Raw genomic sequence first — 111,199 nt, 5'->3', positions numbered from 1 at the left:
GCCGTATGCGCTCGGACCGGACAAGCGGCCCTGGACCGACCTGTTCCGCCCGTCGGACCAGAACCTGTGGGCCCTGTGGCTGGCCGCCGAGTACCTCAGCGCGACGGGCGACGAGGCCGCCTTCCGCGCGGACGTGCCGTACCACCCGGTCCACGGGACCCCCGGGGTGCCGCTGCTGGAGAACCTGCGCAGGCAGTTCAGGTTCTTCGCCGAGGTGGTCGGACGGGGTGAGCACGGGCACGTCCGCATCCTCAACGCCGACTGGAACGACATGGCCATCACCGAGAGCGGCGTGCCGCGCGAGGTGATGATCGCCCAGGGTGAGTCCGTCCTCAACTCCGCCATGGCCGCCTGGGTCCTGCCGCGCTACGCGACGCTGGCCGAGCGGCTCGGCGACCACGCGACCGCCGCCGAGGCCCGCAAGCTCGGCCAGGAGTTGCGCGACCTGGTCGCGGGGGAGTGGAACGGGCGCTGGTACCGCCGCGCGTACGGCCCGGGAGCGGTCGTCGGCGACGACGATCTGTGGCTTGAGGTGCAGCCCTGGGCCATTTTGTGCGGCGCCGCCCCACCTGAGCGGGCCGTGGAGCTGCTGCGCACGATCGAGCGCACCTCAGCCGCCGATTCCCCTTTGGGCGCCCGGCTGCGCTGGCCCGCCGCCGACGCGTACGGCCCCGGCGGGGTCGGCACGATCTGGTACGCGATCAACATGACGCTCGTCTGGGCCGCCGCCGAACACCTCCCCGACCTGGCCTGGGACTGGTGGCGGCGGATGACGCTGGCCGCGCACACGGCCGCCTACCCGGACGTCTGGGAGGGCACGCTGTCGGGCCCCGACGCCTACCTGGCCCCCGAGACCGGCCGCCCCGGGCGCACCTGGGACCTGGCCGAGGTCGGCGTCGCCATGCAGGCGTACCCGGTCGCCAACCTGCACAGCCACTCCCAGCCGCTGCTGGCCTACCTGCGGCTGCTCGGCGTCGAACCCTTCCGGCGGCCGCGCGGCGGGGCCCGCTTCGCCTCCCGGGCGCTGGAGGTCGGGCCGTGACCGCGCTCGGGGTCGACGTCGGCGGCACGTCCATCAAATGGGTGACGCTGGAAGGCGACGCGGTCTCCGGCTCAGGCACCGTCCCCACGCCGCCCGGCCCCGACGAGGCGGTGAAGCTCGCGGCCTCGCTGGCCCCGCACGCCGGGTCCATCGGGATCGGGCTCCCCGGCCACGTGGACCGCGACACCGGGACCGCCCTGTTCGTCCCGAATCCGCCGGGTGACTGGGACGGCTACCCCGTGGGGGCCCGGCTGCGCGAGCTGACCGGGGTCCCCGTCTCCGTCGTCAACGACGCCCGCGCGTTCGCCCGCGCCGAGCTGGCGCTGGGCGCCGCCCGCGGGCTGGCCGACGTGCTGTTCGCCGTGCTCGGCACCGGCGTGGGCGGGGCCGTGGCGCTGCGCGGGACCGTCCTCGTCGGGCCGCGCGACAACCTCGGCGAGATCGGCCACCTGACCGTCTCCCCCTGGGGGCCGGTCTGCTGCTGCGGCAACCGGGGCTGCGTGGAGACGTTCGCCGGAGGGCCGGGCATCGTGCGGGCCTTCCGCCCGGGGACGGCGTCGGCCACCGCGGCGGAGGTGGCCGAGGCCGCCAGGGCCGGGGACGAGCGCGCGGCCCAGGTGTTCGAGCAGGCCGGATGGGCGCTCGGCGTGGCCCTGGGCGACGCGGCCGCGTTCTTCGGCGTCGGCTCGGTGGTCGTCGGCGGCGGTATCTCCGGCGCGCTCGACCTCATGCGATCCACCCTGCACAACGAACTCGCGCGCAGACGACCGCTGATCGGGGACGTCACGGTGCTGCCCGCCGTACTCGGCCCGATGGCGGGGGCCATCGGCGCCGCACTCTATGGGAGGAGATCTGGATGAAGTGGATAAGCCGCGCCATGGAGCTGCTCGGCGAGATCGAACGGACACAGGAGGACGCCCTCGCCGAAGCCGCTCGCATCGCCTCTGAGGCGATCCTCGGCGGAGGAGTGGTGCACACGTTCGGAACCGGACATTCGCGGATGGGCGTGGAGGAGATGTTCCCCCGCTACGGCTCCTACCCCGGCTTCCACCCCATCGTCGACCTGTCCACGACCTTCTACACCCAGGTGGCCGGCTCGAACGGGATGCGCCAGGCCATGTTCATCGAGCGCGTCGAAGGGCTGGCCGAGGCCATCCTGGGCAACTTCGAGCTGCGGCCGAGCGACGCGGCCATCGTCTTCAGCGTCAGCGGGCTGAACGCCGTGCCCATCGAGATGGCCATGGGCCTGCGCAAGGCGGGCCTGTCCGTCGTGGCCGTGACCTCGATGAACGAGACCATGGCCGTCGAGCCCGGACACCCCAGCGGCACCCGGCTGGCCGACCACGCCGACGTGGTGGTCGACCTGCGCACCCCGGTCGGCGACGCGCTGTGCCACGTCGAAGGGCTGGCCGAGCCGGTCGGCCCCGGCAGCACGCTGGCGGCCGTCTCCGTGGTCAACGAGATCAAGGTGCGCACGGCCGAGCTGCTGGTGGCGGGCGGCTGGACGCCGCCGGTCATCTCCAGCGCCAAGCTCGTCGGCGGACCCCGCTCCGACGAGCTGTTCGAGGCCGCCTACCTCGAACACGCCCGCCGCGCCGCCGCCGTGCTCAGGAAGCCATGAGCGCCGTCCTGGTGGCGGGCTCGGACGGCGGCATCGGCCGCGCCTGCGTGGAGGCGGTCGAGGCGTCCGGCACGAGCGCGTACGGCGTGGACCTCGCCGACGGCATCGACATCACCGAGCCCGGCGGGGTCGAGAAGGCGCTGGCCCAGGCCACGGCCCGGCACGGGCGGCTGGCCGGAGTCGTGCACGCGGTCGGCATGTCCGGCCGCAGGCTCGGCGACGGCGGCGTGACCGAGTGCACCGACGAGGCCTGGCACGAGGTGCACCGGGTCAACCACGAGTCGGTGTTCCGGCTGCTGCGCGCGGCGATCCCCGCGCTGCCCGAGGGCGGGTCGATCGTGGTGATCGGCTCGGCGCTCGGCACGTCGATCGACGACGACTTCCGCACCGTGGCCTACGCCTCGGCCAAGGGCGCGCTGATCCCGCTGATCAGGACCGCCGCCCGCGAGGCCGCGCCGCGCGGGGTGCGGGTCAACCTGGTCTCGGCCGGCCTGGTGGCCACGCCGATGAGCGTCCGCGCCCGCACGTCCGCCGCCGTCCAGGCCAGGATGCCCGCGCTGATGCCCCTCGGCGCGAGCCCCTGCGGGCCGGAGGAGATCGCGCAGGCCGTGCTGTGGCTGCTCTCGCCCGCGTCGGGGCGGACCACGGGCGCGGTCATTCCCGTCGACGGAGGGTGGCATCTGCGGTGAACGTCCTGTGGGAAGGCGACGTGGTCGTCGCCGGCGGCGGCAGCGCCGGGTGCGCGGCGGCCGTGGCGGCGGTCCGCGCCGGCGCGTCGTGCCTGCTGGTGGAGCCGTCGGGCTTCCTCGGCGGCACCGGCGTCGCCGTGCTCGACACCTTTTACGGCTTCTACGCCCCCGGCCCGGTCTCGCGGCGGGTCGTCGGCGGGATCGGCTGGGAGGTGTGCGAACGGCTCTTCTCCGCCGGAGCCGCCTTCGAGCGGCCCAACACGTACGGGGCCGGCACCGGCGTCACGTACGAGCCGGAGGAGCTCAAGCTCGTCTGGGACGAGCTCACCTCCGGCGCCGGCGTGCTGCTGCACGCGCGGGTGTGCGCGTACGTGCCGGGGACCGGGGTCGAGGTGGAGACCGTGGCCGGCCGGTTCCTGGTCAAGGCCCGGGTGGTCGTGGACGCGACGGGCGACGGCGAGGTGGCCTGGCGGGCCGGGGCCACGCTGGAGCGGCCGAGCATGCGCTCGCAGCCGATGACGGCCACGTTCCGGATGGGCGGGGTGGACCTGTCGGCCACCGGCACGGCCGAGCTGCACGCGCTGATGGCCGACGCCGACCTGCCCAGGCGCGAGGGCTCCGTGCACAGGACCGTCAACGACGGGATCGTGCACACCAACCTGACCAGAGTGATCGGGTTCGACCCGACCGACCCGTTCGAGCTGTCGCGCGCCGAACGCGAGGGACGCGCGCAGGTGCGGGAGTACGTCCGCTTCCTGCGGGCCAAGGTGCCCGGGTACGAGTCGGCGGTGCTGCTGAGCACGTCCGTGCGGATCGGGGTGCGGGAGTCGCGGCGGCTCGTCGGACGATATGTCCTGACTTCTGATGATGTGTTGGCCGGGAGGGATTTTCCCGACACGATCGCCCGGTGCGGCGCCCCCATCGAGGACCACGCCGCCGGGGCGGCCACCCGGTGGGAGTACGTGCACGACTACGGCACCTACGGGATCCCGTACCGGTGCCTGCTCCCGGTCGAGGTCGACGGGCTGATCGTCGCGGGGCGGTGCCTGTCGGCCACGCACGACGCGCACGCCTCGGCCCGGTCGATGGGGCAGTGCATGGCGATGGGGCAGGCGGCCGGGACGGCGGCGGCGCTGGCCGTACAGGCCGGGGTGGAGCCCGCGGCGGTGGACGTGGACCTGCTGCGCGCCCGGCTTCGCGAGGAAGGAGCGCTCCTGTGACGGTTCGTACGGTGCTGGGGGACGTCGAGGAGATCGGCCTCACCTATGCGCATGAGCACTTTTTCATGACCGGTGACTGGCCCGTCCGCAACGAGCCCGACTACCGGCTCGACTCCCTGGACGCCGCCGTCGCCGAGGTGACGGCGGCCCGGCGGCTGGGGCTGTCCGCGGTGGTCGAGATGACGCCGCTCGGGTTCGGCCGCAGCCCGTCGCTGATGAAGGCGCTGGCCGAGCGAACCGGGCTGCACGTGATCGCGGTGACCGGCTTCCACAAGAGCACCTACTACAGCGACGCCCACTGGCTGCACCACTACTCGCCCGACGAGATCGCCGAGCTGCTGGTGGCCGAGATCGAGCTCGGCATGGACGAGTACGGGCTGGTCGGGCCGCTGGTGCGGCGGTCGCCGGCGCGGGCGGGGGCCATCAAGATCGCGACCTCGTACCACGCGTTCGGGCGCGGGGTGGAGCGGCTGATCGGCGCGGTGGCCGCGGCCGCCGTGCGCACCGGCGTGCCGGTCGTCAGCCACTGCGACAAGGGCACGATGGGGCACGAGCTGCTGGACGCGCTGTCCTCGCACGGCGTGGAGGCCGATCGGGTGGTGCTCGGGCACATCGACCACAATCCCGACGCCGGATATCTCACGTCATTGGCGGAGAGGGGGGCGTACCTGGCCTTCGACCGCCCCGGGCGGATCAAGTACGGGCCCGACAGCGAGATCGTCGCGCTCGTCGCCGAGCTGGCCGGGCGCGGGCTGGGGCATCGGCTGCTGTTCGGGATGGACCTGGCGCGGCGGTCGTACTGGCCGGGGCTGGGCGGCGGGCCGGGGCTGACGTACCTGCTGGAGCGGTTCGTGCCGCGGCTGGAGGCGGAAGGGCTCGGCGACGCGGCCAAGGCCGCGCTGATCGCCAACCCGCGCGCCGCCTTCGCGCTACGGCCGCGCTGATCGCCAACCCGGCGCCGCCTTCGCGCTACGGCCGCGCTGATCGCCAACCCGGCGCCGCCTTCGTGCTGCGGGCGGGCCGTCAGGCGACTCGCGGGCTCAGGCGGCGTCGCCCGGGGACTCGCTTGGTGGGAGCTCGGCGGCGACGAGGTCGGCGGCGCGCACCGGGTCTCCGCTCACCCGGTCGCGGAGCCGCTCGACCGACCAGATGGAGCCTGACGCCGCCAGGGTGAGCCCGGCCTCGCAGAGCTCGCCGTACACGCCGAAGTCGAGCTCGGGCAGGCGCGCGTGCAGGGCCTCGGCCAGACCGGCGGCGAAGGCGTCGCGCGCCGCGCGCCGCGCCGGATCGCACTCGACCAGCGCATCGGTGATGCCCCGGTCCTCCTCGAAGTCCTCCAGGTACGGCACCAGCGCCGGATCCCCGAGGCAGGCGATCGCCGTCAGCGTGTTGGGGCTGAACCCGCCGTTGTCCAGCAGGCGGGCGGCATGCGGCACGACGCGGCGATCACGACGGCGGGCCAGCCCGGCGATCGCCTCCTCACGCGCCTCGGTGTCCTGATCGCCGACCCGGGCCCACAGCGCCTCCCGGATCGCCCGGCTGTCCGCCTGGCACTGGGTCCCCAGGGCGAACGTCGCCCAGTCCCGCACCTCGTCCTCGGGGTCGGTGGTCAGCCGGATCAGCGCCTCGATCACCGCGTCGTCCGCGCGGCCCAGCGGCAGCGACCACGCGACGTAGAAGCGCACGTCCTCGTCGGGGTGCTCGGCCAGGCGCAGCAGCTCGGGCACGGCCCGTACGTCGCCCGTGCAGCCCAGCGTCCGCGCGATCGAGGCGTTCACGGTGTCTTCGGTCTCGGTCGCGACCAGCTCCAGGGCCGCGAGCAGCACCGGCTCCCGCAGGGACGCCTCGACCTGCGCCACGCTGCCCAGCAGGTCGCAGCCGACCCTGCGCTCGGCGGGATCGGGTGACCGCACCAGAGCGAAACCCCGCCCCGCCGCGGTCTCCCGATCCTGCGTGGCCTTGCCCACGAGTTCCCACGCCTGGTCGTAGTCGCCCGGACAGGTGGCGTTCCTGATCAACTCGACCGCTTCGGCGATGACGTCCATGGGAGGCATGGTCGCGCGCCGAGCGCCGTGCGGCCATCCGTTTTCCTCAAGGCAGGTTCTTCTCGACCTGGTTCTGCCAGTTGGCGTTGGTGTTGATCTCGGGCGAGGTGCCCGCGAAGGCGCCGCGCGCGTACGTGTCGCCCTGGAGCTGGTACATCAGCCACGCCGTCACGTAGCCGAGGAAGCCGCCGCCCGTGCCCTGGATCGTGTTGTGGCCGGCGCCCTTGAGCAGCGCCTTGGCCGCCGCGCCCGGGACCTGGCCGTAGTACGTCTGCAGCGCCGAGTTGGGGGAGATGATCGTGTCGCTGGACCCGCTGACGAACAGCACGGGGCAGGTCAGCTGGTCCACGTGGAACGCGTCGCCCGCGCTCACCCAGATCGGGGCGGGCAGCGCGATGGGGACGACGGTGTCGATGAGCCCGCCGGACTTGGTGGCGGTGTTCACCGAACCGCCCGCGCCCTGGGAGTGGCCGACCGCGCCGACCTTGGTCACGTCGAGCTTGCCGTAGAAGACGCTGGAGCTGTCGGTGTTCCGGTCGATCAAGTACCGGGCCGCGGCGATCATCTCGGACCCGGTGCCCGTCGTGGTGTCGGTGGAGGCGACCACGGCGAACCCCCAGGAGGCCAGCTGGTTGAGCAGCCCCGGATACTGCGTGGGCACCGCGTTGGTCCCGTTGCCCCAGGTGATTATGGGGTGCTTGAAGCCGGCCGCCCCGAGGTCGGCCGGATAGTAGAGCTTGTATCCGGTCGCGTCGGCGGTCGCGACCGTCCACGGGCCCGCGACCTTGTAGTGCGCCTCGATGGTGTCCGCGGCCTGGGCGGGCCTGGCCAGGAGCCCGAGTACGAGCGCGACGGCGGCCACGACGAACTTCATACAGCCTCCATAATTTGTACGGATGACCGAAACTCTCGCTTCACAAGTGGGTCGTGTCAATGGTTGGATCGTGGCCATGGAGCACGTGCCTTCCGCGGCGGAGATGCTGGGCTGGATCGAGACCGTCGTGGGGCAGGGCGTCCGCCGCCCCGGCTACCCGGCGGACGCGTGGACCGAGCGGTGGCTGGCCGAGCGCCTGGCGGAGTTCGGCCTGGAGGTCACGCTCGAGCCGGTCGAGGTGCCGCGCTGGCAGCCGGGCACCGGGCTGCTGCGCCTCGACGACGGCACCTCGTGGACCGGCATGCCGCTGCCCCACACCGCGCCGACCGGCGGCCTGCGGGGCCGGATCGCGCGGCTCGCCGACGCCCGGCCGGGCGACATCGTCGTGGACGAGGTGACCTTCAGCGAGCTGCCGCAGTCGTACGTCAAGACGCTCGCCACCTCGGCGTACGACCCCGAGGGCGTCTTCGACACCCTCGTCCAGACGATCCCGTTCGGCCCCCGGATGATGGAGGTCGTCGAGCCCGCCCTGGCCGCCGGGGCCGCGGGCTTCATCGGCGCGCTGACCGGCCTCCCCTGGGAGACCCGCGACTACTACGTGCCGTACGACGCGGTCGAGCGGCCCATCCCCGCGCTGTGGCTGTCCGGGACGGACGCCCGCCGGCTCCTGGCCCGCCTCCCGTGCGAGGGGGAGCTGATCGCCGAGTCCGCCACCGACACCGTGATCACCCACAACGTGGTCGCCACCCTCCCGGGCAGCTCGCCCCACACGGTCATCGTCGCCTCGCACCACGACGCCCCGTGGGCCTCGGCCGTGGAGGACGCCTCCGGCCTGGCCCTCGTCCTGGCCACCGCCCGCCACTGGGCCCGCGTCCCGGCCGAGGAGCGCCCGCACAACCTGACGTTCCTGCTCACCTCCGGGCACATGGCCCACGCGGCCGGCACCCGCGCCTTCATCGACCGCCACCGGCCGGAGCTGGCCGGCGTCGTGCTCGAACTGCACCTGGAGCACGCCGCGCTCCGCTGCGAGGCGGTGGACGGCACGCTCGTGCCGACCGCCGAGCCCGAGGTCAGATGGTGGTTCACGACACGAGCCCCCCGGCTGGAGAAACTGGTCGCCGCGACGCTGGAGGCGGAGGACCTGCGGCGGTCGTTCGTCCTGCCCCCGGACGTGTTCTCGCCGATGCCGCCGACGGACGGCGCGTTCTTCCACCCCGAGGGGGTGCCGCTGGTGCACTTCCTGTCGGCGCCGATGTACCTGTTCGACTCGGCCGACACGATCGACAAGATCGACGTGGCGGGGCTGGAGCCGCTGGCCCGCGCGGCCGTCCGGATCGTGGCGGGCACCGCCGGGTGGACCCCGGCAGACCTCCGCGGGTAGCGGCGCTCCGCCGGCCATGGTCATGCTGGGGGACAACGCCCCCCAATGCCGCCAGGACGTGATCACGATGTCACAGACTCCCGTTCGGTTCTCCGAAGAGCGTTCCGAGGACGTCGTCGCGGCGTCGTTCGCCGGCGCCCGTGACGCCCGGCTGCGGCAGGTCCTCACCAGCCTCGTCCGCCACCTGCACGCCTTCGCCAAGGACGTCGAGCTCACCCAGGCCGAGCTCGACGCGGCCGTCGGCTTCCTCACCAGGACCGGGCAGACCTGCGACGGCACCCGCCAGGAGTTCGTCCTGCTGTCCGACGTGCTCGGCCTGTCGATGCTCGTCGACACCATGGCCAACCGGGCGCCCGCCGGGGCCACGGACTCCACCGTCCTGGGGCCGTTCCACATGGTCGACTCCCCGCCCCGGCGGCTCGGGGATCCGATCTCCCTGGTGCCCGGCGGCGAGCCGACGCTCGTCACCGGGCAGGTGCTCGCGGCCGGCGGCGACCCCCTCCCCGGCGCGGTCGTGGACGTCTGGCAGGCCGACGAGAAGGGCTTCTACGACGTCCAGCGGGACGACGTCCCCACCGGGCACCTGCGCGGCCTGTTCACCTGCGACGACCAGGGACGGTTCGCGTTCCGCACGATCCTTCCGGCTCCGTACCCGATCCCCGACGACGGGCCGGTCGGGGAGCTCCTGTCGGCGGCGGGTCGCCACCCCTACCGGCCCGCGCACATCCACTTCATCGCCGGCGCCGACGGCCACGCGCCGCTCACCACGCACGTGTTCGTCTCCGAGTCGCCTTACCTCGACTCGGACGCGGTGTTCGGGGTCAAGGACAGCCTGGTGCTGGACTTCGTCCGCGCCGAGGACGCGGACCTGGCGGCGGCGTACGGCGTGCCCGTCCCGTTCCGCCACGCGCATGTGGAGCTGCGGCTGCGCGAGAGCCGGTGACCTATCGGCGGCCGCGGAACGTGCGCCGCAGGTCGTCGACCCACTCCCCGGGGATCTCCCACGGGATGAAGTGGCCGCCGCGGTCGTGCACGGTCAGGTTGACGTGGTTGTACCAGGCGCCGCGGTCGCTGCCGGCGAAGTGCCGCACGCGCTGGTCGGTGGTGACGCCGGGCGGGTTCTCGTAGCCGACGAAGGTGATGCCGGTGGGGGCCTCGACGGGCGGCTGCCGGTCGTGGGAGGGGGTCCAGGGGTAGCGGTTGTTGTTGGCGTACGTGCGGATCGAGGTGCCGATCGAATTGCTCACCCAGAAGATCATGGCGTGGGTGAGCAGGTCGTCCTTGGTGAAGACCGACTCCAGGTCGCCGCCGTTGTCGCTCCAACTGGTCCAGCGCTCCAGGATCCAGGCGAGCATTCCGGCGGGCGAGTCGGTCAGGCCGTAGGCGAGCGTGCTCGGGGCCAGGACGTGAGCGGCGAGGTGGACGGCGAAGCGCCTGTCCAGGGCCACGATCCGGGCGTGGACGTCGGCGGGCAGGCCGTCGGGGATGGGCTGCCCGCCGCTGAGGTCCCAGGCCCGGTCGCCGTTGAACAGCGTGAGCTTCTGCCCGGAGCCGATGTGGATGCCGTGCAGCTCGGCGGCGTACTTGTGCCCGAGCTGCCCCGTGACCATGGCTCCGACGTCGCAGCCGGCGGCGGCGTACCTCTCGTGGCCGAGGACCTGGGTCATGAGGATGTGCCAGAGGTCGGCGACCTTCCAGAAGTTCATGTCCGGGTGGTCCGGCAGCGGCGTGGAGAAGCCGAAGCCGGGGAACGAGGGGACGATGACGTCGAAGGCCTCGGCCGGGTCGCCGCCGTGCGCGCCGGGGTCGGCCAGCGGGTCGATGACCTTGGACCAGTGCCAGAACGTCCACGGCCAGCCGTGGGTGAGGATCAGCGGCGTCGGGCTCGGGCCCACGCCGGGCTTGCGCATGAAGTGCACGGGGACGCCGTCGACCTCGACGCGGTAGTGCTCGTAGGCGTTGATCGCGGCCTCGGCCTTGCGCCAGTCGTAGCCGGTGTGCCAGTAGCCGACGAGTTCCCGCAGGTAGGCGCGGTTGACGCCGTAGCTCCAGTCGTCGTTGCCCGCGTCGTCCGGCCAGCGGGTCAGCTCCAGGCGCCGCCGCAGGTCGGCGAGCACGTCGTCGGGCACGTGGATCGGCTCCGGCGCCAGCGGGCTCCGGGTCTCGTCGCTCATCGTCGCCTCCTGCTCAGGTGCCATCGACGGCAAAATATATCAGAGATTTATTTAATTTCGTGATGTATCAGACGGCGAGGCCGAGGTCGGCGATGAAGCGGGCCAGGCCCACGCGCTTGCGGAACAGCTCGCGCAGGTCGTCGGTGACCGGCTCGCCGAGGCGCTCGGCGGGGATCGCGGTGAAGGCGCTGCGCAGGACCAGCGTGGTGACGTACCCGGCCGCGGCGTCGCCGGCGGGCACGCCTTCGTCGGCCAGCCCTCGCTGGTACGCGGCCAGGATCGCGCGATGGATCACGGGCAGCTCGCCGGGCTCGGTCAGGCCGTCGTGCGCCAGGCCCACGAGCAGCTGGCCGAGGTCGAAGCCGATCGGCACCGGGTCCTGCCAGCCCCAGTCGACGGCCACGAACCGGCCGGGGTCGTCGGCGGGCACGAGGAGGTTCTGCGGCCCGGCGTCGCCGTGCGCCATGGTGTGCGGCAGGCGGTCCGCGGCCGCGAGCAGCGCGGGGATGCGGCGGGCCAGGGTGTCCAGGTCCATCTGCAGGAGCGGGTCGGCGTGCGCGGCGACGAGCGGGTGCCGCCAGAGGGCGGGGTCGCGCAGGATGGGCAGCGAGTGCTGGGTGAGCAACTGGCCGACGTAGGTCCGCAGCGCCGTACGGGGGCGGGAGTCGTCGGCGGGACGCTGCCCGGCGAGCCGGCCCAGCGCGCGGGCCGCGGCGGCGTACCTGGTCAGGTCCCACTCCCCCGGGGCGGTGCGGACGTCCTCCAGCCACAGGTCGAGGCGCTCGTCGCCGAGGTCGTCGACCAGGAACAGGCGGGGCAGCCGCAGCCCGGGCGGGAGGGGCAGGCCGGAGGTGTACACGTCGGCCTCGGTCCGCCACGGGAACCCGGCGACGAACTCCGTGCGGGCGGGCTCGGGGATCACGTCGATGTTCGCCCAGTGCCGGGCGGAATGCAGGGATTTGACGAAGAAGGACCAGGTGCGGCCGCACGCGGTCGTGCCGCTGACCCGGCGCAGGCCGCCGGTGGACGGGGTGCCGGATGTGTGGTCGATCGGCTCCACGCGGATGGACTCCACCTCGGCGCCCTCATCGTCCAGATATTTCCGTACAAGAGGGGTGAGGTGGGCGCGGGATGGCATCGCGGTCATGTGCAGAACCGTCTCCCGCCCCGCGAGGTCCCGCATAGAGCATGGCCTACTCAAACGTTCGCCCGTACCATCCCTCTGTGCGTCATCTGTGGCCCTTCGCCGGTCGGGAATCCCAGCTCGCGGCGATCCGATCGGCGGTGGAGGCCGGCGGCGCCGTCGTGGCCGGGCCGGCGGGCGCGGGCAAGAGCCGCCTGGCGGCCGAGGCGCTGCCCGGCACCGGCGACGTGACCTGGATCCTCGCCACCGCCGCCGCCTCGGACCTCCCGCTGGGCGCCATGGCCCACCTGCTGCCCGCCCAGCCGCCGCACGGCAACGTGATCCGCTGGGCCGCCGACGCCCTGGACCGCGAGCGGCTGGTGCTCATGGTCGACGACGCCCACCTGCTGGACCCCGTCTCGGCCGTACTGGTGCACCACCTGGTGACCGGCGGCCGGGCACGCGTGCTGGTGACGACGCGCAGCGGGGAACGCGCGCCCGACGCCGTGACGGCACTGTGGAAGGACGACCTGCTCCCGCGTCTGGACCTGGCCCCGCTGACGCTCCGGGAGGCGGGCCTGGTCCTGGCCGGAGCGCTGGGCGGGCAGGCCGAGGCGCCCACGGTCCGGCGGCTGTGGCGGGCCAGCGAGGGCAACGCGCTGTTCCTGCGCGAGCTGGTGCTGGCCGGCGAGTCGGGCGGCGCGCTCACCGAGCGGCGCGGGGTGTGGCACTGGTCGGGCGAGATCCCGGTGACGACGCGGCTGCGCGAGCTGATCGAGAGCCGGATCGGCGACGTCGACCCCGGCGAACGGGCCGCGCTGGAGCTCGTCGCCCACGGCGAGCCGCTGTCCGTGGACGCGCTGACCGCGCTCGCCCCGCTGGACACCCTTCGGCGTTTGGAGGATCGCCAGCTCGTCACGATCTCCCCGGAGCGCCTGCCCGCCCGACCCCTCGAACCCTTGCATTTTCCTGAGCCGCTGTCCGTACGGCTCGCGCATCCGCTCTACGGCGAGGTGATCCGGGCCGGGTGCGGCACGCTGCGTACCCGCGAGGTGCTCAGGAGCCTGGCCGACGAGGTGGGCGGCCGCACCGGCGCGGACCCGCTCCGCGTCGCGGTCTGGCGGCTCGACAGCGGGACGGCCGGTGACCCCGCCGCGCTCGTCGAGGCGTGCAACATCGCGCGGAGCGTCCGCGACCTGCGGCTCGCGGCCCGGCTCGGACGGGCCGCGCTGGCGGCCGGGGGTGGGTTCACGGCCGCCCTGGCGCTGGCGTCGGTGCTGTTCTACGACGACCGGTACGACGAGACCGAGACCGTCCTGCCGGCCCTGGCCGACGCTCCGGCGGACGACATGACGCGGGCCGACCTGGTGTCCGTGCACGCGCTCAACCTCTTCTGGGGGCTGGGCCGCGAGGCCGAGGCCCGGGCCATGCTGACGGACGCCTGCGCCACGATGACCGGTACGGAGCCGCGCCAGGGCCTCCTGGTGATGCGCGGCTCCATCGAGTACACGATGGGCATGTTCGACCAGCTCGGGCGGTCGGTCGCGGAGATCCGCCGGATCGCCCCGCTCACCTCCCGGTTCGAGCTCGGGCTGGCCCCGCTGGAGGGAGGCAGGCTCGTCCACGAAGGACGCGCCCGGCAGGCCGTCGCCCGCGTGGACGAGGCGTTCGGCAGCGTCGGAGACCTGGCCGGATGGCTGCCGTCGGTCACGGCCACGCTGGCGGAGACGGGGGTCGGCGCCGCCGTTCTCGCCGGTGACCTGGCCGCGGCTCGCCGGTTCGCCGACGTGGGGTACCGCATCGGCGAGGACTACGTGGGCTGGGACCGTGCGCTGATCATGTTCGGCGCGCTGCGCGGCCGGGTGGCCAGGCTCCAGGGGCGGCCCGCCGAGGCCGTCCGGCTGTGCAGGCAGGCCGCCGTGCGGCTGCGGGGCCGTACGCTGCACGGCGGGCTGTGCCTGGCCGAGCTGGCCCACGCGTACGCGCTCACCGGCGACGTGGCCGCGGTGCGGGCGACCACGGAGCTGGCCGGCGAGCTGGGCCTGCGGGTCGGTCACCAGGTCGAGTTCGCCTTCCGGCTGGCGCGGCCGTGGGCGCTCGCGGCCGACGGCGACCTGGCCGGGGCGGTCGAGGCGGCGCTCGAGACCGCCGACGCGGCCGGGGAGCTCCGGGCGTACGAGCTGTACGCCCTGCACGACGCCGTCCGGCTCGGCGCCTCCGGCCTGGTCGCCGACCGGCTCGCCCGGCTGGCCGCCTCCGTGGAAGGCGACCTGGCCCCGATCCTCGCCCGGCACGCGGCGGCCGAGGACGTTCCCCAGGAGCTCGACGCGGTGTCGCTGGCCTTCGAGTCGCTCGGCATGCTGCTGCACGCGGCGGAGGCCGCCGCCCAGTCCGCGGCCGCGTACCGGAGGCAGGGGCTGCCGCGGCGGCAGCGGGCCGCCGAGACCCGCGCGTGGCGGCTGGCCCGCCGCTGCGAAGGCGCCCGCACCCCGGCGCTGACCGGCCTGGCCGCGCCGCAGCTGACCGCCAGGCAGCGGCAGATCGCGCAGCTGGCCGCCTCGGGCCTGAGCAACCAGGACATCGCCGACCGGCTGGTGCTCTCCCGCCGGACGGTCGCGAACACGCTCGTGCAGGTCTACGAGCGGACCGGACTGAACAGCCGGGCCGAGCTAGCCGACCTGCTCTTCACCTGACCGGGGCGGGCTCACGTAGTGGTACACCAGCGCCGGCTCACCGGCCGCGTTGAGCCAGCGGGCGCGGCCGCTGCCGACCCTGCGCCAGCCGGAGCGTTCGTAGAACGCTATGGCGGCCGTCCCCTCGGAGGAGACCTCCAGCTTGAGGGGGGTTTCGACGGCGGCGCGTACGGTGTCGAGGAGCCGGGCGGCCAGGCCGCGCCCGCGGGCGGCGGGGGTGACGAACAGGCGGGTGACCTCCATGTCCCGGGTGAGCGCCACGTGGCCGAGCACCGCCTCCGCCTCGACGGCTATCCACGCCCCGATCAGGCCGTCCGGCGTCAGCCAGCCGGCCGGGTCGCGCGGCCAGTCCACGGGGTAGCGGTCGCTGGCCTGGACCTCGGCGAGGGCCTTCGTGCAGGCGTCCAGGTCGTCGGGGGTTCTGTCGCGGATCTCCACGCGGGCCAGCCTACGAGGCCCAGGGGCGGACGCCGCGCCGGAACCGCGGTCGTGCGATATCGTTAAACCGCTTTAACAGCGGGGATAAGGGGGATGGATGCCTCGCCGGGCCGTTCCTGAGGATGGTCGGCCTCGTCCCTCGACGATCCGGGACGTGGCCAAGCACGCCGGTGTGTCGGTGGCGACCGTGTCGCGGATCCTGTCGGGCTCGTACCCGAGCGCTCCCGCCACCCGGAGCAAGGTGATGCGGGCGGTCCGGGAGCTCGACTACGTGGCCAACGCGCACGCGCGGGGGCTGGCGGGAGCGCGCCCGAAGAGCGTGGCGATCGTGGTGAACTCGGTGGTGTCCCCGCATTACGCGCACGTGGCGCAGGGCGTGCAGGACCAGGCGGTGCGCGAGGGCCGGCTGTGCATCGTGGGCACCACGGGCGGGGACGCCGAGCGGGAGCTGGCCATGGTGCGGCTGCTGCGGGAGGAGCACGCCGAGGCGGTGATCCTGGTCGGCAACATGCCGATCGACGACGCCTACCGGGAGCGGATGGCGGACTACGCGCGGGCGCTGGCGGTGGCGGGGTCGCGGCTGGTGTTGTGCGGGCGTCCGGCGCTGGGGGAGGAGGTGCCGGCCATCGTGGTGGAGTACGACAACACCGGTGGCGCCCATGCGATCACCAGTCATCTGCTCTCGGCCGGTCACCGGCGGATCCTGTTCCTCGGGCGGCGGGCCGGTTACACGACGCCGGAGAGCCGGATCGCGGGCTATCGGGCGGCGCTGGCCGCGCATCGGGTGGCGCATGACCCCGGGCTCGAGGTGGACAGCGTGGTGATGGACCGGCGCGAGGGCTACCGCATGATGCGGGAGCGGCTGGAGGCGGGGCCGCGTGACTTCACCGCGGTGTTCGCCGGGAACGACCTGCTGGCGGCCGGGGCCCGGGCGGCGTTGCGGGAGCGCGGCCTGCGGGTGCCGGACGACGTGTCGCTGGTCGGTTTCGACGACCTTCCGCCGGCCGACGACATCGATCTGACCACCGTGCACGTGCCGCACGAGGAGCTGGGCCGGACCGCTGTGCGGCTGGCCCTGGACACCGATACGGCCGGGATGAGCCGGCACGTGATGCTCGGCACGCACATCATCGTCCGCGACTCCGTCCGCCCTCTTCTGCACGTCTGAGGCGGAGTTAAACCGTTTACAGGTATGGTGCCACTCTGTCGAAGGTCTGCCCAGGTGGATACCGTAGTATCCGGTTCATGTCCTCCCCCCTGCGCCTCCCGCCTGCCGACCCGCAGCTGTCCGATTTCACCGGATGGACCCGTGCCCACTGGGAGAGCGTGGCGGGCCACCTGCTCGACTCCGTGGCGCCGTACGCCACGGACGGCTTCGCCCAATACCGCCTGCCGGGGCGGGCGAGCCGGTCGGGCACCGTCAGCGACGGGCTCGAAGGGTTCGCCCGCACGTTCCTGCTCGCGGCCTTCCGCATCGCCGGGGCTGGTGGCGACGTGCCGCCCGCCCTGCTGGAGCGCTACGCCGCGGGGCTGGTGGCCGGCACCGATCCCGCGCACCCGTACGCCTGGCCGCCTTTGACGGACATGTCGCAGCCGCTCGTGGAGGCCGCCTCCATCGCGCTCGCGCTGCACGAGACCCGGCCCTGGCTGTTCGACCGGCTGTCGCCGGAGCAGCGGGAGCGGGTGGTGGCCTGGCTGGCCGGGTTCGTCGGGCGGCGCACGCCGGACAACAACTGGGTGCTGTTCCAGGTCGTCGTGGAGCAGTTCCTCGCCGAGGTGGGCGGGCCGCACGACCCCGGCGAGATCGCCGGCGGGCTGGAGCGGATCGAGGAGTGGTACGTCGGCGACGGCTGGTACTCCGACGGCAAGGGCAAGAACTTCGACTACTACTCCGGCTGGGCGATGCACCTGTATCCGTCGCTGTGGGCGCGGATGGCCGGCGACACCGCCCGCGGGCGGCTCTACGCGGACCGCCTGCGCCGGTTCCTGGAGCACTACCAGCACCTGTTCGCCGCCGACGGCGGGCCGGTGCACCAGGGGCGGTCCCTGATCTACCGGTTCGCGACGGTCGCGCCGCTCTGGCTGGGCGCGCTGACCGGCGCCTCGCCCCTGCCCCCTGGGCGGACCAGGAGGATCGCGAGCGGCGTGCTGCGCCACTTCGTCGAGCGCGGCGCCCCCGACGAGCGCGGCCTGCTCACCTGCGGCTGGTACGACGCCTTCCCGCTCGGCACCCAGGACTACTCCGGCCCCGCCTCGCCGTACTGGGCCAGCAAGGCCTTCCTCGGCCTGCTGCTGCCGCCCGGGCACCCGGCCTGGACGGACGCCGAGGCGGCCGCGCCGGTCGACCGCGCGGACCAGGTCGTGGCGATGTCCCCGCCGGGCTGGCTGCTGCACGCCACCCGCGAGGACGGCGTCGTGCGGCTGGTCAACCACGGCAGCGACCGCGACCGCGTCCAGGACCCCGCGGGACCGCCGGACCCGCACTACCTGAGGCTCGCCTACACCAGCCACACCGGCCCCGACATCGGCGAGCAGGCGGTCGACGGGCAGCTCGCCGTCGTCTCACCGCAGGGGACGCCCTCCCGGCGGCGCCGCATCGAACCCCTCGCCGTGGGCGAGCGCTTCGCCGCCTCGGCGTACCAGGACGGGCCCGTCCGCGTGGTGACCGCCTCCGTGGTCGACGGCGCGGCCGAGATCCGGATCCACCAGGTCACGGCGCCCGCCGGACACCAGGTACGCGACGGCGGCCACGCGGTGGCCGGTCCGCGGCCGCCCGAGGCCCGGTCCGGGGACACCTGGGCGCTGGCCCGGCGCGCGGACGGCCTGACCAGCGTGGTACGCGGGCTGCACGGCTACACGGGGGCGGGCGTGGCGAGCGGGCACGGCGTGAACGCCTTCGGAACGCACTCCGCCACGCCGTACCTGATCCGCGACGCCCACCCGGGCGGGACCGCCGTGTACGTCAGCCTGGTCCTGCTCACGGCGGCCGAACGGGAGCCGGCGATGCCGGAGGTGCTGGTGAACGGGGACGAGGTCACCCTGCGGCCGCCCGCCGGGGATCCGATCACGGTCCGCCTGTCCGGGCGGGCCACCCTCGTCGGCCAGGACGGCACGACCCAGTAGGTCGGCCCCGGGAGCACCCTGGTCATGCCCGCGGGCCGGCAGGGGGAGTGGCACCCGAAGGGGTAGTTCGTCCTACGAATTGTCAGGCGTTTGAATGTTACCCTGAACGCGTGGAAAAGCATGATGAGGAGCGGATCGGGGTGGTGGCCGCGCTGGTGCGGTCCACGTTCCTGACGAACGCCGTGTACGCCGAGTCCGCCAGGGAATATGGCCTCACCTCGCAACAGGGGCAGTTGTTGTGCGTGCTGATGGCGCAGCCGTACGGCATGAGCGAGCTGGGCGCGATGCTGGGGCTGGCCAAGTCCAGCCTCACCGGCCTGGTGGACCGCACCGAGCGCAACGGCCTGGTCCAGCGCAGACCGGACCCGCACGACTCGCGCGCGCTGCGGATCGCGCTGACCAGGAAGGGTTCCGAGCTCGCCGCGGAGTTCTACACGGAGACCTGCGCGCGGATCGAGAACCTGACCACGGGCCTCGCCGCCGCCGACCGTGACGCGCTCGCAGACCTGCTCGGCCGGGTCGTGCAGGACAACAAGGTCCCCGTGGTCTTCCTGGAGCCCGGCGAGGGGGCCCACTCGTAAAGCCGCCCCGGAGTTGCAGTTCGTGTAGCGAACTAATATGGTTCGTAGCACGAACTCAACCTATTCCGTTGATCGGGGCGTGCAATCATGAGTCGTAAAGTTGTGGTCGTCGGCGGTGGTTACGGCGGTTCGGCGCTGGCCAAGGCGCTGGACGCCGAGGCCGACGTCGAGGTCGTCCTCGTCGATCCCCGGGACGCGTTCTTCAACACGGCCGGGTCGCTGCGGTCGGTGACCCGGCCGGAGTGGGGGAGCAACATGTTCTTCCCCTACAGCGGGTTCCTGACGCGGGGCACGGTGGTCCGCGACCGTGCGGTCTCCGTGGATCCCGGCGGCGTCACCCTGGCCTCGGGGCGGCGGGTCGAGGCCGACTACCTGGTCCTGGCCACCGGCTCCAGCTACACCTACCCGGCCAAGCCCGTCGCCGACTCCACCGAGCAGGTCCTGGACGACCTTCGCGCGACCCACAAGGAGCTGGCCGGCGCCGAACACGTGCTGATCCTGGGCGCCGGCCCGGTCGGTCTGGAGCTGGCCGGGGAGATCAAGGAGGTCTGGGCGCACAAGCACGTGACCGTCGTCGACCCGGCCGGGCAACTCCTGCCGGCGTTCGAGCCGGAGCTGCGCCATGACCTGCACCGCCAGCTCGATGAGCTCGGCATCCACCTGCGGCTGGGCACCCACCTGACTGCGCCGCCGGCGACCGAGCCCGGCGAGGCCGGGACCTTCACCGTCACCACCGCCGATGGCGAGGAGATCACCGCCGACATCTGGTTCCGCGCCTACGGCGTGCGCGTCAACAGCGACTACCTCGCCGACGGGCGGCTCACCACCCGCACCCCGCAAGGGCAGGTGCGGGTCACCGAGACGCTCAACGTCCACGGGTACGACCACGTCTACGCGATCGGCGACCTCACCGACGTGCCCGAGGCCAAGATGGCCGGGTACGCGATGCAGCACGCCGAGGTGGTCGCGGGCAACATCCTCGCCCAGCTGCGCGGCGAGCGGCCCACCGCCGCCTACCGGCCCCTGCCCCACCCCATGATCCTGCTCCCGCTCGGACCGCGCGGCGGCGTCGGCCAGCTGCCCAGCCCCGACGGCCCGGCCGTCGTCCCGGCCGAGACGGTGTCGGCGTACAAGGGAGCCGACCTGTTCACCGGCCGTTTCACCGAGCAGTTCGGCGCCGCCTGAAGGGCCTCCCGGCCGCGGCAGGTGTGATCATGAAATTCGAAAGGAAAGGCAGAACCTTGTCCGGACACGACGTCGTCTTCGGCTTCGGCGCGCACAGCGGCGTCGACGAGGCGCCGGAGCTGCTGCGCATGGCCCAGCAGGCCGACCGCGACGGTCTCGACCTCCTGTCGCTGTCGGACCACCCCTACATCGGCAGGCGCCTGGACGCGTACGCCGCCCTCGGGTTCATCCTGGGGAGTACGCAGCACGTCGCCGGCCTCGTCAACGTCACCAACCTGCCGACCCGCCCGGCTCCCATGCTGGCCAGGACCGTCACGTCGTTGTCGGCGCTGTCGCAGGGCCGCGTCGTGCTGGGCATGGGCGCGGGCGGGCTGTGGGACCGGATCGCCGACATGGGCGTCCCCCGGCTGTCGCCGGGCGCCGCCGTGGACGCCTTCGAGGAGGCGATCGTCCTGGTCAAGAAGCTGTCGGGCGGCGGCCCGCCGGTCACCTTCGAGGGCCGCCACTACCAGGTGCACCAGATCGAGCCGGCTCCCGTGGCCGCTCCTCCGGTGTGGACGGGATCGAACGGCGCGAAATCCCTGGCCGCCACCGGCCGGGTGGCCGACGGCTGGCTCCCCGGCCACGCGGCGGACTGGCTCAGCGAGCGCTACCGGACCTCGCGGCCGATCATCGACGAGGCGGCGGCGGCCGCGGGCCGGGATCCACGCGAGATCCGTACGATCTACAACTTCCCGGGCCGCATCACCGACCGGCCGCTGCCCGCCACCCGTGACAGCGACGGCCGCTGGATCGGCGGCTCCGTCGGCCAGTGGGTCGAGGAACTGACCGGGGCCGTGCTGGAGCACGACGCCTCGGGTTTCATCCTCTTCTCGGCCGATCACGGCGTCGCCGATCTCGTCACGCTCGGCCGCTGGGCCGGGGAGATCGTCCCGGCCGTGCGCGAGGCGATCCGGGCCTCCTGAGGCGGCGCGTCAGCCGTACGCCCGGGAAGAACGTGAGGGCGTAACCCGCGAAGAGCAGGTCCACCACGAAGAACGCCCCCAGGGCCCAGAGGTCGTGGCTTCCCGGGGCGTGGACCTTGCCGCCGCCGTGGCCCGTGTACAGGGCCGGAGCCTGGTCACCGGCGGACAGCTCGTCCTCGTCGCGGCCGTGGAGCCAGGCGTCGGCAAGGCGCAGGCCGCCGTCGTCCGAGCGGAACGAGCCCTGCCACGAGCAGATGCCGTAGATGGAGCATTCGAGATGTTCGGCCGTGAACGTCCCCGTGGTGCCCTCGCCGCGCGCCGCCCGGATCTCCGGCGCCGCCGCGAGCACGGCGAAGTACGCGCTCACCACGGCCAGCGCCAGCATGCCGAGGCCATAGAGCTCGACGACGCCGAGCCGGAGCCCGCCCCCACGGGCCCCCGCCTTCGCCCTGCGTGTCTTTCCGGCTGATCCGCCGGGCCCCCGTCCTTGCCGCAACGCCCACCTCCCGGTCGGGTGTGTGCTTCCCCCCTTCAGCATGCACCCGCCGGGAGGACGGGGGTGGCTCAGCCGAGCAGCTCGGAGCCGGGACGTCAACTGCCGCACGGTCGACGGTGCGGCGGCATTCGCGCGGCGCTCCCCGCGGAATTCGCTGGACGATATACGGAGAGTGGTCACCTGAACGCGTATCTTTTCCGAGTCGCCCACGGTAATTCCAGGCCGAACTCGAGAAAGAAACGGGCGCGGCGGAGAAGTCAAATTCCGGACATCGGCCCCCGGCATGAGTCGTGACTCAGCGGGGGACAAAATGCTCATGCGAAGCACGCCGGGGCCTCATTTACGCGCATTCCCCACGACGTTATCAGTCGGCCGTAATGCGCGCGCCCACGCCCGTTAACGCCGTTTACCCGGAAGACCCCGACCACGAAATTCCGGGTCCCGAGGGCTGCTCGGTCGCGGAGCAGCTGTTACAGCGCCTGGTGGCGCTGCGCCGATGGTCGGGGCAGCCGTCGCTGCGCAGGCTCCGCATCCTCGGCGGCTCGGTGGAGCTCGCGGACGGCACCTGGGTCGACGTGCTCCCGGAGACGACGGTTTCGGCGGTGCTGCGCGGTCACGGCCCGCGCGGCCTGCCGCGGCTGGCCCTGGTGGAGGCGTTCGTACGGGCCTGCCTGATGTCCTGCGGCCAGCAGCGGCACGCGGCCGAGCAGGTGCGGCGGTGGCGCCGGGCCTGGCGGGCGCTGGCGGCGGGCGAGGAGGGGGCGCTCGGGCAGGCCGAGCGGGATCCGGCGCCGGCGGCGGGCGAGGAGGGGACGCCCGGGCCGGCCGAGCGGGACCCAGCGCCTGGGCCGGCCGAGCGGGATCCGGCGCTGCCGGTGCCGCGCCAGCTGCCGCGCCCGATCCGCGGGTTCGCCGGGCGGGAGCCGCAGCTTGCCCAGCTGGAGGAGTGGTCGCGGCGGCCGTACGGCGACCTGGCGGCTGGCCCGCTCGTCCTCGTGACCGGGCCGCCGGGGATCGGCAAGTCGGCGCTGGTCGTCCAGTGGGCGCACCGGTCGGCGGCGCGGTTCCCCGACGGCCACCTTTACGCGGATTTATCGGGAGATGCTGGGGCGCATCCGGTGATCGTCAGGTTTCTGCGGGCGCTGGGTGTGCGGGTGGCGCCCGACGACGAGGAGGAGGCCTCCTGCCTGTACCGGAGCGTGCTGGCCGGCAAGCTGATGCTGGTCGTGCTGGACAACGCCCGGTCGGTACGGCAGGTGCGCCCGCTGCTGCCCGGCTCGCCCACGTGCACGGTCGTCGTGAGCGCGCGGACGTACCTGAGCGACCTGGTGATCCGGGAGGGCGCGCTGCCGATGGAGCTGAGCGCGCTGAGCGACCACGACGCGTTCCGGGTGCTGTCGGCCGCGCTCAACGTCGAGTTCGCGCACCGGGACCGGGAGGCGTGCCGCCGGTACGTGGTCGAGGCCGGAGGCTCACCGCTCGCCCTGCGGATCCTGGCCGAGAGCCTGATCCGCGAGCGCAACGTACCGAGGCTGAACGCCTGAGAGCGCGAACACCCCGGCGGCCAGCAGCCCGCACAACGCCGCCCCCGTGATCACGGCCGTGGTCGGCGCGAACTCGGCGGCCAGCCCCGCCACGGCGAACCCGAGCCCCTGGAAGAACATCATCCACGAGGCCCGCACGCTCAGCGCCCGCCCCAGCAGCTCCTTCGGCGCGGCGTCCAGGAGCATGCGGTCCAGGCCGAGCTGGAACGACGCGCCCAATCCCGCGACGAACAGCATCCCCGCCGCCACCGGGATCGGCGGCCGGAACGCGAAGGCGAGCAGGGGTGCGAAGCACAGCGCGGCCAGCGCCGCCATCAGCCTGACCTGCCGCCCGGCGGACAGCGTCCAGTTCCCGGCGAACTCGGCGGCCACCGTGCCCAGCGGCAGCGCGGTCAGGAGCAGACCGGCGCCCACGGTGTCGTCCGCCGACAGCTCCGCCGCGTACGGCACCGCCAGCGCCTCCGGCGCGACCGCGAACGCGGGCACCGCCCAGGCGAACACCAGCAGGCGCCGCAGCGGCCGGACCGCCATGAGCCGGCCGATCCCCGACAGCGAGTCGCGCACCAGCGACTGCCCGGAGCCCGCGGCCGCCGGGCGCTCCCGCGTGCCGAACCGCAGCAGCGCGGCGGACAGGCCGAACGACACGGCGTCGGCCAGCAGCAGCGTGCCGGGCGAGACCACGGTCAGCGCGATGCCGCTCACCGCGAAGCCGCCGATCTGCGCGACCTGCGCCACCACCCGCATCAGGCTGCGCCCCGGCACGTACGCGTCGCCCGGCAGCACCTGCGGCATCGTGGCGGCCCGCGCGCCGCCGAACACCGGCCGGATCAGCCCCAGCGCGAACCCCAGCGCCAGCAGCACCGCCGTCGGAGCGCCGGGCACCGCCATCGCCGCCGCCAGCACCGCCGAGATCAGGTTGCAGCCGACCAGCAGCCGCCGGTTCGGCACCCGGTCCACCAGCGCCGACAGCAACGTCCCCGCGACCAGCTGCGGCAGCATCGGCAGCGCGAACGTCACCGCGGCCAGCAGCGGCGAGTCGGACCGCAGGTAGACCAGCACGGTCAGGGCCAGCTGGGCCAGGACGCTCCCGGTCATCGACACAGTGTGCGCGGCGAAGATCGCGCGGAACTCGCCGATGGCCAGGGCGTCCCGGAAGCGACCGGCCTTCGCCGTCATGCCCCCACCACGGTCCGTCCCGCGTGGGTGCGCCTCATCCTGACCCGCAGCGCCAGCGGCTCCAGCACCGGACCGGCGACGGCGTCGGAGTCCTGCAGGTCGAGCCCCTCGATGTCGTAGTGGGCCGCGATGTGCGCGGTCCCCACGATGGCCTGGTAGATGCCCAGGTGCATGCCGAGGCAGACCCGCGGCCCGGCGCCGAAGGGGAAGTAGGTGAACCGGGGCTGCTGCGTGGGTTCGAGCCAGCGCTCGGGTCGGAACTCCTCCGCGTCCGGCCAGAACCGGGGGTCGCGGTGGATGAGGTACGGGCTGAAGCGCACGTCCATGCCGGGCCGCAGGGTGTAGCCGCCGAACGTGCAGGTTTTGCGCACCTTGCGCCCCATGAGCCAGGTCGGCGGATAGAGCCGCATGACCTCCTTCGTCACGGCGTCGGCGTACGGCAGGCTCCGCTCGTTGGCGAGGCCGCCGGAGTCGGCGATGACGGCCAGCGCCTCCTCCCGCAGCCGCTCCCGCACCTCCGGCCGCCGGGCCATCTCCCTGATCACCCACGCCATCGTCGCCCCCGGCGAGCCGAACGACGCGAGAATCATCGACGTCAGGAAGTTGATGGCCTCGTCCTCCGACGGCATGTCGGGATCGTCCGCCAGCAGCAGGTCGATCAGGTCATCCGGTGTTTCGTGCGGCGCGGCCTTGCGCTGCCGGAACTTCTCGGTGATGGCCGCGTTCACCCCGGCCTCGGCCCGCTGCACCCGTTTGATGGACGGCAGCGGCAGCCAGCTCGGGAAGGTCAGGCTCGAGTCCATGAACGGCAGCGCCAGCCCCGAACGCCGCTCCGCGGCATCGAAGACGGCCTCGTTGTCCAGGCCGAAACAGAACATCGCCGAGAGCTTGGCGCTGTAGCTCCGCATGAACGGCACCACGTGGAAGGCCCGGCCGGAGAGCGACGCGAGGCGTTCGTCGAGCAGGTCCGTCACCCGGTGCCCGTGGGATCTGACGACGTTCCTGGTCATGCCGTGCCAGGCGCGGCCCCGGGCCCGCATCCAGCCGTCCAGGTGGTCGCTCACCTCCTGGTCGGAATGCCGGGCCGGGAACAGCGACTCCTCGGTGAGATAGAGCTCGTTCGACTTCTTGAACAGCTCGCCGATCAGCTCGGGGTCCGCCACGAAGATGGTGGCCGGGCTGAAGGTGAAGATGTCGCCGTAATCGGCCTGGCAGCGCCGGAGAAATCCGATCCGGTCCCGGTCGTAGTCGTAGGAGTTGCCGACGGGCCAGCGTCCGCGCGGCCCCGGCGGCATTGTGTCGGCAGGCTTTCTCATCGCTCTGACCCTTTCGGTGGTGGCCGGCAATCGCGAACGCGGCCCACGCCGGCACGCGCCGGGGGGCTCGCACCGGCGCGGAAACCGCGGTCATTCACCTGGGGTATTCGCCCGCCCACCGGGCGGGCACCCGTTCTTTAGAAGTCGGCCCAGGGGTAGCGGCCGCCCATCCGGCCCTTGTTCAGGCCCAGCAGTGTGGCAGCGGTGTGCTTGGCGAATGCCATTCTCCGACACCTCCTTTCTGCGTGAAGACCGACGCGGCTTTATTCGCCCGGTCGCGAACCCCATTTGATTTCCCCGGTTACCGGGGCGCAAGGGCTCGCACGAAATGGCAGGCATCCGCACGGATCAGCACACTTTCATAAAGGAGCGGCATTGTGTGGCTTTGGCACTGGTGGTGGCTTTGCCGGGCGCGGGTTTGGTGACGTCGCCTCAGCCGGCGACCTTGCCGAGGCCGCCGACGTATTGCCCAGTGCTGAGCGAAGCTCTCGCTTCTTCGAGACGGGTCACAGCGTCGGGGGCTTCTCCGGCGAGAAGAAGTCCGCGAGCGCCATAGCCAGTGCCTCTGGAGCCTCCTCCGCCATGTGGTGCCCCGAATCGATGCCGTGTCCCCGCACATCCCTCGCCCATCCTCGCCAGATCGCGAGGGGGTCGCCGTGGAGCTCCTCCAGATCGTCCCGGAGCGACCACAAGACCAGCAAGGGACACGCCACCCGCTTCCCGGCAGCGCGGTCGGCCTCCTCGTCGTGCCGATCCACGGTGAGGCCGGCTCGATAGTCCTCGAGCATGGCCCGCACCACCTCGGGACGGCGGGTGGCTGCGCGCCACTCGTCGTAGTTCTCCCGTCCCATCCTCGCCGGGTCGCCGTGATACCAGCTGTCCGGGTCGGCGTTGATGACACGCTCCGGGATCTCCGGCTGAGCGAAGAAGAACCAATGCCACCAGCTGGTCGCGAACTTGGCGTTCGCTCGCCTGAGGTGCTCACTGATCGGGATGCAGTCGAGCAGGGCAAGGCGTACGACGGCGGCCGGGTGATCGAGCGCGAGCCGCAAGGCCGCATAACTCCCGCGGTCGTGCCCCACCGCGGCGAATCGCTCGTGGCCCAGCGCCTGCATGAGACGCATCATGTCGCCCGCCATGGCGCGTTTGGAGTGGGCGGAGTGATCCGGACTCGGTGCCGGGCCGGACGACCTGCCGTAGCCGCGCAGGTCTGGGCACACCACCGTGAAGCCTTGCCGCACGAGGCGGGGCGCGACCTCGTGCCACGTGGCGGACGTGCGGGGATGCCCGTGTAGCAACAGGACGGGACATCCCTCGCCGCTATGGCGGACGTACAACGACGCGTCGCCCACATCGATGTTCTCGCTCACGAACCCTTCGAACATGCGGCTGGTGCTTCCCCGAAGCCCGGCCGATGAACGCTAGGCAGCCGCTTGATGATCGGCCGTTCGCGCCGTCACGCTGCGCCAGCCGAAGGCGACGGCGCCGGTCAGGAGCGCCACCCCGGACAGCACGCCGCTGACGAGCGGCACCCAGGCGACCGCGCCCGTCGGGGCCAGGAGCAGGCCGGCGACGCCGAGCACGGTGAGGACCACACCGGGTACGGCGATGCCCCGGTCCTTCCAGATCGGCGCCAGGGCGATGAAGTGCACGCCGACCACGAACGCGACCCAGGCCACGTTGGCCTGCCCGGGGAGCCCCCAGGCGGCCAGCACCCGGAGCCCGCCGAAGAGCAGGAGCGCCTCGGCGGCGACGACGATCAGGTAACCACGGCCGAACATGTTCCGCCGCGGTCCCCCGCCGGTGTGCTCTCTCCGGGCCGCGACGAACCACATGGCGATCACACTCGCGGCCGCCAGGCAGGCGGCCGCCCGCAGGACGTTCACGGTCAAGGTGTTCAGCGGGCTCTGCGCGTTGACGACGACGAAGACCGCGCCGAAGACCGCGCCGACCAGCAATCCAGTCATACGTTGCATGACGTTCATTGAAGTGCGCGCCGGATCCCGCCCGCAGGGGGGCTGGGACGAGGACGGGGTAGTCCTGGCCCTACCCCGCCGCCCTACCCCGCGGCACCGCGCAGGTAGGCGAGCACGGCCAGCACCCGCCGGTTGTCGTCGGCGGTCGCGGGCAGTTCGAGCTTGGCGAACACGCTGGCCACGTGCTTGCCGACGGCCGCCTCGGTGATCGACAGGGCGCGGGCGACGGCGCTGTTGGAGCGCCCTTCGGCGATCAGCGCGAGCACCTCGCGCTCCCGCTGGGTCAGCCGGTGCGCAGGCTCGGTGGTCTCCCTGGCCCTGGCCCAGGTCTGCTCGAACAGGTCGATGAGGATGGCGATCAGGCTCTGCTGCCTGATCACGAGAGCCCCCGGAGAGTAGGGGATGGGGGTGATCCGGACGAACGCCACCGCGCGGTCGAAGACGAGCAGTTGCTGGATCGGCTCGTCGATGACCCGGTGCAGGTCGCCGGTGGCGTGCAGCTCCCTGATCCGGGCCGCCTTACGGGGGTCGTCCAGGACGCTCGCGTGGACGATCGTGCGCATCGTCATGCCGCGCCGCAGGGCGTCCAGCACGCGGAGCCGGCTCTTCTGCTCCTCGCGGCCGTGCTCCGTCGAGCCCACCGGGTGCATGGCGCGCAGTTCGCGGGCCGTCGCGGCGGCCTGCGCGATCTGCTCCCGGACGAGCTCGTTCTCCTCCACCCGCTCGACGTCGACGGGGATGCCGCGTAGCTCGCCCACCACCTCCTCCAGCCGATGGGCAAGCTGGGCCAACGCCACGCTCTCGTTCACACGCCCCCTCATCCGTATGGGGACATTCTGACCGATCCCTTGGCGGCACTTGTGGCGGACGTTACAAGAGAGGTCCAAGTGAGTCCCAAGGCGGGCCGGGGAGCATGGTCCCTCTTCTGCGGAAAGAAAGGGACCCCCGATGAGAAGGACAGCGTTGCTGCTGGGTGCCGCGCTGCTCAGCAGCCTGCTGGCCGCCCCTCCGGCGCTCGCCGCCCCCGCCGTCAGTTCGGCCGCCTCCGCGGTCAGGACGGCCGCGCCCGCGGTCAGGACGGCCAAGGTTAAGGCGAGCCCCGCCAAGCAGTCCGGCGCCTGCCCCACCACGGTCGGCTTCTCCGCCGTGGTCGCGGCCAAGGGCCGGGGAACCGTGCGTTACCGCTGGATACGCGGTGACGGCAGCAAGGGCGCCATCAAGAGCTTCCGCGTCAACGGCACGCGCAAGGTGGTCGTGACCGACCGCCAGACGTTCGACCGGAGCACCTCCGGCTGGCAGGCCGTGGAGATCCTCGGCAGGAAGGGGCTGTCGGCCAAGGGCCGCTTCAGCGTCGCGTGCGCAGGCCCCGTCGTGGTGTGGGACGGCGCCCACCCGCTGCCCGCCGAGCCCGGCAGGCCGCTGGTCGCCGCGGCCGACGTCGAGGCGAGCCCGGCGACCTACCGCGGCGCCTGCCCCACGACGGTGGTGTTCACGGGCACCGTCCAGGTGTCGCGCACGCCCGCCAAGGTCGACTACCAGTGGATCGACAGCAGCGCGGGGGAGGGGCGGCCCGAGTCGCTGTACTTCGCGGCGGGCGGGCCCCGTACCCGGCAGGTGACGCTGCCGCTGTCCGTGGGCAGCTCCACCGGCGGCTGGAAGGCCATCCGCATCCTCAACGCCGGCGGCCGCGACTCCGGACGCGCCACCTACCAGGTGACCTGCTCCACCACACCCACGACGCCTCCGCCCACGACGCCTCCGCCGACGACACCTCCGCCGACGTCGCCGCCTCCTACGACGCCTCCGCCCACCTCGCCTCCGCCTACGACGCCGCCTCCCACGACGCCGCCTCCCACGACGCCTCCGCCCGCGCAGAAGCCGGTGCCGCAGATCGTCGACGTCACCCCCGGCAACTACGAGGGCAGCTGCCTGGAGCCCGTCTCGTACCAGGCCACCGGCCGCATCGCGCTCCCGGCCGGCCCGGCGCGCAAGGTCACGTACTGGTGGATCCTCGACGGCGTCAAGTGGACGCCGCAGACCGTCGACTTCCCCGCCGGCGACCAGCCCCGCACCCGTGACGTGTCCGCCACCTGGAGCCTCGACTCCGGCCGGAACGGCACCCACACGCTCGGCCTCGCGACCGAGGGCGGCCCCGGCGAGCCGGCCGAACGCGAGTTCTCCTTCGCCTGCGTCGACGAGGGCGGCGACGCCAAGCTGACCGTCGAGTACATGCTGACCTCCCACTTCACCGGCCAGTGCGACGGCTCGTTCAGCCTGATGGCGGACGCCATGGTCGTGACGGACCGCGAGGCCGACGTCAAGTACCGCCTGGTCGTCGACGGCAAGCCGGGCACGCTCAGGACCGCCAAGCTCAAGCCCGGTGTACGGAGCAGGATCGGCGACTTCTGGTACAGCAACGCCAGGTCCAGCGGCTCCGGCGTGGTCCGCCTGGAAGTCCTGAACCACAACAAGCCCGCCAAGCAGGAGCCCTACACCTGGACCTGCACGCAGCCCGACCCGTCGCCGGGCACGGTGCAGATCACCGAGATCGAGTCGGTCGGGTACTACGGGGACTGCGTCGCCGATCCGTACCTGACGGCCTTCGGCGAGTTCAAGGCGCCGGCGGGCACGGAGGTCAGCTACCACTGGGTCATCGACGGCCAGGCCGGGGAGACCTTCACCCACAAGCTGCCGGAGAGCGGGGTCCTCGGCATCCAGGCGTTCAGCTGGAGCCGGCCGGCCAGGACCGACGGCACGATCAAGATCGAGGTCCTGAACCACAACAAGCCGACGGCGCAGACCACCTACCCCATCCGCTGCGAGAAATGACGGCCCGTGCGTGCCGTCGTCCCGGCGGCGGCACGCACACCGACCGCGCCGACCGGGGCCCGCGAGTCGGTAGCAGGCCGTTTTCGGCCGCCATGAGCCAGTCTGGAAGACGGTAGCCCGCTAACAGAGGTGATCGTCGTGACTGACCTGTCCGGATTTCAGCATCCCCGCCTGGCCCGCGTGTACGTCCAGGCCTCCGCCGCCGCGGACCTGCGCGGCGGGCGGGAGCACCGGCAACGGCTCCTGGACGGGCTCGAGGGCCGGGTGATCGAGATCGGCGCCGGCAACGGCCGCAACTTCGCCCACTATCCCAAGACGGTCAGCGAAGTCGTCGCGGTCGAACCGGAGGACACCCTGCGCCGCTTCGCCGAAGCCGAGGCCGCCTCGGCGCCCGTGCCCGTGCGGGTCGTGGCCGGCCACGCCGAGGCTCTGCCGGGCGAAGCCGAGGCCTTCGACGCCGCGGTGGTCTCGCTCGTGCTGTGCAGCGTGCCCTCACCACCGGCGGCGCTGGCCGAGATCGCCCGGGTGCTCAGGCCGGGCGGTGAGCTGCGCTTCTACGAGCACGTACGATCGTCCAACCCGGCGCTCGGCCTGCTCCAGGACGCGATCACCCCGGTGTGGCGGCGCATGGCCGGAAGGTGCAGTCCCAACCGCGACACGCTCGCCGCGATCGGGCGGGCGGGCTTCGCCGTGGACGAGGTCGAGCGGTTCGCCTTCGCGCCACAGCCGCCCATCCCCGCCCTCGCGCACGTCCTCGGCCGGGCTCACCGGACCACGTAGAGCACCCCCGGTCAGGGGCGGACCGCGCCGAGCAGGCGGGTGCGCCAGTAGTCGTCCAGATCGACGACCTTGATGACGTCCCCGGTCTGCGGCGCGTGCACCATCTTCCCGTTGCCGGCGTACATGCCCATGTGCCCCAGCCCCTTGCTGAAGAGCAGGTCCCCGGGCTGCAACGCGTTCAGGGGGACGCGGCGGGCGGAGCCCCAGCTCCACTGCGTCCAGGTCGTACGGGGCAGCTCGACCCCCGCCTGCCGCCAGGCGGCCTGGGTCAGGCCGGAGCAGTCGTAGGAGCCCGGTCCCGTGCCGCCGAACCGGTACGGCTTGCCCACCTGCGCGAAGGCGAACTGCAGCGCCAGGCGGGCGTTGCCGGAGGCCGGGCCCGTGTACTTGATGCCGGCGCTGTTGGGGTCGCCGGTCTTGAAGGCGCCCAGCCTGCGCAGCAGCTTGGTCTGCTCGGCGATCAGCTTCTCGATCTTGGACTTCTCGTCGCTGACCTTGTCGCGCGCGGCGTCGGACTCGGCCAGGGTGCTCTTGGCGTCGTTGCGCCGGTCGCGCAGCTCCTTGGTGGCCGCCTCGTAGGCGCGGACCTTGGCCGCCCGGGACTCGGCCATCTCCCGGAAGGAGGCCATGCTGTTCAGGATCGCCGTGGGATCGGCCTGGCCTGCGAGCCCCTCCCACCCCCTGATCGGGCCGAACTGGTAGTCGTTGACGGCCAGCCGGACGAGGTCGTCGCGCAGGGAGCCGGCTCGGGCGTCCTTGAGGCGCAGCTCGGTGTTGAGAGTGTCGTACTTCTTCTTGGCCTTCTTGTACGCCTCCGTGGCCTGGTTGTACCGCTCGACCACCTGGTCGGCCTGCTCGTTCAGCTTCACGAGCTTGGCTCTGGCCTTGGCCGGCGACGGCTCGGCCACGGCGGCGCCGGGAGTGACGGCCAGTGCGACCAGGGACAGGGCCGCGGCCGCCGCTGTTCGTCCAAGCCTTGTCGGCAGGGCCACTACGACGCCTCCTCGTAAATCTCCAGAACCTGGGGCGAAATAGTACAGAAGTGAAAGGGCTGTCTGGCCTGTTTGCGGCATCGAGAATCCGGAACGGCGGGTACTACCTGCGCTAGGGGACGATCACGCCGGTCCAAGAGGAGATACGCACGCAGTGCCTCCGGCGTTCAACGGGAGACTCATGCTGTTGGGACGTCTACTACTATGTCTTGTAGTTGTTCTGTTGTCCGGGTGAGCAGTGACGCCGCTGGCTATCCTGGCGCGAATACTAAGGTCGGCAGCTGTGAGGGGGGAGCGCGTGGCACGGCGGTTGCTCCTGCCCGGCCTTCCCTGGCTGCTGCCTCTGCTGATCGCGTTCGGCGTGGCCGGCATGCACACGCTGGGGCATCTCGGCTCTCACCATGGTGGCGCCGTCGCTCAAGGCTCGCACGTTCACGCCTCTCCCGTGGAGTCTTTCGGGATGGACCGGGGTGAGGTCGCGATCTGCTCGCGGGACGCGGCCGGGTTCGATCCGAGCGACGTGTGCCTGGCCGTGCTCACCTCGGTCATCGCGCTTCTGATCGCGGTCGTCTGGGCCGCCACGCTCTACTGGCGTGCGGGGATGGGCGGCTGGGGGTCCCCGGCGCGTACGGCGGCCAGAGCGCCGCCGCGCCGCCTGGCGCCGAACCCCGCGGTGCTCTCGGTGATGCGCATATAGGCCGAAATATCGGCGGACGGGCTGAAAAGCCCGGTTCGCGATGACGGCCTGCGTACCTCCATCACCGAAGGAAAAACACCATGTTCACGAATATGAGGATCCCGGCTGCCACCGCGGCGGCCGGAGCCGTGCTTGCGCTGGTCGCCGGCTGCGGCGGCACCGACAGCGGCTCGATGGGGCCGGACATGGCCGGCATGTCCAGCAGCGCACCCGCCGCGACGACGGCGAGCGCCTCGCCCGCGGCGGCGTTCAACGACGCGGACGTGATGTTCGCGCAGATGATGATCCCGCACCACCAGCAGGCGGTCGAGATGGCCGACCTGGCCGCGACCCGGGCCGCCGACAAGGAGGTCAAGGAGCTGGCCGCGAAGATCAAGGCCGCTCAGGACCCGGAGATCCAGACCATGCAGGGCTGGCTCACGGCGTGGGGCAAGCCGATGCCGTCCGAAGGCATGGACCACGGGATGGGCCATGACATGCCCGGCATGATGTCCGAGGACGACATGAAGAAGCTGGACAAGGCCAAGGGCGGCGCGTTCGACCGGCAGTTCGCCGAGCTGATGATCGCCCATCACGAGGGTGCGATCCAGATGGCGCGTACCGAGCAGACGCAGGGCTCCAACGCCGAGGCCAAGGAGCTGGCCAAGACCATCGAGACCGCCCAGCAGGCCGAGGTCGCCCAGCTGCGGGAGATCCTCGACCGCCTCTAGGAGAGGGCCTTCAGGAGCCGGTGGCCCGCCGCACGGCGCGGCGGGCCCCGGGACCGACCGGCTACCGCCTCTGTGCGACGGCCGCGGCGAGGTTGGCCACCTCCGCGTCGTAGCCGCGGCGCGGGTCGAGCGGCCGGCGGATCTCGGCGAACGGCGGCAGTTCCGCGTCGTCCAGCCGCACCGGGACGAAGCGGCCCGCCGACCCGTTGTAGACCTGGGTCAGCAGCGCCGCATACGCGTCCAGCTCGACGACTCCCGGCCCGACGGACCACTCGGGTCAGGCCGTGCGTCCGCTCCTCGCCCTGCTCCGGCTCCTTGTCCGGCGTCACGTCGCGCAGCACCATCAGCCGCAGCTGGTCCCCGTCGCCCCCGGTCACGATGTCCGGCCCGTCCATGCTGGAGATGGCCTTCGCCGGCTCGATCAGCGTGTGCCGGTCCGGCCGTGTCCGTCGGCGCAGGCGTCGGGGGGCACCGTTCGGAGCTCGTGGGCGTTCGTCACCGGGTTGCCGGCCGTGGCGTCAGATTCATGCGGATCCCGTCCGCGGCCCACAGCACGAACCGTTCGACGGGGACGACGTCGTGTCCGGAGGCCGGCTGGAAGCGGAATCTCCTCAGAAGGATCGCCAGCACCAGTTCGGCCTCCACCATGGCCAGGCTCGCGCCTTCGCAGCTGCGCGGACCGAGGCCGAACGGGATGTAGGCGTAGCGAGGTCGGCCGGCGACCTGGTCGGGGGTGAAACGGCCAGGGTTGAACGTCTCGGGATCGGGCCAGTACCGCGGGTTCATGTGGACGGCCCAGAACGGATAGAAGATGGTCGTCCCGGTGGGGATCTCGTAGCCGCCCAGGACGAGATCCTCGGTGGTCTCGCGGGCCCCGTACGGACCCGGCGGATACAGGCGCATCGATTCCTTGAGCGCCATCTGGAGCCGGGTCAGCCGTTTGAGGTCGGCGTAGTCGGGTGCGACACGATCGGACAGGACCTCGTCGATCTCCGCCGTGACCCGCTCGGCCTCGGCGGGGTGCCGGGAGAGCAGGTAGAGGGTCCACGAGACCGCCACGCCGGTCGTGTGGTGGGCGGCAAGCATGATCATCAACACGGTGTCCCGCACGCGGGCCGGGCTCATCCCCGCCGCGACCAACGCCGCGGCCAGGGCGTTGCCGTCCTGCTGGGCCGAGGCGAGCACGTCGTTCACGGTTGCGCGCAGGTAGGCCAGGGCCTCCTGGGCACGCTTCCGTCTCTGCTCCTCGGTTCCCGGGTCGGCCGGTTGGTACTGACGGCCCAGATACTCCGTGAGCACGACCTCGAAGGCCGTCACGACCTTGTCCGGGTCGTGGACGCCGTTGCCGAGAGCGTACTGGCAGATCATCCGGAGCGACAGCGCGCTCAGGTCCCTCTGCAACTCGACCGGTCCCTCGCCGGCCTGTTTCGCCCACCGGTCCGCCAGCCGGCCGGCGAGCGCGGTCAAGCCGGGGAAGTGGGCCTCGTGGGAGCGGCGACCGGCCAGTACGGACAGGACCGCGCGGCGCCATGGCGTGTGCTCGTCCGCGGGCAGGGTCTGCAGGTTGCCGGCCTCGCACAGCGGGGCCAGGAACCCGAACAGCTCCTCCGGTCGTTTGTTGACCCCGGCGGTGGCCTCGAGCAGCACCGGGTCCGCGATGGAGACCGCTGAGTCCGTGCCGGGCAGCTCGAAACGTACGACCGGCCCGTATTCGGCGTGCAGCCGCAGTTGGTAGGCATGCAGGCCGCCCGCGGTAGCGATGTCATGCAGCCCGCCGTCACCTCGTACGGGCGGTCCGGGGATCACCGACACGTCACCTCCATGGACATACGGATCTCTTCTACGTATCTCCCGTGAGCGGCTGCCTGGCAAGGTGCCGAGCACCCGCGGCAGCCTCCGGCGACCGTCACCGCCTCGGGTCCGACCCGCTCACCCGCAGGTGGTCGTTCAGTGATCAAGGATGAGGGCGGAGGCTCACAGCGGCAGCTCCAGCGTGACGGTCGTTCCGTTGCCGACCGATGAGGCGATGTCGTACCGCCCTCCCAACGCGGCGGCCCGGGCGTGCAGCTTGCTCCGGTCGATGACCTCGTGCGAGCCGAGCCCCGGCCCGTCGTCGCAGACGGTCAGTCTCAACGTGACCCCGGCGGTCAGCGCCATCGAGACGTACGTGGCCTGCTCGACGGCCGAGAACGCGTCGACCAGCACCGCGAAGGCGAGGAGGGCCGCTTCGTGGGGAACCGCACCCTCCGGCAACGCCCACACCTCCACCGGAATCCTCGCCTGCTTGCCCCAATCGGCCACGAACGCCTTCACCGACTCCCGCAGGCCCGTGACAGGCGATGGCCCAATGATCACATCCGGTACCACGGTCATGACACCCCCTCCTTACGGCACCAGGGTCGTGGAGGGGTCTTGGAGCCGCATGGTGATGAGATGAGAGTCCCATGAATCGTGTCAGCGTCCTGCGTCCGGCTGGTTTGCGACGTCCTCTGGCAGGAGTGGGGCCGAAGCCGTCACGCACGTTGCAAAGGCGGGTGGTGGTGGCGTCCAGCCGCGCCAGGAGGCAGGAGAGAACCCCTTCGCGACGGAGCAGCACCACGGGACGCACAGGCGCCTGGCAGGCGCGGACCCATACGTCCCGTGGAGCAAGACTTCCGCGCGGTCAGTCGTTGTCCAGCGGCTCCAGCACGAACACCGGGATCTCCCGGTCCGTCTTCTTTTGATAGTCGGTGTACGGCGGATACGCCGCCACCGCACGCTCCCACCACTCGGCCTTCTCCGCGCCGGTCACCTCACGGGCCTTCATGTCCTGCTTGGCAGGGCCGTCCTGAAGTTCCACCTGGGGGTGGGCCTTGACGTTGAAGTACCAGACGGGGTGCTCGGGAGCGCCGCCCTGCGAGGCGACCACGGCGTATCGGCCTTCGTGCTCCACGCGCATCAGCGGCGTCTTGCGGATCTTGCTGCTCTTGGCACCCAGGGTGGTCAGCAAGATGACGGGCATTCCCGTGTCTCTCAGGGTCGTTCCCTTGGTGCCGCCGGAGCTCTCGTACAGCTCCACTTGCTCGCGCACCCACTGCGTCGGGCTGGGTTCGTACTCACCCGCAAGAGGCATGGCATCCATCCCTTGGTCGGTCAACTCACGTTCAGGACGCTCCAACATCCGGCTCGTGCGTTTTCATCCAAAAACGCAGTCTTGGTTGTCAAGTGCTGGGGTGTGCGCTTGCACGATGGCCGAAGTACGGACACCCATGCGAAACGTGCTGCCGACAATGGGGTATCGCACGGCCGCGTCGCCAAGGCGTGGATCGACCGGTGTCATGATGCCGAATGGCGTCACCCTCAACATCGCCCCCTGGGCACGAGGTCCTTGACCACACCACGACCGACGTGGTGGATACGGTGACCCAGCCGGTCGACCTCTTGCTCAACCTCGCACCGATCGAGCCGTCGCAGCTCGCCGACCAGGCCGCTCTCGTGCGGTCCGGCGGGGCCGTGGTCAACACCACGGTGTGGACGCAGGCGCCGAGCGACGAAGGGCGCCAGGTGCGCGGGCTCAACGTCTTCGTCCGGAGCGACGCCAAGCAGCTCGCCGGCCTCGTGGCGGCGATCGACCGAGGCGAACTTCACATCGACATCAGCCGCCGTATCCAGCTCGAGGACCTCCCGGGGAGTCGCCGCCGGTGCCGTGTCCGGCAAGGTCGTCGTCCTTGCGCCGACCGCCTGACCCCTCTCATCCCTCACTGGACTTGAATACGACGGCGCCCAGATCACGACGCGCTGGTATGGCAAGAACGACACCAACCCCGGCTCGGCCGTGCTGTTCTTCCACGGCGGCGGCACCACTCACCTCGCGCCGCCCCGCCGTACCCACCTGGGGTGAAGGCCGCTGCCCCTTTCAGGCGTACTTGGTCTGCCCCCTTTTAACGCCGCAGCCAGTGGATGTCCGCCATGGCTCGGCATGGCCGTCCCATGGCGGATATCAGGCCACGGCGGACAGCTTTTTGGAGCACCGTTGAGGGACTGGCGCCGATCCAGGCCGCCAGATCGGCTTGGGACAGCGGCGGCGCCAGGGGCGGATTCGGGTGAGCCGCCGCCTGCCGCGCGGCTCAATCGCCGCCCGGATTCGCTGGGCCGTCGCGGAGTACGCCGCGCACCGTGTCAAGCCGTACACCCGGGTCGAACTCCGTCAGCCACCAGGTCGCGCCGGCGGCGGCGTACGGCAGTGGGTCGACGTCGGAGGGCAGGCTGATGGCGATGTCGTACGAGGCCATCTCGCCATGTCGCAGTTCGGTGAGGGTGGCGACGACCTTGGCGAGCTGGTCCGGGTGCTCCAGATTGATCGGAAAGAAGCCGTCGAGCCGGGCGGCCCGGCGGATCGGCTTGACGTTGCCGGGGAATCCGGCGGCCCACACCGGCACGCCGGGCCGCTGAACCGGCCGCGGCAGGAACGTGATGTCGTCGACGGTGTAGTGCTCGCCGCGATGGCGCACCGGCTCGCCGGACCACGCGCCGGCCAGGATCGCCAAGGACTCGTCGAGCATCCGCCCGCGCTGCCGGTCGTCGAGCTGCTCGCCGGTCTTGGACAGCTCGCCGCCGAACCGGTCGCTTCCGAGTCCGACGCCGAGGGTGAGACGGCCGTCGCTCAGCTGATCCAGTGTCGCGGTCTCCCGCGCCACTTTGGCCGGCCGCCGGCGGGCGAGCGTCGACACCATCGGGCCGAGCCGCAGCCGCTCGGTCGCGGTCGCGATCGCCGCCAGCGCGATCCACGAGTCGGCGACCTGCTGGACCGGCGCCCGCCAGGACAGGTGATCCCACACGAAGCAGCCGTCCCACCCGGCTTCCTCCGCTTCGGCGGCCAGGTTCGCCACCGCCCGCGGGTCGGCGAGCTCGTCGAAGAGCGGCAGCCAGAGTGCCGATCGCAGCCGGTTCACGGGCGCTCTCCTTCGGAAACTGAAAGGATCTCTGCAATCGTGATGTCCCAGAGCTCCGGCGGCGGCATCTGGTGCCCCATGCCTTCGAGCGGGACGAGCCGTGCTCCCGGGATCTCCCGTGCCAGCGCCTCGCCGTGCCCGTACGGGAGCAGCGGGTCCGCGGTGCCGTGCAACACCAGCGTGGGCACCGCGATCTCACCGAGGCGGGCGCGGACGGGCTCGCCGCCGGCGAGCTGCCAGTGGTTCTGCGCCGACGCCGGGGACGGGCTGCGATCCCAGACGCGGCCGACGACGCGGCGCAGCCGCTCCTCGTCGACGGGGATGGTGCCCGCGAAGGTGCGCTCGCCGTCGATGTAGTACGCGATGACGGCCTCGCGGTCGGACCAGTCGGGCGCCTCGTCGCCGCCCTCGGCGAACCGTTTCGCCAGCTCGGCGCTCATCGGCGGCAGGTCAGGGCGATCGGGGTCGCCGGGCCCGCCCGGGCTGGTGGCGATGAGCGTCAGGGAGGCGACCCGGCCGGGGTGGTGCACGGCCAGGTGCTGGGCGATGCCGCCGCCCATGGAGACGCCGACGATGTGCGCGGCCGCGATGCCGAGTTCATCGAGCAGGCCGACGGCGTCGTCGAGCAGGGCGTCGCTTCCGTACGGCGGCTCGCCGGGCGGGAAGGTTGTGGAGCGGCCGGTGTCCCGGGTGTCGTACCGGATGACGTGCCGCCCGCCGGCGGCGAGGCGCTCGCAGAACTCATCGTCCCACCACTCCATCGACGCCTCGGCGCCGCCGATGAGCAGCAGGGCGGGTGCGGCAGGGTCGCCGAATGTCTGAGCGCAGAGCTCTACGCCGTTGATTTTGAGGAGTCGTTCGGGGTGATCTTGATGACCGTTCATGTCCGGCACGCTAAGCCTCGCGGCCCCATCGCGAAAAGCCATGATTTCCGATTGAATCAATCGCCTACAGCGATATATTCAGCTGCCGCTGAGCCCTTTCACGCGACGAGAGTCGCGCTCTCCCGCGACTCGTCCGATGTCACATCTGGCCGGCCAGCTCATTGGCGGCTTCGACGGCGATGTCGATGGCTCGGGCCGCGAGGGGCGACTGGGTGCGCCCGGCCGGCCAGTACAGGTACCACGTGCAGGCGGGCGACGGCCGCAGTCGATGGATGCTGAGCCGGTCGTCGGACCAGACGTCGGATCCCTGGAGGGCGAGCCAGGGCAACACCGCTGAGCCCAGGCCCACCCGTACCATCGACACGACGGTGTCGTGGCCGGCCGTTCGGAACACGATCCGCGGCCGGGCGCCCGCGCCGGCGAGCTCCCGTTCCAGCCATCTTTGGTGGACGGTGGGCGGCCAGGCGACCATGGGAGCGTCGTCGAGCAGCTGCACCGGTACCGGACCATCGGGGAACGCACCTGCGCCGGCCACCAGGAGATACGGCTCGTCGAGCAGCTCGACGTGCTCGACGTCGCCGTCGATCCGATCGTAGTGGAACAACAGGTCAAGATCTCCGATCCTCGGATCCTCCGGTCCCACCTCCGACAGCCGGATGTCGCAGCCGGGGTGCTCGCTCAGCAGCCGGCGCACGACGGCCGGCAGGATCAGCTTGGTCGCGCCCTGGAAGGTGCCGATGTCGATCCGGCCGTTACCCGCCTTGAAGCGATCGACGGCGTCGGCCAGCGCCTCCGACTTCGTGAGCAGATCGCGCCCGTGGGCCAGGACCACCTCGCCGAGAGGAGTGGTCCGTACCGGCCTGGGGCCTCCGGGCCGGTCGAAGACGGCGCCACCGACGGCCTTCTCCAGCGCGGCGATCTGCTGGCTCACCGACGACTGGGTGTAGCCGAGGCGAACCGCCGCTCGGCCGAACGTTCCCTCCTCGGCGATAGCGGCCATCGTCCTCAGGTGGCGCAGCTCAACGTCAGCCATAACGTCAGAGTATCGCGAATCGCGATTGATTTGATCGAAATTAATCGCTTTTCTTGATGTACTAGGTGATCTTAGTGTCATCGGCATGACGACCTACGACACACCCGCTCCGACCGCGATACCGCTGGGCCGCCGACTGTCCCGCCTGCGATTGGACCTGCCTGGGCTGGTCTGGTCCCTGGCGGCGACTCATTTCGTGAGCCGCGCTGGCGGAGTCGCACAGTCGTTCCTCGTGCTCTATCTGACGCAGGAGCAAGGGCTGACTCCGACGACCGCGGGCGCGGTGGTGGCGGCGACGGGAGCCGGAGGCATCGGATCCCAGGTGCTCGGCGGCTGGCTGGGCGACCGGATCGGACGACGCCACACCATGCTGGTGGGGTTCCTGGGAACCGCCGTGACGCTTGTTGCGCTCGGCTCGGCCGACACGGTGCCGATGATCTGGGCGGCGGCACTCGGTGTCGGGCTGATGGCGGACCTGTTCCGCCCGGTTGGGTCGGCTGTGGTGGCCGACCTCCATCCGAGCCAGCGGGTCCGGGCCTTCGGGTTGCTGTTCTGGGCGGCCAACTTCGGCTTCTCCATCGCCACGATCACCGCTGGGGTCCTGGCCCAGTATGGGTATGGACTCCTGTTCTGGATCAATGCCACGGCCTCGATCATCGCGGCGCTGATCGTCTGGCGCCGGATTCCCGAGACCCGGCCGGCGACACCGAGTCAGCCCCGCCGAGCGCTGCTGCCGGTGCTCCTGCGCGACCGGCTGATGATCGTCATGGTGTTGATCTACGTCGCCTATTTCACCCTGTTCCTGCAGACGTTCGCGACGCTGCCGCTCGTCATGACGGCAGATGGTCACGGCCCCGCGACCTACGGCGCGGTGCTGGCTCTGAACGGGATCGTCATCGTGGTGGGCCAACCACTGGCGGTACGGCTGCTTGCCGGTCGCGACCCCAGCTCGGTGCTGGCCGTGTCCATGCTCCTGGCCGGTGCCGGCGTCGGTTTGGGCGCCCTCGTGGAGAGTGGTGTCGGCTACGCGGGATCGGTCCTGGTCTGGACCCTCGGCCAGATCGGCATCGCCGTGATGTTCGGCGCCACCTTCGCCGACCTCGCACCGGCGGACCTGCGCGGCAGGTACATGGGCATCGCCTCCGCCACCTGGAGTGTCGGTGCCGTGTTCGGCCCGCTGGCCGGCACCGTACTGCTCGACCATGCCGGACGAACGGCTCTGGCAGCGGCATGCGCGATCGCCGGGATCGCTCTCTTCGCCGCCCAGCAGGCGCTCGGCCCGGCACTCCGCCGCCGAAGCGGAAGCTGACCCATGCCCGTCTGTCCGCTGTGAAAGTCTCGGTTTTCGGTAGGGGTACCACCCTCGCTCCAGCTCAGGAAGAGCTGCTGGACGGCAAGGTCGCCGATGCCGAGATCCGCGCCACCCGCCGACGCCGTGACCAAGCGATCCACTGACGACAAACCGCTCAGGGCCATCGCACCCTCTTGCGCCTTCAACGCCTACGTTCCCGGTCTTCTTGTGCCGGGACTCGGCCATCAGCATCAACAGGCTCACGCCGTTCTCGCCCAGGTGGGTCAGCGCCGAGTGTCGCAGCTCGTCCAGGTCCCAGCCGGTGCCCGGCCCGCCGACGGCGTGTGGGCGTCCAGCAGCGCGCGCACCCGGTGTTGGGACAGCACCTTGCCCGGCCCCGAGCGACGGTGGGTGAGGAACACCGGGCCCCCGGTGCGGTCCTTGAGCAGGCGCGGCAGCAGCCCGGCGGGCGTTCCAGGTGTTGACCGCCGCACCGCCCCACAGCAGCTCCAGCGCCTCGCCGATCTCCTCATCAGCCACCGACGCCAGCGGCCACGCCGCTCCTTTGCCGCAGATAACAGGGTCGCCTCACGTACCGTCCGGCGGGCGTCGCCGCAGGTCTCGATCCACGATGCCGCAGATAACAGGCCGTTATCCACGCCAAGACTTCAAGATTCTTCGGGGCCGGCCCTCCCGGTCTTCTGGCCAGGCACGACCGGGCTTAGCGCAGGAACATCTCGCAGAGATGTTCCTCAATCCCCGTGACCACGCGAACGCGCGAGCGCCCAGCGCCGTGCGACGGGCACCTGCATGGTATGTTGAATAAACGTTTACTCAATGAGGTGAGTATGTCCAGGACGCGAAGTGAGCAGGCGGTATGGCGCCGGGAGCAACTGCTGGACGCGGCCTTGCGCGTGTTCGCCGACAAGGGCGTGGACGGGGCCACGGTCAAGGATGTGGCTGAGGCCGCCGAGGTGACACCCGGCCTGCTCTATCGCTACTTCGACAGCAAAGAGGCGATGGTGGAGACGCTCCTGTCGGAGCGGGGCTTCCTGCCCCGCCTGCGGGAGCTGCGGACGGAGCAGAACGACTCGCGGCCGGCTCCCGAGGTGCTGACCGAGCTGCTGAAGGCGTTCGACCGGCTGCTGGCCGACAACGCCGAGCTGATGGCCGTGTTCTTCAGCGCCGCCCAGGCCCGCGGGCCGCTGGCGGCGCTGGCTGGTGAGGGCCAGCGGCTCATCGGCGACTTCCTGCTCGAACGCATCGACGCCGGCGAGCTGCGCCCGCACGACACGGTCACGGCCGCCAGGACCCTGTTCGCCACCGTCGCCGTCAACCGGCGGCTGGGCACCCCCATCGACATCGCGGCCCTGGTCGGGCTGCTGTTTCCGGAAGAAGGATGAGATGCGCGCACAGTGCTGTGTCGTCGGGGGCGGCCCCGCGGGCATGATGGCCGGGCTGCTGCTGGCCCGTCAGGGCGTGGAGGTGACCGTGCTGGAAAAACACGCGGACTTCCTGCGCGACTTCCGCGGCGACACCGTCCACCCCTCCACCCTCGAACTGATCGCCGAACTGGGCTGGATCGAGGAGTTCCTGAACCTCCCGCACACCAAGATGCCGCAGGTGGCGGTCAACATGGGCGGCCGAGACGTCACCTTCGCCGACTTCAGCCGGCTGAACGTGCGCTGCCCCTACATCGCGTTCATGCCGCAGTGGGATGTGCTGGACTTCCTGGCCGGCAAGGCCACGGCCTACCCCTCCTTCCGCCTCCTGCGTCGCGCCCAGGCCACGGAACTCCTCACCGATCAGGGACGGGTGACCGGCGTTCTGGCCGACACCGCCGACGGGCCCGTGGAGGTGCGGGCCGACCTGGTGATCGGTGCCGACGGCCGCCACTCCACCGTACGGGCCCGCGCCGGCCTCACTCCCGTGAGCGCCTCGCCACCCATGGACGTGCTGTGGTTCCACCTGCCTCGCCGCCCACAGGACCAAGTGCCCTTCTTCCAAGGAGGCAAGGGGGCGCTGATCTCCATCGACCGTGGTGACTACTGGCAGATGGCCTATGCAATCCCGGCGGCCGCCTTCGACGAGCTCAAGACCGCCGGGCTGCCGGCGTTCCGGAACCGGGTGGCGCACCTGGCCCCCGCCCTGCGCGACCGCGTGGACCAGATCCACGACTGGGAGGCGGTGCACCACCTGAGCGTCCGGGTGGACCGGCTGCCACGCTGGCACCGGCCGGGACTGCTGTGTATCGGTGATGCCGCCCACGCCATGTCGCCCGCGGGCGGCGTGGGTATCAACCTGGCCGTGCAGGACGCGGTGGCCACCGCCAACCTGCTGGGCCCGCTTCTCGCCCGAGGCGGCGAACCACAAGACACCGATCTGGCCCGGGTGCAGTCCCGCAGAGAACGCGCCGCGAGGATCACGCAGGCCTTCCAGCTCGGCATCCTGCGCGACCTCTATCCCAAGGACCTGGGCGACGACACGACCCGGCATGTGCCTCCGATCTTCACGGCGTTCCGGACGCTGCCGCCGCTGCGCCACCTCCTGGGTCGTTTCATCGGTATGGGCGTCCGTCCGGAGCACATCGCCGCATGACCGACACCATCCCCTTCCGCGCCCTCGCGTGCACAAGGAGCAGAGGCAGTTCATGTGGTGGAGGGCCGCGCTGTGAAATCGAACGGGATCCGGCGCGGGCCGCGTTCGGAGGCAGGGAAAGGCTCGGCCCGCTGATCTACTTCGTTAACGCCGGATCCCGTTCCAAATCTCCCTGACCCCCGACGATGCCACCACGGCGCACATCCTGCGCCATACACTCGCCACCACGCTGGTCCGCAGCAAGACCGACCTGGTCCTGGTCGCCGAGATTCTTGGCCACGCCCGCCTGGAGACCACCCGGCGTTACAGCTTGCCGTCCGACAAGGACAAGGAAGACGCCCTCAAGCTCGGATCGAACGCCACAAAATACTTGGAGGAGCGATCAACGAGCCCTACAAGATCGCCGCAGAAAGTTCGCGTCGTTTCACTGAGACGAAGCCGGGCAGGGAGGCGCGCTCACCGATCCGTGAAGTTGTGGGTCTTGAACGGCATCGCCCGGCGATTGCGCGAGAAGGCTGATCGCCTCGATCGCGGAGCCGAGTCGCAGCGTTTTTCCAGCAAGCCAATGGATCGGACGCGGTGGCTGATATTCGAGCTTCGCAGGATGCTGCCGCAGATGCCGGCGAACTCGTGCCTCTAACGGCCCTCGTCGAGTCGGGCCCGGCAGGTAACTCGGCACGCCCTCACTTCCGGCCGCCGCGCCCTCGTGGCTGCCGGCATCTGCCGTCACCTGCCGCAGCGATAGTCGATCCAACACCTCTACGCGCAGGTAGAGCGCTCATTCGAGGCATGTTAGGCGCCTGCCGGGTAGGGGATTCGGTCAGCTGCGCCGCAGCTCAGGGGTCTCGAAGGTATCTCCTGTGGCGCTGTCTGCGAGGGGGTGAGATGGCGAGAACCGTCGGTGTGGAAGAGGAATTTCTGCTGCTGGAAGCGGGCTCTGCAGAGCCCGCCCCGCTGGTGGGGAAGGTCCTCAGCAGGGCAGGTGAGCATCCGTGGCGGCGTAACGGCGGCGGCTTGCACAGGGAGCTGTTCCAGACGCAGGTCGAGGCGGCCACCGGGACGTGCACGACGCTCGCCGAACTGCGCACCCACTTGCATGCCGCCCGCGTTCTGCTGGCGGCCGCCGCTCGCGACGAGGGGCTGGAGTTGGTGTCGGTGGGTACGCCGATGCTGGCCGGTGCTGCGCCGGCCTTGTCGGAGGGCGAGCGGTTCACACGGATCGGGGAGATGTACGCAGGTGTGATCGCCGACTACCAGAGCTGCGGGTGCCACGTGCACGTCGGCGTGGCGGATCGTGAGACGGCCGTCGCCGTGATGAACCACCTGCGTCCCTGGCTGCCCACGCTGCTGGCACTGTCGGTCAACTCGCCGTTCGACCGGGGGCGCGACACCGGGTACGCGAGCTGGCGGATGGTGCAGCAATCGCGCTTCCCCGGTTCGGGGGTGCCGCCGTGGTTCGACTCGGCCGCCGCATATGAGCGGCAGGTGGATCGCCTGGTCGACTGCGGCGTACTGGTGGACGAGGGCATGTCGTTCTGGCTGGCCAGGCCGGGCGTCGGGTTGCCGACCGTGGAGGTACGCGCCGCTGACGCGGCCGGTACGACCGACGAGGCGGTGCTGCAAGCGGCGCTGACCAGGGGCCTGGTCAGCACGGCAGAGGCCGCTCTGCGGGCGGGGCGGGAGGCGCCGAGGGTGCACGAGCAGGTGTGCGCCGCGGCGGTGTGGAACGCGGCGCGCTACGGGTTGGACGGGCCGGGGGTCGACGCGCTCGAGGAGCGCGCCGTGCCCGCCGTGCAGCTGCTTGGCCAGCTTGTCGGGTATGTGAGCGGCGCCCTGGCCGACAGCGGCGACCTGGCCGAGGTCGAGGATCTGGTGGTCCGGGTACGGCGGGCGGGCACGGGCGCCGAGCGGCAGCGCCGCGCCGCCGTGAGAGGGCCTGGGGCGGTGCTGGAGATGCTGAGCAGTCAGACCGTGTGGGAGCAGCGGCCGCGGACGTACAGGGAGAGCGCATGAAGGAGCCGAAACTGCCCCGAGCCCGTGGGCCGCTGTCTGCAGGGGTGATTTCGGCGCTGACATTCGGAGAACCGGCGCCGCGCGTGGGCAGGGCCGACCCTCTCGGGGACGACCTGCAGCTCGCGCTGTATCTCTGCTACGAGCTGCACTATCGCGGGTTTGCCGGCGTCAGTGGCGAGCGGGAGTGGGACCCTGAGCTGTTGCGGATGCGTGGCGAGCTGGAGGGGTTGTTCCTGGAGGCGCTCAAGGGCGGGACCGCCGGGGGCGACGACGTGATCGCGGTGCTGGAGGAGCTGCTGGTCGAGCCGATCGACGCGCAGGGGGTTTCGCACCATCTGCGCGACGATGGCGAGTTGTGGCAGGTGCGGGAGTACATCGTCCATCGGTCGATCTACCACCTCAAGGAGGCCGACCCGCACGCCTGGGCCATTCCCCGGCTGCAGGGCAAGGCGAAGGCCTCGCTGGTGGCGGTGGAGTTCGACGAGTTCGGCGGCGGGCGGGCCGAGCGCATGCACGCCCAGTTGTTCGCCGACCTGATGGACGAGCTCGGACTCGACTCCTCCTACGGGGCCTACCTGGAGATGGCGCCCGCCGAGATGCTGGCGGTCGTGAACATGATGTCGCTGTTCGGCCTGCATCGCAGCCTACGCGGAGCACTGGTCGGGCACTTCGCGGCGGCCGAGATCACCACCGCGCCCAGCGCCAGGCGGATGGCGCAGGGCTTGACCCGGCTGGGCGTCGATCCGCTGTTCTTCACCGAGCACATCGAGGCCGACGCCGTCCACGAGCAGGTGCTGCGACGTGACGTCATCGGTGACCTGCTGCATCGGGAGCCCGGGCTGGCAGCCGACGTGGTCTTCGGCGTGCAGGCGACGGACTGGCTGGAGGGGCGGTTCGGCGAGTTGGTGCTGGGCCGTTGGCGGTCCGGCCGCAGTTCGCTGCTGTTTCCGGTATCCGATTTACGGTAGGTGGTGGCGATGTTCCTGCTGAGACCGCCAGGCGTTTACCGGCCACAGGGGGATACGGCGCTGTTGGCCGCCGCGTTCCGGCTGATCCATCTCCCGCGGGGAGCCAGGGTGCTCGACGTGGGCACCGGAACCGGTGTGATCGCCGTGGTCGCCGCGCAGCGGGACGGCGTCCGGGTGACCGCCGTCGACCGGTCGCTGCGCGCGGTGCTGGCCGCCAGGTTCAACACGCTGATCCGGGGGCTCGAGGTACGGGTGGTGCACGGCGACCTGTTCGCGCCGCTGGCTGGGGAGGTGTTCGACCTCATCGTGACGAATCCTCCTTACGTACCGGGTAATGCCGTGCCGCCGCCCGCCCACGGCAGGGCGCGGGCCTGGGACGGAGGGCTGGATGGGCGCGGGATTCTCGACCGCATCTGCTCGCTGGCACCCGCGCACCTGGCGGATGGCGGATCGCTGCTGATGGTGCATTCGGCGCTCAACGGTGTCGAGGCGTCGTTGCGCCGGCTTGGCGAGGCGGGGCTGACCGCGTCGGTGGTGGCCAGGCAACGGGAGCGTTTCGGACCTGTCATGCGGGCGAGGGAGGAGAGCCTCAGGGCCCGGGGGCTGCTGCAACCGGGGGACAACGACGAGGAACTGGTGGTCATCCGTGCAGACAAATCCGAATGCGCCACGGGGCGGTACGCAGCCTGAGGCGCGCAGAGTCACGATGGTGCCCGGCGGGCCCATGCTGGTCGAGGGGCCGGTCGAGGTCCATCTGGAAGACGGCTCGGTGGTCACGTCCGACCGGTTCCTGGTGGCGTTGTGCGTCTGCAGACGCAGCCGCAGGTTTCCGTTCTGCGACACCAGCCATCGACGCCGCACCCTGTGAGTGCCAGAAACTTGGCCAGCGCTGTTGACCTGCGGTTCGGCACTCGAGCGTGCGCTCGGCATCATGGGCTGGCGGCTGACCGACCATCTGCATGCCGACCTGCCGCTGGACGCGCTGGAGATGGCGATCTGGCGCAGGGACCTCAAAGACCATCCGCACCGCACGCTCACGAAGTTCGTCGGGGTATTTCCTGGGGCTGGCATCGCGTGTGAATCTCCCTTCCGCCGGCACGATCATGCTGGCTTCAGGGCCTTCGACCAACCTGGAACGGTTCAGGTCGCTGACCATGCAGCGGCCCTGCATCAGAATGCGGACACGTAGGTCCTCAAGGTCTCGGCAGTGATGAACAGTTTCGCGGCGATCCCGCGGCGGGCAGGGCGATGGCGATCCGTTCGAGGGCCTCCAAGCTCGGTGCCCTTCGCGTGTCGTCTCGGGCTCGTAGGGGATGGCAGCGGTGGCGGTCAGGCCTGGGAGAGTGGCAGGCCTTGATGGTTGAGGTAGGCCACGATGCGGTAGGTGTCGTCTGCGTCCCGGTGGAGCAGGTACGACGATGACAGGTGGACGTGTTCGCCGCCGGCGGTGCGAGGTGCGGTCCATTCGGTGCGGACGAGCACGTACCGGTCGTCGAGATGCTGGTGGGTCAGGGTGTCGAGGGCGGCCGGGCCAATGCCCGCATCGGCGAACATCTGCGCGCGTCTGGGCAGGGCCTGCAGGAACGCGGCGCGGGGCACGGGCCGCGCGCCGCCGGCGTCCCCGGCCAGGAACACTTCGGCGAAGCAGCCCGCCAAAGTGTCCACATCCAGACTGTCGCCTGCCTGGGCGAAGACGTCGAAGAAGCGGCGGAGCTCGTCAGCGTGGGAGGTGGCCTCGGACATGGGATGGATCCTCTCCTGTTGGAGGTTCGGTGTGACACGTAGGTCGAGAAGGGGCGCTGACAGCGTTGTAGGCATGGCGAGGCCGCGGCGGTGTACGGAAGTTCGGCCGGTTCAGGTCGTGCTGGGGACGGTGGCACGGACCAAGCGGCACAGATCGCCGGAGCGCAGCGCGTCCGAACGCCGCCACAGCGCGGGAACGAGGCAATCGGCCTGCCGCAGGTGCTCGACCGCCTCCAGCCCTTGCCGTTCGAGCAGGCCCGAGAGCTCTTCGGGAGTAAAGAGAGACAGCCATGGCTCGCCTCGCTCGGCAGCGGCGGGCAGCAGGAGCCGGGCGTAGGCGTTGCCTCGATCGTCACGCAGAGTGGCCGGCACGGCGTACTCCATCACCAGTTCGCTGCCGGGCGCCATGCGGCCCACGGCGGCCAACGTAGCGGCGATCGCCTCGTGGGTGAGGTACATGGTCACGCCGAGCCAGGTGACCAGGGCGGGCTTGCCGGGGTCGAACCCCGCTCTGTGAAGGGCGTCCATCAGATCGTCGGACTCGAAGTCCACCGGCGCGAAGGCCAGCCCATCGGGCACAGCGATGCCGGCCGCGGCCATCGCGTCGCGTTTGCCCTGCTGGGTGATGGGATGGTCGACCTCGATCACGCGGACCGGCCGGGCAGCCGGGTCACTGCGCCAGGCGAAGGTGTCGAGCCCGGCGCCCAGCACCACGTACTGCTCCAGGCCGTTGCGGAACAGCTCTGTGGCGCGGCGCTCGGCGTAGTGGCCGCGGGCGGTGGCCTGGGCGCGTGCCCCTGCGAGTACGGGGTGATCGCCGTGCGCTTGGTGGTAGCCGATCAGTTCCTCGGCCCGGTCACCGAGCAGGGAGGCGGCCAGGGTGTCGCAGAGGATGAACGGCTCGCTGTCCACGACAAGGTGGGCGGCACGGGCCGCCGCGGCCATGATGGCAGTCTGACTGGGATGCGAGTTACGCATGGAGGGGCGTTCCCTTTCTTCCTCGCCGGGAACACCGATGCTAAATGCACTTCACAAATATGTATAACCATCATAGCAATTGGAAGTTAATTTAAAATAATGAGCCCATAACGATATCGAACCATTCTTCTGGCTGTTCTGTATTGTCGTGGCTGGGATCAGCCCCGTCGTCGTTTCGTTCTGTGCCGACGCGTGCCGTGCTGTATCGCGTACACGCGAGCAACCACCGAGCAGCCATCGCCTGGTCGGTTGCGTCCACAGGCGGGATGGCTCGCAGCGGACCTCGGATGCGATGCATGGTCTGCCTGACGTGCATGGACGTGATTTTGGCAGGCGCAGGGGGCCGCGGCCTGCACGTTCGCCCACGACAAGATCGTGAAGATCGAACGCATCTCCACCCGGGACCGCCTCCGCCGCGTCGAAGCGGAAGGCACGGCCGGTCGATGAACCGGCCGCTTGACATGCCGGTGACGGAGTGGATCAATGGCGGACTTGTGCGCATCATTGCCGGAACGTTAGTCCTCGCCACCATGATCGCCGGGTGCTCGGGCGAGCCCGTGGACACGACCCAGCACGTCGCAGTCGCGCCCCCTTCACCCACGACCGCGCCCCCCTCGCCACGGGCGACCCCCTCGCCACGGGCGACGCCGAGCCGGACGCCGTTGACCAACGATCAGGCGGCTCGGCGTTATCTGGGCATCGTGCGTCCGTACAACATCGCCCTTGAACGACTCGAACAGGCGATCAACGGCGGCCAGTCCGTCACGGTGCTACGCCGCCGGGCGGCGCAGGTCGCCACCACGAACCAGACACAGATCCGGCAGTTGACCGATACCGCCTGGCCCAGGGCACTGCGCGGTCTCATGGGCCGGCTCAAGGCCGAATCGCTGAAGGCGCAACGCCACTGGCTCGGGGCCGCCCGTGCCCGTACCCGCGACGCACTCGTCCAAGAGGTGCTGAACGCCATCCGTTACGACGGAAAACCAGCGGTGGGAAAGATCCGTACCCTGCTGCACCTGGAGCAGTACGACGAGGACGACTATTCATAGGCCGGGCGCCCCGGTAAACCACCTCGGCGGGGCCGCACTCCAGCCGTGGATGGCGCCCGCCGCCTCATCACGCCGGCTCGGGCACGCGGGTACGCCGCCTGCTGATCAGGCGTACCACCATGACGATCCAGGCCACCGCCGCGATCGCGCCCGCCGCGACGAGACCCGTCGTGAGCAGCCAGGTGTATCCGCCCGTCGTGGAGAACACGCCATTACGGGCACCCGTGTCACGCGCGGGCACCGCCTTACCCTCCGCCATTCCGTCGGGCTCGTCATAAAGAATGACGTCGGCCCGCTTGGCGCTGCCCTCCGTGGCGGTGAAGTCGCCGTACCAGGAGCAAGAACGCCGGCCGCAATCCTCGTGGACCGCGGTGAAAGTACCGAGCGTGCCGTTCCCGGCGTTGGCCTGCCATGCGGGAACCACATCGGCCGCACTGAAGACCAGCCCGATAATGGCGATGGCAGGGAGCCCGAGCCAGACGAAGATCTTCGTCCGCCAGCTACTGATCGTTTCTAAACCAACCATGGCCGGTGACCCTAGCACGCAACCGGACGAAGGGCTCTGCGCTGGTAGTGATTCGAGTTATTGAGCCCCACAGCATCCGGCCCGACATGATTGTGATCTTGGAAGGACGGCTGATCACGGAAAGTGGGCCAGACCCAAAGGCAACCCGCATCCTGCCGGAAGATCGGCAACGGCGTGGGGCGGTCCCCACAGTTCAGGAGCACCCTACGGGCTTCGGCAGGGACGACGGCACCTTGAACCCCGACTTGCCGAACCACCTGTGCAGCAGTCGCGTGGCCGTGCCGTCGTGCCACATCGCGGCGATCGCCTGGTTGACGGCCTCGCAGGTGGCGGTGTCGCCCTTCTTGATCCCGACTCCCCAGCCCTCGGTGCTGACGGGGTCGTTCAGCAGCCTGAAACGGCCCGGCTCCTGCTCGGCGAACCCCGCCAGAATCAGGTCCAGGGTGCTGATCGCGTCGAGCCGGCCGTCGGCTAGCTTGCGTACGCAGTCGGAGTAGTTGGCCGCGGGCACCAGTTGCATGGGGAGGTTCAGATTGCCGTTGGGCGGGGGGTCGACGATCCGGCGGTAGGAGTTCGAGCCCTCCGCCAGGCAGAGCCGCTTGCCCCGCAGGTCGGTCACCTTCTTGATGCTGGTGTCGCTCGCGCGGACCATCGTGTCCTGCGGGGTGACGATATAGGGCCCACCGAAGGTCACCATGGGCCGGCGCGAAGGGGCGATGCTGTAGGTGGCGACGATGAGGTCCACGCTGCCGTTCTGGAGCAGGGCCTCGCGGGTGGACGAGGCTGACTCCCGCCACGTGATCTGCACCTGCCGGCCCTTGGCGATGTGGTCGACGATGTACTTGGCCACGTCCGCGTCGAAGCCCTCGGGAGGGCCCTCCCCGGTCTTCAGACCCAGGCTCGGCTGGTCCCACTTGGTGCCGACGACGACCCGGCCGGCGTTCCTGATCTTGCCCACGACGGTTGTGTACGAGCCCGTGCTGCCGCACGCGGCGACCAACGCCGCCACCGTCAATCCCGCGAGCGCCACCCCACGCATGGACACAGTCTGGGGGCTGGGCAAACGATACGGATCGGCCTTGAGGCGGTTTCAACAGAGAAATGGGGCCTTCTTGGAGATTTGCGGACGTACGGGCACCGCAGTACCCGTACGTCCGGTCACTCCACGGGACGGTCGGGGGCCAGCCCGGCGCCCTCAGCGGGCGCGCGAGTTGATGCCCCTTTCGTCCTTTGCCTTGGGGAAGGTGGGCTGGTCAGGGCGTTATCAGCTGGGCTGGGGGCGTGGCTGAGCGGACAATCCTGGCTCGGTCTCGACGAGAATGCCCTGGCTGATCAGGCGCTTGAGCTTGTCGGTTCGCAGCACGTTGACCCTCATGCTCATCGCCTTCATCAGTCCCAGCAGCCGCAGGACATCGATCTCGTTCTCTTCGCCAGCGCCGCCACGACACCGCGCAGCAGGGCTGGGGACGGGTTGGTGGCTGCCGGTGTAGCCGAGTTCTCTTATCTCACGAAACAACTGCTGGACTGGCACGGCGGGGTCGGTGGCCCGCCGCTCTCGCAGGTGATCGCGGTAAGGATCGACGAGGGTGCCCAGTACGAGGAATGTTCGCGTTTACGTTGCCGAAAAAGCGAACGTCACCTGCGCTCCGTCCTGAACGAGTACATCGATCACTACAACGCGCACCGACCCAATCGGGCTCGTGGGCAGCGACCACCCGATCACGATGAACATGTGGTGGTGCCGATGGAAGGCCGGATCGAACGCCACAATGTACTCGGAGGAGCGATCAACGAGTACCGTCGAGCCGCATGGCTCGGACGGAGAAATCCCAGCTCAAACCATGCGCGCGAGTTTGACGCCCGACAGGCTACAGCCTCGCGTCCTGACGATTACATGACCGGTTCTCTAGGGGGAGGCCGGGCCGAGGCTCCATCCGGTGACGTTGCCCTTGACGTCGCCCGCGGCCAGCCAGGACTCCCCGTCGTCCTCGGCGATCACCACCGAGTAGACGCGCCCACCGGGAGACTTCAGCGGGTCGCCGAGTTGCTTGCCGCTGCGCAGGTCCCAGACGCGGATGGTCCCGTCGAACCCGCCGGAGGCGACGACCGCGCGGCCCTTCACCCTGCCCACCGCCAGGCAGGCGACCTCGGCGGTGTGGCCGGAGAAGGAGGTCTGCTCCCGGCCGTTGCGCAGGTCCCAGACGCGGATCTTGCGGTCGGAGCCGCCGCTGATGCCCACCGGCGCGCCGTCCATCACGGTGGTCGCCACAGCGAAGACATCACCGCTGTGGCCGTGGAAGGTGGCGCCCAGGGCGCCGGTCTCCAGGCTCCACACCCGCGCGGTGTCGTCGGCCGACGCAGTCACCGCGAACGGGTGCCCGTCCATCGTGCCGGTCGCGACACCGAACACCGGGTCGCCGCCCGCCGCCTTGGGCTGGGGCCCGGAGTCCTTGCCCGTCTTCGGGTCCCACACGTGGACCTTTCCGGCCTCGTCGCCGCTGACCAGGACCGTCTTGCCCGACACCCGCGCCGGGGCGATCGCGTAGACCATTTTCTGGTGGCCTTTGTAGGTGGGGCCGAGCGGCTCGACGCTCTCCGCGCCGGAGACGATGACGGCGCCATTCCGCAGCCGCCTGAACGTGGCCGCCTGCCCGTCTACTTCGCCCACGTCGATGGCAGCGTCTGTCTCCTCGCCGCCGGCGTTCTTCAGCTCGGCGAGTTCGCTGGGGCGCGTGTCGAACTTCCACACCTTGGCCACCCCCTTGGTGCTGCCGGCCAGCACCGCGCGCTGTCCGGCGTAGATGCTCACCGCCAGGGTGTTCACCTCGTCGCCGAGGGTGACCTCTGCCACCCTCCTGCCGTACGGCCGGGCGGCGACGCTGGTCGTGGCCGACGGTATGTCCGTCGCCGCCAAGGGCGTGGGTGTTGATGGAGAGTCGCTCGCTCCCCACCGCAGGGCCAGCACAATCACGCTCACGAGTACCGCCACGGAGGTGACCGAGCCCACCACCAGGAACTTGGATCGCTTGCGGCGTGAGTCCGTGGTGAGGGCGGTGGGTGGCGTTCCGGGAGCGGGTGTCCCGGCGAGCCCGGCGAGGGGCGGTCCTGCTGACGGCGTGCCGGTAGAAGGCGTCCAGGCGGGTGTCACTCCGGCCGGAGGAGCTTCCGCTGGTGGAGCTGCGGCCGGGTCCCCGCCGACGGGCTTGGTCACGGTCTGGCCCTGACCGAGGAGGAGGTGCAGGACCTCGGCTGCCGTGGGACGTTCCGGCGGCGCCTTGGCCAAGCAGCGGGAGAGAACGGCGCGCAGGGGCTCGGGGACGCCGTCCAGATCCGGCTGGGCGTTGAGGATGCGGTACATTACTGCAGGCAGTGTGTCCTGGCCGAAAAACGGGCGCCCGGTCGCGGCGAAGCCCACGGTCACCGCCCAGCTGAACACGTCGGATGCGGGCTGCGCCGGCTCACCGTGGATCATCTCGGGAGCCATGTACGCCGGGGTGCCCACCGAGCCGCCGGTAGCGGTCATGTCGATCGCGCGCGCGATGCCGAAATCGATCACCCGGGGGCCGTCGGAGCCCAACAGGACGTTCGACGGCTTGAAGTCGCGGTGGACGATCCCGGCCCGGTGGATGGCCGCCAGTGCGGTGGCCGTGCTGACCGCGATGCGATCGAGCGCGCCTCCGGACCTGGGTCCGTGCTCGCGGACGGAATCCTCCAGTGACGGGCCGTCAACGAACTCCGACACGATGTAGGATCTGTCGCCGTCGACCGCCACGTCCAGCACGCGGGCTGTGCAGAACGCTGCCACCCGCATGGCCGCGTCCACCTCGCGTAAGAAACGCCCGCGCGCCTCGCTCCTGCTCGCCAGCCTGGCATGCAGTACCTTGATCGCCACCCGCTCGCCCGAGGCACGCTCGGCCAAGTAGACCACGCCCTGCCCGCCCTCACCGAGGCCCCCAACGATGCGGTAGTCACCCAGCTGGGTCGGCTCGCCAGCTTGCAGGGGGCGGAACATAGTTCCCGACGATACACGTTCAGCAGATCAACGGCGATTCCGCACGTTCGCGCACCTGGGGGTCGTGGACCGCGGGATCCTGCTGGTCAATTCGCGGAGCGTGGGGTGCGGTCCGTGGTTGTTGTGGATCATGAGGAGGGCAATCCAGGCTGCTGGCCGTTCCGGCAGGTCCTGCGGGCGCGCGGGCGGTCCGAGGGCGCTCCGGGTCAGCATGCGGGGCAGGGCGCGGGGCGCGTCGTACCGGAGCTCGGTGACCTGGCGCAGGCGGGAGCGCGCGGTACAAGATCATGTAGAAGAGACGGAATGCCATGAGCCTCGAGCAAGCCCGACTTCGCCCACTGCTCCGGTCAGGAAACCTGGGACAGACCCGCAGCTCACAACGGTGAGCAGACTATTGACACCCTTCAAGGCCAGGTGCACGCGCCGGGCGGGCTGACGAGGTCGGCCCAGGATTTGCCGCATGCAGTTGTAACAACTATCGTTACGACCAGAACCGAGGGGCGGGGGAGGTGGAGTCCGACGTGAGTGCCAACAGCAGACTGACCATCGCGGCGCACGCCCTGACATGGATCGGGCTGTATCAGCGGCGTGGCCACGAGGTCGCAACCTCCGAGCAGATCGCGACGAGCGTCAACACCAACCCGGTGGTGATCCGCCGCCTGCTGGGCGAGCTGCGCAAGGCCGGCCTGGCCGATTCACGGCGGGGTGCGGGGGCGGGCTGGATGCTCGCGCGGGACCTGGCGGCGATCACCCTGCTCGACGTCTACGAGGCGATCGAACCGGGACCGGTCTTCGCCCTGCATCGCGCGGCACCGGACCCCGGGTGCGTCGTGGGCCACGGCATCGGGCCGGCGATGACCGCCGTGTACGACAATGTGGAGGCCGCCCTGCGCAGCGAGCTGGCCAAGACCACGCTGGAGGACGTGCTGCGGGACGTCTTGAAAGCCGCCTGACCTCGGACCGTCGACTTCCCCTGGTCGAGGGGGTCGCATCTTGCGCATCGCTGATGTAACCAACATGGTTACATCAAGAAATTGGAGAGTCTCATGGGACAACTGAACGACAAGACCGCCCTCGTCACGGGCGCCTCCAGCGGCATCGGCCTGGCGATCGCCCGCCGTTTCGCCGCCGAGGGCGCGACCGTCTACCTGACCGGGCGCCGCAAGGCCGCGCTGGACGCCGCCGTCGCGCAGGTCGGCGCCCGAGGCATCGCCATCCAGGGCGACGCCTCGGACCTCGGCGACCTCGACCGGCTCTTCGCCGAGATCGCGAACCGCAGCGGCCGCCTGGACATCGTGGTGGTCAACGCCGGGGTCGGGGACTACGGCCCGCTCGGCGCGATCACCGAGGAGGAGTACGACCGCACTACCTCGATCAATCTCAAGGGCACGGTCTTCACCGTCCAAAAGGCGCTGCCGCTGCTGACGGCCGGCGCCTCGGTGATGCTGCTTTCCTCCAGCTCGGCCCTGCGGGCCGTCCCGGGCCTGGGCGTCTACGCCGCCACCAAGGCCGCGATCCGCAGCCTCGCCCGCACCTGGGCCGCCGAGCTGGCCGGCCGCGGAATCCGCGTCAACGCCCTCACCCCCGGCCCTGTCGAAACCCCGGGCCTGGACGGGCTCCTCGCCGCTTTCCCGCACGGCGATCGGCCCGCCGCGGCCGAGCTCGCCCCACCGACCCCGCTCGGCCGCGCCGGCCATCCCGACGAGGTCGCCGCCACCGCCCTCTACCTGGCCGGCGACCAAAGCACGTTCACCACCGGCGCGGAGCTGTTCGTCGACGGCGGCGCCACACAGCTCTAGGCGCCAAATCGGCGACGCCGGACGCATTCGACGCTCCAGGGCGTCCGAGCCGCGTACTTGCGACCGTCGTCAGGGCAACGGCTTCGAGACAACTTCGACACAACAAGGAGTGAGTCATGAAGAGCGTGGTCCACTACCGGGCGGGCGACGCGGCAGCCCGATCCCCGGCACCAGGACGGCAACCAGGTCGTCTTCCTCGCCGGTGACGACGAGAGCGCCAAGCGCCCTTCACACGGCTGCTGACCGAATTCGGGTTCGCGCCGGTCGACCGCGCTGGGCGAAGGCGGGGCGCTCATGCAGCTCGGCGGGCCGCTGAGCGGCAAGCCCAGGGCTGAGGCCCGACCGGCGCACCTCATACGAAAGAAAGACAAAGGACAAGGACGATGGCAACAGATACTCAGACCTCGCGGACCGTGGCCGAGAAGTTCGTGGAGCGCCTCGGCAGGCAGGACCCCGACGGCATCCAGGAACTGTTCGCCGAGGAGATCGACTGGCACGTCCCCGGCAGTGACGCGCTGCCCTGGACCGGGCGCCGTACCCGCGGGGAGGAGGTCGCGCCGTACTTCACCACGATGTGGCCGCACTTCGCGCACGGCAGGAGCAAGGTCGTGCTGGAGCGCGTCATCGTCGACGGTGGTGACGTGGTGCTGCTGGCGGTCTTCACGCACACCGTCGTGGCCAGCGGGAAGGAGTTCACCACACCGGCGGCCATGCACCTGATGGTCGAGGACAACCGGATCGTCCGCATGCACCTGTACGAGGACACGCTGACCGTCGAGGAGGCGTTCAACGCCGGCTGAGTGGAGAGAGCTCAGGGTCCCGTGGCCCAGGGCACATGGCGGCCAGGGTCTCGCGTTCGCCGAGTTTCGGGCCGGCCGGCGCCCACAGGATCGGCATCCCGGAGGGGGTGCGGACCAGATACAGAGCCCAGTGCCGTGCGGCACCGCCGTATCGGCGACAGGCAGCACGGCCGGCGGAGTTCAGTGCCGGGCGTCACCAGGTGCGACCCGGCCGGTCACCTCGGCGTTGGCCTCCGGCGAGGGCTTGAAGCAGCGGCGGACGTTCTCGGCCTTCTTGTGCTGGGACTTGGCCATCAGCATCAGCTCGAAGTCACCCTGCTCGCCGAGGCGGGTGAGGCCGGAGCGCCGGTCCCCGGGCCCGCGAGGGCGGTGTGCCGGTCGAGCAGGGCAGCGGCCGGGCGGTGCCGGCGTCCCAGAGAACCGTCTCCAGCACGTAGCCGGCGCGGACGGCGCCGCGGTGGCGCACCTTCGGCTGGGCGCCCTTGGACTTCACCGGGCAGCGGCGGCCAGCCAGGTCCAAGTCCTCGACGTCCAGGATCTCCTCGGAGCGGGCGCACGTCCCGTAGAGCATCCGTCACAGCGATCTTCTCCCGCTCGCACCTGACGGCCAACGCGTGGGACACCCGCTACCAGCACAACCTGGTCACCTGGCCGACGACCTCGCCGAGCTGGACGTGGCGCTGCTGGTTTTCCGAGCGACCGGTCGCGCCGGAAATGTCTATCGAAGGTGTGACGCATCCGTAGGCTGGTCCGCGACAGGCTCGGCACATGAACATCACACGCGCTCTGGCCACGGCAGTCACGCTGGTGGTCCTCTGCCAGTCTGCCGCCACAGCCGCTGCCCGGGAAGGCACTCTGAGCTGGGGTGACTGCCCGGGAGGGGACGGCGCCACGGGCATGCGCTGCGCCACAATGCGGGTTCCGGTGGACTGGTCGAAGCCCGGCGGCCGCACGATCGAGCTGAAGCTGGGCCGGCTGGCCGCCACCGGATCCCGCCCGGCCAAGGGGACGGTGCTGGCGAACTTCGGCGCGGGCGCACCGGGGATCGCCTACCTTCGTGACGTGCCAGGCGTGTCGACCGCGTTCACGCAACTCCGGCAGAACATGGACATCGTCACCTGGGACCCGCGCGGCTACACCAACGGCTACAGTACGCACCTGCCCTGCCAGATCAAGAGCAAGACCGATCCCGAGCTGCCTGACGATCAGGCGGGATTCGACAGAATCGCGGCCGGCAACCGGGCGGACGCCGCCCCTTGCCACGATCCCGATCCCCAGCTGTTCGACAGCATCGGCTCGGTCACGCACGCCCGCGACATGGAGGCGATCAGACGCGCCCTCGGCGAGTCACAGATCAATCTCTTCATGGGCTCGTACGGCGGCACCTTCGGGCAGGCGTACGCTCACCTGTTCCCGAAGCGCATCCGGACCATGGTCCTGGACGGGACAGGCAACATGAGCGATCCGGAAAAGGAGAATGCGGCCCGGGCGCGCGACAGCGAGCGGCGGCTGCGGCGATTCATCGCGTGGTGCGCGGACGAGCCCTCCTGCGTGCTGCGGGGCAAGGACGTACCGCGCCTGTGGCAGGATCTGGTGGCGCAGGCGGACCGCGTACCGCTCCAGCCCGGCGGCTTCGACGGCGTCAAACTGCAGGACCACCTCGGACAAGCGCTGATCTCCCAAGGACCCGAGCGGTGGCCGGCCATCGCCGAGGCCATCGCCGCCGCCGGACGTGGCGACGCGTCCAAGTTCGCCGCCTTCCCCGCGCTCGGTGGACCGAACCCGGACGTCATCGCGTGTCAGGACATGCCGCGACCTGCCAGTTATGCCGCGCTGAAGGCTGCCATGAAGCGGCTGCGCGCCGTCGCGCCCAACACCGGGACGGGTGGCACGACGGTGACCAGGCTTCGCTGCCTCGGCTATCCATCGCCGGTGACCTTCCCTACCGGGCCGCTGCCCAAGACCGTGCCGCCGCTGCTCGGCGTGGGCACCTGGGCCGACTTCCCGGGCACCGAGCGGGTCGTCCACCAGGTACGGGGAAGCCGGACGATCTACCATGACGGGCCGGGCCACGAGATCTACCTCTCGGGCAACGCCTGCGTCACGGAGAAGGTGAACGCGTACTTCGTCGACAAGATCCTCCCTGCTCCCGGGACCGAATGCTGATGCCCGGATTTGCCCTGGCAGGCGGGTGTGGCCCAGGGTGAGCCGCATGCCACCTGAGCACAGAGGCCGGCTCCGGACGTTCCCCATGCCGGCAGGCACCCGTCGCCTGCCGCAGCCCATCCGCCGGCCGGCGGACGGGAGCCGCCGCCCGCGAAGGTCGCGGCTTCTGCCGGCGATCCCGGGCATCCGGCCGATGGCTGCGGATGCCCTGCTGGCGCTCGCCGCCGCGATCGCCGTCTACGCGGCGGCGACCTGGGAGCGGGCACTGTGGGACCTGAGTGGAGCGAGTGGAGGAGTCACTGCGCCGCCCGCGCCAGGTGGGCCGGGCGTGGGCATTCCACTGGTGCTGGCCGCCTTCAGCGTGGGCGTGGCCGCGCCACTGGCGCTGCGACGCCGGTTCCCGGTGAGCGTGGCGCTCGTCTCGGTAGCGGTGGCACTGCTCGGCACGGGGGTGCCGGGATGGTCGGGGCGGCTGGTGGCGGCCGTCGCGCTCTGCTCGGCCACCTATCATCGGCCACGGCAAGCCCCTGTCCTGCTTCTCCTGTCCGTGGCATCGACACTGACGCCGATCTTGTTCGCCACCCCGCTCCCGGGCGGCGCCTGGCCACCCGGGTTCCCGGCCCGGGTCAGCCCCACGCCCCTGGCACAGGGCGTGCTGATCGCCGTCGCGCCGATCGCCGTCGGATACGCGTTGCACCTGCACCGGGAACGTGCCGAGCAACAGGTCCTGCTGCACCATGCCCAGGCTGCCCGGGTCGTGGCCGAGGAACGGGCCTGGATCGCCAGGGAGATCCACGACGCCGTCGGCCACCACCTGACCGCGATCCGCATGCAGGCGAACGCCGCCCGCCACGTCCTGCCCGACGCGCCTCCACCGGCCGCACGCGCCCTCGGCACCGTGGCGGATCTGTCCGCCTCCGCGTTGCGCGACGTACGCCTCCTCCTGACGGCGTTGCGCGACGAACACCGGCCCACCCGCGTCACCCTCGCCGACGTACCCGCACTCGCCGACCGGCTGTCGGCCCCCGGCTGCCGCGTTCACGTCACGATCGACCGGCACGCCGCGGCCGGCCCCCTACCCGCCCTGGTCGACCACGCCGGCTACCGCCTCGCCCAGGAAGCCCTGACCAACGCGGTACGGCACGCCGCCGCGACCCGCGTGGACGTGCGGATCCACCAGGACCTGGACACCGTGACCATCCTCGTCGAAGACGACGGCCAGGACCACCCACCGGCCGGCCACCTGCTGGCCGGGAGCGGCCTGCGCGGCATGCGGGAACGCGCCCACCTGCTCGGCGGACGGCTCGACATCGGCCCCCGCCCCCCGCACGGCTGGCGCGTCGAGGCCGTCCTGCCCACCCACAGCGGAGGATGACATGACGATCCGGATACTGATCGCCGACGACCAGCCCGAGGTCCGCTCCGCGCTGCGGCTCGTCCTCGACGCCGAGCCGGACATCGAAGTGGTCGCCGAGGCGGGCGACGGGTCCCAGGCCGTGCGCGCGGCTCACCGGCATCGACCCGACGTCGTCATCATGGACATCCGCATGCCGCGCATGGACGGCCTGGCCGCCATCGAAACCCTCACCGGCGCGGATACCGTACCCACGATCATCGCCCTGACCACGTTCGACCTCGACGAGTACCTGTTCGGCGCGCTCCAAGCAGGAGCCGCCGGCTTCCTGCTCAAGGACACAGACCCGCGCCTGCTGCTCGACGCCGTCCGCGCGGCCCACCAGGGCCACGGACTCATCGATCCCCAGGTGACCAGACGGCTGATCCACCGCTTCGCCGCCCTCAGCCCCAAACCGGTCACCCCGGCGTTCGACCTGCTCACCGCCCGCGAGCGGGAAGTGCTCCACCACCTGGCGCAAGGGCTCAGCAACGCCGAGATCGCCCGGGAACTCTGGATCGAGGAGGGCACGGTCAAGACGCACGTCAACCGCATCCTCGCCAAGCTCCGCCTGCGCACGCGCATACACGCCGTGATCTACGCCCACCAGCATCGCCTCTGACCCCTGCGTGCGGCCGATCACGCGGAGGCGGCTTCACAACCGCAGCAGCCCGCGCCCGCGATCATCCTCCGCCGCACCGCAGGTGGTCTCCCATTCACCCTCGGTGATGTGGAACAGTTCGCTCTCGCCGGCGCACCGACGCCTGCCACCCGTACGGCACGTCGCACCGGAAGAACGACAGCACGCCACGGGTGTCGGCCGCCTTGGCCCGGAAGGCGATGAGCGCGCGTGCCTCCCGTGGCTCAGGACGGTCCGCGCAGGCGGGCGGCCAGCTTGGTCAAGCTCCCGGGCACTCAGCTCGGCCAGTCCGGCCCGGACCAGGATCAGGCTCGTCTTGCCGGCACGGCGGGTCTCGCGGCCGAAGCGGTGCAGTTCCCGCTGGGCTTCGGCGCGGCGCAACTCGGCGGCGCGTCGTACCTGACGGTGTTCTTTTCGGGTCTGTGCGGACATGATCGGCCTCTTTCAGCTCTGCGACCGGCGCAGGCCGGTCCGGTCCAGGTAGGTCTCGATGTCGGCGGGATCGGTGCTGGTCAGGGCGATGTAGCCGTCCGGCCGGATGAGCACCCAGTCGCCGGGTGACAGGTCGTACGCCTGGCGCAGGTGGCCGCCGTCGTCGACGAGGTCACCGCGCTTGCCGATGGTGTGGATTCTCAGCCCGGCGCGCGGGGCCGGGACGTCCGGCACCTCGTATCCGATGAGGGTCCAGCATGGGTGGGCCAGTAGCTGGAACAGCCGCACCGGCCGGCCGGCGGCGCCGGTGAGCGGGGCGTCGGGTGCCCGGTAGCCGGCCATCGGGCCGGGGCCGGTCAGCGGCGACAGCGGGTAGCCGAGGTCCAGCTGGTGGGCCTCGCGTCCGCGGCGCATCGCGCGGCGCTCGGCCTCGTCCAGCAGCCGGGTGGTCAGCCCGAGCACCGATTCGGCGATCGGCCGCCGCTCGGCCTCGTACGAGTCGAGCATCGCCTCAGGCGCCCCGCGCAGCACCGCGGCCAGTTTCCAGGCCAGATTGTAGGCGTCCTGGATGCTGGTGTTCAGCCCCTGGCCGCCGGTCGGCGGGTGCACGTGGGCCGCGTCCCCGGCCAGGAAGACGCGCCCGCTGCGGTAGGCGTCGGCCAGCCGGGCGCCCATCATGTACACCGACGCCCACCCCACCTCCCGCACCACGATGCCGCTGTCTCCGGTACGGTCGATCAGCATCGCGGTCAGCCCGGCGGCCGACAGGTCCACCTCGCCCTCCAGCGGCAGGCCGCCCTGGCACTGGAACAGCTCGGTGCCGGCCAGCGGGCACATCGCGATCTGCCGTAGGGTGCCCTCGTTCCAGGTGTGCCAGACGTCGGCGGGCAGGCCGTCGGCGCGCACATCTGCCACGAACGCCCGGATGTCGAGGGAGCGTCCCGGATAGCCGATTCCGAGCGTCTTGCGGACCACGCTGGACCCGCCGTCGGCGCCGACCAGGTAGCGGGCGGGCACCGTCGCCTCGCCGATCCGCGCGACCACCCCGCTGTCGTCGTGGTCGAAGCCAAGCAGTTCGTGGCCATAGCGTACGGCGTGTCCGAGTTCGGCCAGCCGCTCGCGCAGGATGGTCTCAGTGCGGAACTGCGGCAGCATCAGCCCATCCCGGTACGGCTCAGCCGAGGTCGGCTCCTGGTGCTCCATGATCCGCCGGTCGATCGGCCCGTCCTCGGCGTACAGGCGTTGCGGCGGGTACGGGCCGCCGACGGCGACCATCCGATCCAGCACCCCCAGGTCTTCGAACACCTCCAGGGTGCGCGGCTGGATGCCCTTGCCCCGCGACCCGGCGAACGGCCGCGCCGCCTTGTCCACCAGCAGGAAGTCCACGCCGCGCCGGGCCAGCTCGATGGCCAGCACCAGCCCGGTCGGGCCCGCCCCGGAAATGATCACCTCGGTCATGGTTCACACCTCCTCGGTGACCAGCACGGTCCGGACGCCGGGCCGTTCTGGGGCGGTCCACGCCGCTTCCACCTCGGCCAGCGGGACGATCCGGGCGCTGACCGCGATCCGGCCCTGGTCGATCTCGTCCACCAGCTCGGGCAACTCCTCCAGGTAGGCCCGGGCCGACACCGCGCCCTGGCCGCTGCCCTGCAACCGGAAGTCGGCCGAGCGCAACGCCACCGACGGCACCTCGACGGTCGGACCGGCCACCGCGCCGATCTGGATCCAGTTCAGCTCCCGGCCGCGATCGGAGCGCGCCCACAGCAGCGCCGGGATCACCGAGGCGGCCGGTTCGCCCCACAGGTAGTCGAGGACGAGGTCCACTTCGGCGGCGGCCCCGGCCAGTGCGGCGTCGGTGAGGGCGACCGCGGCGTCCGCGCCGAGCTCGGGCAGCAGGGCCAGCCGGCCGGGGTCGCGCCCGGCGCCGACCACCCGCCCGGCCCCGAGCCGCTTGACCACCTGGACGGCCATCTGCCCGGCGTTGCCGGTGGCGCCCAGCACCAGCACCGACTGGCCGGGCCGGATCGGCACCCGGCGGCGCAGCGCCATCCACGACGACATGGCCGGGTTCATCGCGGCGGCCACCTTGACCACGTCCACATCATCCGGAAGCGGGACGCACCGGCGGACGTCGACCACGGTGCGGGTGGCCATCGGGCCGGTCAGTTCGTCATCGGCCACGAAGTAGACCAGCCGGCCGTCCGGGAGCCGGCCGACGCCGTCCACGCCGGGGACCATCGGCAGCTTGCCGGTGCTGGTGTAGTGCCGGCCGGCGGCCCCGCTGCGTACCCGGGGGTGCAGGCCGACCGCGAGCACGTCGAGGACCACCTCGTCCTCGTCGGCCGGCACGGGCAGATCGAACGGACCGTAGCGGGGCGGGTGGTCGAACGAGTGAACCACCGCGGCAGACACTTCCATCGGCACTTCCTCACGTAGTCGGAGTCGCCGTACGAACCGGCACGCCTGAACCTAGGCGCGCGCGGCAGCCCGCGTCGTCGCTCCACGACGGCAACTTCGGCTACCCCACAGGGGGTAGAACGGGATACCCCGTTTGGTCCGCGACACCGCGAGCCCCGCCCGATTACGGTGTTCACATGGCGATGACCATGAAACCGGCACTCGGCGACATCCTGCTCGCCGCCGTGCTGATCGCGATCACCATCGCCACCATGGCCTGGCACATCACCGCTCCCCTGCCCGCCTACGTGCTCGCGGTGCTCACCGCGGCCCCGGTCGCGCTCCGCCAGGTCACGCCGGTGCTGACCATGGTGATCATCGGCGCGGCGCTCGCCGTCTACATCCTGGTCGGCTACGGCATGTTCCCCAATGCCGGTATGGGCATCATCGTCGGGCTGTTCACCGTGACGACACTGCGGCCCCGGCCCGTCGCGGCCGCCGCCGTGCTCGGCACGGTCGCGCTGATCGTGCTGTCCTACGCCACCAGGCCCGGTCCGTTCCAGTGGCCTGACTTCTTCCAGGACAACCTGCTGGTCGCCGGCGCGTGGGTGCTCGCGGACAGTACGCGGCGCTGGGGCGAACGTACGCGGAGGCTGGCGGAGGAGGCGACCCGCGCGGCGGCGAACGAGCGGGTGCGCATCGCCCGCGAACTGCACGACGTGGTTGCGCACCACATGTCCGTGATCTCGTTGCAGGCGGGCGTCGCCGGATACGTGCTCGACACCGATCTGCCGACCGCGCGGACCGCGATCACCACCGTCAGCGACACGACCCGCGAGGCGCTCATCGAGATGCGCCGGCTGCTGGACGTGCTGCGGGTGGACCCGAGCGGCGAACTGGACGTGTCACCACAACCCGGTCTCGCGTTGCTCGGCGAACTCGTCGACCGCACCCGTGCCGCCGGCCTGCCGGTCGAGGTCGTGATCACCGGCGCCCCCCGGCCGCTGCCGCCCGGCACGGACCTGTGCGCGTACCGCATCCTGCAGGAATCGCTGACCAACGCGCTCAAGCACGCCGGCCCGGCCAGTGCCCGCGTCGAGGTCGGCTACGGCGAACGCACGCTCACCCTGCGGGTCAGCGACGACGGCCATCCCGGCCACCAGGAGCCGGCCAACGTCTCAGGGTCGCACGGCATCCGCGGCATGCGCGAACGTGCCGAGCTGTACGGGGGCGTGCTCACCGCCGGCCCCGCCGAGGAGGGCGGGTTCCACGTCGTCGCCCGGCTGCCGATGGCGGACGTGCCATGACGATCCGCGTGCTCATCGCCGACGACCAGGCGCTGATCCGGGCCGGGCTCATCGCGCTGGTGAACGCCGCTCCGGGCCTCGAGGTCGCGGGCGAGGCGGCCGACGGCGAGCAGGCCGTCACCCTGACCGCCTCGGCCCGCCCGGACGTGGTGCTGATGGACATCAAGATGCCGGTGCTCGACGGGATCGCCGCCACCCGGCGCATCCTCGCCGCGCCCGAGCCGCCGCACGTGATCGTCCTGACCACGTTCGACCTGCCGGAGTACGTTTACACCGCGCTCGGCGAGGGCGCGTCCGGGTTCCTGCTCAAGGACACCCCGCCGGACCGGATCATCGCGGCCGTGCATACGGTGGTGGCGGGCGACATCCTCATCACCCCCCGGATCACGCAGCAACTCGTCGACACCTACGCCCACCACCACCGCACCACCTCCGTGGGGACGGCCGAACTGTCCACCCTCACCGCCCGGGAGACCGAAGTGCTCCGCCTCGTCGGCAACGGCCTGTCCAACGCCCAGATCGCCAACCGCCTCACTCTCAGCGAGGCCACGGTCAAGACCCACGTCAAGCGCCTGATGGGCAAACTCGGACTGAACAGCCGTGCCCAGGCGGTGGTCGTCGCGTACGAGACCGGCCTGGTCGTACCGGCGAGCCGGCCCCCGCACGACAGCGGGCCAACGGCGGGCTGTACCTGCGGGGGCTGATGCCTGGACGGGCGGCGTAAGTCGACGGTGCCGATGGCGGAGCGGCTGGAGGTGGATCATCAACGGCTGCAGCAGTTCATCACACCTTTATCCCGGCGATCGCCGCCTATCTCGACGCCCACGGTTTCGCGGTCGTCGCCCAGGACGTCAGGGGGAAGTTCCGGTCCGACGGCGAGCGCTTCCCGTTCGTCAACGAGGCCGCGGACGGCCACCAGACGATCGACTGGATCGTCGCGCAGCCGTGGAGCGACGGCACGGTCGGCATGCTGGGAGACTCCTACTACTTCACCCAGTGGGCCGCGGTGGCGAGCGGACACCCCGCGTTGCGAGCCATCGTGCCGCGCGTCACCGGCTCGCAGTTCATGGACATGTTCTCGCCCGGCGTCGTGCCCAAGCTTCCGCTCTACGAGTGGGTCCTGCACACGTTCACGACGCCGGGCATGCTCGACGGAGCCGTCCTGCCACCCGAACCGCTGGCCGGACTCGACTCGCCCCCTGGTGGGACAACCTCCAGCGAAGCCAGCTCGACGACTGGCACTGGACCGGCGCGTCGCCGGCCGCAGCGCACCAGTTCCTCCGCATGAACGCGACGGATCATGAAGACTTCGAGCTGCGTGAGGACGGTCACCCGCACGAGGACCACGAGGTCGACGACGACGCGCTGGCACGCTACCTGCCCAGAATGCTCGACGAGCCCACCCGGTTCTTCGACCACTACCTGTCGGGCCGTCCGGGCCGGTGGCGGGCTCCCCGGGTGCGGTACCGGGTCGCGAACTCCGGCCGGCAGATCGCCGACCGCTGGCCGGCCGGGGACACCGGCCTGGTGAAGTTGCACCTGACGCAGGGAGACCGCGCGCTCTCCGGCATCGACGGTGGTGGGCTGCGCCCGGAGGCGGAGGGCGTGGCCACGTGCGTCTCCTGGACGCCCAACCCTCTCACCCCGGTTCCCTACCTGGTCGACGCCGAGTGGAGCCAGCTCTCCGGGCTCCCGGACGAGCAGGTCGTCCATGCACGCGACGACGTGGCGATGTTCACGGGGGAGGCGCAGGACACGCCGTTCGACATCGTGGGGCCGGCGGAGGTCGCATTGCGGGTGGACGCCGACGCGCCGTCCATCCATGTGATCGTCCGGCTGCTCGACGTCTATCCCTCAGGGCGGGCGCGCATGGTGTTGGAGGGGCACCTCGCTGCGTGCCTGTACGGGACCGCTTTCCGTCGATGGCCATGGCCGGGACCGCCGGCTGGGCTCCGGTGGCCCCCCTTCGACGTCGATCGTGTGGTGGCTTTCACCTTGGCGGTCATCAGCCAATGGCTCCCGCCGGCATCCGGATGCACACCGTTGGACTGGATCTGCAGGTGTCGCCTCCGGCCTGGGGAGCGCGGGCAGGACGGAACGGCGTGAGGGGGTGGGCGGATGGTGCCGTCCAGCCATGAATCTCGCATTATGACGAAGACATGTGTGGGCGGGGCGGAGAAGGACGTCCAGGTGGTGAAATCTTCATATCGCGCACGGCGACGCCGATCGGGCCGTTCGACCAGCCCATGAGGGCAGGGAGGTTCCCGTCTCGGTCTCGGAACAGATAGCGCGCCCGGCGGCCCGCATCGTCCAGGTTCATCACCAGATTCTTTATCGCCTGGATGACCCAGTTCGCGCTCCGGTGAGTGGTGGTGCCGAGCACGTCACCTACTCGGGCTGCTTCCGGAATTACAGAATTTCGGAAGCACAGGGTAGTGTCGAAGACACCGAGGTCTTTTCGAGCGTTGGCATTCAGGTCTGCGTCGCCCCCGGCGAACCACTCATCGCGGCCCTCCTCTTGGGGCTGGACAGGTCAGACGACCATGACGCCAACGCTTGTTTCTCAGCCTGTACCGTTGAGCTCCGCCTCGTCCGCGATGCCTCGGGTCGATTCTGAGCTACGGCTCAGTCTCCACCCGGTGCTGGAGCGGCCAGCCGTGGTGAACGGGGCCTGGTGGCCCTACTCCCGCGACGCGGCCGCCGAACTACCCGAGCTCATCGCCGCCGTCGATCAGCGGCTGCAGCGGACCACGCTGCTGGTAGGCGTGCATCGGGACGCGTGGCGGCGCATCCCACGTCGGATCCCGGCACGTGGACGGACGGTCCGCATCGGTGGGTTCCGGCATGGCGACCCTCACGTGATCGTTCTGTTCTTCGCCTCCGACGAGCCGGTCGCCTTGCTGATCATTCCGCCGGACACCGCCGTCGGCCCTGCCGAGGACGCGCTCAAGCTCACCGCCCAGAACACCGCCGACTTGACTGACGATGCCATCTTCGCCCTCGCGCACCTGCCGTCCGATCCCGCTCTCCGCGCGACAGCCGACAGGGTGGCCCGCTGGGAGAGCGAGAGCGGCTCGGTCAGCGGGCAGGAGGCGCGGCACTCCATCAGACGGCCATCAGCTTCGGCGTAATTCACGTACCGTCCGCCGACCTGATCGAGCCGGTTCAGCCACGGCAGACCCGGCGGCGGGTCAGCTTTCCAGCCGGAGGGCATCTCATCTCATTTCAGCTTCTCCAAAGGGGAGACTTCCATGACCGCCATCAACACCGCGCCACTTGGCGGGGTCGACCCTTCAACGCCGACCACCGTCCACCTGTCGGGCGAGATCGACATCTTCACCAGTGCGGCGCTCCGCCGGCAACTGATGAGCACGCTGCAGTACAGCACGAGCCTGCTCATCCTCGACCTGTCGAAGGTCTCGTTCTGCGACACCGGCGGCTTGGCCGTCCTGGTCGGCATCCAGCGCCGCGCCCGGTCGATGGGCATCACCGTGGCCCTGACCGCGCCCCGCCCGTTCATGTCCCGGCTGCTGCGCATTACCGGCCTGGGCCGCGGCCTACCGATGGTGGCGTGAGCGGGCCCCACAGGTTCAATTCCGGTACCCGAGGATCCCATGTGCTGTCGAACGGCCGGCGGACACTCCGCTGCGGACCCTTCCCCGCCCGGCCGAGGACGATGCCACGGTCATCCGACGTGACCGCCTCGGCGGGCTGATCCACGAATACAGGCAGGTCGCATAGGGTGGCCGAGTTCTTGGCACCCACAGGCGCGTGAACCTGATTCATGCGATCCGGGTCACCGGCACGTTCGCCCAGGTCCGCACGCGCACCGTGATGGCGCAGACGCCGCCCTACCCGCCACTGACCGACGCCACCGCCGACGAGCCGGTGACCCGGTTCACCGACGTCGCGGGGACCTTGGCCGGCTACCGTACGCCCGACTACGAGCAGGGCATCTCCGTGGCCGGCTACCACCTGCACTTCATAGATGACCAGCACGCGCACGGTGGCCACTCGCTGGACTTCGAGTTGGCTTACGGGGAGATCGCAGTCAGCAGTTCCGCCGACCTGCACCTGAGCCTGCCCAGGAGCGAGGCCTTCCTCGCCGCGAACCTGTCGCCCACCGACATAGCAGCGCAGATCCGCCAGTCCGAGGGCGGGTAGCAGTTCGGCGATCTGGTCGCGCAGTCCCCCCCCACGAAAACCACCATCGACGACCCGAGCGCCCAACTCCAGCGCGTCTCCTCCCTCGGGCTGGACCACGGCGCGTGGGGCCTCTGGGCCGCATGTTCGGCCTTGACGCCAACTCCCAGGTCTTCCTCATCCCCGCCGCGTCACCAGGCCTGACCCACACCCTGGCGACCACGTGGCTCAGCAAGGACCTCTCGCCCAGCCCGTACGTCTACACCCTGGTCGACCGGCGCGGCGGCGGCCTTCCGGACGACCCCACCTACCATGCCAGACAGAAGGAACTGGCCAAGGTCACCGCGACCTACCGAGCCTCCGGAGCGGCTGCGACGGGCTCACCCCAGGTCAGCCTGTACGTCGGCGATTCAATGGTTGAGTTCCCGATCTCGTCGGTCGGCGACATCGCGCTGCCCGGCACGCTCGTCCACTATCGGACTCCGGGTCTGGTCTACGGCAGCAGCCTCCAGGTCGGCACCGCGCTGACCTCCGACGGCGGCAAGCTCATGAAACGCGGTCACACCAGCGAAGTCTGAAATGCCGCCGACACCGCGCCGTCGTTCCTGCTGTCGGCCGGCCACCGTACCGGCGACAGCCTGACCTTCGCCGCGACGGCGATGTTCGCCGACGGGCAGCCGGGCAGGACCGGCTCGGACGCCGCCGCCACCGGCACGGCCACCCTCGCCAAGGACGGCAAGGCGCTGGCCACCGCCGACCTCGCCGACTGCGACGTCCACCAGTCGCGGACCTGCGAACTGCGCGCCGACCTGCCCGCCGGATCCGGCGCCTACACGCTGACCGCGTCGATGCGCCGGCAGGCCACGCTCTCCACGGAGGTGAAATCGGTCTGGACGTTCCCGTCCGCCACCACCGCCGCGCAGCAGCCGCTGCCCTTGATGGCCGTCCGCTACAGCCCCGAGGGCCTGGACGACTTCAACCGCGCCAAGCCGGGCAGCACGACCCGCATGCCCATGTGGGTTGAGCGCAACCCCGGCACCACGAAGGTGAGGGTGAACTCGATCCGGCTGGAGGTGTCCGCCGACGACGGCGCCACTTGGCGTCCCGTCCCGGTTACCCGCACCGGCTCCGGCTGGATCGCCACGCTGACGAACCCTCCCGCGGCCGGATTCGTCTCCATCCGCGCTGCAGTCACGGACACCGCCGGCGACGGGGTGACCCAGACGATCACCCGCGCCTACGCCGTCGGCTGATCCGCAACGGTGAGGGCGTCCCAAGGCGCCCTCACCGTTGCGGCGCGCAGCACCAAATCCCGAACCTCCTTGCTCATCCTCGGGCGGCCGGACCGGCTCGGATACGTCCACCGATCTCGGATCAAGCGCCGGTGCCAAGCCGGCAGGGTGCCCGGCGTAACCAGCCGATGAGCCCGCAATCTCGGCGTCAGGAGTCGCGCCTCTCCGAGCATCCTGAACAGCCTGCATACGTTGTCTCGCCCTTGGTCTGGGCGGCGTTCATAGACGGTGCGAAAAAGGGCGAGTTCGACTTCTGATCCCCGGCGATAGCGAGGAGGGCTTCGGCGGGCGCCGGGCCCTCTCCTTCGTTTGAACGGTCCCAGCCGGATTGCCCTAAAGATTTCGACCCACGCTGAATCAGCGCACCGGCTCATGTCGTTGCCTCGCGCGATCTTGGTGGCCAGCCAGTCGGCGAGCTTGTCCTCATCACCGACCTTCGGCTCGCGGAAGTCGTGGAACTTCCTGATCTGCGCTCCTGATGTGCTCGATCAAGGCCCTCCGCTCGCCGGGTGGCCCCGGGTGCATCGCTGCGCCGGGGCCCCCTCAGAACCGTGCGTGCCACTCGTCGCGCCACACGGCTCAAGCAAGCCGCGAAGGGCGGTTCAGGTGTGCTGTGCTGGGCTCCTGCGCATTCGGGCGAGGTAGCCGCGATGGCAGGAGGCGTGAACGAGGCGGGTCTGACCATCGCCGGTCGGGCCGGGTCGTCCGTAGTGCGTGAGGTAGTCGGCTGCCATCGCGCGCCGGACGACGTGTAGCCACCATCGCGCCCATTGGTAGGGCGACCTGGGTGGCTGGTCGGCGGTGATCAAGTGGTCCCCGCAGAGCGAGCAGCGGCCGTCCCGCCTCCGGTATTGGTCATCGCGGAGGCACTGCCGAGCCTGACATCGAGAAAGCATCCGTCCGGAGTAGCGCTGGATATCCTTAGAGGGGCTGCTCGCTCGCTGGACTAATTAGTTGGGACTTACCTGGATATAAAGATCCACCCAGCTGGTGCCAGGCCTGCAGTCATAGTCATACCACTCACCTCTCTGCAGTCCGAGATTTCCCCGCTGCGAGCATGACCACCAAGGATTCGGCCCGTAGAAGGTGTCGTAGTAACGGAAGGGCGACATCGCGCTGGGCGAAGTAGCGTTTGCCGTCGCCGCGTGAGCGGGTGCGGTCGCGAGGAGACCGGCTGCCAGGGCGGCGCTCACGCCCGCGAGCGCCAGGAACTTCTTCATGTAAATCTCCAAATTCGGTACGTGCTTTCGTGGACTCACAAAAGCGTTGCCATCAAGAATTATCGCCGCGGCCCGACCCCTGCCGCGAGAACTTCGGGTGAACGCGAGGGAAATATTGATGCGCATACTTTCGCCGCATTTCCATGGTTGGTTGCGGGGCATTTTAGTGCGCCCTCTCTCGAAAGCTATCCGATAACCGTAATAAGGTTTTCGTTTTCTGGATCGCAATAATGTGGAGTTGCCCTCAAGGGGTGAGTCGCCCGGGGCATCGCCGGACGCCAGGGACATTGCCTGGTCGGTCGTACTCGGCAGGAGAGCCAGCATCACAACCTCCAACGACCGGCCAAGAGCCCATGAAGACCACGCTCGAACGCGCCCTCGCCAAAGCGCTCACGGAGATCGTCATCTGGCTTGATCTCAGCGACGACGACGTCATCGGGCCTGAGGCCACGATGGAGGTACTGGAGCCCGTGATCGCTCTCCTGCAGCGCCTCCCTGGACAGGACCGGCAAGCCCTCGCCGACCTGATCAGCCAGTTCGCGCAACAGGAAACCGACCCCGAGCGGCAGTCGACCGTCATAGAAGCGCCCGAAACCCTGGGGCTCCTGGCCTGAGAGTCGTGTCTTCAGCACTTAGTCGTCGTCCTGGCGGATGAGCCTCCCCGATGCGAATAGCGCATGCTCAGGTCTCCACCCCCGGCAGTAGTCTGGGTCGTCGGCGAACTGCAGCGTCAGAGACCGAACATGAAAGCATGGCCATGCTTCGACCGTGATGTCCCCGCCGAACCCTCCTGAGGGGATCTGCGAGCAAGCTCGGCACCCCGTGAACCACATTCCTCGCTGCTCCACACGGCCGCCGCCCGAGAAGATAAAAGGGGCACACATTCGCCGGGGCTCATGGGCGATGAGTCGCTCAAACCCGGCCTCATCCAGCCGCGTCAGGAGGAAGTCGAGTAGTTCCTCCACGAACTTCTCAAAGCGCGCCACTCTGGCATCATCCACCGGGTCCGTGGGCCATCAGACCAGCCGCCCTTGGCGTTCTTGTGCAGCCCTGCTTCGAGCACCACCCCACTGGCGGATCCAGCGGGGTCTTCTCATGCGGTTGATGGACCTCTCGACGCCCACTGGCGGGGCAGGCGCGGCTCCCTACTTGCCCGACGTGCCTGGCAGACCTCCAAGCGGCTGACCAGCTAGGGCCGCCGTACCCCGCTGCGGCGCGCCGCGCTGGAGGCCATCGCCCTGGCGTTGGCCGGACGTGCCGGAGCGCGGCTGGCGTCCATGCTGGGTTTGGCAGCCAGTCGCTCCACGCTGATCCGGCTCATCCACGCCCTGCCGGATCCTGAGATCGGCCGGCTCACCGCGGTGGGCATGGACGACTTCGCCCTGCGCCGGGGCAACGGCCGCGCGCCCCAGGCGAGGCAATGTGCCGATCGCCGACACCTGTGGCACAACCTGATCCAAGCCGTGGAACGGTCGGTCTCCCGGCATCGCTCCTGCTTATCAGACCCTCAGGCTGACATTTGCGAGCAGCCCGAGCAGGCATCGCGGCCGGGCACAGCCTGTGCTCCATCGCCCGGCAACTCGGCATGACCGACCGCACCGTGATCCGCTACGCCCACGCCGCCACGCCCGAGGAACTGTTGTGGGGCCAGTGGACCACCAAGCCCAGCAGCCTCGACGACTTCAAGCCCTACCTGCACCAGCGCTGGCAAGAGGGCGAACGCAATGCCACCCGCCTGCTGAAAGAGATCACCACGCTGGGCTACCGCGGCAGCTACGGCGCGCTCAGCGACCACCAAGACCGTCCTGGACCGCTGCCCGGAACCGGCCGCGCTCCTCAAGCACGTCCGCTCTTTCGCCATGATGCTCACCCAACGGCGAGGCCACGACCTTCCCGGCTGGCTCACGGCGGTGAAAGCCGAAGACCTGCCCGCGCTTCACGCCTTCGCAAGCGGCCTCGAGCGCGACCTCGACGCCGTCACCGCCGGCCTGACCCTGCCCTGGAGTTCCGGCCCGGTGGAAGGCCACGTCAACCGCATCAAGATGCTCAAACGCCAGATGTTCGGCCGCGCGGGCTTCCTGCTTGAAGTCGATGTCGCTGAGAAGTAACAGCACCCGAGGGCTTGCGGTGGAAGCATTGATGTCTTCGCGGGATGAAGTGGTGCTGGTGCAGCCCAAGTCCACGATCCGCCGCGACTCTCGAGGAGGCGGTGAAGCCGCCATCGATGGCGAGGGTAGCGCCGGTGATGAAGGCGCCCTCTGGCCCGACGAGGTGGGAGACCAGGGCGGAGACCTCTTCCGGCGTGCCGATCCTGGGCAGTGCCAGCCATGTGGTCATGGCCTGGGCGGCGGGACCGTCGGCGCTCATGCTGTCGTTGGCGTGGGGCCGGGTTGCACGTTGTTCACGGTGATGCCGCGTTCACGGTGATGCCGCGCGGCCCCAAACCCCTGGACAGGCCGCGCACCAGGCCGGCGACGGCCGCCTTGGTCATGCCATAGGCAGCAGCCCCGGCGAAGGGTGCCCGCGCGGCATTCACGCTGCCGATCGTCACGATGCGCCCGCCGTCGCCAAGGTGGGGCAGGGCGGCCCGGATGGTGTGCACGACCCCGCGCACGTTCACGTCGATCATCCGGTCAATCTCCTCGGCGGGGAGAGTGTCGATGCCTCCCGCGCGGGCCACGCCCGCGCTGGCCACCACCACGTCGAGCCTCCCCAACGTCCGCACAGTGTGCTCGACCGCCCCGGCCATGGCGGCGGCGTCGGCGAGTTTTGGCACGGGACACCCATGCGCTCTGGTCGCGGGCACCCGCTCCGGCCCAGGCGGCGACTTCGGCCGAGTGGTCAGACGTTCTGTTGTTCTGCGAGCCGGTCGCGCTGACGCTGGCCGTAGGCCGCTTTGCGAACGGTCCCGTCGTCCTCGAGCCCGGAGCCGAAGGCGCCGCCCACCATCGCGCTGGAGGTCAGGAACCAGGCCAGCGCCAGGTAGTCGGTGACGCCCGGTCGATGGTTCAGCGTCTCCGAGAGCGGGGCGGGGACCAGCACGAGCGCGCCGACCCCGGTGAGAACCACGAACAGCACCGCGTAAAGGCAGAGCACGCCCAGTGTGATGGTGATCAGGGTGACGGTGTTGTAGAGGTGGGCACGGGCCTTGGGCACCCTGCCGTCGGGACGCTCCCACAACTCGTGGTCGACGATGATCCATGCGGCGAGAGCGAGGATGGACAGCACCATGATCAGCGACTGCCGCCAGGTGTCCAGCGCGGTGGAGAGCTTCCAGGCGGTGTCGTTGATCACGCCGAACGCGGCGGTGGCGAACACGCCCGCCAGCGCCCGTGACAACGAGGTGAACAGCCGCCATGGGCGGTTGGCCCGCACCATGCCGGCGAGTAGGCGCGCCCGCCCGCGCAGGCCGGGCATGACGTAGCGATCGGGGACGACCCGGCCGGGCTCGGTGTCTCCTTCCACCCTACGGCCGATCGCAGGGAGGCGGTCACGGCCGGTGGGCGGGAGGACTAGCAGGCCGACGACGTTGACCACGGCCTCCAAGGTCCGGCCGACCAGGTGAAAGGTGCCGAGGGCGGGCAACGACAGCAGGGCGACGCGGTCGCCGGTGCTGACCTCCGCGCTCACCGCGTCCAGGCCCAGCCGGCGAGGGAGGTCGGTGAGGAATATCCCGACGTCCCAGCCGGACTCGGGCAGGTGCGGACGGACAGCGGTGAGCATGGCCGAGATGTCGACCTGCTCTTCCGCCGCCAGGGGAGCGGTGTACGCGCACACCTGCCAGTCGAAGCCCGGGCCGAGCCGCTCCCGCAACCGGCCGGGCAGGTCGCGCGCCACCCTCACAGCCAGCTCGGTGGGCAGGTCAGGATCGGCGACCAGGGCGATACGCATGTCCAGGCCCTACCCCGAGCGGATCGCCCTGACCAGGGGTCACTGGCCCAGGCCGGTGACGAGATTGATGGCCACGGCCAGGATGCCGGTGCTGAAGAAGTAGGACAGCAGGGCGTGAGCGAGGGCGACCTTGCGGATATGCGTGCTGACCACACGGTTGTCGGTGACGCCGAAGGTCACGCCGATCGTGAACGCGAGGTAGGCGAAGTCGCTGTACGCCGGCGGATCCTCCTGCCCGAAGTCGATGCCGCCGTCCTCGTCCATGTAGTAGAGCCTGGCGTACTTGAAGGCGAACACCGTGTTCACCAGGCCCCACGACACGACGACCGTCACCACGCTCAGGATGACCAGAGCCGTCGTCAGCGGGGTGTGACTGGCGGTGCGGACCAGGGCGAGCGCGACCGCCCCCAGGCTGGCCACCGCGCCGATCAGAACGCCGGTGTCGGTGGAGCGAGCGTCGCCCTCCTCTTGGGCCAACCGCTTGGTGTCATGGTGATCCTTGGGCCAGCTGATCAGCCACACCCAGACCAGGCCCACCGTCGCGGCCACACCCCAGCCGAGCAGCGGCGACAACTCCGGGACCCCCAGCCGCCAGGCACCGGCCGCCATGACGACCCCGGCCCCCAGAGACGTCAGCACGCGCCTCACCGACATGACGCGCTTCCCCGCGCGTCCCCTGGACCCAGACCTCACCGCTCCAACATCCCAACGAGCCCCTGCAGCCAAGGTACCCCGTCCGATGGAGTCGCCGATCGGAGTTCAGGCCGGCGATCAGGGCAGGATCGAGGCCAAATCCTTCGGCATGGTGGACTTCACGTCCTCCCACTCGCCAGCGGTAATGTGCTTCCCGAGCGCTTGCAAAACCTTCTTGACCAGGTCCTCCTCACTCTCCTGGAGGTCGAAGGCCAGTTCGCCGCAGACGCGGTGGAGGAACTCCTCGCGATCGGCCTTGACCGGCACGGTGCTCGGCCGCCAGCCGTCGTAGTAGACCCCGCGGATCAGCAGCGGCAACTGGGCAGCGAGGTGGGCGCTCTCGTCCACGGTCAGCCGGTCGCGCAGGGCGTGCAGCACGGCGCGCAGGGCGGCGTAGGACTGGTTGCGGTGCTCGGGAGTCCAGCCGTGCGCCTCCTCGATCTCTCGCAGCACGCGGTTCGTTTTGTCGACCGTACGGTTGAACGGCGCATAACCGGTCTCCGCCATCTCCTTCCCCCCTTCCTTACATCCTCGGGCATGCCTCGGCTCAAGGCTCGGCGCGGCGGACGGGAGATCACATCCCCCAGCCGGGTAGTGGTCCCCCGCGGGTGTGAAAGATCTTGGCGGGCTTGGGATTCACCGTTCCCCGTCGTGGCAGGCGGCCATGGGGGGACAGCATGCGGGGACGCGATCGGGAGTGGCGTCAGGTCGATGGCCTGCTGCGGGTGTTGCTGCGAGGTGCGGGCGGGACGCTGCTGGTGGACGGAGAACCCGGATCGGGGAAGAGCCGGCTGCTGGCCGAAGCCGTCGCCGAGGCCTCTGAACGCGGCATCGGGGTTGTCCACGGCAGGGTGGAGGAGCTGGGCGAGGTCGCCCCGTGCGGCATGTTGCTGGAGGCCCTCGATCTGCGCTCTGAGCCGGAAGCGGGCGACACCGCTGCCCGTTTCGGTCCGCCGGTCCTGGAGCGGCTGCGGGCAGGGTTCGAGCAGCTGGCCACGTCACCGGTGCTGGCCGCGCTCGACGACCTGCAACGGGCGGACCCGGTGACGCTGAGGACGTTGCACAGCCTGCACGACCGGCTGGCCAACTGGCCCATCGGCTGGATGATGAGCCGCTCGACAGTGCTGGACGGGGGCCAGGCCGTGTCGCTGTTCGACATCCTGGAGCGGGAGGGGGCCGACAGAGTGACGCTCGCGCCGCTGTCACCGGACGCGGTCGCGGCGCTGACGCAGGACACGCTCGGGCGGTCGCCGGACCCGGCGACGCGGGCGCTGGCGGCGGCCGCCGGAGGCAATCCGCTGCTGATCACCGAGCTGTTCGCGGGGCTGCGCGAGGAAGGGCTGCTGGGGGACGCGGCGCGGGCCCACATGCCCGACCGGCTGCGGATGGTGGTGCGGCGCTGGATCGACACGCTGAGCGCGGAGGCCAGGAGCCTGATGGAGACGATCGCAGTGCTGGGCCGTTCGTTGTCGCTGGAGCACGCCGCGTCGCTGCTGGACACCACGCCCGCCGCGCTGCTCCCGATGACGGAGGAGGCCACGGCCGCGGGCATCCTCCTCGTGAGCGAGCACGGCCTCACCTTCCGTCACGAACTCGTCGGGAACGTCGTCGCCGCGGGCATCCCCTCATCGGTGCGGCAGACCCTGCTCGACCAGTCCGGCGTTCTCATGGGCTCTGAGCGGCCGGGGTCGGCCGGCCTGCTCACCGGCCCGGCCTCCTCCGACATAGACGCGGCGGTCGCCAGTGGCCGGCTGGACGAGGCCGAGCAGATGGTGCGTGGCCGCCTCGCCGAGCACGGCTCCGTGTACGGGGTGGCCGAACTGCGCTGCCTGCTCGCGGACACCATGTACCTGACGGGCCGGGGCGAGGAGGCGATCCGCGAGGCCGAGACGGTGCTGGCGGTGCCGGGCCTCCCCCGCCACGTACGCGAGCGGGCGACCCTCGTGCATCTGTACGCCACGGTGCGCCTGCGGGAGGACGCCGGCTCGCGGCCGTTCGCGCAGGAGGTCATCGACGGAACGGATCGATACGGTCCCGCGGCCAGGACCGCCGCGCTGGTCGCCCTGGCCACCGCCGAGCGGCACGAGGGCAGGCTCACGGCCGCGCTGGCCCTGGCGGAGAGCGCCGGACGGCTGGCCGCCGCCGCCGCGCCCGAGGACCGCCGCTACGAGGCCTGCCTGGCCACCGTCGCCGTGCTCGTCGACATCCACCGGCTGGACGAGGCACGGACGATGCTCCGCCAGGCACGCAAGGACATGTTCGGCCACGGTCATCTGGCCTGGGCGGCGGACGCCGCGGCGCTGGAGGCCCGCCTGGAGCTGCTCGCGGGCCGTTTCGATGACGCGGTCACCCAGGCGAACAGGGCCCTGGACCTGGCCGGTGCGCTCATCACGCCGCTGTCGGCTGCGGCGGCCCGCGCCGTGCTCGCCGCAGTCGCGCTGCGGCGCGGCGACCTGCAGGGGGTGGCGCATCACGTCGCGGAACAGCCCGGGGGCACGGCCGAGGCTCGCTTCCGGCACGCCTTGCTGTCCGCGCAGCTCGCGGAGGCACGAGACGGGCCGCGCAGCGCTATGCCCCTGCTCGCAGAGCTGCCCCGCCCGCTGCCGCTCAGCATGGAGCCCGCCGCCGGCCCCTGGATGGTCCGGCTCGCCCTGGCCGCCGGCGACCGGGCGGCGGCCGAGCACGTGGTGGCCGCCGCCGAGGCCCTCGGCCGGGCCAACCATGAGTTTCCCACGCTTGCCGCCGCCGCGGCGCATGCCAGGGGCCTGCTCGACGGGGATCGCGACGCGCTGGCCCTGGCCGCCGGGCAGACCGAGGACGTGTGGGCGCGGGCCTCCGCCGAGGAGGATCTCGGCATGCTGCTCTCCACCGCCGGGCAGCGCGTGGCGGCGGCCGAGAGCCTGGACCGCGCCTTGGGCCTGTATCACGACATCGGTGCCCTGCGGGACTCCGCGCGCATCCGCCAGAGACTGCGCGGAATGGGGGTACGCCACCGCCACTGGAGCTACGCCGAACGCCCGGTCTCCGGCTGGGACAGCCTGACCGAGACCGAGCACGCCATCTCGTTGCTTGCGGCGGACGGATGGACCAACCCGCAGATAGCGGAACAGATGTTCATCAGTGTGCACACGGTCGCGTTCCACCTGAGGCACGTCTTCCGCAAGCTGAGCATCAGATCCCGGGTCGAGCTCGCGCGGCTCGCGGCGGAGCAGTCGAGGGAGGCCTCGCCCGGCGGCGGCCGCGGCGCACGGAGTCGCGGCGATGACTACTCAGCTGGGGGATGTGCCCGCGAGACGCCTGGGCCAGGTTCGGAAATGTAGGTCGTCACATTTTTCGGCCTATTCAGGAACCCATCCAGGAGGTCCAGATGGCGCTGCTCGCAGTACGTCGCAGGGGCGGCGAGATGTTCCCCGCCCGCGAGATCGAAGACACCTACGACAGGCTCGGACAGCTCATGAACGCGGCTCTGGGCGAGGCTCTGGGCGCTCTTCCCGGCGATGGCGGCATGGGGGCTTGGGTGCCCATGGCGGACGTGTCGGAGACTGAAGACTCCTACGTCGTGGAGATCGATGTCCCAGGAGCGCGCAAGGACCAGATCGACGTCCAGCTGTCCGAGCGCGAGCTGATCGTCACCGGGCAGGTCGAGGAGCAGGAGCGTCAGCGCCGGCACCGCAAGATGCGCAGGACCGGCCAGTTCGAGCTGCGCACGACGCTCCCGGGAGACGTCGACGCCGACCGCGTGGAGGCTCACCTGTCCGACGGTGTGCTGACCATCACCGTGCCCAAGGCAGAGGCCGCCAAGCCCAAGCACATCGAGGTTTCCGCCTGAGGCGGGGAGAGGAGGAGTCGTGCCCGTCGCGTCGTCAGGCCCCGCCACCGCCAACCGGGAACCGATCGGGAGCTACCACAGCTACGAGGAGGCGCAGAAAGTCGTCGACTACCTGGCCGACCATGGATTCCCCGTGCAGGGGACATTGATCGTCGGCGCCGGGCTGCGCTCGGTGGAGCGGGTTCTCGCGCGGATGACCCTTCTGCGCGCGGCCACATGGGGCGCGGCCGCCGGAGCCTGGTTCGGGCTGCTCATCGGTCTGTTCCTGGCGATCTTCTCGGTCACGGCCGCGGCAGCGTTGCCTCTGGTGCTCTGGGGGCTGGTGTGGGGCGTGGTAGCGGGAGCGATCTTCGGGCTGGTCTCGCACGCCCTCCAGGGCGGCCGGCGGGACTTCGTCTCCGACAGCACCCTCGTGGCCGACAAGTACGAGGTTCTCGTCGATTCGGAACACGCGGCCAGGGCCCATGAGCTGCTCCGGGCGATGAGTGGATAGCAGTACGAGGGAGCGAGTAATGGCGAAAGCAGTCGGCATCGATCTCGGCACCACGAACTCGGTGATCGCCGCCACGGTGGACGGCCATCCCACGGTGTTGCCCAACGCGGAGGGTTCGCGGACGACGCCGTCCGTGGTGGCCTTCACCGATCAGGGCGAACGGCTGGTAGGCCAGATGGCCCGCCGCCAGGCCATACTGAACCCGAAGGGAACGATCTATTCGTCGAAACGATTCATCGGCCGCCGCTTCGACGAGGTCAAGAGCGAGATCCACGCGGTCTCCTTCGACGTGGTCGAGGGACCCCAGGGAGCCGTGCGCTTCCAGGTCGGCGACAAGCAGTACGCGCCGGAGGAGGTCTCCGGCCTCGTCCTGCGGAAGCTGGCCGCCGATGCGGCGAAATACCTCGGTGAGAAGGTGACCGAGGCGGTCATCACCGTTCCGGCGTACTTCAATGACGCCCAGCGCCAGGCGACCAAGGATGCGGGGCGGATCGCGGGGCTCGAGGTCCTGCGGATCATCAACGAGCCGACGGCGGCGGCGCTCGCGTACGGGCTGGACAAGAAGACGAACGAGACCGTGCTGGTGTTCGACCTGGGCGGCGGCACCTTCGACGTCAGCATCCTGGATATCGGCGAAGGCGTGGTCGAGGTCCGCGCGACCTCCGGCGATGGCCACCTCGGCGGCGACGACTTCGACCGCAGGATCGTCGACCACCTGGCCGACGAGTTCCAGCGGGATCAGGGCATCGACCTGCGCAACGACCCGCAGGCCCTACAGCGACTCTTCGAGGCGGCCGAGAAGGCCAAGGTGGAGCTCTCGGAGGTCACCCAGACCACGATCAGCCTGCCGTTCATCACGGCGGACGCCTCGGGGCCGAAGCACCTCAACACCACGCTCATGCGCTCCACGTTCGAGCAGATCACCGCCGACCTGGTCGAGCGTTGCATCGCCCCCGTCAAGCAGGCGATGGAGGACGCGAAGCTCAGGCCCGCGGACGTCGACGAAGTGATCCTCGTCGGCGGGGCGACCCGGATGCCCGCCGTGCAGAATCTCGTGCGCCGGCTCACCGAGGGCAAGGAGCCCAACATGACGGTGAACCCGGACGAGGTCGTCGCGATCGGCGCGGCTGTCCAGGCGGGGATCATCAAGGGCGAGGTGCAGGACGTCGTCCTGCTCGACGTCACGCCTCTGTCGCTGGGCGTCGAGACGCTCGGCGGGCTCATGACCAAGGTGATCGAGCGCAACACGACCATTCCCGCGCGCCGTACCGAGGTCTTCAGCACGGCCGAGGACAACCAGAACGCCGTCGACATCGTCATCCTGCAGGGCGAGCGTGAGCGCGCCGCCGACAACCGGGTGCTCGGGCGCTTCCGGCTGGAGAACATCCGGCCCGCGCCGCGGGGGGTGCCGCAGATCGAGGTCACCTTCGACATCGACGCCAACGGCATACTCAACGTCTCGGCACGGGACAAGGACACCGGCGCCGAGCAGCGGATCACCATCAGCGAGAGCTCCAACCTGGACAAGTCGGAGATCGAGCGGATGGTCGCCGACGCCGAGCGGCACCGTACGGAGGACGTCAGGCTCCGCGAGACCATCGACGCGCGCAACGAGCTGGACTCGGTCGCGTACCAGGTGGAGCGCCGGCTGGAGGAGCTGGGCGACGCGGTTCCCGTGCACGAGAAGGCGAGGGCCGGGCAGCTTGTGGAGGAGGCCCGGCAGGCGATCAAGGAAGAGGCGCCGATCGACCGGCTGCGCACACTCAGCGGCGAGCTGCAGCAGGTCTATCACAGCCTCGGAGCCGCCGCGGGCGGCGGGCCCAGCGTGCCGCCGCAGGACAGGACGGAAGGTGCCCCTGGCGGTGAGGAGGACGTGATCGACGCCGAGTTCACGACGTCGGAGCCCGAGTGACATGAACGAGCACACACCCCAGGCCCAGGCCGGCGCGCAGGGTGAGGAAGCCATCTCGCCCGCGGAGACCGACGCGAAGCTCGCGGAGCTGGAGGACCGCTGGCTGCGTGCCGTCGCCGACCTGGACAACCTGCGCAAGCGCATCGCCCGCGACGCCGAGCGGATCAGGGCGGAGGAACGGGCGAGGGTGGCGGCCGAGTGGCTGCCCATCCTGGACAACCTGGAGCTCGCGCTGAGCCACGCGGGCGACGGCGGCGCGGACGCGGTACTCGACGGGATACGGGCCGTGCGTGACCAGGCTGTCGCCCTCCTGGCCAAGCTCGGCTACCCCCGCCATGACGAGGCGGGCGTGCCCTTCGATCCCGCCCGCCACGAGGCGGTGGCCACCGTCGAGCGGGCCGATGCCGACCCGGGCACTGTGGTGGAGGTGCTCCGTCCCGGCTACGGCGATGCCGAGCGGCAGCTCAGGCCGGCGATCGTGGCCGTCGCGAAGAAGGTGGAGTGATGGCCCCACGGCGCGACTACTACGAGGTGCTCGGCGTGGACAGGAACGCCGAAGCCGACGAGATCCAGCGGGCCTACCGCAAGCTCGTGCGCGCCTATCACCCTGATGTCAACAAGGATCCCGGCGCCGAGGACAAGTTCAAGGAGATCTCGGAGGCGTACTCCGTGCTCTCCGATCCCGAGACGCGCCGCCGCTACGACGCGTTCGGGCACGATTTCCGCCAGGTGCCGCCCGATGTGGACCCCGCCGAGTGGGCCCGCGCCCGTGCGGGCGCCGGCGCGCGGGCCGGCGCGGGCGGCCAGTGGCGCCAGGCCCGGCCCGGGGACTTCGGCTTCGGCGAGGGAGTCGACCTGGAGGACCTGCTCGGCGGCATGTTCGGCGGCCGGGGCAGACGGCACTGGGGCCCCGTGCCCGGTGCCGACCAGGAGGCGGAGCTGACGCTTTCCGTTGAGGAGGCCTACCACGGCGGGCGGCGAACCATCACGCTACCCGGCGGGAGGCGACTGGAGGTCAACATCCCACCCGGGGTCACCAACGGTCAGCGGATCAGGCTGGCCGGCCAGGGCGGGCATGGAAGCGACGGAGCGCCGGCCGGCGACCTCCTCCTGATCACGCGAATCGCCCCCCATCCCCGCTACCGCGTGGAGGGCCGCGACATCCACGCCTCGCTGCCTCTCGCTCCGTGGGAGGCGGCGCTGGGTGCCACGGTCGCGGTGGACACCCCGGGCGGCGAGGCGAAGGTGAAGGTGCCGCCGGGCACGTCCTCGGGCCGCCGCCTGCGGTTGAAGGGCCGCGGTATGCCAAATCCGCGCGGAGCGCCCGGCGACTTCTTCGCCGAGGTCCGGATCATGGTGCCGGCCAGGCTCACGGACGAGGAGCGGCGCCTGTTCGAGCAGCTCGCCGCCGTCTCTCACTTCGACCCGAGGGGGCGTTCATGACGTACGCGATCGTCCGCCCGATCCGGCTCGACCTGGACTCCTACGCGCGGGCCACGGGCCTGCACCCGCAGGCCGTGCGCCGGCTGGTGACGCTCGGCCTGCTGGAGCCGACCAGGAACGCCAGGGGGGAGTTGTGCTTCGCCCCCTCCCAGGTGGCAACCGCGGCCCGGATCCAGCGGCTGCACGAGGGACTGTCCATCAACTACGCCGCGATCGGCGTGGTGATCGATCTCCTCGACCGGATCGAGGAGCTGGAGGCCGCCCTGCGCGGCCTCTCACGACGCTAGGGGGCTGGAGTGGACCCGAACAGGATGACGCAGAAGTCGCAGGAAGCCCTGCACGACGCCCAGACCAAGGCCCTGCGCTTCGGCCACACCGAGGTCGACGGCGAGCATCTCCTGATGGCCCTGCTCGACCAGCCGGAAGGTCTGGCACCCAGGCTGGTGGAGCAGGCCGGAGCCGATCCGCGGCGCCTGCACGCCGACCTGGAGGCCGAGTTGTCGCGGCGGCCCAAGGTCAGCGGGCCGGGCGCCGCGCCGGGCCAGGTGTTCGTCACCCAGCGCCTGTCGCGGCTGCTCGACGCCGCCGACCGGGAGGCGAGCCGGCTGAAGGACGAGTACATCTCTGTCGAGCACCTGCTGCTGGCCCTGATCGAGGAAGGACCCACGACCGTGTCCGGTCGGCTGCTGCACGAGCAGGGGCTGACCAGGGACCGGTTCCTGGAGGCGCTCACCTCCGTACGCGGTCACCAGCGCGTCACCTCGGCCATGCCCGAGGTCGCGTACGAGGCGCTGGAGAAGTACGGACGCGACCTGGTCGCCGACGCTCGGGCGGACAAGCTCGACCCGGTGATCGGCCGCGACACGGAGATCCGGCGGGTGATCCAGATCCTCTCCCGCAAGACCAAGAACAACCCGGTGCTGATCGGCGACCCCGGCGTCGGCAAGACGGCCGTCGTCGAAGGGCTCGCCCAGCGCATCGCCAACGGCGACGTCCCCGAGGGGCTGCACGACAAGACCGTCTTCAACCTGGACATGGGCGCGCTCGTGGCGGGCGCCAAGTACCGCGGGGAGTTCGAGGAACGCCTCAAGGCCGTGCTGAACGAGGTGAAGGCGGCGGAGGGCCGAATCCTGCTTTTCGTGGATGAGATGCACACGGTGGTGGGAGCCGGGGCGACCGAGGGAGCCATGGACGCGGGCAACATGCTCAAGCCGATGCTGGCCCGCGGCGAGCTGCACATGATCGGCGCGACCACGGTCGAGGAGTATCGCCTGCACATCGAGAAGGACGCCGCCCTGGAGCGCAGGTTCCAGCCGGTGCTGATCGACGAGCCCTCGGTCGAGGACACCATCTCGATCCTGCGCGGCCTGCGCGAGCGGCTGGAGGTCTTCCACGGCGTGAAGATCCAGGACAGCGCTCTCGTCGCCGCGGTGACGCTGAGCCACCGTTACATCTCCGACCGGTTCCTGCCCGACAAGGCGATCGACCTGGTCGACGAGGCGTGCGCGATGATCAGGACCGAGATCGACTCCATGCCGGCCGAGCTGGACGCCCTGACCAGGCGGGTGCGGCGGCTGGAGATCGAGGAGGCCGCCCTGGAGAAGGAGGAGGACCCGGCCAGCCGGGCCAGGCTCGCCGAGTTGCGCGCGGAGCTCTCCGCCCTGCGTTCCGAGGCCGACGCGATGCGGGCGCAGTGGGAGGCCGAGCGCTCGGCCCTGCGCAAGGTCCAGAGCCTGCGGCAGGAGATCGAGCACGTACGGCGGGAGGCCGAGCAGGCCGAACGCGACTACGACCTCAACCGTGCCGCCGAGCTTCGCCACGGCAAGCTACCCGAGCTGGAGCGCCGGCTGCGCGCCGAGGAGGAGCGGCTGAGCAGCCGGCAGCACGGGCAGCGGCTGCTGCGCGAGGTGGTGACCGAGAACGAGATCGCGGACATCGTCTCGCGCTGGACCGGCATTCCCGTGTCCCGGCTGCAGGAGGCCGAGCGGGACAAGCTGCTCAAGCTCGACCAGATCCTGCACGAGCGGGTCGTCGGGCAGGAGGAGGCCGTGCGACTGGTGGCCGACGCCATCATCCGCGCCCGCTCCGGCATCAAGGATCCCCGTCGCCCCATCGGGTCGTTCCTCTTCCTCGGGCCGACCGGGGTCGGCAAGACCGAGCTGGCCAGGTCACTCGCGGCGGCCCTGTTCGACACCGAGGACAACATGGTCCGCATCGACATGAGCGAGTACCAGGAACGCCACACGGTCAGCCGCCTCGTCGGCGCCCCTCCCGGCTACGTCGGCTACGAGGAGGGCGGGCAGCTCACGGAGGCGGTGCGGCGCAAGCCGTACTCGGTGGTGTTGTTCGACGAGATCGAGAAGGCCCACGCGGACGTCTTCAACACGCTGCTGCAGGTCCTCGACGACGGCCGGCTGACCGACGCGCAGGGCCGCACGGTCAACTTCCGCAACACCGTGATCATCATGACCTCGAACATCGGCTCGCACCACCTGCTCGACGGGATCACCCCCGACGGCGAGATCAAGCCCGAGGCCCACGACGGGGTGATGGCGGAACTGCGCCGGCACTTCCGCCCCGAGTTCCTCAACAGGATCGACGACGTCGTGCTGTTCAAGCCGCTGACCGAGGCGGAGATCGAGCGGATCGTCGAGCTGATGTTCAACGACATCAGGGAGCGCCTGGCCGAGCGGCGGCTCACGCTGGAGGTCACCGAGGACGCGCGCAAGCTCATCGCCAACCAGGGGTACGACCCCGTCTACGGCGCCAGGCCGCTGCGCCGCTTCATCGCCCGCGAGGTCGAGACCAGGATCGGCCGCGCCCTGCTGGCCGGCGACGTCCCCGACGGCTCGACCATCACGGTCGGCGCCGACAAGGGGGAACTCAACGTCACCTTCCACTCGCCGAGGAGCTGACATGCACACCGTCGTGACCTGCGTGAACTGCGGGAGGCAGAACAGGGTTCCGGCCGCGGCCGAGGGCCGGCCCCGCTGCGGGAACTGTCACCGGCCGCTGCCGTGGATCGCCGACGCCGGCGACGACACCTTCGCGGAGGTCGCGGAACGGGTGCACCTCCCCGTACTCGTCGACTTCTGGGCGCAGTGGTGCGCGCCGTGCCGGGCGGTCACGCCCGCGCTCGAACAACTCGCCCACGAGATGGCCGGACGGGTGAAGCTCGTCAAGGTCGATGTGGACCGGGCCCCGGCCCTCTCGCAGCGCTTCACGATCACGGCCGTCCCGACGCTCATGATGCTCAACGAAGGCCGCGTCGTGGCACAACGCGCGGGCGGGGCCCCGCCGGCCCAGCTCCGCGAATGGGTCGAGGGGACGTTGAGGACACCGTCATGATGGAGTCCGCGGCCTCCCTGTCCGAGACACCGGACCTGCATGGGGCCTATCCCCGTCTGGACGAGCGGCGCGTCGCCGAGCTGTCGAAATGCGGCGAGCGCAGAACCGTGTCGCCCGGCGAGGTGCTCTACCGGGAGGGTGAGCCGGCCCGGGAGTTCATCGTGATCCTGCGGGGCAAGGTGGCCACGGTCGAGGGGTACGGCGGCGAGGAGGAGCGGACGATCGCCGTCCACGGCCCCGGACGCTTTCTCGGCGAGCTCGGCCTCCTCACCGGCCAGGCCGGATTCCTGACCGCCGTCGTGCGGGAGCCCGGCGAGATCCTGGCTGTTCCGGCCGACCAGGTGCGCACGATGGTGGCCGGTGACCCGGCGTTCGGAGACCTCGTCCTGCGGGCCTACCTGACCCGCCGCACACTGCTGATCGGCATGGACGCCGGGTTCCGCATCATCGGCTCCCGCTACTCGCCCGACGCCCGCCGGCTGCGCGAGTTCGCCGCCCGCAACAGGCTCCCGCACCGGTGGATCGACCTGGAGGAGGACGAGGAGGCGGAGGCGCTGCTGCGCCAGCTCGGCATCTCCCCGCAGGACACGCCGATCGTGATCTGGCGCGGAGACCAGGTGCTGCGCAACCCGACCGCCGCCACGCTGGCCAAGACCATCGGCCTGCCCGCCCCGCGGCCCGGCGACGGCGTGTGCGACCTGATCGTCGTGGGCGCGGGCCCCGCCGGCCTGGCCGCGAGCGTGTACGGAGCCTCGGAGGGCCTGACCACGGTCGTGCTCGACGCGGTCGCCGCGGGCGGCCAGGCGAGCACCTCCTCCCGCATCGACAACTACCTCGGCTTCCCGTCGGGCATCTCGGGCGCCGAGCTCGCCGAACGCGCCGTCATCCAGGCGGCCAAGTTCGGAGCCCGGCTGACCGTACCGGCCGAGGCGAGCGGGCTGGAGGCCGACGACGGCCACTACAGCGTGCTCGTCGAGGGCGGGCCCGCCGTGCAGGGCCACGCCGTGCTCATCGCCACCGGCGCTCGCTACCGCAAACTCGACGTTCCCGACCTGGAGAAGTACGAAGGCTGCGGCGTCTACTACGCGGCGACGCCGTTCGAGCTGCGCATGTGCCGGCAGGCGCCGGTGGTCATCGTCGGCGGCGGCAACTCCGCGGGCCAGGCGGCACTGTACCTGTCCAGGAACGCCTCGTCGGTGCGCATGCTCGTCCGCGGCGGCGACCTCAGCGAGAGCATGTCCCGCTACCTCACCGACGCGATCGGCCGGACGCCCGGCATCGAAATCATGTTCCGTACCGAGGTACGCGAACTCCTCGGCGACGGCTCCCTGCGGGCCGTCCGCGCCCAGAACAACCAGACGGGGCAGTTCATCGAGATCGAGACCAACGCGATGTTCGTGTTCATCGGCGCGGATCCGCACACCGGCTGGCTGGCGGGCGCCGTCCCGCTGGACGACCGGGGCTTCGTCATCACGGGAAACCGCTCGTCGCACTGGGAGGCCCTTCCGCTGGAGGCCGGGCGGCCGGGCGTGTTCGCCGTAGGGGACGTTCGCGGCGGGTCGGTCAAACGGGTCGCGTCCGCGGTGGGGGAGGGTGCGATGGCCGTACGCCTGCTGCACGAAAGGTTCACCATGACAGGGCATCGACAGCAAGGACGGTGATCCAGATGCCAGTGATCGCGGTTTCCAGGTTCGAGCACTTCTTCCGCGCCGCCGCGGGACTAGACGTGGACAAATCCGATCTCAAGCGCTACAGCGACTTCATCAACCGGAAGCTGTACGACATGCTCGTCGTCGCCGAGGCCGCGGCGAAGTCGAACAGGCGCGACATCATCGAGTTCTGGGATCTGCCCATCACCAAGGGACTGCAGGAGAGCATGCACGACTTCCGGGACCTGGACGAGGAACTGGACCTGGCATCGATCCTGGCGGACCTCGCGGCGCTGCCTCCGCTGGATCTGTCGCTCAGCGAAGAAGCCGAGGCCCGGCTACCGGCTGTGGCGGGTGGGCTCTCCGTGGCCCTCGCCAGGGCGATCAGAACCATAGAGCCTGACCGCAAGAACCCGGCGAGCAAGGAGTGGACACGCACAATCCGTGTCTTCGACCTACTGCTATGACGAGATTCGGCGCGTTGCTGGTGCCTCTGCTCGCAGGGAGGATGAACGAACGCGAGCTGCGCGCGGTCCTCGGGCACGAGCTGTCGCACGTCTACAACCGCGACATTCTGATCTCCTCCGTGGCGGGGCCCTGGCCACGATGGTCACACCTGGCCGGGTTCTTCGGCGGGGGAGACGATGACGAGGGTCCCGGCTTCCTCGGGGCCCTCCTGATGATGATCCTCGGGCCGGTGGCGGCCGCGATGACCGGTCGGCTCTCCTCGACCTCGCACCTCGTGATCGCCAACCCGTTCCGTGGCGGGGGCATCGGGAGGCTCTTCTCCACCCACCCACCGATCGCCGACCGGATCGCACGGCTGGAGGCCATGGCCGGTTACCGCCGCTGATCTGGGCTCGGGGCCGGCGGGTAATTCCTCAGGGTGAGGCAAGGTCAGCGACAGCGAGCGTGCGCTGGACCCGTACGTCGTGGGGGCGGGTTTCGCCGGGCTGGCCGCAGTGCGAACGCTGGCCAAGGCGGGGGCGCTGGTCACGCTGATCGACCACACCCGTACTCGACCTTTCAACCCCTGCTCTACCAGGTGGCTACGGCCGGGATGAGCAAAGACCTACGCCGCTAAGTAGGGGGTGCTGCCCCAACGGGCACAACGTGCCGGGCGCGCCGAAGAACGCACAGCCGCTTTATTCGCTCGACGACGCGGCAGCGTTGCGGCGGCGGCCGCTGTGTCGTCGAGGGGCCTGCTTAGGGCAAAATGCTGCTCGAGAACGGAGCGCCCGCTACCCAACGCGGGCAGCTTCACGGTAAGAGGTGAAAGACGACCGGAAGCCGCCAGGCGGGGCACCACGTCTGGGGGTGCGGTGATGGCATTGCCCGCCGCGAGGCGATGGCTGGACAGGTGGGGTGACCGAGTCCCCGGCTCAGGTCAATGGGGGCGGCGTGGGCTACGCCGCTGGGTGCGGCGTGAGAGGCAGTTGCTGATGCCGACGGTGACGGTCATCGTCGGGTGCCTGGTGGCATGGTGGATCTCCACCGAACTGATCGGCTCATCTCAGCCGGTGCTCGCTCCCACCGGCGTGCTGCTTTCGGTGACGGCGACCGCCTACAGCACCGTGGTTCATGCCATCCAGCAGACCGTCGCGGTGCTGGTCGGACTGGCGGCTGCTATCGGCTTCGTACAGGTGTTCGGCACCAGCGCCGCCACCATGGCCGTCCTGGTCACGGTCGCGCTGGTGGTCAGCAGAACAGTCGGCATACCGTGGCAGAACACACAGGCGCCCATCACCGCCCTACTCGTGTTCGCCCTGGGCCGCGAGTACGGCATGGCGCGGCTGCTCGACATCGTCATCGGCGCGTTCGTCGGAGCCACGCTCACACTGATGATCCCGCCCCGTCACGTGGGCCGGGCCGCCAAGGACCTGGCCGACCTGGCCGATGATCTCGCCGACCTTTGCTCCGACCTGGCGGAAGGCGTCAGGCAGTCCTGGACCGCGCACCAGGCGCAGAAATGGCTGGCCCGCGCCAGACGCATGTCCGTCAGGCTGCGTTCGGCCCACGAGAGCGCTGAACGAGCCACCGAGTCCCTGCGTTTCACCCTACGTCGGGCGCGAACCCGCCAGCGCCTACGCCGCATCATGCAGGCTGTCCTATGCCTGGAGCACGCCTGTCTTCAACTGCGCGGCGTCGCCCGTGCCCTCGCCGACCTGGCTGCCGGGGTTCGCGGCCTGCCAGGACAGCGCGAGACCGGCAGCTTTCCCCGGGTCTTCGCCGACCTGCTGGATGCGATCGGGAAGGCCTACGCCTGTTTCGAGCACCTGCTGGTCGCCCCTGGCAGCGGCGAGGACCTGATCCGCCTGCGCGCCGCCGTAGCAGAAGGCGAGCGCCTCGAACGCGCCGCCCGCAAGCAGATGGCGAAGATCGATCCGCATTCACCCCTCTGGACGTTGTACGGCGCGCTGCTCGACGACTGCGTCCAACTGCGACATGAGGTCGATCCCGACGACGGGCCACATCGCAAGGCCATCCCCCCACGCGCCCGTGACCAAGCGGCCCGGCTCTCGTCACGTCGGCGACACTGACCTTCCGCAGTCCAGCAGGTTCACCGGGGGTGTTGTCGGTCTGTACGCCGCGGCGCTTGACCTGAGGAATGGATCAAGTGTGACACCTTGGCATGCGCAGCGCGGCCTCGCGTGACTGCTGCCACGACCAAACCTCTTCCGGTTCGGTCTCCACGTTAAGAGGGGAAGCTCAAGGTGTAGCGAGCCGGGCTGAGGGCACATGATGCCTGACAGCGCTTTGACTGCGTGTTTGTCGATCCGGGTCGGATGGTGACGCCCAGAAGGGGAATTCCCGTCCCGGGAGTGTGTTGCCGATGTTGCACCGTCGCCGACCTGACTCGACCCGCGCTACGCGATTTCGGCCCCTCCGGCCCCTGCCACCGATCCCGGCATGCCCGCGGCAGCCCGTAGGCGGCGCGGTGATGACGTTGAGAAGCGGCCATTTCCCGGGAGCCACGCTGATCACGGTGATCGGCGAGGTGGATGCGAGCAACTCCATCGAGCTGAACGCCTACCTCGATCACGAGCGCCGGCGCCTGGACGAGCACCTGATCATCGACGTTAGCGGGCTGTCGTTCCTGGGTTGTTCCGGCCTGGCCGCTCTGATCAACGCCTCCGTCCTCGCGCGCGCCCACAACGCGGAGCTGCACCTGGCCGGAATACAGCCCTCGGTGGCCCGGCTGCTGACCATGACCGACACTTGGCAGGCGGTCACCGTCCATGACCATATCGAGCAGGCGATCGCCGCCATGCGGGCACGCGGGTCTAACGAGCCCCCCGAGACGGCATAGTCAGGGTCGCCCTGGTCGGGGGCCAGGACGACCTATCGTGGACGGAGCGGCTGGGCGCGCCCTGCTCCCACCGCTCGCGGTGTGGCCGGTTAGCTCCTCAACAGCGGCTTGATCGCGGTCGGATGCATCTTCGGGCCAACGCTCGAGCACCTGCGCCTCACCCGCAAGACCCTGCTTCAGTAGAGAACGTCCCGCCAACTTCCGCGCGCCCCGGCCAGCCATCGCGCCACTAGCAGATTCTGGACACCGTCGCCGACCCCGACTGCCCTCCTTACGGGCTTGGGATGGGAGCGAGGTGCTGGGTCTGCTCATCGTTTCGAGAAGCACCGAGAGGCTCTCCGTCAAGCTCAAACGCCTGGTCGGCCAGGGCGTCCTCGCGCGGGCCGAACCGGCCACGAGAGTCCGGCAGGCAGGGGCCGACCCGGCGCTTTGTCGTTCGAGGTGGACGACAGCTGGGTGACGCTCCGGTCCGTGCGGTATCGCTGGTGTCCGTCCGTGATGCGTCGAGCGTCACTGGGGTGGGGCAGGAACGGGATGGCGGCCGGCGCTTCTGCGACCGCGACCAGATGACCTACCCACGTCGGCGCGGCGACGATGAGGATCTGTGACTCCAGCAGGCTGCGGTGGATCCGGGGCCAACCGTCCCCCTCCCCATGTCGGACTGGACGCCCGAGTGGGTGTGATTGTGATGATCGGGCTCGATCATGCGCTTCATCGGTCGCCCGCCATGGGCGGCGTATCGAGGCTGTGAGACGAATCGGCGCTCAGGAGGCGAAGCAGACACCCGACGGGATGAGGTGCGCGGACATGTTGAGTTCCATCATCCGTAGGGCTGCTTGACCGAGGTCCTCGTGAATGGTGGCAACGCAGTCCGGCGGCACGGTCAGCTTGTAGTGCCGCACGTACGCGTCCAACGCGCTGTACAGCACGCACTGTTCCGTCACTTGCCCGGCCAGCACGACCGTTTCCACCTGCTGGTGAGCCAACAGGTATTCCAAGGAGGTGCCGAAGAACGCGCTGTGGCGCACCTTGGGCAGGAACGCGCACCCGGGCGGCGGCAGGATCGGCTCCACCAGGTCCGCCCGCCTGCCGTTCAGCGCCTTCGCCACGATCCCGCGCCGGTCGGCGGCGAAGTCACCGTAATTGTCGTTGACATACACCAGTTCGACATCGTCACGCTCATTGGCGCGCGCTACCAGATCCGCCAGCGGTTCGATGATCGTCGCGACCTGCCGGGCAAGCTGCGCGGCGTCCTGGTGTTCGTACGGGTTGAGCATGTCGATGACGACCAGCGCTGACCTTGCCATAGCTCCTGTCATCTCCAGCCGCTACCGGTTCATCCCAGCACAGCGGCACCATGGCCCTATTGGAGGGCCAACGAGGCCAATCGCAGGGCAGATCATGACGTCCGCTCGATCTATCACCTGGCCCGAGGCGGTTTCGCCGCTACTTCCCTTTCCGATGGGCCCTCTATGACTAGGCTCCCGATATCAGGGCACGGGTGAGTCTTCTTGCGATCACCGAAAAGAGGCGTTCTCTCATGGCAGGTCAGGCCAACTCCAGAGACGTGGTGCAACGCCCTGATGGCAGCTGGGCGGTCACGAAGCCGGGCGGTCAGCGCGCATTGTTCACGGCGGACACCCAGGCGGCGGCAGTGCAGCGGGCCGGCGAACTGCTCCGGCGCGACGGCGGCGGCGAGTTGCGCATCCACGGTATTGACGGGCGGGTACGCGACCAGCGCACCATCGAGCCCGGTAACGATCCCCATCCGCCGACGGGCTGACCCGACAACTCATGCAACGGGCATGCCGCCTGCCCTGGCGACGTCCGGCCTTTCGATGATCTCGCCAGAGCGGTCAGCGGCCGCTGACAGGCGTCGTTTGTTGACGTGCCAGTGAGCATGCCGCATGCCCGAACGCAGCCCATCAGGGGCAAGGGGGCGCCATCCGCAGCTCGGTCGCCCCGCCGCTGCCAGCTGCATTCGTACGAAGCGCCGGGTCGTTTCGTCGGTTTCTTCGGGGTAGTGGACGAGGGATTCCGATGCTTCTCCTGAGGAGGAAGACGTATGCCTCGCGGATCGAGCCGTAAGCGGGAACGGCAGTACCAACACATCAAGGACAGTGCCAAGCAGCGGGGCGAAAGCACCAAGCGCGCGACCGAGATCGCCGCCCGCACCGTGAACAAGGAACGGGCCAGGGCGGGCGAGTCGAAGACCGCGAGCCGTACCTCCACCGAGGACATCTCCTCGAGCCGGCGGGGCGGGCTGCGCTCGCACTCCGGCGCGGGCGGCCGTACCAGGGATCAGCTGTACGCCGAGGCCAAGCGCCGCAACGTCAAGGGCCGCTCGAAGATGAGCAAGGCACAGCTGGAAAAGGCCCTCGGCTGAGCCGGGGCTCCGGAAGGATCAAGGCCCGGCGGTCGCCGGGCTGGCCCTTCTTGCCCGATATCGCCGTAACGCGCGGGACTGTCCCGTCTCGCTCACCCCAGAATATGCCGGCCATGCAAGGGCGATCATTCGCTCGGGAAGGATCGTGGACATGTCTGATCGCGTCGCCCATCCCTGGGGTCCCCGGATGCCGTACGGCCCGGGAGAGGAGTGGCCGGTCCGCGTGGACACCCAGCTCGAAGGCGATCTGGCGGAGGCGGAGGTCGAGTCGTGGGCGCAGTCGGCCTCCATCCTGCACTCCAACGGCGACGCGATGGACATCGCTGTCAAAGGCGGCCGCATCGTGGGTGTGCGCGGGCGCGCCGGTGATCGGGTCAATCGCGGGCGGCTCGACCCGAAGGATCTGTACGGCTGGCAGGCCAACAACAGCATCGACCGGCTGACCCGTCCCCTGGTGCGCGACGGGGGCCGGCTGGTTGAGTCGGACTGGGACTCCGCGATGGGCCGCATCGTGGCCCGCTCGCGCGAGTTGCTCGAAGGGCCGGGCGGGTGGGGCCGGGTCGGCTTCTACACCAGTGGCCAGCTGTTCCTGGAGGAGTACTACACGCTGGCGGTGATCGGGAAGGCGGGCATCGGCACTCCGCACATGGATGGCAACACCCGCCTGTGCACGGCGACGGCCGCCGCGTCGCTGAAGGCGAGCTTCGGTACGGACGGGCAGCCGGGTTCGTACGCCGATGTCGACCACTGCGACACGATCGCGCTGTGGGGGCATAACGTGGCCGAGACCCAGGTGGTCCTGTGGGAGCGGATGCTGGATCGCCGCCGAGGGCCGCGCGCGCCCGCGCTGATCGCCGTCGATCCGCGTGAGACGCCGGTGGCGCGCGAGGCCGACGTGCACCTGGCCGTCCGCTCCGGCACCAACCTGGCACTGATGAACGCGCTGATCCACCGGATCGTCGAGCGCGGCTGGCACGACCCTCGGTACGTGGCCGAGCACACCGTCGGATTCGAGGAGCTGTGCCGTGTCGTCTCCGGCTGCCCTCCGGAGCGGGCCGCGCAGATCTGCGACGTGCCGGTCGCCAGGATCGAGCAGGCAGCGGAGCTCCTCGGCGGGTGCGAGCGGCTGCTGTCGACCGTGTTGCAGGGCTTCTACCAGTCCAATCAGGCCACCGCCGCCGCCTGCCAGGTCAACAACCTCCATCTGCTGCGTGGCATGCTGGGCCGGCCGGGAGCGGGCGTGCTGCAGATGAACGGGCAGCCCACCGCGCAGAACACCCGCGAGACCGGCGCCGACGGAGACCTTCCGGGGTTTCGCAACTGGGACAACCCCGCGCACATCAACGAGCTCGCCGAGTTGTGGAACGTCGAGCCGTCCGTCATCCCGCACTGGGCGCCGCCGACGCACGCCATGCAGATCTTCCGCTACGCCGAGCAAGGCTCGATCCGGCTGCTGTGGATCTCGGCTACCAACCCGGCGGTGTCGCTGCCCGATCTGGCGCGGATCCGGCGCATCTTGTCCCGCGAGGAGTTGTTCGTGGTGGTGCAGGACCTCTACCTCACTGAGACGGCCGAGCTGGCGGATGTGGTGTTGCCGGCGGCGACCTGGGGCGAGAAGCTGGGGACGTTCACCAACGCGGACCGTACCGTGCACCTGTCGGAGAAGGCCGTAGAGCCGCCGGGACAAGCCCGGCCCGATCTGGACATCTTCCTGGACTACGCGCGGCGCATGCACTTCCGCGACCGCGACGGCAAACCGCTCATCACCTGGCACGATCCAGAGTCGGCGTTCGAGGCGTGGAAGGCCTGCTCGGCCGGCCGTCCCTGCGACTACACCGGCCTGTCCTACGACCGGTTGCGCGGCGGCAGCGGCATTCAATGGCCGTGCACGCCGTCGGCTCCCGGCGGGACCGAGCGGCTCTACACCGATGGACGGTTCCCTACCGACCCTGGCTACTGCGAGACCTACGGCCAGGACCTGACGACCGGAGCGGAATACGGCCGCGAACACTATGTGGGCCGGCAGCCGGGCGGTCGTGCCTTCCTGCACGCCGAGCCGTACCATGCCTCGCCCGAGGCGCCCACGAACGCGTACCCGATGCTGCTGACCACCGGGCGGACCGTGCACCATTTCCACACCCGCACCAAGACCGGCCGAGCCCCGCAGCTCGAAGGCGCCGCTCCCGACTCGTGGGTGGAGATCAACCCGCAGGACGCCGACGAAATGGGCATTGCCGAAGGTGGCATGATCCGCATCGAGTCGCCGCGCGGCACCCTACAGGCCCGTGCGCGACTGCGCGCGGTACGGCGGGGCGTGGTGTTCGTCCCATTCCACTACGGCTACTGGGACTTGGCCGAGGGCGCACCACCGCGCGCCGCCAACGAGGTCACGGCCACCGGCTGGGACCCGGTCTCCAAACAACCCCTCTACAAGGTCACCGCGGTCCGGCTGACCAGGATCGGAGGCTGAGCGTGTTCCTCGCCCACTACCTCGGGCTCCTGCACCGATCGGAGCGGGAACTGGCCGGCGCCCTTCGCGACGTGGCGGACGGGCACCAGGACGAGGCGGACGTCTTCCGCCTGTGCCATCGCCTGGCCGAACAGTGCGACGACCATGAGACCGAGCTGGCGCCGTTCGTCGAACGTTACGCCGAGCACGCCCCCGACGAACCTCAGCGGCTGCACTCGGCCCTGTTCACCGGCACCCGTGAGGGCGGTCTCGGCCTGCTGCGCGACCTGCACGACCTGTACCTGATGGCGGCCGAATGCGACGTGGCGTGGACCCTGATCGGGCAGGCGGCGCAAGGGGCGCGCGACGAGCAGCTGGTACGGGCCGTCGCGCGATGTGAGGCCGAGACCGCCACCCAGCTCCTGTGGTTGCGCACGCGCATGAAACAGGCCGCACCCCAGGCCCTCGTCGTGGCCGGCTAGGTCACAGCTTCGACGCGACGGTAGCGGGACCGCGTTGTGGGCAGGTGAGGCGGATGAGGGAAAGTGGTGACCGCGACTCCGTGCGCGGACGGCCCGCTGCTGCTACGAGGGCCGTTCGAGCTGGTCACGCAGGACGGCGAGCACATCGACGCCGGCCGGGCGACAGTCGCGCTGTGCCCGATGCCTTCCTGCACTGAGCCCCGGGCGTGTCTGGCATAGGTGGGCGTTGGCCCGTCAGCTAGCCCTTCGGGTCTGCTCCTCCACTGCAGCACGGAACGCCGCACCGAACTGGTCCGGTGCCTCCAGCCACGGATGGTGCCCCGCATCCGGGACGATGATGACCTCGCAGTTGAGGCGTGCCCCGAGGCGTCGTAGGGCATCAGCGGGGCGGCTGTCGCCAGCTCCGCCGATGATCACCGCGCCGGACGGCAGGCGCTCGCGAAGTTCGTCCACGTGTGATTCGAGAGGATCAGCCTTCTTGGCCGCGTTGAGCTGGGCGTTCATCGCGTAGTTGATAGGCCGTAGCGTGCGGGCTGATGCCAGCGCCCATTCCCAGGCCCGAGTTCGGTCGGCGTGGTCAGTAGACCACGCCAGTGTGAGGTATTCGGTCTCCTCGGCTTCTGTGCGCGATTCGCGCGCATCCAGTTCATCGAGCTTGATCTGCTGGTCATCAGTGCGTCGTGCTCGCTGTGCTGCTCGGTCGGCTTCCCGCCAAGGATCCAGAAACGGCCCGGCAATCTGAATCAGTCCGGCCACGCGCTCGGGATGGGCCAGCAAGAAATAGCCGACCAGATTGGTTCCGAACGAATGCCCCGTAGCTGCGTACCCACACCCAATTTGATCAAGGCCACGGTCATGGACGTGAGTGTAAGGCAGTCGAGATCCAAGTACTGGCGTCAAAACTCATCGACACTTTCAGGCCGCTGATCTTCAAATGGCGCCCAAACTCGCCGACATCTGGCTCCCTTGCTCATCGACAGAATCACACGAGCACGACGAGCAGCAGCAGCGGCAGCGCGATCTTCCTGGTCAGCGCGGCCGCGGCGAACAGCAGGCCCGCTCCGGCGGCGGCGCGCACGGATAGCTGGGGCGACCACATCAGCCTGGACACCCTTTGGCTTTAGAAGACGAAGTTGCCGTCGTCTTGGATGCTCGCGTGCCCGCCGGAGGCGGGCTTGAGCTTGACGATGGTGCAAACGTCGTTGCCGGCGGCGTTCTTGAGCCGGATGAACCCGGTGTTGGTCCACACCAGCCGGACCACGCCCCGGTCTCGGGTGCCTGACGCCCACAGCGCTTTCCCGGTGCTCCGATGGACCAGGACGAGGTTCCCGTTCTGCTGGAAGGCCAGCGCGACGGTGGCGGAGCGGGTGCTCTGCCCGGGCCGCCAGTCCGGCTACGCCGTGGTGAACCGGGCGGCGACGCTGTCGGCGGACGCGGGCGAGACCAGCGCGGGTGAGCCCGCCAGCAGGCAGCCAGACAGCAGCACCCCGGCGACCGCGGCGCCGGCGCGGATTCCTTTCCTGGTCGCCATCGCCGAACGGGATGCGAAGATCTCGATGCTCGCTCTAAGTATTGCTTTATTTACTAAAAGTGCCAATAGAGGTGATGTGGCAGCCGGGTCCTCTCGGTGACCGACCTGGGCGCAAGACGTCAAGCAGCGGGCCCGCTGCTGGGTTCAAATGCCCCGAAGGTCGACAGGCCAGGTGGCTGTCACCATGCCGCCAGTGATGCAGTCACGACTCAGCATGATTACTTAGCGCGAGTGATCGCTTACTTAGAGCGATTGATCGATACTGGAGGATCACGCTCGTGGCTGGACGCCCCACTTTGGCAACAACCGGCAGCGCGATCTTGGCAGTGGCCGCGGCCATCGCTGCCGGTTCGGCCCCGGCCGCTGCCGGGTCACATGTCGAACACGCCGGGCCACTGCTCCGGAACGCCGTCGCCGAACTGCCGGTCGCCGCCGAAAGCCCGGAAGGCTACACGAGGACCTCGTTCAAGCACCGGGCCGACGTCGATGCCGACGGTTACAGCGCCCGCTTCGAGGTGCTTCCGCAGAAGGCGATCGAGGCGCCGCGGATGGGCCCGAGCTGCACACTGTCCGGCTGCCGCCGGCCCTCCCATGACGACGACACCTTCGTGCACCAGGCTGCGGCGCTCCCCAGCGTGAACATGGAAGCCACTGTCAAGGCAGCCCAGATCGACCCGCGGCGACCTGACGACACGCTGACCCCAGGCGCGAAGGCCGGCGTGCTCCTCGTCGAGCGGGCGCTGCGTGACCGGCAACTGCTCGACGCGAAATGGGTGGACGGCTACTTCGGCACCGCGACAGTCGCCGCCTACGCGAAGTTCCAGAAGTCGCTCGGCTACACCGGTCTCGATGCCAACGGCCTGCCGGGTAAGGCGTCGCTCCCCAGGCTCGGAGCCGGCCGCTTCGCACTCACCCACATCGTCGACCCCGGCGGCCGGGTGTCCAGCGGCCGTTTCGTCCTCAACACCCGCACGCGGAGCATGCTGGGCGAGGCGAAGCGGCTGCTCGGCCGCGAACTCGTGCTCGAGCAGGGGTCGTACAACCCTGGCGGCGACCCCACGTCCGCGGGCACCCACGACGGCGGCGGCGTCGTGGACATCTCGGTCAAGCAAATGAGCTCCGCCACCCGCACCGCGATCGTCCGCGCGCTGCGTCAGGTCGGCTTCGCGGCATGGGTGCGCAGCCCCGATCAAGGCAACTGGCCGTGGCACATCCATGCAGCCGCCATCAGCGACACCGACCTTTCCAGCCAGGCGCAGCACCAGATCGGTGACTACTACCTCGGCCTGAACGGGCTCGCCAACCGCGGCCCCGACGACGGCCCGAAGGTCACCATCCGCACCTGGGAGGAGTACCAGCGCCGCTGACTCCCCTGCACAACCCGCGATCCGCAAGCAGAAAGAGAAACCATGAGAACGCTCAGCAGGACCCTCACCACCGCGACCGTCACGATGGCGCTCGGCGGCACAGTCCTCGCCACCGCGCCGCCCGTCGCGGCCGCCGGCCGTGACGGCGTGTGCGACAGCGGCGAATTCTGCTACTACTTCAACAGCGGCAACCAAGGATCCATCTCGGACTTCACCGGATCCGTCGCCGACTACGGCACCAAGCAGCCGTCCTGTTACGACTTCAAGGGACCTGGCAACGGCCAAGGCCAATGCGTCAAGAATGCCGCTGCCTCCGCCTGGAACCGCACCGGCACCACCGTCCGCGTCTACTACAACAGCAACCACGCTGGCGAATATCAGGACTTCCCGCCAGGCGCCAAAGGCAACCTCAACTCCATTCTCAAGAATCAGAACGCCTCACACCAGTTCAGCCCGTCGACCCCAGCCCGCGTGGACATGTCGTACGCGCTGTATCAGGCCAGAGGCCGGCTCGTCGTCGGCTTCGACGGCTACAAACACATCTCCGGCCGGCACGAGGGCATCGACTTCGCTCGCGGCCTGGGCGCGCAAGTCCACTCCCTGGTGAGCGGCAAGGTCATCAATGTCGTGCGCGGGGCGACCGGCGGCCGGGGGCTTTCCACGATCGCCATTTACAACGCCGCGCTGGACAAGACGGTGATCTACCTGCACACCGCTCCGTCGTCCTCCTTGAGCCAGGGCCAGCAGGTCAGCCGCGGCCAGGTCATCGCCACCGAATCGTGGCGCGGGGTGTCGTCCGGTTCGAACGCCCACACACACGTCGAGATGCGCCTTGGTCAGCGGACGCTCGCGGCCAAGAGCGTCAACGACCCGAGGCTGGAAAACCCGAACCCGACCTCGTTCTGGACTTCCCAGGGCTACAACATCCGATAGCGCACTGCAGTCTCTCGAATGTCAGGATGCCCGCCAGAACTGCACGACTGCACGCGCGGCTCACCATCGCGATTGCGCTCGGCGGCATGGCCCTCGCCACCGCACTGCCCGTCGCGGCCGCCGGCCGCGACGGTTGGCCGTCACGATGGCCCCGACGAGTTTCTGCGGTCATGAGAATCGGCAGTGTGTCGCGGACAGTTGCTCGACGGCCGCTCCGAGGCGGGCCAGTTGGGGTGTCAGGTTGCCGGCCCGGATTGATGGCATCGGTGAACAGATGCACCCCGGGGGTCCCGAGCGCCAGGGTTATCAGTGGTGGCTCGAAGTCGGCATCCAGCCCGCCGGGTGTCAGCGACACGATTGCCCGCAATGGCTGTCCGGTCAGCTGGGTGTCGATGGCCTGCATCAGGCCGCCGAGCCCGACGTCCTTGTCAAGGAACTGGCCGCCGACGAGGCGATCGCCGCGGCCGACACGCTGCTGCTGACGGTGCCCAGCCAGCTCGGCGTGGACTACAACGCCCATCTCCTCGAATCGGTCCTGACCCACGTCGCCCCCGCGATCGGCTGGCGTTGACCTTCAGCCATTTGACGCTGACGGCGGACAACCTTCCGTGCGACACCAGCTGGGCCTTCCGTTACGTCACCGAGGAGGACGTTTTCCTAGAAGGCATGTCCGACTGGCACCGCGGCCGGGGCGTCTCCCTTGGCGTCAGAACTGGATCGGCGAGGTCGAGACGAACTGGGCGGGCAGGTGCGGGGGAGCATATGCCACCCACAGGGACGCCAGCCGGGCGAGACCGGCAAAGTCGTCGCGGCGTACGGCGCACCGCCACACGTGCAGCCACAGCCCGTTGGCACGGCCGAGCACCCCGCCAGGTCACCGGCGCCCACGGCGTGCTCGATGTCGCTCGCCGGGACGGCGCCATCCTCGAGGCCTAGTCAGTCCCTAGCCGCCAAAGTCCTGAAATAAGGGCTGGTCCAGTGGTTTACGCAGAGTTTGGCTGTTCGTCAGCTCCGGGTAAATCACGATCTTTAGATTGCCCGGGTTGGGGAATCAAGCAAAGGGGACCGACATGGCGGCGATTCCCCCCGCGGTCCGGGCACGCGGGATCATCAAGACCTTCGGCGAAGTGCTGGCCCTTGACCATGTCGACCTCTTCGTGATGGGTGGGCAGATCCACGGGCTCGTCGGGCCCAACGGCGCGGGGAAGACCACGCTCCTTGGCCTGCTGCTCGGCCTGACGGTCGCCGACGGCGGCAGACTGGAGATCCTCGGTGCGCCGGTGGGGCGGACGCTGGCCGTACCCGATGGTGTTGCGGGTTTCGTCGACGGGCCTGGGCTGTATCCCTCGCTCACGGCTCGCCAGAACCTGACGGCGCTGGCCTCGCTGCGGGAGAGCGCCGTCGACGCGAGTGAGGCGCTGGAGCAGGTCGGGCTCACCGACGTCGCCGACGACCGGGTCCGTGGCTTCTCGCTGGGCATGCGTCAGCGGCTGGGGCTGGCCGCCGCGCTGCTCACCCGGCCGCGGCTGCTCGTCCTGGACGAACCGGCCAACGGCCTCGATCCCGCCGGCAAGCGGCACGTTCACCGGGTCATCAGCGCGCTGGCCGCCGACGGAACCGCGGTGGTCCTATCCAGCCATCGGATGGACGACCTGGCCGCGCTGTGTTCGGAGGTGACCATCCTCGCCACCGGGCGGGCCGTGTTCTCCGGTCCGGTAAGCAAGTTGGCCGCGGAGAGCGGCGACCTGGACTATCGGCTGGTCACCACCGACCCCGATGCCGCCAGGGAGCACGCGGCGCAGACGCCCGGGCTCCGCCTCGTGCCGGGCCAGAACACCGACGTCGTCGTGCACGGATCGACGTCCTCCCTGGACGAGTTGATCGCCCGCCTGGTGACAGCCGGGGTCGCGCTCAGGGAGCTGGGACCGGTGGTGCCACCGCTCGAGGCCGCCTTCCTGAGGCTCACGGAAACGGACCCTTCATGACAGCGACTGTCGCAGAACCCCGGGCCGCCAGCCCCGCTCCCTTACGGAACGGTTACCGGTTCGAGCTGGTCAAGCTGCTCTCCCAATGGCGGATCCGGCTGCTGCTCCTGGTCTGCTGGCTCGGCCCCGCGGCGTTCGTGGCCGTGGTGAGCCTGCAGAGCTCACTCCCCACCGACACGGTCTTCGGCCGCTGGATGAACGCCACCGGCTGGGCGGGATCACTGGTCGTCCTGGACTTCGCCTGCACGTGGGCGCTCCCGCTGCTGACCTCGCTGGTCGCCGGCGACGTGTTCGCCGTGGAGGACCGGCTCGGCACCTGGCGCCACCTGCTGGTGGCCGTACGGTCCCCGCGCCGCATCTTCGTGGCCAAGAGCTTGGCCAGCCTCACCGTCATCCTGCTCCTGGTGATCGGGCTGACCGCCTCCGGCATCGCGGGCGGTCTGGCCGCCGTCGGCAACGGGCAGCTCGTCGGCCTGGACGGCCGCATCATCGCCCCGGGGGACGCGGCAAGCACGGTCCTGCTCGCCTGGGCCTGCGCGCTGGCGCCCACGCTCGCGTTCGCCGCGGTCGGTCTCCTCGGCTCGATCGTCCTCGGCCGCTCTCCCATGGGCCTGCTGATGCCCGCGCTGCTTGCCCTGGTGCTCCAGCTCGCGCAGTTGCTCCCGCTGCCCGCGGCGGTACGGCTGGCGCTGCCGAGCGAGGGCTTCCTGGCCTGGCGCGGACTCTTCACCGCCCCTGTGCAGACCGGCCCCCTCCTCATCGGCCTGGCGGTGAGTCTGGCCTGGGCGGTTGTCGCCACCGCCCTGGCGTACCGGCTGTTCCTGCGCCGGGACTTCACCGACCTGAACTACGACGGGTCGGCCAGGAACATCCTGTCCGGGGTCCTGCCGCTGACCGCGCTGACCGTCCTCGCCTACGGCGTGATCGTCGTGGCGACCCCGGCCACCGGCTCGGGTATTGAGCAGGCCAAGGTGCAGGACTCGCTCGGCACGGCCTTCGCCCACCTCTACCGTCTGCAAACCCGCGAGCTCGGCCGCCCCGACGTCACCGAGGCACAGCTCCAGGCATCTGCCTCCTGCGACAAGGGCGGCTCGCGGGTCGCGGACGAAGGGCCGGGCAACGACTGGCGGTGCGTCGTGTCCTGGCACCTGCCGGGCGCCACAGCCCTCGGCAACGCCATCTACCAGCTCGACATCACCTCGGACGGCCGCTTCATCGCAGACGGTGACGGCCCCAAAGAGGTCAACGGCTATTTCCAGGTCCGCACTCCCATCGGGGACGCTCCCAACCCCCTGTGGCAGTTCGACGTGAACATCGATCTGCTCACAAGCACCGTGAAGGGCTGATGAACCATGCACGTCACACGTCAGCGCATCACCAAGAGCCACCGCCGGCTCTTGGCGTGGCGTTCCAGCCGCCGGGCCCGCGTCGCAGTCGCGGGCTCCGTGGCCATCGCCGTCACCGGCGGCGGCATGGCCTACGCCTCCACCGAGGGGTTCGACTCCAACCTGGTCGGCACCACGTACAAGGACGGCCTGCAGCTCGCCAGTGACCAGATCGTGAAGTCGATCGGCCGCCGCCTGCTCGTGGACAACGGCAAACTGCTGGCCTCGACCATCAGTCCGGACGGCCGCTTCCTCGCCGCCCTCACCAACGACCGCTCGATCGCGCTGACCATCGTCGACCTGCGGGCGTACAAGGTGCTGCAGCAGGCGGGCACCGCCACGACCGCCGGGGTGCGCATCTCCGGCAACGACGTCGGCCAGGAAGGTCCCGCGTACTCTCCCGACGGTAAGACCCTGTGGTTGCCGCAGATCAACGGCTTCAACCGCTTCCCGGTCAACGCCGATGGAACCCTGGGTCAACCGACGTTCATCACCATCGCCGCGCAGGGCGCCATGAAGGCGCTGCCCGCACAGGCGGTCTTCTCCACCGACGGCACGACTGTGTACGTCGCCGTCAACGGCCAGAACCGCGTCGTGGCCATGGACGCGGCCACCGGCGCGATCCAGCGGAGCTGGACAGTGGGCACGGCGCCACGTGGCCTGGCCATGGTCGGCGGCAAGCTGTACGTCAGCAACGAGGGGGGCCGCCCGGCCAAGCCCGGCGAGGCGACGATGAACTCCTACGGCACCCAGGTGCCTGCCAACCTCGTCACCGGCGCGACCACCACCGGCACCGTCAGCGTGATCAACATCGCCGATCCCGCGGCCGCGGTCACCTCCATCGACGTGGGACTGCACCCGACCGCGCTGCACGCCGCCGGCGGCGCCCTGTTCGTCACCAACACCTTCGACGACACGGTCTCGGTCATCGACACCGCCCGCGACCGGGTCGTCCAGACGATCGCCACCCAGCCGTGGCCGCAGTCGCAGGTCGGCTACGCCCCCAGCGGGGTGACCCTGACCAGGGACGGTCACCTGCTCGTCACTCTCGGCCGGGCCAACGCGGTCGCCGTCTACCGCTACACTCGCCCGCAGGAGCCCGTCAGGTACGTCGGCCTGCTCCCGATGGATTACTACCCGGCGGAGGTGACCACCGTCGGGGACGAGGTGATCGTCACCAACATGCGCGGCATCGGCGAGCGCGGCCCGACCCGCACCATCGACAAGGGGCCGGGCACCGTCCCGGCGACCGGCCACAACACCCACGACTCCACCGGCACGCTGCTCCGCTTCAGGCTGCCCGACGACCGGGCGATCGCCAGGTCCACGGCCACGGTTTTCGCCCAGAACGGCTGGGGCAAGCACGATGTCAGGCAGACCGAGGCGAACAAGCAGCATCCCGTCCCCGTCCCCAAGCGCCTGGGCGACCCCTCGACGATCAAGTACGTCTGGCTGATCGTCAAGGAGAACCGGACCTACGACCAGCTGTTCGGCGACGATCCGCGCGGCAACGGCGACCCGTCGCTGGCGCAGTTCGGCGAGAAGGTCACGCCGAACCAGCACGCCATGGTCCGCCAGTTCGGCCTCTACGACAACACCTACTCCATCGGCACCAACTCCGCCGAGGGCCACAACTGGCTCATGCAGGCGGACAACCCCGAGTACACCGAGTCCAGCGCCGGGCTGTACCAGCGCAGCTACGACACCGAGGACGACGCGCTCGGCCACCAGCGGTCCGGCTTCCTGTGGACCGGCGCCCAGGCCGCAGGCAAGACGGTGCGCAACTTCGGCGAGTTCACCATGTTCGAGACCGTTCCTCCGGGCGCGACGTGGCAGGGTTTCTACTGCGATGCCAAGAACATGGCGGCCACCGGCCAGGACACCACCATGAAGACCGACACCCAGTCGCCGATCCCGTCGCTCAATGCGGTCACGGTGCACGAGTATCCGAAGTACGACCTGAACATCCCCGACGTCTACCGGTACGAGATCTGGAAGCGCGACTTCCAGACCAACGGCCCCGCCAACCTCAACATGATGTGGCTGTCCAGCGACCACACCGGCGGACCGCCGAACTCGGTGGCCTCGGTCGCCGACAGCGACCTGGCCACCGGCAGGATCGTCGACACCATCTCGCACAGCCCGTACTGGCAGGAGTCCGCGATCTTCGTGATCGAGGACGACACGCAGAACGGCGTCGACCACGTCGACGGCGCTCGCGGACCCGTGCAGATCATCAGCCCCTGGGCGCAGCACGGCAAGGTGGACAGCACCTACTACACGCAGATCACCGTGATCCGCACCATCGAGCAGATCCTCGGGATCCAGCCGATGAACCAGAAGGACAGCGCCGCCACCCCGATGAGCCGGGCCTTCACCAAGAAGGCCAACTACACCCCGTTCAACGTCGTGCCCAACCAGGTGCCGCTCACCGACGGCCTGGCGACCCCACCGGCCTGCGGCAACGACAGTGGGACCCCCACCGCGGCGACTGCTGTGTCCTCCGACAAGCAGGACGCCATCGACAAGTGGACTGCCTGGCAGAAGGACCAGCACTTCACCGGGCCGAAGGCGATCCCCGACTACGCCAGTCCCGCGCTCATGGACCACTTCACCTGGTACCAGGCACACAACTGGGACACCCCCTACCCGGGCGAGACCAGAATCCTCACCCCGGTCGAGGTACCAGGCGGCTTCCTGCCATCACCCGAACGCGACGGTTGACCTACGCCGAACGGCGACAGCCTTGCCCACCCGCAGCGGCGGGTACGGCTTCGGCCCCAAAGACAAGCAGGGCTGTCGCCAGGTCTCCCAGGAGCGTCAGCGTACTGATAGACGGCGGTCTTGCGGGCGAAGAGGCGGTTGCCCGCGAGGGTCGGGCAGGTCCAGCCGCGGTCGGTGGCGATGGCCGCCCATGCCAGGGAAGGCGAGCCGTGGGCGCCGGCCGGATACCTTGCCGACACCCGCTTCGCGGCCCGGCCGAAGGCGGTGCGCAGGGAACTGCCCGGCTCCTGCGGCAGTGTGTCCGTTCCGTAGGAGGGTGCCCAGGTGGCGGGCACCCTCTGCTGCGTGGTGAGCAGTCGTGAGGTGGGCACGCGGCGCAGGCAGGGCATCGTCCGCGTCGCGTCCGTGCATGCGACCGGCTCGGCGACAGCTGCGGCGATGCGCTCGCCGGCCTGCCGGGGACGGCCAGATCGTGTCTCCTCCGGCGGGGTCGATGCCCAGCTGGCGCATCGAGCAGCCACCGTTCTGGGTGATCGCCTTGTCGAACAACCCTGTCGCTGCGGGTGAGGTCAGCTGGGCGCAGGTGCTGAAGGCACCGGCGGACTCGCCGAACAGCGTGACGTTGTGCGGGTCACCGAAGGCCGCGGCGTTGTGCCGTACCCAGACCAGCGCGGCCTGCTGGTCGAGCAGGCCGAACGCGCCCGAGCCGGCCAGCCCCCGGTGGCCGAGGAAGCCGAAGACGCCCGGCCGGTAGTTCACGGTCACGACGACCGCGCCCGGGCGGGCCAGCCGTTGGGCGTCGTAGTCGCCGCCGGACCCCTGGGTGAAGCCGCCGCCGTGCAGCCAGACCATGACCGGCAGCCGTCTGCCGGACGCGGTCCGGGGAGCGGTGACGTTCAGGTAGAGGCAGTCCTCGGCGGTGCCGACTGGATTGGAGTCGGCGGGGTTGCCGTTCTGCGGGCAGCGCGGGGCCGCGCGGCTGCCGTCTTTCCAGGCCGACGCGGGCTGCGGCGGCTGCCGACGCAGGGCCCCGGTCGGTGGTGCGGCATAGGGAATGTACCTGACTGAAGACGAGAATAACCACGTCAAGAAGACCGCCTCCGAACAAACCCAGAATTATGAGGTGGATGAGACGGTGGCCATCGCAGTCGCCTACTCTGCTCTGGGCGCTATAGGCCTCTTCGCGACGCAGTCGATTCTTGCGGAAAGCAACGACGAGAATTGCAAAGCGCTGAGACTGGCATGGGACGCCACACGGTCAGAGGAGAGGAAGTATCTCGGGTCGTGGTGGCAGTGCGTGGGATATCCCGGCCACCACGGCCGCCACTTCGCCTACAGCATAGTTGAGTGGTCTGACGGCGAGCCCGGCACTGTGCCCGCCACCAGGACGGCCTGACGGCCTCACGGCGCGGTGCGCACCGGTGAAGGGGGCGTGTAGAGCTTGGCCCTGGACATCGCCCGCGTCACCGGCGCTCCCTCGCTTGGAGTGGCGCACCGATACTCCCACCGCGACCACCGAGGTGGCTCCCAACCTCACCAACATGGCATAGCTGGCCCGCACAGCCTCAGAGCCACTACCTGCCGCGCGGCCCGCTCGCGCTGGCTGCGGGACGCCCGACCGCCCGCTCATCAACACCGAGCAGCAGCGGATCCAACCGCGTGGCGCTGCCCTGATGGGGCACTGAACTCACCAGGAGTGGCGGCTCGCTGCAGCTCTTGGAGTTCCGGGTCGACAAGGGGACACTGGAGATTCGCCATGCGTCCCGAGCTGGGGTTGCCGGGTCGTGAGATCGCGGCGAAGTTCAAGGTGAGCCGCAACACCGTCGCCAGACCGCTGGCGGGCCGATGGCCCGTGCAGGCGATGCTCGTGGGTGACGTCCACCGCACGATGCCCTTTTCGTCTGTCATGGCCCCTGGGCATCGTGCTCGCGATCGACTTGGTGGTCTCCTTGAACCACCCCATCGTTCCTCGCGGTCAGCGGACGACGCGGTAGGAGAGGTGGGTCGCCGCCGGGGTCGCCATCACCTGGGTGCGTTCGAGGGTGATCGAGGAGTCGAGCGTGCCGAACAACGGCGTACCGCCGCCGACCAGGACCGGGACCAC

General features: G+C 70.2%; 115 protein-coding genes and 1 pseudogene (2 of these 116 only partly in view). 73 read left to right on the top strand and 43 right to left on the bottom strand.

Going from position 1 to position 111,199, the window contains the following annotated elements; translation table 11 throughout:
* The 6 genes in view from AB0J87_RS26770 to AB0J87_RS26745 are tightly spaced (each overlapping or abutting the next) and all read left to right on the top strand, a layout consistent with a single transcriptional unit that may run on beyond the window.
* A protein-coding gene (locus tag AB0J87_RS26770; RefSeq protein WP_363969365.1) for a hypothetical protein crosses the window boundary here: on the top strand, positions 1 to 1,042 show its 3' portion. 935 nt of this gene lie to the left of the window's left edge; the window shows 1,042 of its 1,977 coding nt (coding positions 936–1,977); its start codon lies beyond the left edge, outside the window; the stop codon is at positions 1,040 to 1,042.
* On the top strand, positions 1,039 to 1,902 hold the full coding sequence (locus AB0J87_RS26765; RefSeq protein WP_363969363.1) for an ROK family protein: 864 nt from the start codon (positions 1,039 to 1,041) through the stop codon (positions 1,900 to 1,902). Before AB0J87_RS26770 ends, AB0J87_RS26765 begins: the two co-directional genes overlap by 4 nt.
* The gene (locus tag AB0J87_RS26760) at positions 1,899 to 2,663 is read left to right on the top strand and encodes an SIS domain-containing protein (protein ID WP_363969361.1); all 765 of its coding nucleotides are present in this window, start codon (positions 1,899 to 1,901) and stop codon (positions 2,661 to 2,663) included. The genes AB0J87_RS26765 and AB0J87_RS26760 overlap by 4 nt, the downstream gene beginning before the upstream one ends.
* Positions 2,660 to 3,352 (top strand): SDR family oxidoreductase, encoded by a 693-nt coding sequence (locus AB0J87_RS26755; protein ID WP_363969359.1) that lies wholly within the window; start codon positions 2,660 to 2,662, stop codon positions 3,350 to 3,352. Before AB0J87_RS26760 ends, AB0J87_RS26755 begins: the two co-directional genes overlap by 4 nt.
* Complete coding sequence (locus tag AB0J87_RS26750; RefSeq protein WP_363969357.1) at positions 3,349 to 4,572, top strand: FAD-dependent oxidoreductase; 1,224 nt, start codon at positions 3,349 to 3,351, stop codon at positions 4,570 to 4,572. Before AB0J87_RS26755 ends, AB0J87_RS26750 begins: the two co-directional genes overlap by 4 nt.
* Entirely contained in the window at positions 4,569 to 5,516 is a 948-nt protein-coding gene (locus tag AB0J87_RS26745) for a hypothetical protein (protein WP_363969356.1), read from the top strand. Before AB0J87_RS26750 ends, AB0J87_RS26745 begins: the two co-directional genes overlap by 4 nt.
* A gap of 96 nt (positions 5,517 to 5,612) precedes the next feature.
* Here AB0J87_RS26745 and AB0J87_RS26740 read toward each other — a convergent pair whose 3' ends face one another.
* Both AB0J87_RS26740 and AB0J87_RS26735 read right to left on the bottom strand, forming a co-directional pair.
* Positions 5,613 to 6,617, bottom strand: a complete 1,005-nt coding sequence (locus tag AB0J87_RS26740; protein ID WP_363969355.1) for a HEAT repeat domain-containing protein — start codon at positions 6,615 to 6,617, stop codon at positions 5,613 to 5,615.
* Positions 6,618 to 6,663: 46 nt separating this feature from the next.
* On the bottom strand, positions 6,664 to 7,491 hold the full coding sequence (locus AB0J87_RS26735; RefSeq protein WP_363969353.1) for an alpha/beta hydrolase: 828 nt from the start codon (positions 7,489 to 7,491) through the stop codon (positions 6,664 to 6,666).
* Between the two features lie 76 nt (positions 7,492 to 7,567).
* On the opposite strand from AB0J87_RS26735, the gene AB0J87_RS26730 reads away from it, so the two are divergent.
* On the top strand, positions 7,568 to 8,872 hold the full coding sequence (locus AB0J87_RS26730; protein ID WP_363969351.1) for a M28 family peptidase: 1,305 nt from the start codon (positions 7,568 to 7,570) through the stop codon (positions 8,870 to 8,872).
* A gap of 67 nt (positions 8,873 to 8,939) precedes the next feature.
* Positions 8,940 to 9,815 (top strand): dioxygenase, encoded by an 876-nt coding sequence (locus tag AB0J87_RS26725; protein ID WP_363969349.1) that lies wholly within the window; start codon positions 8,940 to 8,942, stop codon positions 9,813 to 9,815.
* 1 nt (position 9,816) lies between these two features.
* Here AB0J87_RS26725 and AB0J87_RS26720 read toward each other — a convergent pair whose 3' ends face one another.
* Both AB0J87_RS26720 and AB0J87_RS26715 read right to left on the bottom strand, forming a co-directional pair.
* Positions 9,817 to 11,070, bottom strand: a complete 1,254-nt coding sequence (locus AB0J87_RS26720; RefSeq protein WP_363969347.1) for an epoxide hydrolase — start codon at positions 11,068 to 11,070, stop codon at positions 9,817 to 9,819.
* 43 nt (positions 11,071 to 11,113) lie between these two features.
* Entirely contained in the window at positions 11,114 to 12,193 is a 1,080-nt protein-coding gene (locus AB0J87_RS26715; protein ID WP_363969345.1) for a hypothetical protein, read from the bottom strand.
* Between the two features lie 77 nt (positions 12,194 to 12,270).
* On the opposite strand from AB0J87_RS26715, the gene AB0J87_RS26710 reads away from it, so the two are divergent.
* A complete protein-coding gene (locus AB0J87_RS26710) occupies positions 12,271 to 14,862 on the top strand; it encodes a LuxR C-terminal-related transcriptional regulator (protein ID WP_363969344.1) in 2,592 nt (863 codons plus the stop codon).
* Here AB0J87_RS26710 and AB0J87_RS26705 read toward each other — a convergent pair.
* Positions 14,839 to 15,300, bottom strand: coding sequence for a GNAT family N-acetyltransferase (locus tag AB0J87_RS26705; protein ID WP_355202357.1), 462 nt, complete (start codon positions 15,298 to 15,300; stop codon positions 14,839 to 14,841). The genes AB0J87_RS26710 and AB0J87_RS26705 overlap by 24 nt on opposite strands.
* Positions 15,301 to 15,454: 154 nt before the next feature.
* On the opposite strand from AB0J87_RS26705, the gene AB0J87_RS26700 reads away from it, so the two are divergent.
* The 5 genes from AB0J87_RS26700 (at position 15,455) to AB0J87_RS26680 (ending at position 21,154) form a co-directional block, all read left to right on the top strand.
* Positions 15,455 to 16,468, top strand: a complete 1,014-nt coding sequence (locus AB0J87_RS26700) for a LacI family DNA-binding transcriptional regulator (RefSeq protein ID WP_355202354.1) — start codon at positions 15,455 to 15,457, stop codon at positions 16,466 to 16,468.
* A 77-nt stretch (positions 16,469 to 16,545) separates the two neighbouring features.
* Complete coding sequence (locus AB0J87_RS26695; RefSeq protein WP_363969341.1) at positions 16,546 to 18,423, top strand: DUF2264 domain-containing protein; 1,878 nt, start codon at positions 16,546 to 16,548, stop codon at positions 18,421 to 18,423.
* Positions 18,424 to 18,533: 110 nt separating this feature from the next.
* Entirely contained in the window at positions 18,534 to 19,004 is a 471-nt protein-coding gene (locus AB0J87_RS26690; protein WP_363969340.1) for a MarR family winged helix-turn-helix transcriptional regulator, read from the top strand.
* Positions 19,005 to 19,091: 87 nt separating this feature from the next.
* Positions 19,092 to 20,189: an FAD-dependent oxidoreductase gene (locus AB0J87_RS26685; protein WP_363969338.1), complete on the top strand. Its 1,098-nt coding sequence runs from the start codon at positions 19,092 to 19,094 to the stop codon at positions 20,187 to 20,189.
* Positions 20,190 to 20,245: 56 nt separating this feature from the next.
* A complete protein-coding gene (locus AB0J87_RS26680) occupies positions 20,246 to 21,154 on the top strand; it encodes an LLM class flavin-dependent oxidoreductase (protein ID WP_363969337.1) in 909 nt (302 codons plus the stop codon).
* On the opposite strand, the gene AB0J87_RS26675 is transcribed toward AB0J87_RS26680, so the two are convergent.
* Positions 21,090 to 21,650 (bottom strand): hypothetical protein, encoded by a 561-nt coding sequence (locus AB0J87_RS26675; protein WP_363969334.1) that lies wholly within the window; start codon positions 21,648 to 21,650, stop codon positions 21,090 to 21,092. The genes AB0J87_RS26680 and AB0J87_RS26675 overlap by 65 nt on opposite strands.
* 377 nt (positions 21,651 to 22,027) lie before the next feature.
* Here AB0J87_RS26675 and AB0J87_RS26670 point away from each other — a divergent pair, with 377 nt between their 5' ends.
* Positions 22,028 to 23,194 carry an ATP-binding protein gene (locus AB0J87_RS26670; protein WP_363969332.1) on the top strand — a complete coding sequence of 389 codons (1,167 nt, stop codon included), beginning with the start codon at positions 22,028 to 22,030 and terminating at the stop codon, positions 23,192 to 23,194.
* On the opposite strand, the gene AB0J87_RS26665 is transcribed toward AB0J87_RS26670, so the two are convergent.
* From AB0J87_RS26665 to AB0J87_RS26645, 5 genes are all read right to left on the bottom strand, one after another.
* A complete protein-coding gene (locus AB0J87_RS26665; protein ID WP_363969330.1) occupies positions 23,123 to 24,370 on the bottom strand; it encodes an MFS transporter in 1,248 nt (415 codons plus the stop codon). The two genes, AB0J87_RS26670 and AB0J87_RS26665, sit on opposite strands and share 72 nt — an antisense overlap.
* Entirely contained in the window at positions 24,367 to 25,686 is a 1,320-nt protein-coding gene (locus tag AB0J87_RS26660; protein ID WP_363969328.1) for a cytochrome P450, read from the bottom strand. The genes AB0J87_RS26665 and AB0J87_RS26660 overlap by 4 nt, the downstream gene beginning before the upstream one ends.
* A gap of 506 nt (positions 25,687 to 26,192) precedes the next feature.
* Complete coding sequence (locus AB0J87_RS26655; protein ID WP_363969326.1) at positions 26,193 to 27,071, bottom strand: alpha/beta hydrolase; 879 nt, start codon at positions 27,069 to 27,071, stop codon at positions 26,193 to 26,195.
* Positions 27,072 to 27,107: 36 nt separating this feature from the next.
* On the bottom strand, positions 27,108 to 27,653 hold the full coding sequence (locus AB0J87_RS26650; protein ID WP_363969324.1) for a hypothetical protein: 546 nt from the start codon (positions 27,651 to 27,653) through the stop codon (positions 27,108 to 27,110).
* Between the two features lie 92 nt (positions 27,654 to 27,745).
* Positions 27,746 to 28,471, bottom strand: coding sequence for a LuxR C-terminal-related transcriptional regulator (locus AB0J87_RS26645; protein ID WP_363969322.1), 726 nt, complete (start codon positions 28,469 to 28,471; stop codon positions 27,746 to 27,748).
* A gap of 139 nt (positions 28,472 to 28,610) precedes the next feature.
* Between AB0J87_RS26645 and AB0J87_RS26640 the strand changes: the two genes are divergently transcribed.
* On the top strand, positions 28,611 to 30,491 hold the full coding sequence (locus AB0J87_RS26640) for a hypothetical protein (RefSeq protein WP_363969320.1): 1,881 nt from the start codon (positions 28,611 to 28,613) through the stop codon (positions 30,489 to 30,491).
* Positions 30,492 to 30,629: 138 nt separating this feature from the next.
* Complete coding sequence (locus AB0J87_RS26635) at positions 30,630 to 31,271, top strand: class I SAM-dependent methyltransferase (RefSeq protein WP_363969318.1); 642 nt, start codon at positions 30,630 to 30,632, stop codon at positions 31,269 to 31,271.
* An 11-nt stretch (positions 31,272 to 31,282) separates the two neighbouring features.
* Here the strand turns inward: AB0J87_RS26635 and AB0J87_RS26630 are convergent, their stop codons facing one another.
* Entirely contained in the window at positions 31,283 to 32,263 is a 981-nt protein-coding gene (locus AB0J87_RS26630; RefSeq protein ID WP_363969316.1) for an NlpC/P60 family protein, read from the bottom strand.
* A 298-nt stretch (positions 32,264 to 32,561) separates the two neighbouring features.
* Here AB0J87_RS26630 and AB0J87_RS26625 point away from each other — a divergent pair, with 298 nt between their 5' ends.
* Positions 32,562 to 32,960: a hypothetical protein gene (locus tag AB0J87_RS26625; RefSeq protein ID WP_363969314.1), complete on the top strand. Its 399-nt coding sequence runs from the start codon at positions 32,562 to 32,564 to the stop codon at positions 32,958 to 32,960.
* Positions 32,961 to 33,052: 92 nt separating this feature from the next.
* On the top strand, positions 33,053 to 33,670 hold the full coding sequence (locus AB0J87_RS26620) for a DUF305 domain-containing protein (RefSeq protein WP_363969312.1): 618 nt from the start codon (positions 33,053 to 33,055) through the stop codon (positions 33,668 to 33,670).
* 495 nt (positions 33,671 to 34,165) lie between these two features.
* Here AB0J87_RS26620 and AB0J87_RS26615 read toward each other — a convergent pair whose 3' ends face one another.
* The 3 genes from AB0J87_RS26615 to AB0J87_RS26605 form a co-directional block, all read right to left on the bottom strand.
* Positions 34,166 to 35,482, bottom strand: a complete 1,317-nt coding sequence (locus AB0J87_RS26615; protein WP_363969309.1) for a cytochrome P450 — start codon at positions 35,480 to 35,482, stop codon at positions 34,166 to 34,168.
* 162 nt (positions 35,483 to 35,644) lie between these two features.
* The gene (locus tag AB0J87_RS26610; RefSeq protein WP_363969307.1) at positions 35,645 to 36,043 is read right to left on the bottom strand and encodes a hypothetical protein; all 399 of its coding nucleotides are present in this window, start codon (positions 36,041 to 36,043) and stop codon (positions 35,645 to 35,647) included.
* A 289-nt stretch (positions 36,044 to 36,332) separates the two neighbouring features.
* The gene (locus tag AB0J87_RS26605; protein WP_363969305.1) at positions 36,333 to 36,782 is read right to left on the bottom strand and encodes a nitroreductase family deazaflavin-dependent oxidoreductase; all 450 of its coding nucleotides are present in this window, start codon (positions 36,780 to 36,782) and stop codon (positions 36,333 to 36,335) included.
* Positions 36,783 to 36,997: 215 nt separating this feature from the next.
* Here AB0J87_RS26605 and AB0J87_RS26600 point away from each other — a divergent pair, with 215 nt between their 5' ends.
* Positions 36,998 to 37,420, top strand: coding sequence for a zinc-binding dehydrogenase (locus AB0J87_RS26600; protein ID WP_363969303.1), 423 nt, complete (start codon positions 36,998 to 37,000; stop codon positions 37,418 to 37,420).
* A 356-nt stretch (positions 37,421 to 37,776) separates the two neighbouring features.
* Here the strand turns inward: AB0J87_RS26600 and AB0J87_RS26595 are convergent, their stop codons facing one another.
* The 3 genes from AB0J87_RS26595 to AB0J87_RS26585 all read right to left on the bottom strand — a co-directional run bounded on the left by AB0J87_RS26595 (position 37,777) and on the right by AB0J87_RS26585 (position 40,518).
* Positions 37,777 to 38,601 carry an LLM class flavin-dependent oxidoreductase gene (locus tag AB0J87_RS26595; RefSeq protein ID WP_363969301.1) on the bottom strand — a complete coding sequence of 275 codons (825 nt, stop codon included), beginning with the start codon at positions 38,599 to 38,601 and terminating at the stop codon, positions 37,777 to 37,779.
* Entirely contained in the window at positions 38,598 to 39,485 is an 888-nt protein-coding gene (locus AB0J87_RS26590) for an alpha/beta hydrolase (RefSeq protein ID WP_363969299.1), read from the bottom strand. Before AB0J87_RS26590 ends, AB0J87_RS26595 begins: the two co-directional genes overlap by 4 nt.
* A gap of 139 nt (positions 39,486 to 39,624) precedes the next feature.
* Positions 39,625 to 40,518, bottom strand: a complete 894-nt coding sequence (locus tag AB0J87_RS26585; RefSeq protein WP_363969297.1) for a LysR family transcriptional regulator — start codon at positions 40,516 to 40,518, stop codon at positions 39,625 to 39,627.
* Positions 40,519 to 40,603: 85 nt separating this feature from the next.
* Between AB0J87_RS26585 and AB0J87_RS26580 the strand changes: the two genes are divergently transcribed.
* A complete protein-coding gene (locus AB0J87_RS26580) occupies positions 40,604 to 41,827 on the top strand; it encodes an MFS transporter (protein WP_363969295.1) in 1,224 nt (407 codons plus the stop codon).
* 266 nt (positions 41,828 to 42,093) lie between these two features.
* Here the strand turns inward: AB0J87_RS26580 and AB0J87_RS26575 are convergent, their stop codons facing one another.
* Positions 42,094 to 42,303 (bottom strand): hypothetical protein, encoded by a 210-nt coding sequence (locus AB0J87_RS26575; RefSeq protein ID WP_363969294.1) that lies wholly within the window; start codon positions 42,301 to 42,303, stop codon positions 42,094 to 42,096.
* 354 nt (positions 42,304 to 42,657) lie between these two features.
* Between AB0J87_RS26575 and AB0J87_RS26570 the strand changes: the two genes are divergently transcribed.
* The 8 genes from AB0J87_RS26570 (at position 42,658) to AB0J87_RS26535 (ending at position 48,577) form a co-directional block, all read left to right on the top strand.
* Entirely contained in the window at positions 42,658 to 43,212 is a 555-nt protein-coding gene (locus AB0J87_RS26570; RefSeq protein ID WP_363969292.1) for a TetR/AcrR family transcriptional regulator, read from the top strand.
* A 1-nt stretch (position 43,213) separates the two neighbouring features.
* The gene (locus tag AB0J87_RS26565; protein ID WP_363969290.1) at positions 43,214 to 44,407 is read left to right on the top strand and encodes an FAD-dependent oxidoreductase; all 1,194 of its coding nucleotides are present in this window, start codon (positions 43,214 to 43,216) and stop codon (positions 44,405 to 44,407) included.
* Positions 44,408 to 44,561: 154 nt separating this feature from the next.
* Positions 44,562 to 45,047, top strand: coding sequence for a site-specific integrase (locus AB0J87_RS26560; RefSeq protein WP_363970122.1), 486 nt, complete (start codon positions 44,562 to 44,564; stop codon positions 45,045 to 45,047).
* 245 nt (positions 45,048 to 45,292) lie between these two features.
* Positions 45,293 to 46,420 (top strand): glutamate--cysteine ligase, encoded by a 1,128-nt coding sequence (locus tag AB0J87_RS26555; RefSeq protein ID WP_363969288.1) that lies wholly within the window; start codon positions 45,293 to 45,295, stop codon positions 46,418 to 46,420.
* Positions 46,417 to 47,388: an iron-containing redox enzyme family protein gene (locus tag AB0J87_RS26550; RefSeq protein WP_363969286.1), complete on the top strand. Its 972-nt coding sequence runs from the start codon at positions 46,417 to 46,419 to the stop codon at positions 47,386 to 47,388. Before AB0J87_RS26555 ends, AB0J87_RS26550 begins: the two co-directional genes overlap by 4 nt.
* Positions 47,389 to 47,397: 9 nt before the next feature.
* The gene (locus AB0J87_RS26545; protein WP_363970120.1) at positions 47,398 to 48,078 is read left to right on the top strand and encodes a HemK2/MTQ2 family protein methyltransferase; all 681 of its coding nucleotides are present in this window, start codon (positions 47,398 to 47,400) and stop codon (positions 48,076 to 48,078) included.
* A 16-nt stretch (positions 48,079 to 48,094) separates the two neighbouring features.
* Positions 48,095 to 48,256: a CDGSH iron-sulfur domain-containing protein gene (locus tag AB0J87_RS26540; protein WP_363969284.1), complete on the top strand. Its 162-nt coding sequence runs from the start codon at positions 48,095 to 48,097 to the stop codon at positions 48,254 to 48,256.
* 63 nt (positions 48,257 to 48,319) lie between these two features.
* Positions 48,320 to 48,577: a hypothetical protein gene (locus tag AB0J87_RS26535; protein WP_363969282.1), complete on the top strand. Its 258-nt coding sequence runs from the start codon at positions 48,320 to 48,322 to the stop codon at positions 48,575 to 48,577.
* A 140-nt stretch (positions 48,578 to 48,717) separates the two neighbouring features.
* Here AB0J87_RS26535 and AB0J87_RS26530 read toward each other — a convergent pair whose 3' ends face one another.
* Both AB0J87_RS26530 and AB0J87_RS26525 read right to left on the bottom strand, forming a co-directional pair.
* Entirely contained in the window at positions 48,718 to 49,131 is a 414-nt protein-coding gene (locus AB0J87_RS26530; protein ID WP_363969280.1) for a hypothetical protein, read from the bottom strand.
* A 111-nt stretch (positions 49,132 to 49,242) separates the two neighbouring features.
* Positions 49,243 to 50,076, bottom strand: coding sequence for a class I SAM-dependent methyltransferase (locus AB0J87_RS26525; protein ID WP_363969277.1), 834 nt, complete (start codon positions 50,074 to 50,076; stop codon positions 49,243 to 49,245).
* Between the two features lie 695 nt (positions 50,077 to 50,771).
* Between AB0J87_RS26525 and AB0J87_RS26520 the strand changes: the two genes are divergently transcribed.
* Positions 50,772 to 51,158: a hypothetical protein gene (locus tag AB0J87_RS26520; RefSeq protein ID WP_363969275.1), complete on the top strand. Its 387-nt coding sequence runs from the start codon at positions 50,772 to 50,774 to the stop codon at positions 51,156 to 51,158.
* A gap of 67 nt (positions 51,159 to 51,225) precedes the next feature.
* On the opposite strand, the gene AB0J87_RS26515 is transcribed toward AB0J87_RS26520, so the two are convergent.
* The 4 genes from AB0J87_RS26515 to AB0J87_RS26500 all read right to left on the bottom strand — a co-directional run bounded on the left by AB0J87_RS26515 (position 51,226) and on the right by AB0J87_RS26500 (position 55,696).
* Positions 51,226 to 51,684, bottom strand: coding sequence for a hypothetical protein (locus AB0J87_RS26515; protein WP_363969273.1), 459 nt, complete (start codon positions 51,682 to 51,684; stop codon positions 51,226 to 51,228).
* A gap of 193 nt (positions 51,685 to 51,877) precedes the next feature.
* Positions 51,878 to 52,723, bottom strand: a complete 846-nt coding sequence (locus tag AB0J87_RS26510; RefSeq protein WP_363969271.1) for a glutamate ABC transporter substrate-binding protein — start codon at positions 52,721 to 52,723, stop codon at positions 51,878 to 51,880.
* Positions 52,724 to 52,948: 225 nt separating this feature from the next.
* Complete coding sequence (locus tag AB0J87_RS26505) at positions 52,949 to 53,215, bottom strand: hypothetical protein (RefSeq protein WP_363969269.1); 267 nt, start codon at positions 53,213 to 53,215, stop codon at positions 52,949 to 52,951.
* 375 nt (positions 53,216 to 53,590) lie between these two features.
* Positions 53,591 to 55,696: a serine/threonine-protein kinase gene (locus tag AB0J87_RS26500; protein WP_363969267.1), complete on the bottom strand. Its 2,106-nt coding sequence runs from the start codon at positions 55,694 to 55,696 to the stop codon at positions 53,591 to 53,593.
* 521 nt (positions 55,697 to 56,217) lie between these two features.
* Here AB0J87_RS26500 and AB0J87_RS26495 point away from each other — a divergent pair.
* From AB0J87_RS26495 to AB0J87_RS26485, 3 genes are all read left to right on the top strand, one after another.
* Positions 56,218 to 56,649, top strand: coding sequence for an Rrf2 family transcriptional regulator (locus AB0J87_RS26495; protein WP_363969265.1), 432 nt, complete (start codon positions 56,218 to 56,220; stop codon positions 56,647 to 56,649).
* Positions 56,650 to 56,742: 93 nt separating this feature from the next.
* Positions 56,743 to 57,495, top strand: a complete 753-nt coding sequence (locus AB0J87_RS26490) for an SDR family oxidoreductase (RefSeq protein ID WP_363969263.1) — start codon at positions 56,743 to 56,745, stop codon at positions 57,493 to 57,495.
* A 383-nt stretch (positions 57,496 to 57,878) separates the two neighbouring features.
* Positions 57,879 to 58,295, top strand: coding sequence for a nuclear transport factor 2 family protein (locus AB0J87_RS26485; RefSeq protein ID WP_363969261.1), 417 nt, complete (start codon positions 57,879 to 57,881; stop codon positions 58,293 to 58,295).
* Between the two features lie 310 nt (positions 58,296 to 58,605).
* Here the strand turns inward: AB0J87_RS26485 and AB0J87_RS26480 are convergent, their stop codons facing one another.
* Positions 58,606 to 58,866, bottom strand: a complete 261-nt coding sequence (locus tag AB0J87_RS26480) for a hypothetical protein (protein ID WP_363969259.1) — start codon at positions 58,864 to 58,866, stop codon at positions 58,606 to 58,608.
* Positions 58,867 to 59,063: 197 nt separating this feature from the next.
* Here AB0J87_RS26480 and AB0J87_RS26475 point away from each other — a divergent pair, with 197 nt between their 5' ends.
* From AB0J87_RS26475 to AB0J87_RS26465, 3 genes are all read left to right on the top strand, one after another.
* Positions 59,064 to 60,461: an alpha/beta fold hydrolase gene (locus AB0J87_RS26475; protein ID WP_363969257.1), complete on the top strand. Its 1,398-nt coding sequence runs from the start codon at positions 59,064 to 59,066 to the stop codon at positions 60,459 to 60,461.
* 193 nt (positions 60,462 to 60,654) lie between these two features.
* On the top strand, positions 60,655 to 61,836 hold the full coding sequence (locus AB0J87_RS26470) for a sensor histidine kinase (RefSeq protein ID WP_363969255.1): 1,182 nt from the start codon (positions 60,655 to 60,657) through the stop codon (positions 61,834 to 61,836).
* Between the two features lies 1 nt (position 61,837).
* Positions 61,838 to 62,476, top strand: a complete 639-nt coding sequence (locus AB0J87_RS26465; protein WP_363969253.1) for a response regulator transcription factor — start codon at positions 61,838 to 61,840, stop codon at positions 62,474 to 62,476.
* Positions 62,477 to 62,509: 33 nt separating this feature from the next.
* Here the strand turns inward: AB0J87_RS26465 and AB0J87_RS26460 are convergent, their stop codons facing one another.
* The 3 genes from AB0J87_RS26460 to AB0J87_RS26450 are packed head-to-tail and all read right to left on the bottom strand — an operon-like array spanning position 62,510 to position 65,344.
* A complete protein-coding gene (locus AB0J87_RS26460; RefSeq protein WP_363969251.1) occupies positions 62,510 to 62,926 on the bottom strand; it encodes a hypothetical protein in 417 nt (138 codons plus the stop codon).
* Positions 62,927 to 62,938: 12 nt separating this feature from the next.
* Positions 62,939 to 64,384 (bottom strand): FAD-dependent oxidoreductase, encoded by a 1,446-nt coding sequence (locus AB0J87_RS26455; RefSeq protein ID WP_363969249.1) that lies wholly within the window; start codon positions 64,382 to 64,384, stop codon positions 62,939 to 62,941.
* A gap of 3 nt (positions 64,385 to 64,387) precedes the next feature.
* Positions 64,388 to 65,344: a zinc-binding alcohol dehydrogenase family protein gene (locus tag AB0J87_RS26450; protein ID WP_363969248.1), complete on the bottom strand. Its 957-nt coding sequence runs from the start codon at positions 65,342 to 65,344 to the stop codon at positions 64,388 to 64,390.
* Positions 65,345 to 65,520: 176 nt separating this feature from the next.
* Here AB0J87_RS26450 and AB0J87_RS26445 point away from each other — a divergent pair, with 176 nt between their 5' ends.
* The 9 genes from AB0J87_RS26445 (at position 65,521) to AB0J87_RS26405 (ending at position 72,026) form a co-directional block, all read left to right on the top strand.
* Entirely contained in the window at positions 65,521 to 66,630 is a 1,110-nt protein-coding gene (locus AB0J87_RS26445) for a sensor histidine kinase (protein WP_363969246.1), read from the top strand.
* A complete protein-coding gene (locus AB0J87_RS26440; protein ID WP_363969244.1) occupies positions 66,627 to 67,334 on the top strand; it encodes a response regulator transcription factor in 708 nt (235 codons plus the stop codon). Before AB0J87_RS26445 ends, AB0J87_RS26440 begins: the two co-directional genes overlap by 4 nt.
* An 89-nt stretch (positions 67,335 to 67,423) precedes the next feature.
* The gene (locus tag AB0J87_RS26435; protein WP_363970118.1) at positions 67,424 to 67,918 is read left to right on the top strand and encodes a CocE/NonD family hydrolase; all 495 of its coding nucleotides are present in this window, start codon (positions 67,424 to 67,426) and stop codon (positions 67,916 to 67,918) included.
* Entirely contained in the window at positions 67,915 to 68,736 is an 822-nt protein-coding gene (locus AB0J87_RS26430) for a CocE/NonD family hydrolase C-terminal non-catalytic domain-containing protein (RefSeq protein WP_363969242.1), read from the top strand. Before AB0J87_RS26435 ends, AB0J87_RS26430 begins: the two co-directional genes overlap by 4 nt.
* Positions 68,737 to 69,173: 437 nt before the next feature.
* Entirely contained in the window at positions 69,174 to 69,761 is a 588-nt protein-coding gene (locus tag AB0J87_RS26425; RefSeq protein ID WP_363969240.1) for a DUF5994 family protein, read from the top strand.
* A gap of 120 nt (positions 69,762 to 69,881) precedes the next feature.
* Entirely contained in the window at positions 69,882 to 70,205 is a 324-nt protein-coding gene (locus AB0J87_RS26420) for an STAS domain-containing protein (RefSeq protein WP_363969238.1), read from the top strand.
* A gap of 196 nt (positions 70,206 to 70,401) precedes the next feature.
* Complete coding sequence (locus AB0J87_RS26415; RefSeq protein ID WP_363969236.1) at positions 70,402 to 70,794, top strand: acetolactate decarboxylase; 393 nt, start codon at positions 70,402 to 70,404, stop codon at positions 70,792 to 70,794.
* Positions 70,795 to 70,916: 122 nt separating this feature from the next.
* A complete protein-coding gene (locus AB0J87_RS26410) occupies positions 70,917 to 71,351 on the top strand; it encodes a hypothetical protein (protein WP_363969234.1) in 435 nt (144 codons plus the stop codon).
* Positions 71,352 to 71,432: 81 nt separating this feature from the next.
* On the top strand, positions 71,433 to 72,026 hold the full coding sequence (locus AB0J87_RS26405; RefSeq protein WP_363969232.1) for a hypothetical protein: 594 nt from the start codon (positions 71,433 to 71,435) through the stop codon (positions 72,024 to 72,026).
* Positions 72,027 to 73,015: 989 nt separating this feature from the next.
* On the opposite strand, the gene AB0J87_RS26400 is transcribed toward AB0J87_RS26405, so the two are convergent.
* Positions 73,016 to 73,285 (bottom strand): hypothetical protein, encoded by a 270-nt coding sequence (locus AB0J87_RS26400; RefSeq protein ID WP_363969230.1) that lies wholly within the window; start codon positions 73,283 to 73,285, stop codon positions 73,016 to 73,018.
* Between the two features lie 353 nt (positions 73,286 to 73,638).
* Between AB0J87_RS26400 and AB0J87_RS26395 the strand changes: the two genes are divergently transcribed.
* Positions 73,639 to 73,899, top strand: coding sequence for a hypothetical protein (locus AB0J87_RS26395; protein WP_363969228.1), 261 nt, complete (start codon positions 73,639 to 73,641; stop codon positions 73,897 to 73,899).
* A 1,245-nt stretch (positions 73,900 to 75,144) separates the two neighbouring features.
* Positions 75,145 to 75,393 carry a transposase gene (locus tag AB0J87_RS26390; RefSeq protein WP_363969226.1) on the top strand — a complete coding sequence of 83 codons (249 nt, stop codon included), beginning with the start codon at positions 75,145 to 75,147 and terminating at the stop codon, positions 75,391 to 75,393.
* Here AB0J87_RS26390 and AB0J87_RS26385 read toward each other — a convergent pair.
* The 5 genes from AB0J87_RS26385 to AB0J87_RS26365 all read right to left on the bottom strand — a co-directional run bounded on the left by AB0J87_RS26385 (position 75,332) and on the right by AB0J87_RS26365 (position 78,376).
* A complete protein-coding gene (locus tag AB0J87_RS26385; RefSeq protein ID WP_363969224.1) occupies positions 75,332 to 75,652 on the bottom strand; it encodes an SDR family oxidoreductase in 321 nt (106 codons plus the stop codon). The genes AB0J87_RS26390 and AB0J87_RS26385 overlap by 62 nt on opposite strands.
* Before the next feature lie 34 nt (positions 75,653 to 75,686).
* The gene (locus tag AB0J87_RS26380; RefSeq protein WP_363969222.1) at positions 75,687 to 76,061 is read right to left on the bottom strand and encodes an SDR family oxidoreductase; all 375 of its coding nucleotides are present in this window, start codon (positions 76,059 to 76,061) and stop codon (positions 75,687 to 75,689) included.
* Positions 76,062 to 76,126: 65 nt separating this feature from the next.
* A complete protein-coding gene (locus tag AB0J87_RS26375) occupies positions 76,127 to 77,176 on the bottom strand; it encodes a hypothetical protein (protein WP_363969220.1) in 1,050 nt (349 codons plus the stop codon).
* Between the two features lie 39 nt (positions 77,177 to 77,215).
* Complete coding sequence (locus AB0J87_RS26370; RefSeq protein WP_363969218.1) at positions 77,216 to 77,815, bottom strand: DUF1345 domain-containing protein; 600 nt, start codon at positions 77,813 to 77,815, stop codon at positions 77,216 to 77,218.
* A 132-nt stretch (positions 77,816 to 77,947) separates the two neighbouring features.
* The gene (locus AB0J87_RS26365) at positions 77,948 to 78,376 is read right to left on the bottom strand and encodes a DUF2267 domain-containing protein (RefSeq protein WP_363969216.1); all 429 of its coding nucleotides are present in this window, start codon (positions 78,374 to 78,376) and stop codon (positions 77,948 to 77,950) included.
* Positions 78,377 to 78,546: 170 nt separating this feature from the next.
* Here AB0J87_RS26365 and AB0J87_RS26360 point away from each other — a divergent pair, with 170 nt between their 5' ends.
* From AB0J87_RS26360 to AB0J87_RS26290, 15 genes are all read left to right on the top strand, one after another.
* Positions 78,547 to 81,189, top strand: coding sequence for an AAA family ATPase (locus AB0J87_RS26360; RefSeq protein WP_363969214.1), 2,643 nt, complete (start codon positions 78,547 to 78,549; stop codon positions 81,187 to 81,189).
* Positions 81,190 to 81,236: 47 nt separating this feature from the next.
* A complete protein-coding gene (locus AB0J87_RS26355; RefSeq protein WP_363969212.1) occupies positions 81,237 to 81,698 on the top strand; it encodes an Hsp20/alpha crystallin family protein in 462 nt (153 codons plus the stop codon).
* A gap of 19 nt (positions 81,699 to 81,717) precedes the next feature.
* Complete coding sequence (locus AB0J87_RS26350) at positions 81,718 to 82,191, top strand: general stress protein (protein ID WP_363969210.1); 474 nt, start codon at positions 81,718 to 81,720, stop codon at positions 82,189 to 82,191.
* A 19-nt stretch (positions 82,192 to 82,210) separates the two neighbouring features.
* Positions 82,211 to 84,103, top strand: a complete 1,893-nt coding sequence (dnaK, locus tag AB0J87_RS26345) for a molecular chaperone DnaK (protein WP_363969208.1) — start codon at positions 82,211 to 82,213, stop codon at positions 84,101 to 84,103.
* Between the two features lies 1 nt (position 84,104).
* Positions 84,105 to 84,608, top strand: coding sequence for a nucleotide exchange factor GrpE (locus AB0J87_RS26340; RefSeq protein ID WP_363969207.1), 504 nt, complete (start codon positions 84,105 to 84,107; stop codon positions 84,606 to 84,608).
* On the top strand, positions 84,608 to 85,546 hold the full coding sequence (locus AB0J87_RS26335) for a DnaJ C-terminal domain-containing protein (protein WP_363969205.1): 939 nt from the start codon (positions 84,608 to 84,610) through the stop codon (positions 85,544 to 85,546). The genes AB0J87_RS26340 and AB0J87_RS26335 overlap by 1 nt, the downstream gene beginning before the upstream one ends.
* On the top strand, positions 85,543 to 85,833 hold the full coding sequence (locus tag AB0J87_RS26330) for a chaperone modulator CbpM (protein ID WP_344985676.1): 291 nt from the start codon (positions 85,543 to 85,545) through the stop codon (positions 85,831 to 85,833). Before AB0J87_RS26335 ends, AB0J87_RS26330 begins: the two co-directional genes overlap by 4 nt.
* A 9-nt stretch (positions 85,834 to 85,842) precedes the next feature.
* Positions 85,843 to 88,461, top strand: a complete 2,619-nt coding sequence (gene clpB / locus AB0J87_RS26325; RefSeq protein ID WP_363969203.1) for an ATP-dependent chaperone ClpB — start codon at positions 85,843 to 85,845, stop codon at positions 88,459 to 88,461.
* A 1-nt stretch (position 88,462) separates the two neighbouring features.
* The gene (gene trxA, locus AB0J87_RS26320; protein WP_363969201.1) at positions 88,463 to 88,894 is read left to right on the top strand and encodes a thioredoxin; all 432 of its coding nucleotides are present in this window, start codon (positions 88,463 to 88,465) and stop codon (positions 88,892 to 88,894) included.
* A complete protein-coding gene (locus AB0J87_RS26315) occupies positions 88,891 to 90,555 on the top strand; it encodes an FAD-dependent oxidoreductase (protein WP_363969199.1) in 1,665 nt (554 codons plus the stop codon). Before trxA ends, AB0J87_RS26315 begins: the two co-directional genes overlap by 4 nt.
* Positions 90,556 to 90,560: 5 nt before the next feature.
* Positions 90,561 to 91,010 (top strand): DUF1931 family protein, encoded by a 450-nt coding sequence (locus AB0J87_RS26310; RefSeq protein ID WP_363969197.1) that lies wholly within the window; start codon positions 90,561 to 90,563, stop codon positions 91,008 to 91,010.
* Entirely contained in the window at positions 91,007 to 91,396 is a 390-nt protein-coding gene (locus AB0J87_RS26305; protein WP_363969195.1) for a M48 family metalloprotease, read from the top strand. The genes AB0J87_RS26310 and AB0J87_RS26305 overlap by 4 nt, the downstream gene beginning before the upstream one ends.
* 79 nt (positions 91,397 to 91,475) lie before the next feature.
* The gene (locus AB0J87_RS26300) at positions 91,476 to 91,607 is read left to right on the top strand and encodes an FAD-dependent oxidoreductase (RefSeq protein ID WP_363969193.1); all 132 of its coding nucleotides are present in this window, start codon (positions 91,476 to 91,478) and stop codon (positions 91,605 to 91,607) included.
* Positions 91,608 to 91,985: 378 nt separating this feature from the next.
* Complete coding sequence (locus AB0J87_RS26295) at positions 91,986 to 93,083, top strand: hypothetical protein (RefSeq protein WP_363969191.1); 1,098 nt, start codon at positions 91,986 to 91,988, stop codon at positions 93,081 to 93,083.
* 401 nt (positions 93,084 to 93,484) lie between these two features.
* The gene (locus AB0J87_RS26290; protein ID WP_363969189.1) at positions 93,485 to 93,853 is read left to right on the top strand and encodes an STAS domain-containing protein; all 369 of its coding nucleotides are present in this window, start codon (positions 93,485 to 93,487) and stop codon (positions 93,851 to 93,853) included.
* Positions 93,854 to 94,617: 764 nt separating this feature from the next.
* On the opposite strand, the gene AB0J87_RS26285 is transcribed toward AB0J87_RS26290, so the two are convergent.
* The gene (locus AB0J87_RS26285) at positions 94,618 to 95,160 is read right to left on the bottom strand and encodes an isochorismatase family cysteine hydrolase (protein WP_363969187.1); all 543 of its coding nucleotides are present in this window, start codon (positions 95,158 to 95,160) and stop codon (positions 94,618 to 94,620) included.
* A gap of 194 nt (positions 95,161 to 95,354) precedes the next feature.
* Between AB0J87_RS26285 and AB0J87_RS26280 the strand changes: the two genes are divergently transcribed.
* From AB0J87_RS26280 to AB0J87_RS26265, 4 genes are all read left to right on the top strand, one after another.
* On the top strand, positions 95,355 to 95,636 hold the full coding sequence (locus tag AB0J87_RS26280; RefSeq protein ID WP_363969185.1) for a DUF2188 domain-containing protein: 282 nt from the start codon (positions 95,355 to 95,357) through the stop codon (positions 95,634 to 95,636).
* Between the two features lie 282 nt (positions 95,637 to 95,918).
* On the top strand, positions 95,919 to 96,239 hold the full coding sequence (locus AB0J87_RS26275) for a plasmid stabilization protein (protein ID WP_363969183.1): 321 nt from the start codon (positions 95,919 to 95,921) through the stop codon (positions 96,237 to 96,239).
* Positions 96,240 to 96,390: 151 nt separating this feature from the next.
* Positions 96,391 to 98,709: a nitrate reductase gene (locus tag AB0J87_RS26270; RefSeq protein ID WP_363969181.1), complete on the top strand. Its 2,319-nt coding sequence runs from the start codon at positions 96,391 to 96,393 to the stop codon at positions 98,707 to 98,709.
* 2 nt (positions 98,710 to 98,711) lie between these two features.
* A complete protein-coding gene (locus AB0J87_RS26265) occupies positions 98,712 to 99,170 on the top strand; it encodes a hypothetical protein (RefSeq protein WP_363969179.1) in 459 nt (152 codons plus the stop codon).
* 234 nt (positions 99,171 to 99,404) lie between these two features.
* On the opposite strand, the gene AB0J87_RS26260 is transcribed toward AB0J87_RS26265, so the two are convergent.
* The 4 genes from AB0J87_RS26260 to AB0J87_RS26245 form a co-directional block, all read right to left on the bottom strand.
* A complete protein-coding gene (locus AB0J87_RS26260; RefSeq protein ID WP_363969177.1) occupies positions 99,405 to 100,070 on the bottom strand; it encodes an alpha/beta hydrolase in 666 nt (221 codons plus the stop codon).
* An 82-nt stretch (positions 100,071 to 100,152) separates the two neighbouring features.
* A complete protein-coding gene (locus AB0J87_RS26255) occupies positions 100,153 to 100,281 on the bottom strand; it encodes a hypothetical protein (protein ID WP_363969175.1) in 129 nt (42 codons plus the stop codon).
* A 9-nt stretch (positions 100,282 to 100,290) separates the two neighbouring features.
* A complete protein-coding gene (locus AB0J87_RS26250) occupies positions 100,291 to 100,431 on the bottom strand; it encodes a hypothetical protein (RefSeq protein WP_363969173.1) in 141 nt (46 codons plus the stop codon).
* 132 nt (positions 100,432 to 100,563) lie between these two features.
* Complete coding sequence (locus AB0J87_RS26245) at positions 100,564 to 100,701, bottom strand: hypothetical protein (RefSeq protein ID WP_363969171.1); 138 nt, start codon at positions 100,699 to 100,701, stop codon at positions 100,564 to 100,566.
* A 326-nt stretch (positions 100,702 to 101,027) separates the two neighbouring features.
* Here AB0J87_RS26245 and AB0J87_RS26240 point away from each other — a divergent pair, with 326 nt between their 5' ends.
* From AB0J87_RS26240 to AB0J87_RS26230, 3 genes and pseudogenes are all read left to right on the top strand, one after another.
* Entirely contained in the window at positions 101,028 to 102,068 is a 1,041-nt protein-coding gene (locus tag AB0J87_RS26240; protein ID WP_363970116.1) for a peptidoglycan-binding domain-containing protein, read from the top strand.
* Positions 102,069 to 102,110: 42 nt separating this feature from the next.
* Positions 102,111 to 103,001: a peptidase inhibitor family I36 protein gene (locus AB0J87_RS26235; RefSeq protein WP_363969169.1), complete on the top strand. Its 891-nt coding sequence runs from the start codon at positions 102,111 to 102,113 to the stop codon at positions 102,999 to 103,001.
* 406 nt (positions 103,002 to 103,407) lie between these two features.
* Positions 103,408 to 103,572 (top strand): annotated as a pseudogene (locus AB0J87_RS26230) (LLM class flavin-dependent oxidoreductase); the annotation flags it as partial.
* 135 nt (positions 103,573 to 103,707) lie between these two features.
* On the opposite strand, the gene AB0J87_RS26225 reads toward AB0J87_RS26230, so the two are convergent.
* Positions 103,708 to 103,866, bottom strand: coding sequence for a hypothetical protein (locus AB0J87_RS26225; protein ID WP_363969167.1), 159 nt, complete (start codon positions 103,864 to 103,866; stop codon positions 103,708 to 103,710).
* Between the two features lie 205 nt (positions 103,867 to 104,071).
* On the opposite strand from AB0J87_RS26225, the gene AB0J87_RS26220 reads away from it, so the two are divergent.
* From AB0J87_RS26220 to AB0J87_RS26210, 3 genes are read left to right on the top strand one after another with little or no spacing between them, the layout of a single operon-like run.
* Positions 104,072 to 104,986, top strand: coding sequence for an ABC transporter ATP-binding protein (locus tag AB0J87_RS26220; RefSeq protein WP_355208400.1), 915 nt, complete (start codon positions 104,072 to 104,074; stop codon positions 104,984 to 104,986).
* Positions 104,983 to 106,332: an ABC transporter permease gene (locus AB0J87_RS26215; RefSeq protein WP_363969165.1), complete on the top strand. Its 1,350-nt coding sequence runs from the start codon at positions 104,983 to 104,985 to the stop codon at positions 106,330 to 106,332. The genes AB0J87_RS26220 and AB0J87_RS26215 overlap by 4 nt, the downstream gene beginning before the upstream one ends.
* A gap of 6 nt (positions 106,333 to 106,338) precedes the next feature.
* Positions 106,339 to 109,095 carry a bifunctional YncE family protein/alkaline phosphatase family protein gene (locus AB0J87_RS26210; RefSeq protein ID WP_363969164.1) on the top strand — a complete coding sequence of 919 codons (2,757 nt, stop codon included), beginning with the start codon at positions 106,339 to 106,341 and terminating at the stop codon, positions 109,093 to 109,095.
* Between the two features lie 96 nt (positions 109,096 to 109,191).
* Here the strand turns inward: AB0J87_RS26210 and AB0J87_RS26205 are convergent, their stop codons facing one another.
* Positions 109,192 to 110,184, bottom strand: coding sequence for a carboxylesterase family protein (locus AB0J87_RS26205; RefSeq protein WP_363969162.1), 993 nt, complete (start codon positions 110,182 to 110,184; stop codon positions 109,192 to 109,194).
* Positions 110,185 to 110,218: 34 nt separating this feature from the next.
* On the opposite strand from AB0J87_RS26205, the gene AB0J87_RS26200 reads away from it, so the two are divergent.
* On the top strand, positions 110,219 to 110,491 hold the full coding sequence (locus AB0J87_RS26200; protein WP_363969160.1) for a hypothetical protein: 273 nt from the start codon (positions 110,219 to 110,221) through the stop codon (positions 110,489 to 110,491).
* 579 nt (positions 110,492 to 111,070) lie between these two features.
* Here the strand turns inward: AB0J87_RS26200 and AB0J87_RS26195 are convergent.
* Positions 111,071 to 111,199, bottom strand: partial view of a dihydrofolate reductase family protein gene (locus AB0J87_RS26195; RefSeq protein WP_363969158.1) — the end only. The gene runs 447 nt beyond the window's last position; 129 of the gene's 576 nt are visible here — the last part of the coding sequence; its start codon lies off the right edge, out of view; it ends in the stop codon at positions 111,071 to 111,073.

Source organism: Nonomuraea sp. NPDC049625, assembly GCF_040675285.1.
Classification (GTDB): domain Bacteria; phylum Actinomycetota; class Actinomycetes; order Streptosporangiales; family Streptosporangiaceae; genus Nonomuraea; species Nonomuraea angiospora_A.
The sequence above is the reverse complement of the archived record's forward strand: the minus strand, read 5'-3'. Positions and strand labels throughout refer to the sequence as shown.

What these genes read in the sequence shown, in the direction of transcription:
- AB0J87_RS26760 (WP_363969361.1), top strand. Translation starts at nt 1,899, where the DNA reads ATGAAGTGGATAAGCCGCGCCATGGAGCTGCTCGGCGAGATCGAACGG.
- AB0J87_RS26755 (WP_363969359.1), top strand. Translation starts at nt 2,660, where the DNA reads ATGAGCGCCGTCCTGGTGGCGGGCTCGGACGGCGGCATCGGCCGCGCC.
- AB0J87_RS26740 (WP_363969355.1), bottom strand. Translation starts at nt 6,617, where the DNA reads ATGGACGTCATCGCCGAAGCGGTCGAGTTGATCAGGAACGCCACCTGT.
- AB0J87_RS26735 (WP_363969353.1), bottom strand. Translation starts at nt 7,491, where the DNA reads ATGAAGTTCGTCGTGGCCGCCGTCGCGCTCGTACTCGGGCTCCTGGCC.
- AB0J87_RS26730 (WP_363969351.1), top strand. Translation starts at nt 7,568, where the DNA reads ATGGAGCACGTGCCTTCCGCGGCGGAGATGCTGGGCTGGATCGAGACC.
- AB0J87_RS26725 (WP_363969349.1), top strand. Translation starts at nt 8,940, where the DNA reads ATGTCACAGACTCCCGTTCGGTTCTCCGAAGAGCGTTCCGAGGACGTC.
- AB0J87_RS26720 (WP_363969347.1), bottom strand. Translation starts at nt 11,070, where the DNA reads ATGGCACCTGAGCAGGAGGCGACGATGAGCGACGAGACCCGGAGCCCG.
- AB0J87_RS26715 (WP_363969345.1), bottom strand. Translation starts at nt 12,193, where the DNA reads ATGACCGCGATGCCATCCCGCGCCCACCTCACCCCTCTTGTACGGAAA.
- AB0J87_RS26695 (WP_363969341.1), top strand. Translation starts at nt 16,546, where the DNA reads ATGTCCTCCCCCCTGCGCCTCCCGCCTGCCGACCCGCAGCTGTCCGAT.
- AB0J87_RS26685 (WP_363969338.1), top strand. Translation starts at nt 19,092, where the DNA reads ATGAGTCGTAAAGTTGTGGTCGTCGGCGGTGGTTACGGCGGTTCGGCG.
- AB0J87_RS26670 (WP_363969332.1), top strand. Translation starts at nt 22,028, where the DNA reads ATGCGCGCGCCCACGCCCGTTAACGCCGTTTACCCGGAAGACCCCGAC.
- AB0J87_RS26665 (WP_363969330.1), bottom strand. Translation starts at nt 24,370, where the DNA reads ATGACGGCGAAGGCCGGTCGCTTCCGGGACGCCCTGGCCATCGGCGAG.
- AB0J87_RS26660 (WP_363969328.1), bottom strand. Translation starts at nt 25,686, where the DNA reads ATGAGAAAGCCTGCCGACACAATGCCGCCGGGGCCGCGCGGACGCTGG.
- AB0J87_RS26655 (WP_363969326.1), bottom strand. Translation starts at nt 27,071, where the DNA reads ATGTTCGAAGGGTTCGTGAGCGAGAACATCGATGTGGGCGACGCGTCG.
- AB0J87_RS26650 (WP_363969324.1), bottom strand. Translation starts at nt 27,653, where the DNA reads ATGACTGGATTGCTGGTCGGCGCGGTCTTCGGCGCGGTCTTCGTCGTC.
- AB0J87_RS26640 (WP_363969320.1), top strand. Translation starts at nt 28,611, where the DNA reads ATGAGAAGGACAGCGTTGCTGCTGGGTGCCGCGCTGCTCAGCAGCCTG.
- AB0J87_RS26620 (WP_363969312.1), top strand. Translation starts at nt 33,053, where the DNA reads ATGAGGATCCCGGCTGCCACCGCGGCGGCCGGAGCCGTGCTTGCGCTG.
- AB0J87_RS26610 (WP_363969307.1), bottom strand. Translation starts at nt 36,043, where the DNA reads ATGACCGTGGTACCGGATGTGATCATTGGGCCATCGCCTGTCACGGGC.
- AB0J87_RS26605 (WP_363969305.1), bottom strand. Translation starts at nt 36,782, where the DNA reads ATGCCTCTTGCGGGTGAGTACGAACCCAGCCCGACGCAGTGGGTGCGC.
- AB0J87_RS26600 (WP_363969303.1), top strand. Translation starts at nt 36,998, where the DNA reads ATGGCGTCACCCTCAACATCGCCCCCTGGGCACGAGGTCCTTGACCAC.
- AB0J87_RS26590 (WP_363969299.1), bottom strand. Translation starts at nt 39,485, where the DNA reads ATGAACGGTCATCAAGATCACCCCGAACGACTCCTCAAAATCAACGGC.
- AB0J87_RS26585 (WP_363969297.1), bottom strand. Translation starts at nt 40,518, where the DNA reads ATGGCTGACGTTGAGCTGCGCCACCTGAGGACGATGGCCGCTATCGCC.
- AB0J87_RS26580 (WP_363969295.1), top strand. Translation starts at nt 40,604, where the DNA reads ATGACGACCTACGACACACCCGCTCCGACCGCGATACCGCTGGGCCGC.
- AB0J87_RS26570 (WP_363969292.1), top strand. Translation starts at nt 42,658, where the DNA reads ATGTCCAGGACGCGAAGTGAGCAGGCGGTATGGCGCCGGGAGCAACTG.
- AB0J87_RS26565 (WP_363969290.1), top strand. Translation starts at nt 43,214, where the DNA reads ATGCGCGCACAGTGCTGTGTCGTCGGGGGCGGCCCCGCGGGCATGATG.
- AB0J87_RS26555 (WP_363969288.1), top strand. Translation starts at nt 45,293, where the DNA reads ATGGCGAGAACCGTCGGTGTGGAAGAGGAATTTCTGCTGCTGGAAGCG.
- AB0J87_RS26550 (WP_363969286.1), top strand. Translation starts at nt 46,417, where the DNA reads ATGAAGGAGCCGAAACTGCCCCGAGCCCGTGGGCCGCTGTCTGCAGGG.
- AB0J87_RS26545 (WP_363970120.1), top strand. Translation starts at nt 47,398, where the DNA reads ATGTTCCTGCTGAGACCGCCAGGCGTTTACCGGCCACAGGGGGATACG.
- AB0J87_RS26540 (WP_363969284.1), top strand. Translation starts at nt 48,095, where the DNA reads ATGGTGCCCGGCGGGCCCATGCTGGTCGAGGGGCCGGTCGAGGTCCAT.
- AB0J87_RS26535 (WP_363969282.1), top strand. Translation starts at nt 48,320, where the DNA reads ATGGGCTGGCGGCTGACCGACCATCTGCATGCCGACCTGCCGCTGGAC.
- AB0J87_RS26530 (WP_363969280.1), bottom strand. Translation starts at nt 49,131, where the DNA reads ATGTCCGAGGCCACCTCCCACGCTGACGAGCTCCGCCGCTTCTTCGAC.
- AB0J87_RS26525 (WP_363969277.1), bottom strand. Translation starts at nt 50,076, where the DNA reads ATGGCCGCGGCGGCCCGTGCCGCCCACCTTGTCGTGGACAGCGAGCCG.
- AB0J87_RS26515 (WP_363969273.1), bottom strand. Translation starts at nt 51,684, where the DNA reads ATGGTTGGTTTAGAAACGATCAGTAGCTGGCGGACGAAGATCTTCGTC.
- AB0J87_RS26510 (WP_363969271.1), bottom strand. Translation starts at nt 52,723, where the DNA reads ATGCGTGGGGTGGCGCTCGCGGGATTGACGGTGGCGGCGTTGGTCGCC.
- AB0J87_RS26500 (WP_363969267.1), bottom strand. Translation starts at nt 55,696, where the DNA reads ATGTTCCGCCCCCTGCAAGCTGGCGAGCCGACCCAGCTGGGTGACTAC.
- AB0J87_RS26490 (WP_363969263.1), top strand. Translation starts at nt 56,743, where the DNA reads ATGGGACAACTGAACGACAAGACCGCCCTCGTCACGGGCGCCTCCAGC.
- AB0J87_RS26485 (WP_363969261.1), top strand. Translation starts at nt 57,879, where the DNA reads ATGGCAACAGATACTCAGACCTCGCGGACCGTGGCCGAGAAGTTCGTG.
- AB0J87_RS26480 (WP_363969259.1), bottom strand. Translation starts at nt 58,866, where the DNA reads ATGCTCTACGGGACGTGCGCCCGCTCCGAGGAGATCCTGGACGTCGAG.
- AB0J87_RS26475 (WP_363969257.1), top strand. Translation starts at nt 59,064, where the DNA reads ATGAACATCACACGCGCTCTGGCCACGGCAGTCACGCTGGTGGTCCTC.
- AB0J87_RS26470 (WP_363969255.1), top strand. Translation starts at nt 60,655, where the DNA reads ATGGCTGCGGATGCCCTGCTGGCGCTCGCCGCCGCGATCGCCGTCTAC.
- AB0J87_RS26465 (WP_363969253.1), top strand. Translation starts at nt 61,838, where the DNA reads ATGACGATCCGGATACTGATCGCCGACGACCAGCCCGAGGTCCGCTCC.
- AB0J87_RS26460 (WP_363969251.1), bottom strand. Translation starts at nt 62,926, where the DNA reads ATGTCCGCACAGACCCGAAAAGAACACCGTCAGGTACGACGCGCCGCC.
- AB0J87_RS26455 (WP_363969249.1), bottom strand. Translation starts at nt 64,384, where the DNA reads ATGACCGAGGTGATCATTTCCGGGGCGGGCCCGACCGGGCTGGTGCTG.
- AB0J87_RS26450 (WP_363969248.1), bottom strand. Translation starts at nt 65,344, where the DNA reads ATGGAAGTGTCTGCCGCGGTGGTTCACTCGTTCGACCACCCGCCCCGC.
- AB0J87_RS26445 (WP_363969246.1), top strand. Translation starts at nt 65,521, where the DNA reads ATGGCGATGACCATGAAACCGGCACTCGGCGACATCCTGCTCGCCGCC.
- AB0J87_RS26440 (WP_363969244.1), top strand. Translation starts at nt 66,627, where the DNA reads ATGACGATCCGCGTGCTCATCGCCGACGACCAGGCGCTGATCCGGGCC.
- AB0J87_RS26430 (WP_363969242.1), top strand. Translation starts at nt 67,915, where the DNA reads ATGAACGCGACGGATCATGAAGACTTCGAGCTGCGTGAGGACGGTCAC.
- AB0J87_RS26425 (WP_363969240.1), top strand. Translation starts at nt 69,174, where the DNA reads ATGACGCCAACGCTTGTTTCTCAGCCTGTACCGTTGAGCTCCGCCTCG.
- AB0J87_RS26420 (WP_363969238.1), top strand. Translation starts at nt 69,882, where the DNA reads ATGACCGCCATCAACACCGCGCCACTTGGCGGGGTCGACCCTTCAACG.
- AB0J87_RS26410 (WP_363969234.1), top strand. Translation starts at nt 70,917, where the DNA reads ATGTTCGGCCTTGACGCCAACTCCCAGGTCTTCCTCATCCCCGCCGCG.
- AB0J87_RS26405 (WP_363969232.1), top strand. Translation starts at nt 71,433, where the DNA reads ATGTTCGCCGACGGGCAGCCGGGCAGGACCGGCTCGGACGCCGCCGCC.
- AB0J87_RS26400 (WP_363969230.1), bottom strand. Translation starts at nt 73,285, where the DNA reads ATGAAGAAGTTCCTGGCGCTCGCGGGCGTGAGCGCCGCCCTGGCAGCC.
- AB0J87_RS26395 (WP_363969228.1), top strand. Translation starts at nt 73,639, where the DNA reads ATGAAGACCACGCTCGAACGCGCCCTCGCCAAAGCGCTCACGGAGATC.
- AB0J87_RS26390 (WP_363969226.1), top strand. Translation starts at nt 75,145, where the DNA reads ATGATGCTCACCCAACGGCGAGGCCACGACCTTCCCGGCTGGCTCACG.
- AB0J87_RS26385 (WP_363969224.1), bottom strand. Translation starts at nt 75,652, where the DNA reads ATGAGCGCCGACGGTCCCGCCGCCCAGGCCATGACCACATGGCTGGCA.
- AB0J87_RS26375 (WP_363969220.1), bottom strand. Translation starts at nt 77,176, where the DNA reads ATGCGTATCGCCCTGGTCGCCGATCCTGACCTGCCCACCGAGCTGGCT.
- AB0J87_RS26365 (WP_363969216.1), bottom strand. Translation starts at nt 78,376, where the DNA reads ATGGCGGAGACCGGTTATGCGCCGTTCAACCGTACGGTCGACAAAACG.
- AB0J87_RS26360 (WP_363969214.1), top strand. Translation starts at nt 78,547, where the DNA reads ATGCGGGGACGCGATCGGGAGTGGCGTCAGGTCGATGGCCTGCTGCGG.
- AB0J87_RS26355 (WP_363969212.1), top strand. Translation starts at nt 81,237, where the DNA reads ATGGCGCTGCTCGCAGTACGTCGCAGGGGCGGCGAGATGTTCCCCGCC.
- dnaK (WP_363969208.1), top strand. Translation starts at nt 82,211, where the DNA reads ATGGCGAAAGCAGTCGGCATCGATCTCGGCACCACGAACTCGGTGATC.
- AB0J87_RS26340 (WP_363969207.1), top strand. Translation starts at nt 84,105, where the DNA reads ATGAACGAGCACACACCCCAGGCCCAGGCCGGCGCGCAGGGTGAGGAA.
- AB0J87_RS26335 (WP_363969205.1), top strand. Translation starts at nt 84,608, where the DNA reads ATGGCCCCACGGCGCGACTACTACGAGGTGCTCGGCGTGGACAGGAAC.
- AB0J87_RS26330 (WP_344985676.1), top strand. Translation starts at nt 85,543, where the DNA reads ATGACGTACGCGATCGTCCGCCCGATCCGGCTCGACCTGGACTCCTAC.
- trxA (WP_363969201.1), top strand. Translation starts at nt 88,463, where the DNA reads ATGCACACCGTCGTGACCTGCGTGAACTGCGGGAGGCAGAACAGGGTT.
- AB0J87_RS26315 (WP_363969199.1), top strand. Translation starts at nt 88,891, where the DNA reads ATGATGGAGTCCGCGGCCTCCCTGTCCGAGACACCGGACCTGCATGGG.
- AB0J87_RS26310 (WP_363969197.1), top strand. Translation starts at nt 90,561, where the DNA reads ATGCCAGTGATCGCGGTTTCCAGGTTCGAGCACTTCTTCCGCGCCGCC.
- AB0J87_RS26305 (WP_363969195.1), top strand. Translation starts at nt 91,007, where the DNA reads ATGACGAGATTCGGCGCGTTGCTGGTGCCTCTGCTCGCAGGGAGGATG.
- AB0J87_RS26295 (WP_363969191.1), top strand. Translation starts at nt 91,986, where the DNA reads ATGCCGACGGTGACGGTCATCGTCGGGTGCCTGGTGGCATGGTGGATC.
- AB0J87_RS26290 (WP_363969189.1), top strand. Translation starts at nt 93,485, where the DNA reads ATGACGTTGAGAAGCGGCCATTTCCCGGGAGCCACGCTGATCACGGTG.
- AB0J87_RS26285 (WP_363969187.1), bottom strand. Translation starts at nt 95,160, where the DNA reads ATGGCAAGGTCAGCGCTGGTCGTCATCGACATGCTCAACCCGTACGAA.
- AB0J87_RS26275 (WP_363969183.1), top strand. Translation starts at nt 95,919, where the DNA reads ATGCCTCGCGGATCGAGCCGTAAGCGGGAACGGCAGTACCAACACATC.
- AB0J87_RS26270 (WP_363969181.1), top strand. Translation starts at nt 96,391, where the DNA reads ATGTCTGATCGCGTCGCCCATCCCTGGGGTCCCCGGATGCCGTACGGC.
- AB0J87_RS26245 (WP_363969171.1), bottom strand. Translation starts at nt 100,701, where the DNA reads ATGGCGACCAGGAAAGGAATCCGCGCCGGCGCCGCGGTCGCCGGGGTG.
- AB0J87_RS26235 (WP_363969169.1), top strand. Translation starts at nt 102,111, where the DNA reads ATGAGAACGCTCAGCAGGACCCTCACCACCGCGACCGTCACGATGGCG.
- AB0J87_RS26220 (WP_355208400.1), top strand. Translation starts at nt 104,072, where the DNA reads ATGGCGGCGATTCCCCCCGCGGTCCGGGCACGCGGGATCATCAAGACC.
- AB0J87_RS26215 (WP_363969165.1), top strand. Translation starts at nt 104,983, where the DNA reads ATGACAGCGACTGTCGCAGAACCCCGGGCCGCCAGCCCCGCTCCCTTA.
- AB0J87_RS26210 (WP_363969164.1), top strand. Translation starts at nt 106,339, where the DNA reads ATGCACGTCACACGTCAGCGCATCACCAAGAGCCACCGCCGGCTCTTG.